General features: G+C 50.9%; 119 protein-coding genes, 6 tRNA genes, 3 rRNA genes and 1 riboswitch (1 of these 129 cut by a window edge). Of the genes, 65 read left to right on the forward strand and 63 right to left on the reverse strand.

Annotated elements, in window-relative coordinates:
• Positions 1-29 precede the first annotated feature (29 nt).
• The gene (locus SIB41_RS07640; protein ID WP_413357976.1) at positions 30-1,253 is read right to left on the reverse strand and encodes a tyrosine-type recombinase/integrase; all 1,224 of its coding nucleotides are present in this window, start codon (positions 1,251-1,253) and stop codon (positions 30-32) included.
• Between the two features lie 34 nt (positions 1,254-1,287).
• On the opposite strand from SIB41_RS07640, the gene SIB41_RS07645 reads away from it, so the two are divergent.
• Both SIB41_RS07645 and SIB41_RS07650 read left to right on the forward strand, forming a co-directional pair.
• On the forward strand, positions 1,288-2,490 hold the full coding sequence (locus tag SIB41_RS07645) for an aminotransferase class V-fold PLP-dependent enzyme (protein WP_413357978.1): 1,203 nt from the start codon (positions 1,288-1,290) through the stop codon (positions 2,488-2,490).
• A gap of 279 nt (positions 2,491-2,769) precedes the next feature.
• Positions 2,770-2,928, forward strand: a riboswitch (cobalamin riboswitch).
• Between the two features lie 47 nt (positions 2,929-2,975).
• Positions 2,976-3,596, forward strand: a complete 621-nt coding sequence (locus tag SIB41_RS07650) for a HupE/UreJ family protein (protein ID WP_413357980.1) — start codon at positions 2,976-2,978, stop codon at positions 3,594-3,596.
• Between the two features lie 217 nt (positions 3,597-3,813).
• Here SIB41_RS07650 and SIB41_RS07655 read toward each other — a convergent pair whose 3' ends face one another.
• From SIB41_RS07655 to yidD, 3 genes are read right to left on the reverse strand one after another with little or no spacing between them, the layout of a single operon-like run.
• Entirely contained in the window at positions 3,814-5,337 is a 1,524-nt protein-coding gene (locus SIB41_RS07655) for a UDP-N-acetylmuramoyl-L-alanyl-D-glutamate--2,6-diaminopimelate ligase (protein ID WP_413361469.1), read from the reverse strand.
• Positions 5,338-5,365: 28 nt separating this feature from the next.
• Positions 5,366-5,677: a glutaredoxin family protein gene (locus tag SIB41_RS07660; protein ID WP_413357982.1), complete on the reverse strand. Its 312-nt coding sequence runs from the start codon at positions 5,675-5,677 to the stop codon at positions 5,366-5,368.
• Positions 5,677-5,943 carry a membrane protein insertion efficiency factor YidD gene (gene yidD, locus SIB41_RS07665; RefSeq protein ID WP_063419664.1) on the reverse strand — a complete coding sequence of 89 codons (267 nt, stop codon included), beginning with the start codon at positions 5,941-5,943 and terminating at the stop codon, positions 5,677-5,679. The genes SIB41_RS07660 and yidD overlap by 1 nt, the downstream gene beginning before the upstream one ends.
• Before the next feature lie 79 nt (positions 5,944-6,022).
• Between yidD and rpsD the strand changes: the two genes are divergently transcribed.
• The 4 genes from rpsD to SIB41_RS07685 all read left to right on the forward strand — a co-directional run bounded on the left by rpsD (position 6,023) and on the right by SIB41_RS07685 (position 8,431).
• Positions 6,023-6,631 (forward strand): 30S ribosomal protein S4, encoded by a 609-nt coding sequence (gene rpsD / locus SIB41_RS07670; RefSeq protein ID WP_011129606.1) that lies wholly within the window; start codon positions 6,023-6,025, stop codon positions 6,629-6,631.
• An 894-nt stretch (positions 6,632-7,525) separates the two neighbouring features.
• The gene (locus tag SIB41_RS07675; protein ID WP_413357984.1) at positions 7,526-7,702 is read left to right on the forward strand and encodes a CCRG-2 family RiPP; all 177 of its coding nucleotides are present in this window, start codon (positions 7,526-7,528) and stop codon (positions 7,700-7,702) included.
• Positions 7,703-7,803: 101 nt separating this feature from the next.
• Entirely contained in the window at positions 7,804-8,070 is a 267-nt protein-coding gene (locus tag SIB41_RS07680) for a bacteriocin (protein WP_413357986.1), read from the forward strand.
• A 106-nt stretch (positions 8,071-8,176) separates the two neighbouring features.
• Positions 8,177-8,431: a bacteriocin gene (locus SIB41_RS07685; protein ID WP_413357988.1), complete on the forward strand. Its 255-nt coding sequence runs from the start codon at positions 8,177-8,179 to the stop codon at positions 8,429-8,431.
• Here SIB41_RS07685 and SIB41_RS07690 read toward each other — a convergent pair whose 3' ends face one another.
• From SIB41_RS07690 to SIB41_RS07725, 8 genes are all read right to left on the reverse strand, one after another.
• Positions 8,432-8,734 carry a hypothetical protein gene (locus tag SIB41_RS07690; RefSeq protein WP_413357990.1) on the reverse strand — a complete coding sequence of 101 codons (303 nt, stop codon included), beginning with the start codon at positions 8,732-8,734 and terminating at the stop codon, positions 8,432-8,434.
• 846 nt (positions 8,735-9,580) lie between these two features.
• Positions 9,581-10,108 carry a hypothetical protein gene (locus SIB41_RS07695; RefSeq protein ID WP_413357992.1) on the reverse strand — a complete coding sequence of 176 codons (528 nt, stop codon included), beginning with the start codon at positions 10,106-10,108 and terminating at the stop codon, positions 9,581-9,583.
• Entirely contained in the window at positions 10,105-10,422 is a 318-nt protein-coding gene (locus SIB41_RS07700) for a hypothetical protein (protein WP_413357993.1), read from the reverse strand. The genes SIB41_RS07695 and SIB41_RS07700 overlap by 4 nt, the downstream gene beginning before the upstream one ends.
• 248 nt (positions 10,423-10,670) lie before the next feature.
• A complete protein-coding gene (locus tag SIB41_RS07705; RefSeq protein ID WP_413357995.1) occupies positions 10,671-11,051 on the reverse strand; it encodes a hypothetical protein in 381 nt (126 codons plus the stop codon).
• Positions 11,052-11,937: 886 nt separating this feature from the next.
• Positions 11,938-12,141, reverse strand: a complete 204-nt coding sequence (locus SIB41_RS07710; RefSeq protein WP_413357997.1) for a hypothetical protein — start codon at positions 12,139-12,141, stop codon at positions 11,938-11,940.
• 411 nt (positions 12,142-12,552) lie between these two features.
• Complete coding sequence (locus SIB41_RS07715; RefSeq protein WP_413357999.1) at positions 12,553-13,545, reverse strand: carbamoyl-phosphate synthase; 993 nt, start codon at positions 13,543-13,545, stop codon at positions 12,553-12,555.
• A gap of 191 nt (positions 13,546-13,736) precedes the next feature.
• Positions 13,737-14,465 carry a hypothetical protein gene (locus SIB41_RS07720; protein WP_413358001.1) on the reverse strand — a complete coding sequence of 243 codons (729 nt, stop codon included), beginning with the start codon at positions 14,463-14,465 and terminating at the stop codon, positions 13,737-13,739.
• 204 nt (positions 14,466-14,669) lie between these two features.
• Positions 14,670-16,202, reverse strand: coding sequence for a tyrosine-type recombinase/integrase (locus SIB41_RS07725; RefSeq protein WP_413358003.1), 1,533 nt, complete (start codon positions 16,200-16,202; stop codon positions 14,670-14,672).
• A 225-nt stretch (positions 16,203-16,427) separates the two neighbouring features.
• Between SIB41_RS07725 and SIB41_RS07730 the strand changes: the two genes are divergently transcribed.
• From SIB41_RS07730 to cysK, 3 genes are all read left to right on the forward strand, one after another.
• Complete coding sequence (locus SIB41_RS07730) at positions 16,428-17,597, forward strand: trans-sulfuration enzyme family protein (RefSeq protein WP_413358005.1); 1,170 nt, start codon at positions 16,428-16,430, stop codon at positions 17,595-17,597.
• Positions 17,594-19,063 (forward strand): PLP-dependent transferase, encoded by a 1,470-nt coding sequence (locus tag SIB41_RS07735; RefSeq protein WP_413358007.1) that lies wholly within the window; start codon positions 17,594-17,596, stop codon positions 19,061-19,063. Before SIB41_RS07730 ends, SIB41_RS07735 begins: the two co-directional genes overlap by 4 nt.
• Positions 19,064-19,159: 96 nt before the next feature.
• The gene (cysK, locus tag SIB41_RS07740) at positions 19,160-20,146 is read left to right on the forward strand and encodes a cysteine synthase A (RefSeq protein ID WP_011129603.1); all 987 of its coding nucleotides are present in this window, start codon (positions 19,160-19,162) and stop codon (positions 20,144-20,146) included.
• Between the two features lie 22 nt (positions 20,147-20,168).
• Here cysK and queA read toward each other — a convergent pair whose 3' ends face one another.
• Both queA and SIB41_RS07750 read right to left on the reverse strand, forming a co-directional pair.
• Entirely contained in the window at positions 20,169-21,284 is a 1,116-nt protein-coding gene (queA, locus tag SIB41_RS07745; RefSeq protein WP_413358009.1) for a tRNA preQ1(34) S-adenosylmethionine ribosyltransferase-isomerase QueA, read from the reverse strand.
• Positions 21,285-22,389: 1,105 nt separating this feature from the next.
• Complete coding sequence (locus SIB41_RS07750; protein ID WP_413358011.1) at positions 22,390-23,709, reverse strand: dihydrolipoamide acetyltransferase family protein; 1,320 nt, start codon at positions 23,707-23,709, stop codon at positions 22,390-22,392.
• 217 nt (positions 23,710-23,926) lie between these two features.
• Between SIB41_RS07750 and SIB41_RS07755 the strand changes: the two genes are divergently transcribed.
• Together SIB41_RS07755 and SIB41_RS07760 are read left to right on the forward strand one after the other, a co-directional pair.
• Positions 23,927-24,286, forward strand: coding sequence for a hypothetical protein (locus SIB41_RS07755; RefSeq protein WP_413358013.1), 360 nt, complete (start codon positions 23,927-23,929; stop codon positions 24,284-24,286).
• Positions 24,287-24,819: 533 nt separating this feature from the next.
• Positions 24,820-26,061 (forward strand): hypothetical protein, encoded by a 1,242-nt coding sequence (locus SIB41_RS07760; RefSeq protein ID WP_413358015.1) that lies wholly within the window; start codon positions 24,820-24,822, stop codon positions 26,059-26,061.
• Positions 26,062-26,074: 13 nt separating this feature from the next.
• Here SIB41_RS07760 and SIB41_RS07765 read toward each other — a convergent pair whose 3' ends face one another.
• A complete protein-coding gene (locus tag SIB41_RS07765) occupies positions 26,075-27,322 on the reverse strand; it encodes an ABC transporter substrate-binding protein (protein ID WP_413358017.1) in 1,248 nt (415 codons plus the stop codon).
• 225 nt (positions 27,323-27,547) lie between these two features.
• Between SIB41_RS07765 and SIB41_RS07770 the strand changes: the two genes are divergently transcribed.
• Entirely contained in the window at positions 27,548-27,847 is a 300-nt protein-coding gene (locus SIB41_RS07770) for a hypothetical protein (RefSeq protein WP_413358019.1), read from the forward strand.
• Between the two features lie 34 nt (positions 27,848-27,881).
• Here the strand turns inward: SIB41_RS07770 and SIB41_RS07775 are convergent, their stop codons facing one another.
• The 4 genes from SIB41_RS07775 to lipB form a co-directional block, all read right to left on the reverse strand.
• On the reverse strand, positions 27,882-28,700 hold the full coding sequence (locus tag SIB41_RS07775) for an ion transporter (RefSeq protein WP_413358021.1): 819 nt from the start codon (positions 28,698-28,700) through the stop codon (positions 27,882-27,884).
• Between the two features lie 521 nt (positions 28,701-29,221).
• Positions 29,222-29,665 carry a YlqD family protein gene (locus SIB41_RS07780; RefSeq protein WP_063403467.1) on the reverse strand — a complete coding sequence of 148 codons (444 nt, stop codon included), beginning with the start codon at positions 29,663-29,665 and terminating at the stop codon, positions 29,222-29,224.
• A gap of 69 nt (positions 29,666-29,734) precedes the next feature.
• Complete coding sequence (locus SIB41_RS07785; RefSeq protein ID WP_413358023.1) at positions 29,735-31,729, reverse strand: AMP-binding protein; 1,995 nt, start codon at positions 31,727-31,729, stop codon at positions 29,735-29,737.
• Between the two features lie 26 nt (positions 31,730-31,755).
• Positions 31,756-32,487 carry a lipoyl(octanoyl) transferase LipB gene (lipB, locus tag SIB41_RS07790; protein ID WP_413361471.1) on the reverse strand — a complete coding sequence of 244 codons (732 nt, stop codon included), beginning with the start codon at positions 32,485-32,487 and terminating at the stop codon, positions 31,756-31,758.
• 12 nt (positions 32,488-32,499) lie between these two features.
• Here lipB and hpf point away from each other — a divergent pair, with 12 nt between their 5' ends.
• Genes hpf through SIB41_RS07815 form a run of 5 tightly spaced genes read left to right on the forward strand, consistent with a single transcriptional unit; the run spans position 32,500 to position 37,200 of the window.
• The gene (gene hpf / locus SIB41_RS07795) at positions 32,500-33,087 is read left to right on the forward strand and encodes a ribosome hibernation-promoting factor, HPF/YfiA family (protein ID WP_011826750.1); all 588 of its coding nucleotides are present in this window, start codon (positions 32,500-32,502) and stop codon (positions 33,085-33,087) included.
• A 15-nt stretch (positions 33,088-33,102) separates the two neighbouring features.
• Complete coding sequence (gene deoC, locus SIB41_RS07800; protein ID WP_413358025.1) at positions 33,103-33,786, forward strand: deoxyribose-phosphate aldolase; 684 nt, start codon at positions 33,103-33,105, stop codon at positions 33,784-33,786.
• Positions 33,783-34,586 carry a DNA repair protein RecO gene (gene recO / locus SIB41_RS07805; protein WP_413358027.1) on the forward strand — a complete coding sequence of 268 codons (804 nt, stop codon included), beginning with the start codon at positions 33,783-33,785 and terminating at the stop codon, positions 34,584-34,586. The genes deoC and recO overlap by 4 nt, the downstream gene beginning before the upstream one ends.
• Positions 34,573-35,988 carry an MFS transporter gene (locus SIB41_RS07810; RefSeq protein ID WP_413358029.1) on the forward strand — a complete coding sequence of 472 codons (1,416 nt, stop codon included), beginning with the start codon at positions 34,573-34,575 and terminating at the stop codon, positions 35,986-35,988. Before recO ends, SIB41_RS07810 begins: the two co-directional genes overlap by 14 nt.
• A gap of 30 nt (positions 35,989-36,018) precedes the next feature.
• Entirely contained in the window at positions 36,019-37,200 is a 1,182-nt protein-coding gene (locus SIB41_RS07815; protein WP_413358031.1) for a glycosyltransferase family 4 protein, read from the forward strand.
• Position 37,201: 1 nt separating this feature from the next.
• Here the strand turns inward: SIB41_RS07815 and proC are convergent, their stop codons facing one another.
• From proC to SIB41_RS07855, 8 genes are all read right to left on the reverse strand, one after another.
• The gene (gene proC, locus SIB41_RS07820) at positions 37,202-38,026 is read right to left on the reverse strand and encodes a pyrroline-5-carboxylate reductase (RefSeq protein ID WP_413358033.1); all 825 of its coding nucleotides are present in this window, start codon (positions 38,024-38,026) and stop codon (positions 37,202-37,204) included.
• 7 nt (positions 38,027-38,033) lie between these two features.
• Positions 38,034-38,618 (reverse strand): cell division protein SepF, encoded by a 585-nt coding sequence (locus SIB41_RS07825; protein ID WP_413358035.1) that lies wholly within the window; start codon positions 38,616-38,618, stop codon positions 38,034-38,036.
• 127 nt (positions 38,619-38,745) lie between these two features.
• On the reverse strand, positions 38,746-39,423 hold the full coding sequence (locus SIB41_RS07830; RefSeq protein ID WP_413358037.1) for a YggS family pyridoxal phosphate-dependent enzyme: 678 nt from the start codon (positions 39,421-39,423) through the stop codon (positions 38,746-38,748).
• Between the two features lie 7 nt (positions 39,424-39,430).
• Positions 39,431-39,697, reverse strand: coding sequence for a PipX family protein (locus SIB41_RS07835; RefSeq protein ID WP_063419711.1), 267 nt, complete (start codon positions 39,695-39,697; stop codon positions 39,431-39,433).
• Between the two features lie 17 nt (positions 39,698-39,714).
• Entirely contained in the window at positions 39,715-40,629 is a 915-nt protein-coding gene (locus SIB41_RS07840) for an energy-coupling factor transporter transmembrane component T family protein (protein ID WP_413358039.1), read from the reverse strand.
• A 3-nt stretch (positions 40,630-40,632) separates the two neighbouring features.
• The gene (gene der / locus SIB41_RS07845; protein WP_063419712.1) at positions 40,633-42,000 is read right to left on the reverse strand and encodes a ribosome biogenesis GTPase Der; all 1,368 of its coding nucleotides are present in this window, start codon (positions 41,998-42,000) and stop codon (positions 40,633-40,635) included.
• An 80-nt stretch (positions 42,001-42,080) separates the two neighbouring features.
• Positions 42,081-42,572 (reverse strand): DUF1823 family protein, encoded by a 492-nt coding sequence (locus SIB41_RS07850; protein ID WP_413358041.1) that lies wholly within the window; start codon positions 42,570-42,572, stop codon positions 42,081-42,083.
• A gap of 74 nt (positions 42,573-42,646) precedes the next feature.
• Positions 42,647-42,823 carry a hypothetical protein gene (locus SIB41_RS07855; protein WP_413358043.1) on the reverse strand — a complete coding sequence of 59 codons (177 nt, stop codon included), beginning with the start codon at positions 42,821-42,823 and terminating at the stop codon, positions 42,647-42,649.
• Between the two features lie 396 nt (positions 42,824-43,219).
• Here SIB41_RS07855 and SIB41_RS07860 point away from each other — a divergent pair, with 396 nt between their 5' ends.
• Positions 43,220-43,450, forward strand: coding sequence for a Nif11-like leader peptide family natural product precursor (locus SIB41_RS07860; protein ID WP_413358045.1), 231 nt, complete (start codon positions 43,220-43,222; stop codon positions 43,448-43,450).
• A gap of 297 nt (positions 43,451-43,747) precedes the next feature.
• On the opposite strand, the gene SIB41_RS07865 is transcribed toward SIB41_RS07860, so the two are convergent.
• Entirely contained in the window at positions 43,748-44,152 is a 405-nt protein-coding gene (locus SIB41_RS07865; RefSeq protein ID WP_413358047.1) for a DUF1824 family protein, read from the reverse strand.
• A 302-nt stretch (positions 44,153-44,454) separates the two neighbouring features.
• Between SIB41_RS07865 and dusB the strand changes: the two genes are divergently transcribed.
• A complete protein-coding gene (gene dusB / locus SIB41_RS07870) occupies positions 44,455-45,465 on the forward strand; it encodes a tRNA dihydrouridine synthase DusB (RefSeq protein ID WP_413358049.1) in 1,011 nt (336 codons plus the stop codon).
• A gap of 120 nt (positions 45,466-45,585) precedes the next feature.
• Here the strand turns inward: dusB and SIB41_RS07875 are convergent, their stop codons facing one another.
• Both SIB41_RS07875 and cobI read right to left on the reverse strand, forming a co-directional pair.
• Positions 45,586-46,236 (reverse strand): DUF4079 domain-containing protein, encoded by a 651-nt coding sequence (locus tag SIB41_RS07875; protein WP_413358051.1) that lies wholly within the window; start codon positions 46,234-46,236, stop codon positions 45,586-45,588.
• The gene (gene cobI, locus SIB41_RS07880) at positions 46,236-47,000 is read right to left on the reverse strand and encodes a precorrin-2 C(20)-methyltransferase (protein WP_413358053.1); all 765 of its coding nucleotides are present in this window, start codon (positions 46,998-47,000) and stop codon (positions 46,236-46,238) included. The genes SIB41_RS07875 and cobI overlap by 1 nt, the downstream gene beginning before the upstream one ends.
• 62 nt (positions 47,001-47,062) lie before the next feature.
• Between cobI and SIB41_RS07885 the strand changes: the two genes are divergently transcribed.
• Positions 47,063-47,620 (forward strand): 1,2-dihydroxy-3-keto-5-methylthiopentene dioxygenase, encoded by a 558-nt coding sequence (locus SIB41_RS07885; RefSeq protein WP_413358055.1) that lies wholly within the window; start codon positions 47,063-47,065, stop codon positions 47,618-47,620.
• Between the two features lie 14 nt (positions 47,621-47,634).
• Here the strand turns inward: SIB41_RS07885 and SIB41_RS07890 are convergent, their stop codons facing one another.
• Together SIB41_RS07890 and aroQ are read right to left on the reverse strand one after the other, a co-directional pair.
• A complete protein-coding gene (locus SIB41_RS07890) occupies positions 47,635-48,249 on the reverse strand; it encodes a tRNA-(ms[2]io[6]A)-hydroxylase (protein WP_063399728.1) in 615 nt (204 codons plus the stop codon).
• On the reverse strand, positions 48,246-48,695 hold the full coding sequence (gene aroQ / locus SIB41_RS07895) for a type II 3-dehydroquinate dehydratase (protein WP_413358057.1): 450 nt from the start codon (positions 48,693-48,695) through the stop codon (positions 48,246-48,248). Before aroQ ends, SIB41_RS07890 begins: the two co-directional genes overlap by 4 nt.
• Before the next feature lie 24 nt (positions 48,696-48,719).
• Here aroQ and SIB41_RS07900 point away from each other — a divergent pair, with 24 nt between their 5' ends.
• From SIB41_RS07900 to SIB41_RS07910, 3 genes are all read left to right on the forward strand, one after another.
• Entirely contained in the window at positions 48,720-48,842 is a 123-nt protein-coding gene (locus tag SIB41_RS07900; protein ID WP_255327626.1) for a hypothetical protein, read from the forward strand.
• Positions 48,805-48,886 (forward strand) — tRNA-Tyr (locus SIB41_RS07905). Before SIB41_RS07900 ends, SIB41_RS07905 begins: the two co-directional genes overlap by 38 nt.
• Before the next feature lie 10 nt (positions 48,887-48,896).
• Positions 48,897-48,968, forward strand: a tRNA-Thr gene (locus tag SIB41_RS07910).
• Positions 48,969-49,135: 167 nt separating this feature from the next.
• Here the strand turns inward: SIB41_RS07910 and SIB41_RS07915 are convergent.
• The 4 genes from SIB41_RS07915 to SIB41_RS07930 all read right to left on the reverse strand — a co-directional run bounded on the left by SIB41_RS07915 (position 49,136) and on the right by SIB41_RS07930 (position 50,736).
• The gene (locus SIB41_RS07915) at positions 49,136-49,405 is read right to left on the reverse strand and encodes a DUF1651 domain-containing protein (RefSeq protein WP_011129573.1); all 270 of its coding nucleotides are present in this window, start codon (positions 49,403-49,405) and stop codon (positions 49,136-49,138) included.
• 48 nt (positions 49,406-49,453) lie between these two features.
• Entirely contained in the window at positions 49,454-49,633 is a 180-nt protein-coding gene (locus SIB41_RS07920; protein ID WP_041374894.1) for a hypothetical protein, read from the reverse strand.
• Positions 49,634-49,916: 283 nt separating this feature from the next.
• Positions 49,917-50,144: a hypothetical protein gene (locus SIB41_RS07925; RefSeq protein WP_413358059.1), complete on the reverse strand. Its 228-nt coding sequence runs from the start codon at positions 50,142-50,144 to the stop codon at positions 49,917-49,919.
• Positions 50,145-50,586: 442 nt separating this feature from the next.
• A complete protein-coding gene (locus SIB41_RS07930; protein WP_413358061.1) occupies positions 50,587-50,736 on the reverse strand; it encodes a hypothetical protein in 150 nt (49 codons plus the stop codon).
• Positions 50,737-51,132: 396 nt separating this feature from the next.
• Between SIB41_RS07930 and SIB41_RS07935 the strand changes: the two genes are divergently transcribed.
• Positions 51,133-52,527 (forward strand): alanine/glycine:cation symporter family protein, encoded by a 1,395-nt coding sequence (locus SIB41_RS07935; protein ID WP_413358063.1) that lies wholly within the window; start codon positions 51,133-51,135, stop codon positions 52,525-52,527.
• Positions 52,528-52,545: 18 nt separating this feature from the next.
• Here the strand turns inward: SIB41_RS07935 and SIB41_RS07940 are convergent, their stop codons facing one another.
• A complete protein-coding gene (locus SIB41_RS07940; protein WP_413358065.1) occupies positions 52,546-53,997 on the reverse strand; it encodes a glycoside hydrolase family 13 protein in 1,452 nt (483 codons plus the stop codon).
• A gap of 40 nt (positions 53,998-54,037) precedes the next feature.
• On the opposite strand from SIB41_RS07940, the gene SIB41_RS07945 reads away from it, so the two are divergent.
• The 3 genes from SIB41_RS07945 (at position 54,038) to SIB41_RS07955 (ending at position 57,129) form a co-directional block, all read left to right on the forward strand.
• Positions 54,038-54,178: a hypothetical protein gene (locus SIB41_RS07945; protein ID WP_413358067.1), complete on the forward strand. Its 141-nt coding sequence runs from the start codon at positions 54,038-54,040 to the stop codon at positions 54,176-54,178.
• A gap of 25 nt (positions 54,179-54,203) precedes the next feature.
• Positions 54,204-55,583, forward strand: a complete 1,380-nt coding sequence (locus tag SIB41_RS07950) for an aldehyde dehydrogenase family protein (protein ID WP_413358069.1) — start codon at positions 54,204-54,206, stop codon at positions 55,581-55,583.
• Between the two features lie 100 nt (positions 55,584-55,683).
• Complete coding sequence (locus SIB41_RS07955) at positions 55,684-57,129, forward strand: LysM peptidoglycan-binding domain-containing protein (protein ID WP_413358071.1); 1,446 nt, start codon at positions 55,684-55,686, stop codon at positions 57,127-57,129.
• Positions 57,130-57,147: 18 nt separating this feature from the next.
• Here SIB41_RS07955 and SIB41_RS07960 read toward each other — a convergent pair whose 3' ends face one another.
• Both SIB41_RS07960 and SIB41_RS07965 read right to left on the reverse strand, forming a co-directional pair.
• Positions 57,148-58,641: a RecQ family ATP-dependent DNA helicase gene (locus SIB41_RS07960; RefSeq protein WP_413358073.1), complete on the reverse strand. Its 1,494-nt coding sequence runs from the start codon at positions 58,639-58,641 to the stop codon at positions 57,148-57,150.
• A 62-nt stretch (positions 58,642-58,703) separates the two neighbouring features.
• On the reverse strand, positions 58,704-59,744 hold the full coding sequence (locus SIB41_RS07965) for a hypothetical protein (protein WP_063403532.1): 1,041 nt from the start codon (positions 59,742-59,744) through the stop codon (positions 58,704-58,706).
• 130 nt (positions 59,745-59,874) lie between these two features.
• Here SIB41_RS07965 and SIB41_RS07970 point away from each other — a divergent pair, with 130 nt between their 5' ends.
• The 4 genes from SIB41_RS07970 to mtnC are packed head-to-tail and all read left to right on the forward strand — an operon-like array spanning position 59,875 to position 62,332.
• The gene (locus SIB41_RS07970; RefSeq protein ID WP_063399026.1) at positions 59,875-60,081 is read left to right on the forward strand and encodes a photosystem I reaction center subunit IV; all 207 of its coding nucleotides are present in this window, start codon (positions 59,875-59,877) and stop codon (positions 60,079-60,081) included.
• Between the two features lie 5 nt (positions 60,082-60,086).
• Complete coding sequence (locus tag SIB41_RS07975) at positions 60,087-60,962, forward strand: DNA-formamidopyrimidine glycosylase (protein WP_413358075.1); 876 nt, start codon at positions 60,087-60,089, stop codon at positions 60,960-60,962.
• A 12-nt stretch (positions 60,963-60,974) separates the two neighbouring features.
• Positions 60,975-61,598: a methylthioribulose 1-phosphate dehydratase gene (mtnB, locus tag SIB41_RS07980; protein ID WP_413358077.1), complete on the forward strand. Its 624-nt coding sequence runs from the start codon at positions 60,975-60,977 to the stop codon at positions 61,596-61,598.
• A gap of 11 nt (positions 61,599-61,609) precedes the next feature.
• Entirely contained in the window at positions 61,610-62,332 is a 723-nt protein-coding gene (mtnC, locus tag SIB41_RS07985; RefSeq protein ID WP_413358079.1) for an acireductone synthase, read from the forward strand.
• Positions 62,333-62,439: 107 nt separating this feature from the next.
• On the opposite strand, the gene rrf is transcribed toward mtnC, so the two are convergent.
• The 5 genes from rrf to SIB41_RS08010 all read right to left on the reverse strand — a co-directional run bounded on the left by rrf (position 62,440) and on the right by SIB41_RS08010 (position 67,856).
• Positions 62,440-62,556, reverse strand: a 5S ribosomal RNA gene (gene rrf, locus SIB41_RS07990).
• Between the two features lie 107 nt (positions 62,557-62,663).
• Positions 62,664-65,540: ribosomal RNA gene (locus SIB41_RS07995) — 23S ribosomal RNA — on the reverse strand.
• A 491-nt stretch (positions 65,541-66,031) separates the two neighbouring features.
• Positions 66,032-66,104, reverse strand: a tRNA-Ala gene (locus SIB41_RS08000).
• A 9-nt stretch (positions 66,105-66,113) separates the two neighbouring features.
• Positions 66,114-66,187 (reverse strand) — tRNA-Ile (locus SIB41_RS08005).
• A 184-nt stretch (positions 66,188-66,371) separates the two neighbouring features.
• A 16S ribosomal RNA gene (locus SIB41_RS08010) occupies positions 66,372-67,856 on the reverse strand.
• The 16S, 23S and 5S rRNA genes sit together here with 2 tRNA genes alongside, the layout of an rRNA operon.
• A 693-nt stretch (positions 67,857-68,549) precedes the next feature.
• Between SIB41_RS08010 and SIB41_RS08015 the strand changes: the two genes are divergently transcribed.
• The gene (locus SIB41_RS08015; RefSeq protein ID WP_063407112.1) at positions 68,550-70,037 is read left to right on the forward strand and encodes a glycoside hydrolase 100 family protein; all 1,488 of its coding nucleotides are present in this window, start codon (positions 68,550-68,552) and stop codon (positions 70,035-70,037) included.
• A 40-nt stretch (positions 70,038-70,077) separates the two neighbouring features.
• Here SIB41_RS08015 and petD read toward each other — a convergent pair whose 3' ends face one another.
• Both petD and petB read right to left on the reverse strand, forming a co-directional pair.
• On the reverse strand, positions 70,078-70,560 hold the full coding sequence (gene petD, locus SIB41_RS08020) for a cytochrome b6-f complex subunit IV (protein WP_011131015.1): 483 nt from the start codon (positions 70,558-70,560) through the stop codon (positions 70,078-70,080).
• A 90-nt stretch (positions 70,561-70,650) separates the two neighbouring features.
• Complete coding sequence (gene petB / locus SIB41_RS08025) at positions 70,651-71,307, reverse strand: cytochrome b6 (RefSeq protein ID WP_011131016.1); 657 nt, start codon at positions 71,305-71,307, stop codon at positions 70,651-70,653.
• A 59-nt stretch (positions 71,308-71,366) separates the two neighbouring features.
• Here petB and ctpZ point away from each other — a divergent pair, with 59 nt between their 5' ends.
• From ctpZ to SIB41_RS08060, 7 genes are all read left to right on the forward strand, one after another.
• Positions 71,367-72,707, forward strand: coding sequence for a carboxyl-terminal processing protease CtpZ (ctpZ, locus tag SIB41_RS08030; protein ID WP_413358081.1), 1,341 nt, complete (start codon positions 71,367-71,369; stop codon positions 72,705-72,707).
• Entirely contained in the window at positions 72,704-73,945 is a 1,242-nt protein-coding gene (locus tag SIB41_RS08035) for an HD domain-containing protein (RefSeq protein ID WP_413358083.1), read from the forward strand. The genes ctpZ and SIB41_RS08035 overlap by 4 nt, the downstream gene beginning before the upstream one ends.
• A gap of 35 nt (positions 73,946-73,980) precedes the next feature.
• On the forward strand, positions 73,981-74,658 hold the full coding sequence (gene minC / locus SIB41_RS08040) for a septum site-determining protein MinC (RefSeq protein WP_413358085.1): 678 nt from the start codon (positions 73,981-73,983) through the stop codon (positions 74,656-74,658).
• Between the two features lie 153 nt (positions 74,659-74,811).
• Positions 74,812-75,627 carry a septum site-determining protein MinD gene (minD, locus tag SIB41_RS08045; RefSeq protein ID WP_011131020.1) on the forward strand — a complete coding sequence of 272 codons (816 nt, stop codon included), beginning with the start codon at positions 74,812-74,814 and terminating at the stop codon, positions 75,625-75,627.
• Between the two features lie 4 nt (positions 75,628-75,631).
• On the forward strand, positions 75,632-76,009 hold the full coding sequence (minE, locus tag SIB41_RS08050) for a cell division topological specificity factor MinE (protein ID WP_413358087.1): 378 nt from the start codon (positions 75,632-75,634) through the stop codon (positions 76,007-76,009).
• A 76-nt stretch (positions 76,010-76,085) separates the two neighbouring features.
• Positions 76,086-76,340, forward strand: coding sequence for a response regulator transcription factor (locus SIB41_RS08055; protein WP_413358089.1), 255 nt, complete (start codon positions 76,086-76,088; stop codon positions 76,338-76,340).
• A tRNA-Thr gene (locus SIB41_RS08060) sits at positions 76,331-76,402 on the forward strand. Before SIB41_RS08055 ends, SIB41_RS08060 begins: the two co-directional genes overlap by 10 nt.
• Positions 76,403-76,526: 124 nt before the next feature.
• Here the strand turns inward: SIB41_RS08060 and SIB41_RS08065 are convergent.
• Positions 76,527-76,700, reverse strand: coding sequence for a hypothetical protein (locus tag SIB41_RS08065; RefSeq protein WP_011131023.1), 174 nt, complete (start codon positions 76,698-76,700; stop codon positions 76,527-76,529).
• A 481-nt stretch (positions 76,701-77,181) separates the two neighbouring features.
• On the opposite strand from SIB41_RS08065, the gene SIB41_RS08070 reads away from it, so the two are divergent.
• Positions 77,182-77,478, forward strand: a complete 297-nt coding sequence (locus SIB41_RS08070) for a hypothetical protein (RefSeq protein ID WP_063405254.1) — start codon at positions 77,182-77,184, stop codon at positions 77,476-77,478.
• A 2,046-nt stretch (positions 77,479-79,524) separates the two neighbouring features.
• Here the strand turns inward: SIB41_RS08070 and SIB41_RS08075 are convergent.
• From SIB41_RS08075 to SIB41_RS08090, 4 genes are all read right to left on the reverse strand, one after another.
• On the reverse strand, positions 79,525-80,115 hold the full coding sequence (locus SIB41_RS08075; protein ID WP_413358092.1) for an L-threonylcarbamoyladenylate synthase: 591 nt from the start codon (positions 80,113-80,115) through the stop codon (positions 79,525-79,527).
• The gene (gene prmC / locus SIB41_RS08080) at positions 80,087-81,007 is read right to left on the reverse strand and encodes a peptide chain release factor N(5)-glutamine methyltransferase (RefSeq protein WP_413358094.1); all 921 of its coding nucleotides are present in this window, start codon (positions 81,005-81,007) and stop codon (positions 80,087-80,089) included. The genes SIB41_RS08075 and prmC overlap by 29 nt, the downstream gene beginning before the upstream one ends.
• 9 nt (positions 81,008-81,016) lie before the next feature.
• The gene (locus SIB41_RS08085) at positions 81,017-82,075 is read right to left on the reverse strand and encodes a DNA-processing protein DprA (RefSeq protein WP_413358096.1); all 1,059 of its coding nucleotides are present in this window, start codon (positions 82,073-82,075) and stop codon (positions 81,017-81,019) included.
• A gap of 90 nt (positions 82,076-82,165) precedes the next feature.
• Positions 82,166-82,621, reverse strand: a complete 456-nt coding sequence (locus SIB41_RS08090; RefSeq protein ID WP_011131029.1) for an acyl-CoA thioesterase — start codon at positions 82,619-82,621, stop codon at positions 82,166-82,168.
• Between the two features lie 301 nt (positions 82,622-82,922).
• On the opposite strand from SIB41_RS08090, the gene SIB41_RS08095 reads away from it, so the two are divergent.
• Positions 82,923-83,060 carry a hypothetical protein gene (locus SIB41_RS08095; RefSeq protein ID WP_413358098.1) on the forward strand — a complete coding sequence of 46 codons (138 nt, stop codon included), beginning with the start codon at positions 82,923-82,925 and terminating at the stop codon, positions 83,058-83,060.
• An 86-nt stretch (positions 83,061-83,146) separates the two neighbouring features.
• On the opposite strand, the gene psbM is transcribed toward SIB41_RS08095, so the two are convergent.
• Together psbM and SIB41_RS08105 are read right to left on the reverse strand one after the other, a co-directional pair.
• Complete coding sequence (psbM, locus tag SIB41_RS08100; protein WP_011131030.1) at positions 83,147-83,251, reverse strand: photosystem II reaction center protein PsbM; 105 nt, start codon at positions 83,249-83,251, stop codon at positions 83,147-83,149.
• A 155-nt stretch (positions 83,252-83,406) separates the two neighbouring features.
• A complete protein-coding gene (locus tag SIB41_RS08105) occupies positions 83,407-83,769 on the reverse strand; it encodes a 2Fe-2S iron-sulfur cluster-binding protein (protein ID WP_041384630.1) in 363 nt (120 codons plus the stop codon).
• Positions 83,770-84,020: 251 nt separating this feature from the next.
• Here SIB41_RS08105 and psbB point away from each other — a divergent pair, with 251 nt between their 5' ends.
• The 9 genes from psbB (at position 84,021) to SIB41_RS08150 (ending at position 92,202) form a co-directional block, all read left to right on the forward strand.
• Positions 84,021-85,553, forward strand: a complete 1,533-nt coding sequence (gene psbB, locus SIB41_RS08110) for a photosystem II chlorophyll-binding protein CP47 (protein ID WP_063400749.1) — start codon at positions 84,021-84,023, stop codon at positions 85,551-85,553.
• Between the two features lie 51 nt (positions 85,554-85,604).
• Positions 85,605-85,712: a photosystem II reaction center protein T gene (locus SIB41_RS08115; protein ID WP_011131033.1), complete on the forward strand. Its 108-nt coding sequence runs from the start codon at positions 85,605-85,607 to the stop codon at positions 85,710-85,712.
• Positions 85,713-85,924: 212 nt separating this feature from the next.
• Entirely contained in the window at positions 85,925-86,401 is a 477-nt protein-coding gene (gene nrdR / locus SIB41_RS08120) for a transcriptional regulator NrdR (RefSeq protein WP_413358101.1), read from the forward strand.
• 101 nt (positions 86,402-86,502) lie between these two features.
• Positions 86,503-87,606, forward strand: a complete 1,104-nt coding sequence (locus SIB41_RS08125; RefSeq protein ID WP_063405239.1) for a 30S ribosomal protein S1 — start codon at positions 86,503-86,505, stop codon at positions 87,604-87,606.
• A 16-nt stretch (positions 87,607-87,622) separates the two neighbouring features.
• On the forward strand, positions 87,623-88,399 hold the full coding sequence (locus SIB41_RS08130) for an HAD family hydrolase (protein WP_413358103.1): 777 nt from the start codon (positions 87,623-87,625) through the stop codon (positions 88,397-88,399).
• Between the two features lie 43 nt (positions 88,400-88,442).
• Positions 88,443-89,702: a methionine adenosyltransferase gene (gene metK / locus SIB41_RS08135; protein ID WP_413358105.1), complete on the forward strand. Its 1,260-nt coding sequence runs from the start codon at positions 88,443-88,445 to the stop codon at positions 89,700-89,702.
• A 7-nt stretch (positions 89,703-89,709) separates the two neighbouring features.
• Positions 89,710-90,993, forward strand: a complete 1,284-nt coding sequence (locus tag SIB41_RS08140) for an FGGY-family carbohydrate kinase (protein ID WP_413358107.1) — start codon at positions 89,710-89,712, stop codon at positions 90,991-90,993.
• Between the two features lie 189 nt (positions 90,994-91,182).
• Positions 91,183-91,458, forward strand: coding sequence for a DUF2470 domain-containing protein (locus SIB41_RS08145; protein WP_063405231.1), 276 nt, complete (start codon positions 91,183-91,185; stop codon positions 91,456-91,458).
• An 81-nt stretch (positions 91,459-91,539) separates the two neighbouring features.
• On the forward strand, positions 91,540-92,202 hold the full coding sequence (locus SIB41_RS08150; RefSeq protein ID WP_413358109.1) for a ComF family protein: 663 nt from the start codon (positions 91,540-91,542) through the stop codon (positions 92,200-92,202).
• Between the two features lie 134 nt (positions 92,203-92,336).
• Here SIB41_RS08150 and SIB41_RS08155 read toward each other — a convergent pair whose 3' ends face one another.
• Positions 92,337-92,531, reverse strand: coding sequence for a hypothetical protein (locus tag SIB41_RS08155; protein WP_413358111.1), 195 nt, complete (start codon positions 92,529-92,531; stop codon positions 92,337-92,339).
• A 368-nt stretch (positions 92,532-92,899) separates the two neighbouring features.
• Between SIB41_RS08155 and SIB41_RS08160 the strand changes: the two genes are divergently transcribed.
• Both SIB41_RS08160 and SIB41_RS08165 read left to right on the forward strand, forming a co-directional pair.
• Positions 92,900-92,972: transfer RNA gene (locus SIB41_RS08160), tRNA-Phe, on the forward strand.
• A gap of 10 nt (positions 92,973-92,982) precedes the next feature.
• The gene (locus SIB41_RS08165; RefSeq protein ID WP_011131041.1) at positions 92,983-93,237 is read left to right on the forward strand and encodes a hypothetical protein; all 255 of its coding nucleotides are present in this window, start codon (positions 92,983-92,985) and stop codon (positions 93,235-93,237) included.
• An 8-nt stretch (positions 93,238-93,245) separates the two neighbouring features.
• Here the strand turns inward: SIB41_RS08165 and SIB41_RS08170 are convergent, their stop codons facing one another.
• Positions 93,246-93,716 carry a hypothetical protein gene (locus tag SIB41_RS08170; protein WP_413358113.1) on the reverse strand — a complete coding sequence of 157 codons (471 nt, stop codon included), beginning with the start codon at positions 93,714-93,716 and terminating at the stop codon, positions 93,246-93,248.
• 528 nt (positions 93,717-94,244) lie between these two features.
• On the opposite strand from SIB41_RS08170, the gene SIB41_RS08175 reads away from it, so the two are divergent.
• Genes SIB41_RS08175 through SIB41_RS08185 form a run of 3 tightly spaced genes read left to right on the forward strand, consistent with a single transcriptional unit; the run spans position 94,245 to position 95,588 of the window.
• A complete protein-coding gene (locus tag SIB41_RS08175) occupies positions 94,245-94,433 on the forward strand; it encodes a hypothetical protein (protein WP_413358115.1) in 189 nt (62 codons plus the stop codon).
• Positions 94,423-94,956 carry a phycobiliprotein lyase gene (locus SIB41_RS08180; protein WP_413358117.1) on the forward strand — a complete coding sequence of 178 codons (534 nt, stop codon included), beginning with the start codon at positions 94,423-94,425 and terminating at the stop codon, positions 94,954-94,956. The genes SIB41_RS08175 and SIB41_RS08180 overlap by 11 nt, the downstream gene beginning before the upstream one ends.
• Before the next feature lie 17 nt (positions 94,957-94,973).
• Positions 94,974-95,588, forward strand: coding sequence for a chromophore lyase CpcT/CpeT (locus SIB41_RS08185; protein WP_413358119.1), 615 nt, complete (start codon positions 94,974-94,976; stop codon positions 95,586-95,588).
• A 320-nt stretch (positions 95,589-95,908) separates the two neighbouring features.
• Here the strand turns inward: SIB41_RS08185 and SIB41_RS08190 are convergent, their stop codons facing one another.
• Positions 95,909-97,258, reverse strand: coding sequence for a HEAT repeat domain-containing protein (locus SIB41_RS08190; RefSeq protein WP_413358121.1), 1,350 nt, complete (start codon positions 97,256-97,258; stop codon positions 95,909-95,911).
• A gap of 1,781 nt (positions 97,259-99,039) precedes the next feature.
• On the opposite strand from SIB41_RS08190, the gene SIB41_RS08195 reads away from it, so the two are divergent.
• Positions 99,040-99,960, forward strand: a complete 921-nt coding sequence (locus SIB41_RS08195) for a HEAT repeat domain-containing protein (protein ID WP_413358123.1) — start codon at positions 99,040-99,042, stop codon at positions 99,958-99,960.
• A 3-nt stretch (positions 99,961-99,963) separates the two neighbouring features.
• Here the strand turns inward: SIB41_RS08195 and SIB41_RS08200 are convergent, their stop codons facing one another.
• The 3 genes from SIB41_RS08200 to SIB41_RS08210 all read right to left on the reverse strand — a co-directional run bounded on the left by SIB41_RS08200 (position 99,964) and on the right by SIB41_RS08210 (position 101,838).
• Positions 99,964-100,476, reverse strand: a complete 513-nt coding sequence (locus SIB41_RS08200) for a HEAT repeat domain-containing protein (RefSeq protein ID WP_413358125.1) — start codon at positions 100,474-100,476, stop codon at positions 99,964-99,966.
• Between the two features lie 292 nt (positions 100,477-100,768).
• On the reverse strand, positions 100,769-101,236 hold the full coding sequence (locus SIB41_RS08205; RefSeq protein WP_011131049.1) for a bleomycin hydrolase: 468 nt from the start codon (positions 101,234-101,236) through the stop codon (positions 100,769-100,771).
• Positions 101,237-101,292: 56 nt separating this feature from the next.
• The gene (locus SIB41_RS08210) at positions 101,293-101,838 is read right to left on the reverse strand and encodes a bleomycin hydrolase (protein WP_011826841.1); all 546 of its coding nucleotides are present in this window, start codon (positions 101,836-101,838) and stop codon (positions 101,293-101,295) included.
• Positions 101,839-102,317: 479 nt separating this feature from the next.
• On the opposite strand from SIB41_RS08210, the gene SIB41_RS08215 reads away from it, so the two are divergent.
• Positions 102,318-102,524: a hypothetical protein gene (locus tag SIB41_RS08215; RefSeq protein WP_041384640.1), complete on the forward strand. Its 207-nt coding sequence runs from the start codon at positions 102,318-102,320 to the stop codon at positions 102,522-102,524.
• 112 nt (positions 102,525-102,636) lie between these two features.
• The gene (locus SIB41_RS08220; protein ID WP_413358127.1) at positions 102,637-103,356 is read left to right on the forward strand and encodes a heme oxygenase (biliverdin-producing); all 720 of its coding nucleotides are present in this window, start codon (positions 102,637-102,639) and stop codon (positions 103,354-103,356) included.
• On the opposite strand, the gene SIB41_RS08225 is transcribed toward SIB41_RS08220, so the two are convergent.
• Positions 103,353-103,487 (reverse strand): hypothetical protein, encoded by a 135-nt coding sequence (locus tag SIB41_RS08225; RefSeq protein ID WP_413358129.1) that lies wholly within the window; start codon positions 103,485-103,487, stop codon positions 103,353-103,355. The two genes, SIB41_RS08220 and SIB41_RS08225, sit on opposite strands and share 4 nt — an antisense overlap.
• A 97-nt stretch (positions 103,488-103,584) precedes the next feature.
• Between SIB41_RS08225 and SIB41_RS08230 the strand changes: the two genes are divergently transcribed.
• The 3 genes from SIB41_RS08230 to SIB41_RS08240 all read left to right on the forward strand — a co-directional run bounded on the left by SIB41_RS08230 (position 103,585) and on the right by SIB41_RS08240 (position 105,785).
• Entirely contained in the window at positions 103,585-104,334 is a 750-nt protein-coding gene (locus SIB41_RS08230) for a 15,16-dihydrobiliverdin:ferredoxin oxidoreductase (RefSeq protein ID WP_413358131.1), read from the forward strand.
• Positions 104,331-105,104 (forward strand): phycoerythrobilin:ferredoxin oxidoreductase, encoded by a 774-nt coding sequence (locus SIB41_RS08235; RefSeq protein WP_413358133.1) that lies wholly within the window; start codon positions 104,331-104,333, stop codon positions 105,102-105,104. Before SIB41_RS08230 ends, SIB41_RS08235 begins: the two co-directional genes overlap by 4 nt.
• 201 nt (positions 105,105-105,305) lie before the next feature.
• Positions 105,306-105,785 (forward strand): low molecular weight protein-tyrosine-phosphatase, encoded by a 480-nt coding sequence (locus tag SIB41_RS08240; protein WP_413358135.1) that lies wholly within the window; start codon positions 105,306-105,308, stop codon positions 105,783-105,785.
• On the opposite strand, the gene SIB41_RS08245 is transcribed toward SIB41_RS08240, so the two are convergent.
• Positions 105,769-107,319, reverse strand: a complete 1,551-nt coding sequence (locus SIB41_RS08245) for a bifunctional pantoate--beta-alanine ligase/(d)CMP kinase (RefSeq protein ID WP_413361473.1) — start codon at positions 107,317-107,319, stop codon at positions 105,769-105,771. The two genes, SIB41_RS08240 and SIB41_RS08245, sit on opposite strands and share 17 nt — an antisense overlap.
• Entirely contained in the window at positions 107,316-107,915 is a 600-nt protein-coding gene (locus SIB41_RS08250; protein WP_413358137.1) for a septal ring lytic transglycosylase RlpA family protein, read from the reverse strand. The genes SIB41_RS08245 and SIB41_RS08250 overlap by 4 nt, the downstream gene beginning before the upstream one ends.
• A gap of 317 nt (positions 107,916-108,232) precedes the next feature.
• Between SIB41_RS08250 and purM the strand changes: the two genes are divergently transcribed.
• The 4 genes from purM (at position 108,233) to SIB41_RS08270 (ending at position 110,938) form a co-directional block, all read left to right on the forward strand.
• Positions 108,233-109,270, forward strand: coding sequence for a phosphoribosylformylglycinamidine cyclo-ligase (purM, locus tag SIB41_RS08255; protein WP_413358139.1), 1,038 nt, complete (start codon positions 108,233-108,235; stop codon positions 109,268-109,270).
• 170 nt (positions 109,271-109,440) lie between these two features.
• Positions 109,441-110,079 (forward strand): histidine phosphotransferase, encoded by a 639-nt coding sequence (locus SIB41_RS08260; RefSeq protein ID WP_413358141.1) that lies wholly within the window; start codon positions 109,441-109,443, stop codon positions 110,077-110,079.
• A gap of 144 nt (positions 110,080-110,223) precedes the next feature.
• Complete coding sequence (locus SIB41_RS08265) at positions 110,224-110,439, forward strand: hypothetical protein (protein ID WP_413361561.1); 216 nt, start codon at positions 110,224-110,226, stop codon at positions 110,437-110,439.
• Between the two features lie 4 nt (positions 110,440-110,443).
• Positions 110,444-110,938 (forward strand): hypothetical protein, encoded by a 495-nt coding sequence (locus tag SIB41_RS08270; protein ID WP_413358143.1) that lies wholly within the window; start codon positions 110,444-110,446, stop codon positions 110,936-110,938.
• Positions 110,939-111,368: 430 nt separating this feature from the next.
• Here SIB41_RS08270 and SIB41_RS08275 read toward each other — a convergent pair whose 3' ends face one another.
• Positions 111,369-111,764, reverse strand: the 3' portion of a protein-coding gene (locus tag SIB41_RS08275) for a tetratricopeptide repeat protein (protein WP_413358145.1). 222 nt of this gene lie beyond the right edge of the window; only the last 396 of its 618 coding nucleotides appear in the window; its start codon lies off the right edge, out of view; its stop codon occupies positions 111,369-111,371.

Below are 111,764 nucleotides of genomic sequence, written 5' to 3' on the forward strand. Positions count from 1 at the left end.
AATATTTTTAGTAAATCGACTATCTCTTTTCAAGACAACGAATTGACTGCCTCAACAACCTTTTTCCATACTGAGCCTCCATACATTTGTGTCGTAGATCGAGGGCTATGGCCTAGAAGCAAACCTATGACCTTTTCTGAATAGTCCAGCTCAACGAGCTGGGCAGTTACTCGATCTCTAAAATCCTTGGGTGATAGACCTGTTATTTGCTTGCATGGCTTTGAAAGATTATGCCCCCAACGAATTTCATTTGTTTTGCGATCAATCGTTTTTAGACTTGGCCATATCAGACCAGTAATTCTACGCAGTTCCTGCATTAATTCATAGATCTGTGGATGCAAAGGGATTTGACGTTGTGAATAATGGGTCTTTAAACTTCTCTCATCAGACCAAGTAACATTGAAGCGATCATCATTGATATCTTCTCCTTTTAAACCACATACTTCAGAAAGACGGCAACCACTGTAATAAAGGATTTGAAAGATCGGGAGATATTGACTGTTGCTTTGATCCCACTCATTAATGGGCCGACAAATAAACGAGCCTTTCTTTTGCAACTGCCTAGCAACCTCTCCAGGAGTCAATCGCACTGAAGCTGGCAAACCCTTAAAAATATGCGCTACACCTCGCGCTTCACTCAAGCTGGTCCATAGGCCTGAGAGATAAGCCAGCTGCACTTTTACAGTGTTCTTACTTAATCCCCTACCTAACAACTTTTGCTTGTAGGCCTCAGCCATTTCGCGCGTACACGAAAGAGGGCTCGCTACTTGGCAAAAACTCATGAACGCTTCTAGAGCCTTGACCCACTGCACGTAGGTTCTTGAGGCAGGTTCTTTTTGTTGACGTCGTAACTCAAGCAAATCTTCTGGCATCAACAAGCTTTCAGACTTTTCGATGCCTTGGAGCAGATCAAAACCTCTTTTGGCCTGTTCACTACTTAAGAGGCCTTGAACTCTCAACATCTCAAGGCCGACTGCCATATCACCCTTCTCAGCCTGAGGAGTCAGCCCAGGCAGAGCCTCTAACAGCTCATCAGTAGTCAAGGCAGCTTGCCCCCGTGCCTCCGCAATCAGCGCATCAGTTCTCTGCAAGAAAGCCTTCTGGCGGGCTCTTGCCTCATGCAGAGTCTTCCCACCTGGCTCTTTAAACACTGCTTTGCCAATCACGCTCCTCAAATCCATAGGAACTGCCCGTTGCAGCACGTAGCTTTGACGAGCCTTAGTGATGTAGTTCGGGACCTTTCTGAACGGCACCTATACCAACAGCTATACCAACGCTATTCTAGTGATGCTTAGAGATCTCTGCCCAGCACTAGCTAACAAGACCTACTTCAACTACGGCGGCCAAGGACCACTGCCAACGCCATCACTAGAAGCAATCACCTGCAGCTGGAAACGTATTCAGGAACTAGGGCCGTTTACCAACAGCGTGTGGCCCTATGTGGCCAAAGAAATCCAGGCCACTCGTTCACACTTAGCAAAGCTCTGCGGCGTTACCCCCCATCGCATCGCCCTCACTGAAAATGTCACCAGTGGCTGTGTCTTACCTCTCTGGGGCCTGCCTTTCTCAGAAGGCGATCGCTTGCTCATTAGCGACTGTGAACATCCAGGAGTTGTTGCTGCATGCATCGAACTTGCCCGCCGACAACACCTGGAAATAGACACGCTGCCTGTAAAAAACTTGCGTCATGGTGCTAACGATCAAGCAACTAGTGACAGCCTTGTGCTGGAAAGACTTGAGCAACACCTCAAACCAAGCACAAGGCTGGTGGTGCTCTCCCACCTGCTTTGGAATACAGGCCAATTGATGCCGATCTCGGCTGTTTCAACAGCCCTCAGCCATCATCCACAACAGCCTTTCTTGCTCGTGGATGCCGCCCAAAGCTTCGCCCAAGTTCCGGTACAGGAAGCCGCTGCTGCTTCAGACATCTATGCCTTTACGGGGCACAAATGGGCCTGCGGGCCGGAAGGGCTTGGTGGAGTCGCCCTCTCAGAACGGGTGCTCGCCGAAGCGAATCCCACCCTGATTGGCTGGCGCAGCTTGCAGAACGAAGGCCATCTTCAAAACAACCTGGACGAACTCTTCCATCACGACAGTCGACGCTTTGAGGTAGCAACCTCCTGCGTGCCGCTGATGGCAGGCCTGCGCTGTTCGTTGGAGCTGCTCGAAACCGCAGACTCGCAGCAAGAACGACTGAGCCAGATTCGCCAAGGCAGCCAACAACTATGGAATCAACTACAACAGCTCACAGGCGTTGAAACTCTGCTCAAGAGTGCCCCAGCCGCTGGTCTTGTCAGCTTTGAGTTACCCCAAGGCCCCCCAGCTCCTGATGTGGTTCAACAATTAGGAAACGATCAGCTCTGGATTCGGCATCTCGAAGATCCAATCTGCCTACGTGCCTGCGTGCACATCACCACTGAAGAGCAAGAACTCAACAAACTTACAACCGCACTCAAGCAGCTAGCTAGCAAAGGAGAGCCAAGCAATTAACCGTTAGCTGCGTTATGTTCTTTGCCAAAAGCAGATCAATAATCGATCTCAAAAGTTCAATTATCGACGACAAAATAAGCCTATGAATCAGAAGCAAAGTTAAATCCAGCCTCTAAGAGCATGCCTGATGTGCATCAAATCATAAAGCCATTAATTAAATATATTTAAAAGGAAGAACAGCCGATACTTAGACAAGAGAGGTGGATTTATTCAGCACTTAATTAGCACTTACCCAAGCCGTTAAAGCACTACATCGGCAATGATCTCACAAAATTGCTATAGTTGATTCTTCAAGTCGGTTTCAGCAGGGATCAGCTGCTGAAGGAAACGGGGAAAGTTCGGTGAGAGTCCGGCGCTGTCCCGCAGCTGTAAAGCGCAACCACCCTTCTTAGGGCACTTGCGCGAGTCAGAACACCCGCCGAATTTCCATCGACGAGGATCGAATCATTCCTACCAAGCTTGTCCATCGGCGCCCTTCCACACTATTGAGCAGCTACAGCTGGCTCATTGCAGCCATCCTCTCCACTCCAGCATTACTAGCGATGCTGGTGAGACCAGCTTTCGCCCATCACCCCTTCGCAATGCCAGAAGCGGGAAATCTCAATGCCCTGCAGGGTTTAATCAGTGGGGTTGGCCATCCACTACTGGGGCCAGACCACCTCTTGTTTCTGTTGGCGATTGGCTTCGTGGGCTTGAACAGACCACGCCAATGGCTGGCACCATTACTAGCAGCTGGTCTTCTCGGTAGTGCGATCTCCCTACTCACCCCCCTCCCAGAAACTCTCTCTGTTTATGCAGAAGCACTTGTCTCACTGAGCCTTCTCGTAGCTGGCCTTGTGGCTTTAGGCAAAGCATCTCCCTTGCTTTTGGTCCCTTTAATTTCCCTACATGGATATCTATTAGGCGGGGCAATCATAGGAGCCGAACCAACTCCACTAACAGCTTATTTCCTAGGATTGTTCATTAGTCAGGGAAGTATTCTTTTACTTGTTACAACATATTCAAAGCGTCTTCTTGATAGCATCGGCAATGGCGGGCAACGCATTGCCGCAGGGATTTGGATCGGCATTGGAGCCGCTTTTAGCTGGTCGCTATTAATTCCTTAAAAGACAAGCTACTTGTAAATTAAGTCTTCTATTTTAAACAAAGAAAACAGTTGTCCATTTGATGCGAAATATAAAACTTCAGCCAACGATCACCAGACCCTTTAAGAGCCACAACAAGATCAACAACGTCAAGGCCTTATTTTTTTCTTAGTGTGAACTCTTTGTAAACACTAAGAACAAAGCCTAATCAAAGACCCTCTGTTCGATAGAGGGTGCATCAACTTTGCAGTCGCAATCTGAGCGCCCGTTCAGATTCCTCGCGATCATCAAAATGCACCTTGCTGGTTCCGAGGATCTGATAATCCTCATGGCCCTTGCCTGCCACCAACACCACATCACCAGGAGCTGCCTCGGCAATCGCAAGCGCAATCGCCACCGCCCGGTCAACCTCCACAGTTAAGGCTGTGCCTTGAGGGATTCCAGCCACCACATCAACCAGTATTTGCTGGGGATCTTCTGTGCGGGGATTGTCTGAGGTCACCACCACGCGATCGGCCAACCGCGCTGCAATCGCAGCCATCTGAGAACGCTTGCCACGGTCTCTGTCTCCTCCACAACCAAACACGCAACACAAGTTTTTACTGGTGAACGGCCTGGAAGCCGTCAAGGCATTCTCCAGACCATCAGGGGTGTGGGCGTAATCCACCAACACAGTGGGCACTTGACTGGCATCAGCTGCATGGATCAACACGCGCTCCATCCGCCCAGGTACGCCGCGGAAGTCTGCGATCGCTTTCAACAACAACTCCAAAGGCAAGCCCTGTTGCAACAAGACCCCAACCGCCTGAAGCAAGTTCATCAAGTTGAAGCGACCCAGTAATGGAGAGTCAAACCAGCCCTCACCACAAGGGCTGATCAGGCGACCTTGAACCCCAGCGGAGCTCATCGTCAGCTCCGTCATTGTCAGTTCAGCGTCAGCTCGCTGCAAAACACCCTTGGCAAGAGAACTGCGCCAACAGGTATCGCCGAGACGCTGAGCCAATCTTGCGCCCCAGGGGCCATCAATATTCACCACCGCCTTGGCTGATCCAGATTCCAGCAAAGGTGGTGCAAACAGCTGCGCCTTGGCCTCGAAGTAAGCCTCCATCGAAGAGTGATAGTCAAGATGATCTTGAGTGAGGTTGGTAAACACGGCACCAGCAAAACGACATCCCGCCACCCGTTGCTGTTCAAGGGCATGAGAGCTCACCTCCATCGCTCCCAACTCAGCACCGGCCTCAACCGCTTGCGCTAACTGAGCCTGAAGGCGATCAGCAAAGGCCGTGGTATGCGTTGCGGGAACGCTGTAGTTAGGCCAGCGATTCACGAGGGTGCCAAACAAGGCAGTTGATCTGCCCACAGCCACACTGAGATGTTCAATCAGATGGGTGGTGGTGGTTTTGCCATTCGTCCCCGTTACCCCGATCAGAGCAAATCTCGAGGAGGGCTGCTGCCAAAAGGCCGCTGCCAGCTGTCCAACCCATGCTGCAACCGGCTCCGGTACCACCACTACCGCATCTGTAGGCCCAGGCGGCTGCAAGGCTGCTGCTGCCGGACCAATCACCGCCGCCTCTGCACCAGCGGCCAAAGCCTGACGCCAAAAGCTGCCGCCATCAACCTGTTCACCAGGTAAGCCAAGGAATAAACAGCCTCGCGTAACCGAACGGGAATCACAGCTAACCATTGCCAGACAGGGATTCGCCAATCCCTCCGGCACAGGGAGTCCTACAGCCCGCAACAATGAATGGAGCATCTGGGTCATTCCAGGCCCGCCCATGAATGGAGCCGTTCTAGTCCGATCCAAGCGCCTTGGTGCAGGCCTGTTGCAACCAGCTGAACAGTCCTTCCCCCCCAAGCCGCGGCGACACCCGCGGCAGCTCTAGCGAAAACTGTTGCTCCAGTTCAACCAACACCAAAACAGGAACCTGCAAGTCGTAACGGTCGCGGATACTGGCGGGTGTCGCACCATCATCGATATTGATCACACACAGCGTTAAAGGTGGCTGGAGTTGATCCAAAGCCAGCTCACGCAGGCGTTGTTCAAGCCCCTCACAGAGACAACAACCATTGCGGCTGTAAAGCAACAACCTCAAGGCCTGCATTAATCAGGCACCGGGTCGCAACCACAGGGGGTAAAAGGATGGCAACGAGACAGGCGCCGCAGGGTGAGCCAACCACCTCGCCATGGTCCATGACGCTGGATCGCTTCAAGCCCGTAAGCACTGCAACTTGGGATGAAGCGGCAATGGGGCCCAAGTAAAGGGGAAAGCCAGGTTCGATACAAGCCAATCAAGGCAAGCAGAACTGAACCAATGGCTCGATTGAGCAGTGCAAAGATGCCGCCGGATAGAGTATTGGATTCGCGCATAGCGAGCCGAAGGCTGGGCCTTGAGGTCCAGCATGACGTATCAGGAGCGCGAATTATTCTATCCAACCTGCCTTAACTCATGTCTCGATACCGCGGCCCTCGACTGAGGATCACGCGGCGCTTGGGAGATCTACCAGGTCTCACCCGGAAGGCCGCTAAGCGGTCCCATCCCCCCGGTCAGCACGGCCAAGCCCGTCGCAAGCGCTCCGAATACGCAATCCGCCTCGAAGAAAAACAGAAGCTCCGCTTCAACTACGGGATTTCCGAACGGCAGCTTGTGCGCTACGTGAAGAAAGCCCGTGCCCAAGATGGCTCTACAGGAACCAACCTGCTCAAGCTGTTGGAGAACAGACTCGATAACGTCTGCTTCCGCCTCGGTTTTGGGCCCACAGTTCCAGGTGCTCGTCAACTGGTGAACCATGGCCATGTGACCGTGAACGGCCGTGTTCTCGACATTGCTAGCTACCAATGCAAAGCCGGTGATGTGGTTGCCATTAGAGAGCGCAAAGGCAGCAAAAAGCTGGCCGAAGCGAACCTAGAGTTCCCCGGATTGGCAAATGTGCCGCCACATATCGAGCTCGATAAAGCAAAAATGAGCGCCAAGATCATTAGCAAGTGCGAACGCGAATGGGTCGCACTTGAGATCAACGAACTGCTGGTGGTGGAGTACTACTCCAGAAAGGTTTAGATTTCCTTCAAACCTTTTCCACTGGAAGGGTTCTCTCTTTTGAGAATCACATTGTAGTTATATTGTATAGGCCCTGGAATCTGAGTAGAAGTACCCATTCCTCGGTCTTTACAAAACTACCAATACAGATCACGATTCACGCACAACCTGCTCTCAATAGCGCTATTTACTGAGAATCTCGCTGGTTAATTGGTGATTTACTACTGTATGTAGTATTTTTTACCAGTTATACCAGCATTTTCAATGGGATTATTGTATAGAAGTAAAGAATTTATTGTATAAAGATGATTAGAGTTCTGTTTTCCACAGTATATAAAACTTCTGAAGGGGGCTATGGGGCAATGAGGTCCTTCTACATACGTTATATCCCTTCAGACAATTGTGTCAGAAAAGTTCGGCTCGATCTGGAATTATTTTTTTCTAGAAATTCCTTCAAGAACCGCTATAGTATCTAGACATACATACACCTATTGAAAACACCTAGTATCCTCATACTTCTCACATTCCTTGTATCACTGCCTTCAATCGCTGAAGAGTTAGAACAAAATAAACCAAAGAAGCAACCAGAACTAACACCAGTTATACGGGCTATGTTCTCAAGTCCAAGGAATAGGGATGTAAGAGTGCACGATGCAGCACCATGCCGCGGGTTTATTAAGTGCGGTAAGTACCAAGATGGCACGATCAGCCCAATTAAGTTTCCAGGTGAAGATTAGATTGTATAGTCTACTTTAGTTGATTTGAAGCTTCTTCAAATATTCCAGTTCTAGAAATTCCTCTCAGGACCTGTGACCAAGATCACAACTAACAATGATTCGGATCAATGACGTATAAGAGGAATTGGTAGATGATGTGTTCATCAGAGAGATAGATCTCTCACAACCATTCAAACCAATGACTAACAACGAACTTACGATTGAAGAGCTACAGGGAATTGCAGGTGGGTTTGATCCTGGAGATTGTGTGAGCACTCTAACTAGTCAAGTAGGATCACGTTTCGGGATGACGAGAAGGGATTGGGAGATAAGTTCGACTTTGATTGATGGTGGTGAAGGACACGACCTTCAGTGACTACATTGATGAAAAGGTGAACTCAAGCTGGTTCATCTACTATTACATTCATAGCAATTCCTCTGAGGTTAGCTATACTTAGCGAAGAGTATTTACACCTAATGACTGACCCTAAAGAAAACGAAGAACTCAATGAGGAACTGTCAACTGACGAGTTGAAGAGTGTTAGCGGTGGGGTTGTCATTCGTGATAACGACAGGATGTTGAAAGGGAATAGAACTTCAATTACTTGGAGAGAAGACGGGGCAAACAGGTTGTCAAATGGTATTGATGCTAAAGGATCTGGTTCAGGAATGACAGTCCAAGATTGGAATAGAGCTAATAAGTCTAGCGGGTTTCTGATCGTTGATGAGATTGAAGAGAGCTAATAAGAGTAGTATAGTAGGTGGAACTATGTGCAGCTGACTAGAAATAAAAAATACGCTAGCCAATCCTCACGTTATTTAACCAATCCAACATCTCAAAAACAAACAAATGACTGAACCCAACAACACAAGCGAAGAAATCAACGAGGAACTCTCAACTGACGAGTTAAAGAATGTTAGTGGTGGGATTGTCATTCGTGGTAACGACACAATGTTGAGAGGAAATGGTCCAAGTAAGTGGGGGGAAATCTGTGACGTTGGAGCTTCTCTGAGAAACCCACAAGGTTCTGGTTCAGGAATGACAAAAGCTGATTTTGAAAGAGCTAATAAGACAGGTGTTGGTGGTGAATACTACAATGAGTAGCTAGCCAATCCTCACGTTATTTAACCAATCTAACATTTCCTCCTTTTGTTTTTTGAGTTCTGCTGGTGATGTCTTACCAGGTTTAGATGGATTAGCTTTTGTATATGGAGCCTCAAGACGGTTGGCTCCTTTATTATGTGTTTGCTTTACTGGCTGTTTAGGGATCTGTTTGATTGGTTTGTTAATGGTAAGTGGTTGTTGCGCTTGCAATTCCTTTTGTTGTAGCTGTTCTATTTCAGGGATTAGCAGTTGCTGGACTTTGAGTTGCCTTCCCTTACTTGAAATTAATTGGTTACGTGCCATTGGTAAATATATTATGGGTAATGAGCCGAAGATAAATTGCACATCGAAAGTAGATCAGTCCACCCTTCTGAAGTACTTGTATCTATACAGGCTCTATTAAGCTAAATAAACTATGTATGTAGCTTAAGGTTGTGTTAATGAATTAAAGTCTTTATATGTCACTAGGCGAGGCAAGTGAAAGAAAGGACTAAAAACCCTATGTAGTTAAGTCTTAAATCAAAGACGTCACCAAGGCATACAGCAAACAAATCAGGAACCCTAAAACCTGGAAAGAAAGCAGAGTTAGATACTTTAATCTAAGACTTAACTTTAATTTCAACAGTAGCATGACTGTTAGCACAGTTATTTTATGGAAGATAACTAAACTTACGCACTAATGATTGCTCATTAGCTATGTCATTTCGTTTAAAGTCCAACTTGACTTTGTTTATTCCTGTATGGGGAAGTGGTCATTCTTTCCCCTGTATACATCGGTGGTTGACCTTTCCCCTGTATACGTGCGTTACCGGTCTATTCTCCTGTATACATGACTGATCTGTCTTTCCCCTGTATAGGTGCGTTACCGCAATTCTTCCCTGTATAGGTGTGTCATGTAACTACCCTGTATACATCAGTCATTGGGTTTCGCTGTATAGGTGTGTCATTGGTTCTCCTGTATATGTAAGTCATCGTTTCTTCCGGTATACGTCAGTTAACAAACTTCCCCTGTATATGTCAGGGGTTGAACAGTCCATTCTAGAAGCCTCTCAGACGACTAAAAGGAGCCTCTTGGTGGTTTGCCTCATGAGCAATGGTTAAGGCCCCTTCCAGGCGATTTTGGAGGGCTCTGGTGAGCAATTAGAGTTCCTATTTAGTAGTCTTTTCCTTCCAATCTGTTATTGAAGGGTTATCGTAAGGGTTAAGTCCCTTGTCTCTACCGTGTGTTTCTTGTGGACCTTGGCTTGCTGGTAAGCGGTAATTTGGAATAGGCCTTGAGTCTTGTTTTTTCCAGCGTGAAAATGCTGTCATAAAATCACCTTGGGCCTCTAAATTCGCAAATATGAAAAGTGCTGTTTTCTCAGCGCCTTTTTCACCTTGATATGTGATGTAATTATAGTATTCATTTGAATTCCAAGCGGGATTATTCTCCTGATCAAAGTGATAGCTTATGAATTGTGACCTGTGGATTCCACCTTGACCCTCAACCCACATTGATGATCCTTGAAATCTTATGCGGCACTCGTTCTTAATTTTACGACACCATGCATCATGATAACTTTTTGGACTTTCGTTAAATAGACCAATAGGGAAGTCTGCATCTCCAAAGTCTGCTCTTGCTTGAGATCCAGAGAACAAAAATAGCGTAACTACTAATAGTCTAATCAGGTTTCTCATTTAACTCCCTCTACACACCAGAAGAATGTCTTAATCATTTTAGTATTCTTTCCTATCATCATTGCACCTTGCTCAGTACACTGATCAATAGAGCTTACAGGTATTGAGACAGAAGATCCATCTAAACCCATACCAGCTCCACGTAGGAATGTAACTACAAGATATACAACCGGGGTGGCATCTGCTTTTTTATGTTGAGTTTCAACAGTTGCCTCGAAGCTATGATTTTCAACAACTTGCGATTCAGCAATGACTGGCTGATTGACGATTAATGGACTCAGCAATAGGCCAATGGCCTTTAACTTGATATTCATTGACCAAATCATTAGGCAATTAAACTATACTTCTATCCTTGATATTTAGCAAATAACTTAATCTTTATGCATCCTCTAATTACGTAGCTTATTGATAGCTGATCTATGAGATTCTAGTTCAAATTCTTTTTGACGTTTAATCACAATCTAGTTTAGCGTACTTAGCTCACACCAACAAATGCTGATCGAGCAAATGCAGAAGGAGGATTCGATCCTCAGCATCACGCTATGACATCTGCTTATAATAGTTAGAAATTATCTAGCTTAAGCTGTTTATATGCAAGTGCACAAGTTAAAATAATAATATTGTACATATGCACAGCCATATTTTTATAGTTAATGACATCAACCAAAGCATCCATCTTTTCAGTAAATAGATGTTCTCTGTCTTTATCGTTCAGATCACAAATCCCAGATATATTATCCTTAGAGCTTGTGACCTCACAGTCTAATTCCATAAGAATTCTACCAACAAAAGCTATTGATCTACCTATCTCCCAACTATCCATCTTTAAGTCGTATTTATTAGCTAGACCCTTAGCATTTTTCCTGAGTTGCTTGGGAGTTATCTTCCACGCTTGTTCTCCAATTTCAATCTGATTGTTCAATTCCAATACTATTTCTGACATGATAATTCTTTAGGTGGATAAGTTGAATTAGATAGGCTTGATAATGTTATTTTGGATGAGCATGCTTCTAATGAAGCCACTGTTATCCATACCGACTTCTTGAGCGGCTTTCTTGAGGTTGACAACATCTTCAGTTGTTGCTCTAAACGTGATTGTTCGATCCATCTTAGAGTTTCTTGTTATTTTTCTAGGCATTTGATTCAGCTCGTTTTAATTCCGAGTCAATTTGAACACGGAGTGTATATAGGTCATTAATAGTCAGATCTGCTACGTGAAGCATCTCTGAAGGTGCTTCTCCTGTGAGGATATCTCCATGCAGAATCAAGAGTCTATTATCACAGCATTGGCATTTCTCTAGGCTTGATACAGGAATAGTAGATTGCATTTGAATTTAATAGTAAGTGAATATTGATCAGTGATGTGCTCGGGTTTATTGACGGTCTGATTTCGTCAGTTAATTATCAGTACAATTTATTCTGTACTAATAATGTTCTACAAGAATAGTGCTAGATACAGCTAGTTATTCTGTAGCAAGTTCTTTGTAGTATATAGTTGAGCTGGAGAAACTGTTGTAGTATCCCTAATGCAAGCAGCTTCTCCCACCAACAGAACTACTATAGCACAGACAAGCCGTTTTGTCAAGGGGTAATCACTAATTGGAAGCTATCAATTTTATTAGACAGTCTTTCTAATTAGAAATCACTACAATTCGAAAACACTCAAATAGTGAATGCAGGCATAACGACCAGCTGAGCATTGGCAACGGCATCCTGCCGCTTCATCCTCTATCTATATGGCCAGCGGAAGCTGAGACAGGGCTGAGAATCTGGGATCTCCGCATGAAAAAGAGGCAGTCGGTAGACCACCTCATGATTCTCAACCTGATTCAACCTGTTATTGCTCCAATAAGTAGTGCAGTAATAAGACCTCCAAATATTCCTGCTGGTAGTAACTCCTCTCGTGCTTGCTTGAGCTGATTTTGGGAAGCTTTGTAGGCATCGAAGATCTCGGTCTTAAGGTGTTGCTTGGTGATGACGGTATCATTTTGATCAAGGTCTGCAAAAAGAGACGTGACATTTGGTAGGTTCATCGTAGGTAGTTGGTGTATCAACGTCCCGATTCAGCATGAGACAGCGTGATAGATGAATGAATGATTCATATCGATAGGTATTTTCACACTCATCAAGTATTACTTTGTCGCTTGCTGCAGCTAGGCATGTTCCTTTACTCAGTTGGTACAGCTCTGTTCGAGCTGGATCGTGTGGCAAATTCTGAGTCCCAATCCGTCGGGACCACCGCACTATAGCAGAGAAAAGAGCAGATTTAATCAGTTACCAGGTATCGATGGTTGCATCAAGCCAATAGTGAGGTGGTTAAAGAAATAAAAAGCCCCTGCAATTGCAGAGGCTTTTGGCGGGTATACTCCATCACGATTCTAGTCACGTGGCTTAACCCCTGGGGATCACAACTCAGATTGGGGATCCGGTGGGATCCGTGCAAACTACCAGTTGGACGGGTTGTACTCACACATACCCTCACAGCAATCACCACCACACCAGCAATCGCAATCGTGCACCCTCACATCTCGATTGGCTGGTGTTGTAGATAACGCTTGAATTGCAGGCATCACTGCTGGTTCACTCTTGCTTGGTGCTCCATAGCCATTGCTTCCAAAGCGATATTTAATGTCTGCTGTAAAGCGTGTATCAAAGGCTTCGTCGTAGGAGAGATTGGCTCCAAGAGTTAAACCATTGCTGATGTTGTAAGCCAGTCTTCCTTTAACACCAGAACCATCAGCATCACCGAGATCACCTTGTTGGTAGTAATAACCACAAGAGGCATTGAGATCTGGTGTGATGCTGTAGCCAACATCTAAGCCAAAGGTATCTAAAGCACCACCTTGGTAATGGCTGTTCAGCTTGTGTTCCACATCACCAATAGGAACGAGTGCATAGGCATTGAAGTCCCAGCTATCAGAGACTGCTTCTAACCCTGCAGCAACTTGAGAGAAGAAGACATCACGCTTGTCTGTGACATTGACGCTGGTATCAGCATCACCGGTATTCATTGGCCGGCTGTCATAGCCAGCATTGATGCCATACATCCAGCTGCGATCACCATTGAGCCAGCGATAGCCAAGCCTGGTTGATGTGCTGATCGTGGTACCAGCGACATCGGTATTAACAATGCTGCTTTCACCCTCACGATCAGCGAAGTTGGCATTGGCTAAGGCATCGATAAACCAAACGCTGTTCTCACCAACGGCAATCGGTAGGAACGCTCCAATACCGGCTTGATTGGGTGTACCTGCTCCTTGCAGTGCACCTTGGAATCCCCAGTTGAACTGCACAGCGTCTTTGAGGTTGATCTCCATCACCCCCAGATCTGCGGCACTGCCATTCTCTTGAGCAGCGACTGGCTGAATGGGAGAGCTTGCTAATGCAAGAGCAGCAGCACCAGCAAGCGATAGAGGAAGACGAAAGGAACGCTGCATTGGAGTCGAGTGAGAGCTGGGGAGTTTATATATAAAATTAATATTAGCCTGAATTTCAAGAAAGCAATGAATTGCACTTTATTTCTTCATCTTGCAAGTTGAGTGAATCCTTAAATAGTATTAAGTTGCTTAGATGCTAATATTACTCAATAACAATCCACATTTGGAAATATTTTGACGATTTGCATTCTCTATACAGACTCTCTAGCTTTAGCCAGTTCCTCCTCAAGCGCTTCAGCCTTGGCCTTCCACGTCGCCTTCACTTTGGCAAGTTCGCCTTGAAGCTCTGCATTTGAGTTTTCGAGCCTAGAGATTTTCGACATTGAACTATTTAATTTAGTCTCTAGTCCTTCAACAATTCCTTGATAATGCTTGACTGCCTCCTCTTTAGTGGCGTCTTCACTCAGTGTTTTGATGGCCTTCTTTGATTCCTTAAGAGCTTTCTTCGGCCTTGACTCCCTAAGTATCTTTTTGACTTCTGCTTCGCTGATACCCGCTCCTTCCACTTCAACTATCTTTTGAGTTAGCTTCTGCTGTATGCCTTTGTCATTTACACGGGCAATTGTGCCAAGCGTTCTAGCGGAAATATTAGTCAAGAACCTGTCAGGCACTTGATGTTCTGAGAGCCACTTGTTCGCTGCGACCAGGTCTTGGGCAACACTCTTGGAGAAGTGCAGGTCTCCAGAGTCAAGCAGGGCCGTCCAGTTGCCTTTGCTTTTAGCGTTGACCTGGATATCGCACAGGACTTGAGCGCATGCCCTTACTGAGTTCCCAGCAGTATCCCAAGCTTCATTTGCAATGACGACTCTTGCCTTTAGCAGGCCCCGCTCGTCCTGGCTTAAGCCCTTGACAGCATTTTCGTTGAGCACCACTCCGGATACATCAACGTCGCTTAGCCTTTGAATAGCGGAGGTGGTCAACTGGCTCGTCCGTATCTATTGAAAAGGATACCTTCTTGTTGCGAGCCCGCAAGAACTAATACACTTGAACCAGCGCCACTCTTGTTGCGTGAGTGTGCCTACTTGCTTGGATGCCTGTCGTAATTAAGCAGTGACTTTAATGTTTGTATTTCCTTCAATCGGTATATAAGAATAGCTCTGTCACCTTTGACAATGCTTTTACATTTACTGTTCTTCAGCAGTAACTGTTTGGCCTCTGTTAGTGGTACTTCTATTTTTGCTTGAAGATCGTTGATATGAATTTGAATCATCCTTGCTCCAATTGCTTTGCGTGTGTTTAGTTATTCCTTGTTCTATATCATCTTCAATGTAACTGCCAGTATCTGTTTTCCTTCTACCTTGAACCCCATATTGAAAGTCTGTTACCTGCTTAGCTTTCGAACCCATATCAAGTTTGGCATAATACCTTTCACAAACGGATACTGTGTGACCGGCTAACTTTGCAGTAGTGTAAATATCTTTACCCTGTAGTATCAAATTGCAGATGTAAGTACTTCTGAGGCTATAGATTGTATAAGGACGATCACTGAAAACATAAGGCTTTAATTTACCCTTCAGAATTTCCATCAATTTATACCAGTATCTATTGTAATTATTATAGCTAAATTGTTTCATACCATTACCTGGATTACCGAAGATTAAAGTCTCATCTGTGATTTCAATTCCAGGATAATGTTTATCAATATGCTTTTTTTGTTCTTTTCTCCATTGAGTTAGCTGACTATCAACACCATTAGTCGGGACAGTCCGTTGCTTACCTGTTTTCGTATTCTTAATATAAATAACAGCCACCCATTTATCCTTCATCACTTGATCAGTTTTAGACCATCTACCAACATTCTCACGTTTCACATCACACCATCTTAATTGATTTAATTCTCTATTAGGCCTTAATCCACTGTTTTTAGCAATCAAACACCATCTATAAAACATCTTACTGAAATAATCAGTTCGAATGTTAGATTTACTGTTATCTTTTAGTACCTTTAGCCCATTCAATATGCTATTCCAGTTCTCATTTTCAATTAAGGGAGGATTGGCGTCAAGTTCTGATTCATTTATTTTTATTAATGGTGTTATTGATTTCAAATCGACTCCACTAGCAATCAAGTTATTACGATCACAGTAATTTACAATGAAGTCCTTAATATGTATCAACTCTAATCTTCTAGTAGACTTTGCAGCATCTCTCCAAAATGGATAATCATTAAATGTATTGTTATCTATCTGTATTGTTTTTGTTATCTTAATCGAATCAAGGTATGGTATCAGTTGATTACGGAGTATTAAACGTTTATCGTTATAGGTCTTTTCAACTATAAGTCCTGAATCAACCTTCTTGCGAATCCTACTCAGATAATCATCTACGCAATTACTAATCTCACGAGATTTCTGACGTTGTTTCTTTATATAGTTGTTCAATTTACTTATATCACTTTCATTATCCCTATCTTTAGTATTCTTTATGAATGATACTCCAGCTTCAATTGCTTTAATTTCTTCCCTAAGTTCTGTATAAGCATCTATGAAGTTTTCAACTGCTGATTCAATTGTATTTGCATTCTTGATTAATTTATATCTATAAGTATTCGTCCCTTTTACCATTTCACGGTAGTAAAACTTTTCAGTATCGGTAATGTATGAGAACACCACACCTTTCCCGCCTAATACCTTTTCTTTTACGTGAATCCTCGGCAAATCATCCTTCTGTGACTTGAAACAGTATAGACGATTATTGTATAGAAATTGTGGATTATTTAGTTACAAGATGTAAATCCCTTACCATTGCTCTATACTCAAGGAAAGTCCATACTACTCCAGAAAGGTTTGAAACAACATCAGCCAAGCGTTCTTCAACAGGCCCCTGCTTTGCAGGGGCTTTTTGTTGCTGTTGCCTACCCTGCTCAAAGCCCTCTCTAGATCGTGGCCCCAGCTCAAAGCGATCAACAGCAGGTTGCAGGGATCAGCACCCGCGCCATCCACCACGGCGAAAGCTTTGCAGCAGAGACCGGTGCCGTGATGCCACCGATCTTTACCAGTTCAACCTTTGCCCACGGCAATCCTAAGGGCTTCGACTACACCCGTTCAGGCAATCCCAATTTCCGCATCCTCGAATCAGTGTTGGCAGCCGTGGAAAGCTGTCAATTCGCCACTGTCTTCTCTTCAGGGGTAAGCGCCATCACAGCTATCGCCTCCACACTGCAAGCCGGAGATCTGGTGCTCTTTGAGGAGAATCTTTACGGCTGCACCGTGCGCTTATTCGAGCAGGTTTTTAGTCGTTTTGGTGTACAAACAGCCTGGCTGGATTTCACCAATCCATCAGCTCTTGATGCCATTGCAGTTCAAAAACCCACAATGATCTGGCTGGAGAGTCCAACCAATCCCCTGCTCAAAGTGATCGATCTGGCGGCCGTCTGTGATGCCGCTGCAGCAGAAAAAATCCCAGTTGTCGTCGACAACACGTTTGCCACAGCCCTACTGCAACAACCACTGCAGCTAGGCGCCACCCTCTCACTCACCAGCACCACCAAATACATCAACGGCCATTCCGATGCCCTTGGAGGTGTGGTCTGCAGCGACGACCCGCAATGGCAGCAAAAGATGGTGTTCGCACAAAAGGCCTTGGGATTACAACCCTCCCCATTTGACGCCTGGTTGATTACTCGCGGCATCAAAACCTTGCCACTCAGGCTGGAACGCCAAATCACTAATGCTGCCGCCATCGCTGATCAACTGGCCAGCCATCCACGCATGCACTGGGTGCGCTATCCATTCCGTTCAGACCATCCCCAGCAGGCTGTAGCCCGCAAGCAGATGAGTGGTGGTGGTGCCATTGTCACGGCCAGTCTCAACGCTGACCAAAGCCAGACTTACGCCTTCTGCAAGAGCCTGCGCTATTTCACGATGGCCGAAAGCCTGGGCGGTGTTGAAAGCCTCGTTTGTCATCCCGCCACCATGACCCATGCCTCAGTCGATCCAGAAGTCAAGCGAAAACTTGGCATCGATGATGGTCTGGTGCGCTTCTCCGTGGGCTGCGAAGACCTCGCTGATCTCAGCACAGATTTAGATCAAGCCCTCAAACAGCTGCAGTGAGCCCACGCGACCTACTGCAGGATCCCTGCTGGCACGCTGATGACCTCGGCAAAGCTCTACCAGATAGTCCCCATGCTGTTTCGGTAGCCCTACCCCGCTGGCAAGACGTGGTCGCCTATGAGGAGAAAGACCCTGCTTGTCTCAAGGCCCTGCAGGCCATCTACCCCCGTTTCGGCTTCCATCCACTGGTAGCAGAGATCGCCCAAAAAGCACGGGAAGAGCATGGCTGTGCAGATGGCAGTGCCTGGCCCTATCCCACTGCGGCAGCCGCTGAGCGAGCCAAGTTTCATTGCCAGCGCAGTGAGCCAATGGCAAAAACAACCATCAAAACCGTACTGGGCCTGCCATGTTTGCTCACCGACGCAAAAGGCTGCAGCGCTGCAAAGGCCTTCTGGCAACACAGCGGCCTTGGTGCATCCTCACGTCAGGCTGCTAGCGCACTTGGGCACGAACCATTCCCCTCACTGCAAGCCAGCGCGGACGCCCAGACGTTGCTAAGACGACGACTCGCAGAGATCTATGGCTGCGAGCCAGAGCTGGTGCAGCTGCATCCCTCAGGGATGGCTGCTCTCACCAAAGCCCTGCAAGCGATCACAGCGTTACGCCCCGGCAAACCTTGCTTGCAGCTTGGCTTCCCCTATGTGGATGTGCTCAAGCTGCCTGAGGTGGTGTTTGAAGGTTGCGACCTTCTACTGACAACAGATCTGAACCGATTGGCCCTGGAGTTCGATCGCAGACAACCAGCCGCTGTGATCGTTGAGCTACCCAGCAACCCCATGCTGCAGTGTGTCGACCTGCCAGCGGTAGCCCGCCTAGCACAGGCTCGTGGTATCCCCGTGATCGCTGATGACACCATCGGCTCACCGCTCAATCTTGATGCCCTGCCCCATGCAGACCTGGTGTTTAGCTCCCTAACCAAAAGCTTCGCCGGCCGTGGTGACATCCTGGCGGGTTCTCTCGTTGTAAGCCCCAACTCCCGCTGGCGAGAGGAGCTGTCCAGAGAGTTCTCGACTGCCCTTGCTCCCCTCGGGGATGCTGATGCCATCGCCTTAGAAGAGGCCAGCCGAGATGTGGCCCAGCGGCTGCCGCAGCTCAACAACGCCTGCCAAGCCTTGGCAAGCAAACTGGCAAACCATCCTGCCGTTACTCGCGTCCACCATCCAGGCCAATGCGCCAACTTCCAAGCCCTGATGCGAACTGGCGCCGGCCACGGTTGCCTGCTCTCTTTTGAGCTATCGGGGGGGGTAGCGCAAGCCAAGCGGGTGTATGACGCCCTGCAGGTTTGCAAAGGTCCAAGCCTCGGCACAAGCTTCACGCTGGTGTGCCCCTATGTACTGCTCGCCCATTACAACGAACTGAGCTGGGCAGAATCCTGTGGAGTGCCAAGCCATCTGCTGCGTGTATCCGTAGGGCTTGAAGATCCCGATACCCTTTGGCAACGCTTTGAGATGGCGTTGAAGGCCTAACCGTAAGCAACCCATCACATGGTCGTCACAACAGATCATCGTCCTCACCAATCAAGCCAAATTCCAGCTAATGATGTGGTCGATTCATATGCAAGCATGTCCCGCATTTACGAAGACAACAGCCAGGCAATCGGCAACACTCCACTGGTCAAACTGCACGCCGTCAGCAAAAACGCCAAGGCAACTGTTCTCGCAAAGATTGAAGGCCGCAATCCCGCCTACAGCGTGAAATGCCGCATTGGCGCCAACATGATCTGGGATGCCGAAAAGCGCGGTTTACTGAGCAAAGAGCGCACGATCATTGAGCCCACCTCTGGTAACACCGGCATAGCTCTGGCCTACACAGCAGCAGCCCGCGGCTACAAACTGATCCTCACCATGCCCGAATCAATGTCGCTAGAACGGCGGCGGGTGATGGCAGTGCTTGGTGCAGAACTCATCCTCACAGAAGCCGCCAAGGGAATGCCAGGCGCCATTGCCAAGGCAAAAGAGATCGCCGAAAGCGACCCCCAGAAATACTTCATGCCCGGTCAGTTTGAGAATCCGGCCAATCCCGACATCCACAGCAAAACAACCGGTCCAGAAATCTGGAACGACTGTGATGGCGCCATTGATGTGCTCGTGTCTGGCGTAGGCACCGGCGGCACGATCACAGGTGTCTCCCGTTACATCAAGCAGGAGAAAGGTAAAGCCATCATTTCTGTAGCCGTCGAACCAACCCATAGCCCGGTCATCAGCCAAACCCTCAACGGGGAAGAGGTCAAACCTGGTCCTCACAAAATCCAGGGCATTGGAGCCGGCTTCATTCCCAAAAACCTCGATCTTTCTTTAGTGGATCGTGTTGAGCAGGTCAGCAATGATGAATCCATCGCCATGGCCCTGCGCTTGGCAAATGAAGAAGGTCTACTGGTGGGCATCTCCAGTGGTGCGGCAGTTGCAGCGGCTATTCGCCTGGCAGAACAACCCGAATTTGCGGGCAAAACCATCGTGGTAGTGCTGCCAGACATGGCCGAGCGTTATCTCTCTTCAGTGATGTTTGAGAGTGTGCCCACAGGCATCATTCAGGCCCCTGTAGCTGCCTAAATCGCCTCCAGCTAGAAACTGATCAACAGGGGCGGGCCGCTGGCAACACCGCCTCTGGATCAATCCACATCGCATCGCCATAAGAGAAAAAACGATATTGGTGCTCAATGGCCTCGGCATAGAGCGCCAGCAGCCGTTCACGACCAACCATGGCACTCACCAACAGCAATAGAGAGCTTTTGGGCAAATGGAAGTTGGTGAGCAGTCCATCCACCACGGCAAAGCGGTAACCCGGCTGAATCACCAAATCCACAGGTCCACAAAACGACTGCAGGAATCCGCCACCTGCCAAAGCAGCACCTTCAAGGGCCCTGACACTGGTGGTTCCCACAGCAATCACCCGGCCTGCTCGTGCTCGACAAGCCATCACCGCCTCAACAACTTCGTCGCGCACCTCCACCCACTCGCTGTGAAGCTGCAAATGCCTCAGATCCTCAGTTTCAACAGGTCGAAAGGTGCCTAAGCCCACATGCAAGGTGACACTGGTCAGCATCACTCCCCGCTGCTTGAGAGCCTCCAATAACTCATCACTGAGATGAAGCCCCGCCGTTGGCGCCGCAACAGCACCGGGGCGAGATGCATAACGGGTCTGATAACGCTCGCTATCACTTGGATCATGACGTTGGATATAAGGCGGCAATGGCACTTCGCCGTAGCGCTCAAGCAGCAACTCAAGCTGCTCGGCATTGGCGTAATGGCTCGGGAACTGCACAACCCGTCCGCCACTAGCGCTGTCTTTGCTAATCACCTGCAAAGCAATGGGCTCCTCTCCTAGAGCCTCGAGCCAAAGCTGATCACCTGGGCGCAAACGTTTAGCAGGCCGGCCCAAACACAGCCAGCGACCCTCACCACGCGGCTCAAGCACCAACAACTCAGCCAATCCACCACCTGATCGCCGCACCCGCAGCCGAGCCTTAAGAACGCGAGTGTCATTGATGACAAGCAGATCACCAGCGCGCAATTCCTCCTGCCAATCCCAAACCTCGGCATGTCGAGCGATAGGAGGCTTCATCCCCAATGGCTGCACAATCAAAAGCCGCGCCGAATGTCTTGGCTCCACCGGCAGCTGAGCTATGCGCTCAGGATCAAGCGGATAGTCATAAGAACTGAGCAGAGAATCTCTTGGGTCTAGAACCATTCTTGAAGTCTTGCTTTATGAGTAGTGACGTTCAAAAAACCGTTCAGAAAGTTCTGGGTTCACAAACCACCAATTTTTTGGTCCGCTGGTCATTCATATCCATTTTAATGCTCGAACAGGGAAGAGCATCCACCAGAGCAGAGCGTCAGATCAGCAGCCCTTGCACAAAGGGTGAGAGCAAACCAAAGCAAATCTCCTGGTAATCAGCATAGGTTTTCTATCTTCTCTGCTGAGGGCGTTCAGCATCATCCTCATCGCGCATTGCTGCACCATGCACTTGATGCTATTCAGCTTAAAATAAATAGGGCGAAAACTATTGATTTACAGTTCAAAAATTTCTCTTGCAAAAATCATGCAAAAGCCTGCCTCTGCTGGGATTAAGTAAAAACTTGTGCGATCCAAGACGCAATTGATGCATGCATTTAATTGTTTGCATAGGATTACCTCTCAATGTCAATTCAAAATCATGATATTGACAAAATTGATCTTTACCTATGGCCCTGAGAAGAAAGCACATCATGCCATTACTTACATCAGATCCCTTGCAGAAATAAACCATCATGCTGAGCATTGCAAACTCGATCCTTTCGCATCTGTGCTCATTGCTCAAGAGTATACAATTGTCAGTAGCAATACAAGGTCAAAAGATTTGTCTATGCATGGGCATTGAAAGGATCAATTGCATCGCCTAACCAGCTTAACCTCCCAATCTAGTATGTTTCAATAGCACACGATTAAAATTACTAGAAAAGCGAATCTCTTTACTGCTTATTTTCTTTTCCTAATCACTATATTCTTCCCTCTATCAATTAAATCACAACCAAGCAAAGGTATCACTAATGACCATGATTATTACTCTCCATGGAGCCCTGGGGACGCTGGGGTTTATGTGAATAAAGATGGCTATGTCTTTGATACCTGCATGTCAAGATTTCCCGAAGATTGTGAAAAGGAACCCTACATAAATCTTGGCAAGTGGCAACGGATAAGTGATGAAGTCATGCAAACACAAAAGGGAACTTATTTCTGCAGAAACGAATCTCTTAAGAGAGGCACATCTATTAGCGAGCGGCAAAAGATTGTCAAACCTGGATCTGAATCCTGTTTAAAGCGCCAAACTCTCTACCCGCGTCTGAATCAGCTCTGCCAGATCCTTGAGGAAGGCTGCCCCATCGGCGCCATAAATCACGCGATGGTCGGCAGTGAGGTTCACCTGCATCTGGCGCTTGACCGCAATCGAGCCATCCTTTCCTGCCACCACAGAAGGCCGCGATGCAGCTACCGCCAAAATTGCGCCAGTGCCAGGGGGCAAGATTGCATCAAAGCGATCCACGCCAAACATACCCAGATTGGAGAGTGTGAAAGTACCAGTGCTGTATTCCTCGGGTTGCAGCTGCTTGCTGCGTGAACGCTTCACAAGATCGGCCCACTGCCGCGACATCTCATAAAGATCAGTGCGATCAGCATTCTGCAAAACCGGTGTAATCAGACCGCCATCGTCCATCGCCACTGCAATAGCAACATTCACCTGCTCTGGATACACCATGCCAGCGGTGCTGTAGGCAGCATTCACCTGGGGATGACGCACAAGCGTCAAGGCCACGGCTTTGGCCAGAAGGGCTGTCATCGTGACGCCCTTAGGCTTCACCTGCTTGTAAAAAGCATCCAACTGATCAGTCGTGATCGTGTAGCCAACCCTGAAGCAGGGGAAGGCCAAACTGGCCTCCATATTTCGGTTGACCGCTTGTTGGAGGTTGTTGAAGGCTGCAGTTTCTCCCGGGGCCCCAAAGCTCTGACCTGCAGGAGATGACACTGCATGAGCAACGCCTGCAGAAGTTGCATGCGTCGTTGCGAAAGAAGCGTTTCCTTCAGCAACCTGAGGCACACTGATCGGCTGACCTGCAGCCAGCTGCACGTCTTCAGCCTGGATACGGCCATGGGGTCCGCTACCCCTCAACTTGGCCAGATCAACACCCATCTGCTCAGCAAGTTTTTTAGCCCGCGGTGAAGCAACGATGCGTTTGTCAGTGTCTACTGCTTGGCTGGCAACAGGCGGCGGAGCAGCAACAGGGGGACTCTCCACGACGGGCGCTGGAGTAGATGCTGGGGCAGGGTCATCGACAACTTTTGCAGCAGTCTTGAGAGGGGCAGAATCAGACGCTGGCGCAGCAGGGGCATTGGCCTGAACAGCCGCGATTTCGGCCTCACTTTCAACGATCAAACCAATCGTTTCGCCCACTGGAGCCGAACGACCAGCAGGCATCAAGACCGCGGCCAAGTAGCCATCTTGAAATGACTCAACATCCATATCCGCTTTATCTGACTCCACCACAAGCACCGACTCACCACGCCCAACCTTGTCGCCAGGTTGCTTAAGCCACTCAACGATCTTGCCCTCCGTCATCGTTGAGCTCAGAGCAGGCATGAAAATGTCGTGAGTTGCGATAGTCCTGTCCTCGACTTGAATTTTGAGGGGTGCTCAAACCTCGTTGCAACGTTCCTAAGGCAAATATCAGGAGTTGGCTGAAGTTGATCAATCAAAATTTTAAAGCGAAGGCCCCCTCGCGGCAGCCTCGCCTATACAAAAGAGTCGCTATGTATAGGCAAGGCTGTTAAATTTGCCCATACACAGTCAGTCGATCGTGAGAGCAGGGCAATTCTCGGCAAACTTTCATCCTGATTTGCTGGATGCATTCAGATCACGCTGTAAGCAGAAGGGTGAAAAATACACAAAGGTCCTGGAACAATTGGCAACGTTATATCTGCAATCAGAGGGATCGATCCTTTTCAATCATGCTGCCTTAGAGCCTGAAGCCAAAAGTCATGGCCCAACTGAAAGCATCAAGGCGCAAAACCCTCTGCTTGAACTAGAGAAAAAAATCAAGAAACTGGAAGAGCAGGGCGAGAAAACTGATTACGCTATCGGCGATGCATTCGACAGAATAATGGATTGCGAACGAGTATTAGGGATAGGCAAATACTCAAAAGCCATGCAAGTATGAACACATCATTCTCAAAAAGCTGATTGATTCAGAAAGGCTGAAGCGATTTCTAGCATTATATTAATGCTTAAGCGTCAACACTGGGGCTCGAGATATTTATTGGTCAAATGAATAATCCAAAAGCCAATCAAATAGATGCCAGACAAACAAAATGCCATAGCTGAACATTTCAATCAAAGTCGCATGAGTGTGATGAAGTAAGCGAAGAGAATTATGCTCCCAAATCGAAGGGTGATGTAATGCATCAGCTGCCTACTGGAGACAGCCAACAATCAGCATCTCAAGCCAATCGCGCAAGAGTCTATGCAATCAGATTTACAATTAGTGGCCATATGAAAGCTGTGACAAATCTACCTTTTAATGCTACTAGCTATATTTTTAAAAGCTCTAGAACCTGTTTTTGTAGCTAGATTAGGCACTAGAATAAGTCGTTAATGCACAGCATGATAGAAATGCTAGAGTGTAACGGCGAGGATCGTAAGAGTCTAGCTTACTAAGCTCAAAAACAATTGGTCATTCTTGCCAAAGCTTAAATGCTGATAAGACTGATTCGCCACTTAACCAGAAGACACCCCTGGGCACTTAGCTTATGGGAGAACAAATATAGCTGGAACTCAGTTCTCATCTCAGGCTTTCTCATTGCCGTAATATTAGTCACTTTATTTTTAAATTCAGAAGAACAAGCCGTATCCACTCGTGAGGTACTCAGGCTAACAAGTTCTCCACATATCGTTAACTTATCCAAGCCATCCTTAAATCGTGGCAAACCTCTTAGTGGTTTAGAAGTGATTAATGACGCTGAATTACTGGCCAAAACCAAATATCAAATCAACGCAGGGGTATACGTAGTTAATAATTATGATATCGATTTAACAACTCCAGGCTTCTCAAGCAAAGGCTATATCTTTATGAATTGGAATAAGGCGTTGCAACAGTATTTAGAGTCGGAGGACATGTCAATCTTAAATATAATCAAATTCAAAAATGATATCAATCCAGAGATTACTGATATCGCCCCCAAAGGAGATGCAGCTCCAACAAGACTTGAAGATGGAAACTACAGCCAAACTTTTGCTTACACAGGAGAATTCTATATCGATAACTTTAATATTTCTCGCTACCCTTTCGACGCCCTAAGCTTGCCAATAGTACTTGAGACTGATGACCCAGACGGAAGACTTACCTATGATAGCTTACGCATAATCCCTGACATAAGAGACAGTGGAATCGGAGGATATTCGAGTTTAATAGGCTGGCATTTAGATGGATGGTCAATTGGAGAATATCGTCATCATTTAGCTACGAGCTTCGGAAGTAACAACAAAAGTAGCGCGGAATATAGCCAATTAATTTTTGATGTTACCTATGGGAAGTCACCCTGGTCATCCTTCTGGAAATTAATACAGCCATTGCTAGTTGTTATGGCATCAATTATTTTAATTACTCGTGTCAAATCAGAATACAACCTGGAAATCCCCCTAGCCGTTCTACTAACTCTTGTTTTTATGCAGGAAGGTTATCGTTCTGGACTACCTGAACTTCCTTATTTAACTTACCTAGATCAGATCTTTGTACTTTGCTATATCGCTTCACTTCTTAGCTTTGCACTTGTTCTATATACCCAAGATTGCAGAGTTAGGATGAAGGAATCAAACCAGGAGACTAGGCTAAGGATTGCAAAAAAGCTCACATTACTAGAAAAAAGCTGGCCTCCTGTCTCTCTATTAGTATTATTATTATCCATGGCGATTTGTTGGATTGCCATCACTACCTAAATCTAGCTGTGGATCATGGTTGCCATGGATCGGTGCCAAGAAATACCAAGTCTACTTCTACACCCCCAGAAATAAGACCATCATTTTGATCCAGCAATGCATCTCTCAGACTTGATCGATTGATAACAGGCGAAGCTTTTCGTAAGGCTGATACAAGCTTCCTCGCGATCAGATAGCCTTCCAAGCTCACAAAATCAAATTCAGCATCTGAATCAACCTGTCGTAGATCATGTTGATAGTCTCGCACTATGGGATTGCGAAGGTCCCATGGGAAAGGAACGACTTGTGTAACGCCTATCCCAAATGAAGTATGACGGGGCAACTCTTTGATTAGTGACTTAGTACCTGTGAATGAAATCGTCATAACTTGGGGGTAGCTACCTTGTGAATTAAGATTCTGAATAAGACTGGCGACTGTCTGGTAAGTTGAAATCGCAATAAGAGCATCGGGCTTACGAGCTTTAATTTCTTTTGCTGCATTACCCGTGTCTCTTGAATTTCTTACTAGAGGAACACTTATCACTGGCGATAGCTGATGAGTATCAGCCAATTCCTCTAAAAGACTATTTAATACATCTTTTCCATAAGAATCATTTTGATATCCTATTGCGATGCGAACAAATCCATCATTAACCAAATAATCAACAATCCTTTTCGCTTCATCCGCATAACTAGCGCGATGATGAATTGTGTAGGCATTATTTTCTCCACGCAATACACTTGCTCCAGTGAATGGTGAGATAATATCAATTCTGGCAGCCTTAGCTAGTGGGAGTGAAGCTTTTGTCGTTGGTGTGCCGATATAACCAAATAATCCAAGAAGTTGCGAGTAACCAACAAATTGACTGGTATTATTATAAGCATTTTCTGGTTCATAGCCATCGTCTAATCTCCATATCATGATCGGTCGACCATCTATACCACCTTGATCATTGACCTTTTTAAGATAAAGGTCAATGCCTTTGATAAAATTCCTACCCAGCTCACGTGCAGGGCCACTAAGAACAAGTGATTGGGCAAAGATCAAAGGTGGGGGATCCATTCTAAGCAACTTATGGATATTGCTATTTGAGACTTCTCCGTTTAAGAGGCTATCTATCTCTGATACACGGTCTTCTTTTAATTGATATTTTCTAGACAATCTCCAGCTGCGGCCTTCTTCGAGATTATTTGTTCTATTCATCACCCACGGAGCTGAAACAACTACGCAGCATAAAAATAGCAAGTAAAGAATAGTCGCCTTCCGATTTTTCAGGAGCATCAGTTTCCTGGCAAGACCAAGCCTACTCAATATAAGCTCTCCTATTTAAGAAAAGAGGCTTGATTAAGACAAGCAAAAAAGAACCTCTAAAGCCAATACTTAAGCGATAGTAATCTTCCCTAAAAGGAAGCTTGGAATTTGATCATAAAGTACATTTAAAATACAGACGTTCAAAAAAGACCCCTATCATGCATCTGCTGATCCCGAAGAGTACAAAATGCTTCATTGCGCAAACCAAATCACATAGCCGCATCGCAAATATGCCTGTTATTAGCTGTAGAGTTACAAACCTTCCCGAACTTGTTTATTTTCAACTTTGAAGACAAGTATCTCTTTTATGAATCTCCTTTTATCACCATCATAGTTGTTCGCTCAGCAATGGAATTAGTGGGCTCTATATCCCCTAGAAAGAATAATCAAGCTATCAATCTTTATAAGCCAAAACAAGCTTATTTTCACAATAAATCCAATAATATCGCGAGCATTAAGCAAAGAGATAAGGAATTAAAAGCTAGCAATGATTGAGTCATACGCAAGTAATTTGTGCACATTCTTAGAATCATTGAGCTGCGGAATCAACTAGATTCTCTTGTTGAACTATCTTCTCATTCTCAATTCTCTTCTTCCTGAATGATTCGCTAAAACCAGCAGCAAGAATTCCTACTGGTATCGCGATGACACCGATACCCATCAATGCTGTTGCAGACGCAATCACCTTGCCAAGCCCAGTCACAGGGATGGCATCTCCATAACCAACTGTTGTCACTGTCATTATCGCCCACCAGATGCATCGAGGTATTGATCCAAATAATTCAGGCTGTAACTTTGACTCAGTCAGATACATAAAGGTGCTACTTAATAGCACCAACATGAGGGTATAGGTTGCTGATATCTGCAGTTCTTGAGTCTTTGATTTGATTGCCTGATTAAAATAATATAGACCTTCTTTAAACCTCCTAGACCTACCTATCTTGCCAATTCTTACAAGTCGAAAGACTCTTAAGGTATAGAGCTCTGGACTGATTATCCCTAGGAAAGTAGGCAATATAGCGATCACATCAATCATTGCCAATGGCGACAACACATAATTAATAATTCCCCTCATTCCTTTCCCATACCTGCCATCTAGAGGCGAAACCCATAGCCTAATGCAATATTCAATACAGAATAGAATTGCAATTATCCAGTCTAATCGGATCAAATGGTCTCCATACTTTGCCTGAATAGCCTCCTCAGTAGCAATAATGGAAAAGAAGATTGATATTATAATTGCAGCAGCTATAATTCTATTAAAGGCAGACGTCCTTTGCTTAGGGCCAGTATCGACAACCTGCTTGTAAAGCATCTGGCGTATCCTTCTCATGGCATCAACAATCAATTGCTAGTTGCTAACAATAAACCACTCATGCATACATTGAGAACCTAGCCAAGCTGCCGAGCTTGTAAACCACATTGGCTAAGCATTAGCATGTTCTCCAGATCTCTGCCTGAGAGTCCTCAGTATTTCCTGCAACATACTTGCACTGTATCCGGACGCTAAATGATATGAAATATGTAGCCAGCAAGGAGTCAAGTTTAACGTATTTATCAAAAACCACTTAGAAAAACAACATCCATCCATCGTAAGATGTGCCCGAAGGTATCAATAATTTTATCAGACTTTTAATCCTTGGATCAATATATTGCCGATGCGCATAAGTAATCAAGAAAGGAACGCCTCTAAATTGAGAGGCAATTACTTGAAGTAGCTCTTAGGCATTAAATCATCAGAATTCAGACAAGACGTATCTAAAAAAATCCAATCCAAAGACCTATGGCCTAAGGAAAAGGGGGCTTGCGTTAACTCCAAAGTTTGTATCTAACATTATTTTCAACACTTAAGCCCAGTTTCAAAGGAGGTCAGGCCCCCTCTATCTCCTCCACAACACCGTCGCGTACAACCACAGACACCTGCATCTTCTTCACCAGGTTGTCACCCACGCTCAGGTCACAAAAACTTTCAATCTGACCCTGCTCAACAATCTGCTCCATCTCTAGTTCGCGCACCTGCGCCTGCTGCTGAAGCAGGTTGCGCTTCTGTTCCTCCAACTCACTGCGCTTGCCAGCAACCTGTTGCTGCACCTGGGCCACCTGCTCCTGCACGCGTGGGTCGAGGGGATTAGCACTCTGGCGACGCACCTCATCAACCACCTGCTGACCTTCCTGCTCCAACTGGGCCAACTGCTGATCGGTGGTGGCAATGGCGTTGCTGAGCTCACGCTCAGCCTCCTCCTTCCAATTTGGTGTAACTACCGCGCGAACAGTAATCGAGCGCTTAATCGAAAGGGTCGTGCCTTCGGACATGAAAGTGATGAGTAAGGGCTAAGGGTCTCAGCCTGTGACCATGAGGTCAACTGCCAGCTGAAAACGCAATCAACAGCGACCATAAAGGGCGGCAATCAATGCCCCATCTCGGAGCGTGATCCGATCGCGCCGCTGCTTGAGAGTCTGAGTCAGCAAACCGTTCTCGATCGTGAACGCCTCCACCAGAGCAACACCCGCCAAGCGTTCATCTGCCCGAGAGCCTGAGCGCTGAGCCAGCAATCGATTGAGTTCGCCGCGCAGCAAGCGTCGCAACGCCTCATCCCCAGGAGATCCACTCAGGCCAGTCTGCATCGACAATCCCTGATCCTCTGCCCAAGCCAGCATTTCCTCCTCCCTAGGCACCACCAGTGCAGCAAGCTGCCGCTCGTCCTGGCCCACAAGCATCACCTGTTCCAACAGTGGACTCGCAACCAATGCCGCCTCCAACGGACCAGGCTCGATGTTCTCGCCACTACTGAGCACGATCGTGTCTTTAGCGCGACCAGTCAGCACCAAGGAGCCATCGGGCAGCAACATTCCCAAATCACCGGTATCAAACCAACCCTGCCCATCAAGCACCTTGGCTGTGGCCTCTGGTTTCCTCAAGTAACCCGCCATCACTTGAGGCCCCCGCACCAACACACGGCCACGTTGACGGAACATCAAGTCCACGCCGCTTTCAGGGTCCACGATCCGAAACTCAGTATCAGGAAGAGGCGGTCCTGAACTGCCACGAATATTGCGCCAAGGCCTTCGGCAACTGACGACTGGGCTTGTCTCAGTGAGGCCGTAGCCCACCAGCAGCTCCAGCCCAACCGCCTCAAAGAAGGCATCCACATGGGGTGCAATCGCTCCACCACCATTAATCGGAAAACGTAGCCGCCCACCACAGAGCTGATTCAACACCTTGGGCCAGAGCAGAGCACCCGCCAGACCATGCAAAGGCCAGCGCAGCGTTGCCTCCAACAAAGCCAGCGTCCGGGTGGTCAAAGGCAGCGGCTCCAGCAGCAGATTTCGAGACCTTCGCCAAGCCTTTCGTTGCGAGCCACTGTTGGAAAGGGCCATCCGCAGCAAGCGTTGCCGTCCTGTTGGCATACCCTTAACCGCTTCATCAAAGCCCGCCTGAATCGCCTCCCAAAGCCGCGGCACCGTCGCCATCACGATTGGTCTGACCCGCGGCAGATCCCGCTTCAATTGCTTGATCGTGGTGTAGCTCTGGGTACATGCACACGAAAAGAAGTAATACTCCGCGCTGCGTTCGTAGGCATGCCAAATCGGCAGCACACTCAACACCGGCGCACCCGGAGAGGGGAAAGCGACACAAGCCAAGCACCTCATCTGATGGAGGAGGTTGGCGTGGCTAAGGGGCACACCCTTTGGCTGCCCTGTTGTTCCAGAGGTGTAGAGAATCGTGGCCGTCACAGTTGCCGCTGAGCCGGAATCGCGATCCTTCAAGGGATCTGGTGCAGGCTGACCCGCTCCTGCAGCAAGCAGTTCCTGCCACCCCATCACGCCATCAGCGGGCTCACCTTCAAGCTGTAAAACCAAGCGCAAAGGCCTGCGCTGCTCATCGGTAAGGGCAAGCTTGTGCCACAACTCGGCGTTCTGTACCACCAAGGCAGCAGCGCTTGAATCCGCGAGGATGTAGCGCAGCTCTTCCAATGGAGCAGTCGCTCCTCGCACTGCATTAGCAGCACCAGTGCGCATCAAACCTTGATCCGCAATCAACCAACGGGGGCTGTTTTCAGCAAAAAACGCCACCACATCTCCAGCGCCGATGCCGAGATGGCTGAACGCAGCAGCAGCCAAAGCGATCTGCTCAGCAAGCTCTCCATAGCGAAAGCGTTCAGGATGAGTCGCATGAGGAGCATCAACCGCCAGGATTTGGCCATGCTTCTGCGCCAACCAAAGCCAGATCTGATCAACGCGGCCCATCTGGGAGACATGACCCTGATGCGCTAATCCATCTTCTTCATGTCGCGAAGGGCGCCAAACCGCCTTGGCTAGAGAACCCTCATGGTTGTCGTCTTTCAACCTGCTACCTGCTGCTACCTCATCTGACATCTTCAATGCAAACAGGGCTAAGAGCGCTAAGCATCGGACGCAAATGCCCCTGGCTTGGCCAGAGGCTCTGGGATCTGCCAACCCAAACCGAAACGGTCACTCAGGCTCTGACGCATCAGAGGCTGCACCTCCGCCACGGTGAGTCCAGGGATCCATTGATTCAGCCGACCCACCTGGTGACCCACCAGGCCGCAGGGGACAACGGCGGAGAAGCTCTCAAGATCACAATCCACGTTGAGAGCCAAACCATGTTGAGTAATCCAGCGACGACACCCCACGCCAATCGCAGCCACCTTGCGACCTTCCAGCCATAGCCCGGTGAGTCCGTGCAAGCGCTCACCTGCTAATCCCAAAACAGCCAAAACATCAATCAATACCTGCTCAAGCTGACGCAGATACCAATGCAGATCGGTTTGATAGCGCCGAAGATCCAACACGGGATAGACCACCAACTGCCCAGGCAAATGGTGGGTCACCTCACCACCTCGATCAATGCGATGCAACGCAGCAGGTGGATTGTTGGCATCAAACAGCAGATTGGCCTCGCTTGCACCGCGACCGAGGGTGTAACAAGCCTGATGCTGCAACAGCCAAACTGCCTGCGGAGCAAGGGGTTTGGCAAACAACTGTTGCTGCCACTGCTGTTGCCAAAGCCAAGCCATCTCGAAGGGCACTGGCTCACTGCACTCAAACAGAAAAGTCGATCGGGATTGTGCCGATGTAGAGGTAGTACCTAACTTGCCGATATCAATCGGCACCGGAGGGATGCCATGAAGCTGCTGATCCATGGTCGCAATCTTGAACTAACGCCTGCCCTACGCGAATACACGCAATCAAAACTGGAGCGGGCGATTCAACATTTTGAAGACATGGTTAAGGAAGCTGATGTGCACCTTTCAGTCGCCCGAAACCCGAGCGTGCCTCAACAGACTGCCGAGGTCACCGTTTTTGCTAACGGCACGGTGATCCGCGCTCAAGAACGCAGTGAAAACCTTTACGCCAGCATTGATCTGGTAGCCAGCAAGCTCTGCCGTCAACTACGCCGCTACAAGGAACGCCACAGCGATCACCACCACAGCCCCGGGCATCGAGCCTCGTCAACGCCAACCACCGAAGCGGTGATCGATGAAGCCCCGATCGATGGTTCACTACTCGATGGCAAGGAGGCCCACCTCCCTAGCCCAGGCGTTAGGCGCAAATACTTCGCCATGCCGCCAATGAGCGTCGAACAAGCCCGGCATCAACTAGACCTGATCGACCATGACTTCTACCTGTTCCGCGAACAAGAAAGTGGCCAATTGCAGGTGATCTACCGACGTAACCATGGCGGCTACGGGGTTATACAGGCTCGAGATTAAGCATGAGCGATCTTGATGCCTGGACCCTCTCAGCAACGTGAATTACCGGATCTAGCACCACTGATCAATCAGGCACTGCTCGATCCCCACCTTGATCAAGAGGTCCTGCAGCAGAGCTGTGATGCAGCACGTCACTTCGGCTTTGCAGGTGTATGCACCAACCTCAATCGCCTGCAGGCGGCGCGCGAACGACTTGGTCCTCCAGGTCCAACGCGGCTGATTGCCGTGATCGCTTTTCCCTTCGGCGCCATACCAAGCACCCTCAAACAAGCCGAAGCGGAATGGGCCGCCGAGCATGGAGCTGAAGAGCTCGATGTGGTTCCAGACTTCTGGGCCCTCAGCCAAGGCCGAGCAGAACTCTTTGCCGAAGAACTCGCCGAGATCTGTGCACTAGGGCTGCCTGTCCACGTCATCCTCAACATGGCCCTCCTGCCGGCGGATCGCCTGAGCTTGGCCGTCGACGCCGCCATCGATGCTGACGTCAGCGGGCTGCAGAGTGGGAATGGTTTCGGCCCAGCAGTAACGGCAGCTGATATTCGTCTGCTGGCAAACCTGGCTCGTGGTCGTTGCGGAATCAAAGCTGCCGGGGGGTTACACACTCTCGATCAAGCCCTCGACATGGTGGAAGCAGGCGCAACCCGTCTTGGCACCAGCCAAGGCCCAGCCCTCATGCAGGCACTACGCCGTGGCCAAACGTGAGTGGAGAACGACGCCTCAACGGCCTCTCTTTGAAGGTGGGACCTCTCGGGGAACATGATCGACTTCTCACTCTGCTCAGCGATCAAGAAGGAGTGACCCGTCTGGCCGTACCTGGGGCGCGACGACCACGCAGCAGCCTTGCAGCAGCAGTGCCACTCAGCTTGCTGGAGCTGCAAGTCGCAGGACGCCGAGGCCTAGCAAGGGTGCGGCAACTCAAGGTATTGCGCAGCTTTAACAGTGTGGGGAAGCAGCTAGAGACACTGGCTGCTGCCCAGGCCCTTGCAGAACTCAGCCTGATGTTGGTGGCAGGCAACGATCCTCTACCTGGCCTGCTCAACACACTGCTGATGCATCTCGAACGACTCGAGGCCCTCAGCCAAGCCCAGCCAGCGCAGCCAAACACAACCCTGGCCTGCAGCGTGCAAGCGTGCGTGCATTTGCTTGCTCTAGGCGGCTATGGCCTGCCAGTACAGGAATGCTGTCGCAACGGCACAGCGCTGGAGCCACCCCTGGGCCAATGGGAATGGCGCTGCAGTTTGATGCCAGAAGAGGGTTTTGCAATCGGCGCCCTACCCGGCGCAGCACTGCAACTGAATCCCTCAGAGCTAGCCCTATTGCAGCGGCTGCTTCGCCCTGCCCTGCCCATGCGACGCGATGGCGGGTTAATGGGTCCGCCAGAGGTGTGGCTGCGGTTGCTCGCGGTAGTGGAATGCTGGATCCGCACCCATCTGCAACATCACATGCGAGCTCTAGGGATGTTGCGCGAGGCCATCATCAGCTCAGGCGATGGGCGATCATAACCGCGGCACCACAAGCATCTTGAGCGGTCCAACTCTAAACAGCCCCGAACCGACCCTCCCAACCGGCTCGAATCCAGAAGGACGCCGCGGATTGGCAGCGGTGATCAAGCTGGATGGCTTTCGCCGGCTGTGGATCGGTCAGATCTTCTCCCAACTGGCCGACAAGTTCTACATCGTTTTGATGGTGTACCTGATTGCCCAGTACTGGGTGAGCAGTACCCCGCAAAGCAATGAGGCGCTTGCAGAGGTGGCGGCGGCGATCCGGATGGATTTCGAAACCCGCGCCCAAAAGATCACCCTGCTTGCCACAGGCATTTATGTAGCCAACACCATTCCAGCAATGTTGCTGGGAACCGTGGCGGGTGTCTGGGCTGATCGCTGGCCGAAACGTCGCGTGATGGTGGCCTCCAACGCACTGCGTGCTCTGCTGGTGGTCTTGGCCCCAGCTTGTCTCTTGCCAGGTCCCCATTGGATGGGTCTCAGCTGGGGGTACTGGGCACTGCTGGTGATGACCTTGCTGGAGTCAGTTCTCACCCAATTCTTCGCGCCAGCCGAGCAAGCAACCATCCCTCAACTGGTGCCAAAGGAACATCTCCTGGCTGCCAATTCCCTGTATCAAGCAACCAGCATGGGCGCCACGATTGTGGGCTTTGCCCTTGGTGATCCAATCCTGCGTCTACTCAAACAAGCCTTCCTCTCCCTAGGACTCAATGGAGGGGAATTCCTGCTCCTACCGTTCTGCTACGGCATGGCAGCGATCAGCCTCAGCACGATCCAGATGCAGGAGCAGCCCCGCGACAGCTCTAGAGAAAGTGTCTGGAAGGAAATCGGCGATGGTCTGCAGGTGCTTCGTCAACAGGCTGCTGTGCGAGGGGCCATGCTCCACCTTGTTGTGATCTATAGCCTGCTAGCCGCCATGTACGTGCTGGCGATCACCTTGGCAGGTTCGATCAAAGGTTTGGGGCCAACTGGTTTCGGCATGATCTTGGCGATGAGTGGAATTGGAATGGCCCTGGGGGCTGTGGTGATGGCCCAAACCGGCCACCGCTTCAACCGCCGCAACTTGTGCGCAACCGGCCTGGGCACAATCGCCTGCACCCTGGTGCTGCTGGGGGGAGTGCTTGGTTCTCTGGGACCAACTCTTTTGCTATGCGGCTTGCTGGGCGTGGGAGCAGCCCTTGTAGCGATTCCAGCCCAGACCACCATTCAAGAAGACACGCCAGAAGCACAGCGCGGCAAGGTGTTTGGTCTACAAAACAACCTCATCAACATCACCCTGAGTCTGCCTCTTGTGCTGGCTGGCGCTCTGGTCAGCAGCTATGGGCTCGTGCCAGTGCTGTGGTTGCTTGCTGCACTTGCCCTAGTAGCAGCTTTATTAGAGCGCCCTTGGCAGCGCTGCTAGCTTTCACATTCGGCAGGAGGATTGCAGCAGGTGGCTCACATTGCCTGGCTAGGCAAAAAAACACCGTTCTGCGGCAACGTCACCTACGGTCTCAACACGACTGAGGCCCTCAGACAACGCGGCCATCAGACCAGTTTTATTCACTTCGACAATCCAGGCGGCCTTAGCAACGGCGAGAGCGCACTGTTGGCCAATGACCCAGAAGTAAGCCTGCCATACCTGGTGAAATCGCAGGTTTACACCATTCCCTTCCCAGGAGCGCAGCGAGAACTCAGGGAATCATTAGAAAGGCTGCAACCCGATCTCGTTCACGCCAGCCTCACCCTTTCCCCCCTCGACTTCCGGCTGCCAGAACTCTGCGAGCAAATCGGTGTGCCATTGGTGGCAACCTTCCACCCACCATTTGATAGCGGCATGCGCCACCTCACGGCTGGCACACAACAGCTCACGTATCAGCTCTACGCCCCTGCCCTGGCTCGCTATGACAAGGTGATCGTCTTCTCCGAGCTGCAAGCTGAGGTTCTTACCAAACTTGGAGTACAGGAACAACGACTCGCCGTGATCCCCAATGGCGTCGATCCTGAATGTTGGGCACCAACAAGTCCCCAATGCAGCAACCCAATGCAGCAAGAGGTGCTTGGACGTGTGGGAAATGAACGAATTTTCCTCTACATGGGACGCATCGCAGCAGAAAAAAATGTGGAGGCACTGCTGCGCGCTTGGCGGCTGGTAGAGACCAAGGGCTGCCGACTGGTCATCGTTGGCGATGGCCCTCTGCGTTCGACCCTGCAAAACAACTCAACCCCAACGAAAGAAAACGACGTGCTCTGGTGGGGCTATGAGTCAGATCTCAATACCAAGGTGGCCCTACTGCAATGCGCTGAAGTCTTCCTCCTACCAAGCCTGGTCGAAGGTCTGTCTCTGGCACTGCTAGAGGCCATGGCAACAGGTACAGCCTGCGTGGCCACTGACGCCGGGGCTGATGGGGAAGTGTTGGATGGCGGTGCGGGCATCGTCTTAAGCACACAGGGTGTCACCAGCCAATTACGCACCCTGCTGCCGGTGCTCCGCGATCAGCCCGTACTCACAGCCGAACTGGGTCGCCGCGCCCGTATGCGCGTGCTGGAGCGATACACCATCACCCGCAACATCGATGACCTGGAAACGCTCTACCGCGGCTTATTAGGGGCGACAAAGATGGCGGCGGCCTAACTCAAGCCAGTTCACGGCTACGTTGAGCAGCTGCAACAACCGCCTCAATCAAAGCAGAACGAACCCCGGCCCGCTCAAGCTTGCGCAGTGCGGCAATCGTGGTGCCACCCGGAGAGGTCACCATGTCCTTAAGCTCCGCAGGATGCAGTTTCTGCTGCTTAAGCAAGGCTGCTGTGCCAGCAAGGGTGCGATGGGCAAGATGATGGGCCAAGGACCTCGGCAGGCCTGCCGCTACCGCACCATCAGCCATCGCCTCAACCACCAGTGCCACATAGGCAGGGCCGGATGACGTCAACGCCAAAAAAGCATCCAACTGCGACTCCGGCAATTCCAGCACCTCGCTCACCGGCAAAAACAATCGCTCAACAGCTAGGCGTTGCTCTGGCGTGACTCCCTCTCCCCAAGACAATCCAGTGAGCCCAGCGCCTACCAAGGCAGGGGTATTTGGAACGGCACGCACACAGGCATGAGCGGGGAAAGCCTGCTGCAAACGAGCCAAGCTCACGCCAGCAAGCACAGAAATCAACAGCTGCGGCCTATCTGCAGTTTGCTTAAGACGAGCTGCTGAAGCCACTATCTGATCAAGCTGCTGCGGTTTCACCGCTAGTAATTGAATGGGCGCCATCCATGCCTCTGCCGCAGTGGGATCATCTGCAGCTTTCAAACGCAGACCGATTGGCAGCTGATCTGCGAGACGTTCAACACTTGCGCCACTGCCCACAACCGCAACAAGCTGCTGCGGAGCAAGCTCTCCCTGCTTCAACAGAGGCAAAACAAGAGCCTGAGCCATTCGACCCAGGCCGATTACCCCCAAAGAGCAGGGCATGGAGTGATTAGAGGCCACCAGCGCTGCTGACCTCCCAGGCCGGAACAGGCGCCACACCAGTTTGTTGAGACGATGACCGTACTGAATCGTGCTCCTGGCTCACCATCGATGGTGCAGAAGCCTCGTCATAACTGGTATTGGAAACCGTGACACAACTAGGAGCAAAGAGAAAAATGCTCTCTCCTACCCGCTCTTGGTGACCATCAATGGCAAAGGTGCCACCAGCAACAAAATCCACCGCACGCTGCGCCTGATCAGGTTCCATCATCGTGAGATTGAGGATCACAGTCTTGCGTTCTCGCAGGGCCTGAATGGCACGAGGCATTTCATCAAAACTCCTTGGTTCCATCAGGTTCACCTCAGCAGAAGTCGAACCAACCCCTGGCATACCAATCACATTGGAACCGGAGAAACCCCCGCCGAGATCAAAAGGGCTGGAGTCTGATGGCGTCGCCAAAGCACCGCCACTGGCATGATCACTTCTGTGATCAGCATCCATATGGTCATCGGTGTCGTAATCGAGGTCGTCGTAATCGCTGTCGAGATAGTCATCACCAGCGACGACAGCACGAAGACGGGAAATAAGCGACACCGGTGGGATCCTCTCGCGATGATGTGAACGTAAATCGGCTTAAAACCGACTGAAGGCAAGTTCCCCTTAGAGGAAGACTGCTTAACCTGATACCTAAATAGCGCTCTAAGCAGGCCGGGGCAAGGGTTTAGACAGCATTAATGTCATCTACGGAAGAAGACTTAGCCATTGAACGCGCGCCAAAGAGAATTGACCCCAGCCGTAACCAGGTAGCCCCTGCATGCATAGCTTCAAGCCAATCACCGCTCATTCCCATCGAGCAATCAGGCAAACCAAGCTGATCTGCAAGTTCACGGCACTGCCGAAAAAGCTCCTGGCGTTGCTCGAGTGAAAGCTCTATAGGAGCCATTGTCATCAGACCAATCAACTGCAAATGAGACAACTGGATCAGATCGGGCCAGGCCTGCTTGAGCTGCTCTTGAGAAAAACCACCCTTAGAGGGATCATTCCGAAATTTGACCTGCAACATCACCTGCGGGCAGCACTGCTCTTCAGCAGCAATTCTTGAAATGCGTTCTGCCAAAGCCAGAGAATCCACGGAATGGATCACGGCAAAGGATCTCACTACTCCCCGCACCTTGTTCGCCTGTAGACGTCCAATGAAATGCCAACGCAGACCTTTGAGATCAGCCAAGGCCTCCAACTTGGGCAAAGCCTCCTGCAAGCGACTCTCTCCAAAATCCTGCTGACCAAGCTCGGCAAGTTGACGGATCAAGGTTGCGGAATGCCCCTTACTCACAGCCAAAAGATGAACTCCATCAGCAAGCCGATCAACCAGATCGTGCCAACGAGCAGACAACGTCACATCAACCTCAGATAAAGGTCTGAGCAAACAACTGCTGCCAACTCTCGAACTCAGGGGAGCGATCACGCCGACAATGGGTCAGATGAAGTTCGGCGTAATGGCGCGCGTCTTGATAGGGAATCACCTCAAACTGCGCCCCTCGAGGTTGCAAGGTGACGAGAAAAAACATCCTCTGGGCATAGAGCGTGGCGTAAACGTCTCGACCATCGCCGGCAGGGGCCACGAGATAGAGCATTCCGAACGTGGGGTGATTGAGATAGCGCTCGGCGCTCACCTGCAACAGTTCATCATCTACAAAGCACCGTACTTCCCACGCAAGCCAAGCACAAATAGCAGCAACATTGCCGAAGCGATGTTGAGCCAAAGGGACGCTCCAGTCAATAACACCTGAGGGCGGAACTGATCGGGCGGCAACCAAAGACCTCCACGAGCAAGCAAAGCTTCTGCTCCTTGCTCAGCTCGCAAGAGAATGTTGGCTAAGAGGCGTTCTCCCACTGAGAGAATCAAAGCAAAGGAGGCCTTGAAACCCAACTGCCGCAAGTTCACGGCTCGGCTAGCGAGAGACCGTAAGAGGTTCTGCAACTCCTCTTGCACCAGGGGTAGAAAGCGCAAGGCAAGCAATAACTGAAAGCTAAGCCGATCGACAGGTACACCAATCAAGGCCAGCGGTGCCAGGCACCAGCTCAGAGCCCAAACCAAATCTTCCGGCTGGGTGGTGAGCAACATCAAGTTGACGCTATGCACCACAGTGAAGATGAGAGTGGAGGTGTTTAATCCCAACTCAGCAGAACGATGACTAACCACAAAGGGCCCCAATGCCAAAGGACCAAGGCGCAGGGGACCAAGCCGCAGCAACTCCCAAGACAGACTGGTCACACTCGCCCCCGGCAGTTCCTGCGGCGATCGCACAGCAAGGGTGGCTGCGTTTTCCCCCGTCGGCAACATCATGGCGAACAAGCCCACAAGAGCGCCCAGAAACAGCAACAGCAGCAACGATCGCCACCAGATCCGCACCGGCAGACCACTGGCCAAGGTGATCAAGAGAAGCGCAACAACCAAACCAATACGCCACAACGAGCCAGCCAGTACTGGAGTGAGCAGGAACATCAACACCCAGGCCAGCTTCAAACGGGGATCGAGACGACGCAACCAACCGGAGTTGCCAGCCACGTACTGCCCGATCGGAAGCTGACGCAACCAGTCCATGACCTATCCCAAACGGTTCTGCTGACGAGCCAGCTCGCGTTCGGCAGCCCGTTGCTGTTTCCCGCGCCAAAACAGCTTCAAGGGAGTGCCATCAAAACCAAGCCCTTCTCGTAACTGCCGTTCCACATAGCGGCGGTACGTATCGCCAAACAACTTCGGGTCATTGACAAACAACGTGAAACTAGGCGGCCTGCTCGCCACTTGAGTGCCGTAATAAAGGCGTCCCTGGCGACCCCCACGGGACGTGGGTGGACTACGCCAACTCAAGGCTTCCTTCAACACCTCATTCACCACCGAGGTGCTCACCCGACGACGGTGCTGCTCAACTGCCAAGGCGGCCAAAGCAAAGATACTTTCCACCCGCTGCCCAGTGAGTGCAGAAGTGAACAACATCGTGGCCCAATCGAGAAAGTAAAGCTTGGCGCGCAGCTCTTTTTCAACCATCGGCATGGTGTGACTATCTTTCTCAACCGCATCCCATTTGTTCACCACCAGCACGCATGCGCGGCCATCATCTTCAATCCTGCCGGCCAAGCGCTGATCCTGCTCTGTGACCCCATCAAGGGCATCAATCACCAACACACACACATCGCTGCGTTCAATCGCCTTAAAACTCCGATTGATGCCAAAAAACTCAGGGCCGTAATTCACACTGCGCCGACGGCGTATGCCAGCTGTATCGATCAGTCTCCAATGATGGCCTTCACGTTCAAGACGTGTATCGATGGTGTCGCGGGTGGTGCCACGAATCGGGCTAACAATCGCGCGTGGCTCACCACAAATGGCATTGAGCAGGCTTGATTTACCCACATTGGGCCTGCCAATGATGGCCATCTGAATCGGTTCATCCTCTTCTGCCTCCTCATGCTTTGGCGGCAGAAGAGAGAGCACACGATCGAGCAGATCACCTGTGCCAGCACCATGGATTGCAGAAATCGGGAAAGGCTCTCCCAGGCCAAGACGCCAAAACTCGGCCGCCATCGCCAAACCCTGGTCTGGCGATTCGCACTTATTTACTGCCACCAGCGTGGGGCATGGTTGCGTGCGTAACCATTCAGCGATCGACTCATCTGCAGCCGTAACACCCTGCTGACCATCAACAATCACCAGTGCTACAGAGGCTTCCGCCAGAGCCAAGTTGGCCTGTTCGCGAATCTCAGGCAAAAACTCACTGTCGTCATCAAAAACCAAGCCACCGGTGTCGACCACCTTGAACTCACGATCCCCCCAAAAACCATCCTGATAGGTGCGATCGCGGGTGACGCCAGGCTTGTCATCAACAATCGCCTCGCGACTGCGACAAAGTCGATTCACCAGCGTGGACTTGCCGACGTTGGGGCGACCGATGATGGCGACAATCGGACGCGCCACTTGGCTGAATCCTTGCAATCATTCTCGACCCTACAGAGGCATCAAACCGAGACGGGGTGATGCAGCTCTGCAATCAGGGTTCACTCAACAATCGGATCGCCAGGATGCCCTTTAACGGGGTCAAGGGGAGGGTCAAGACGTTGCGGCAAGGGGGCTTCGGCGGGAAGAGCGTCTCCCCGTTGCGCCAACCAGGCCAGCAACCAATTAACAGCCGTCGCACGACGGGTGCGACGAGGGTAGAGCTCATCAATGCGATAGCCAGCGAAATCAAGCTGCTGCTTTAAAAGCTGTTTGTGTTCTTTTGCGATCGAGCGGGTGAGCTGTACAGCTGCCGGCCGCTGCGCAATCACAGGCGGGGCAGTGGGGAAGGCATCACGCCAGGGCTGCGGCGTTTGGGGCCCGGCAGACCAAGCAGACGTTGAATCAGCGCCGGGTTGATAGCCAAGCCGCTCCCAGATCAATTCGGAAACAAACCGATCGCTCAGACGATCTTCGAGAATCTGGATTAATAGAGCCCTGCTAAGAGGCCAAGTCAGAGACGGATACTGCAAAGGAATTTCAGAGCAATTCAAGACCTAAATAAGAAGCAAAGCCAATTTCACCGCTCACAATGATTGTATGTGGAACCAGACCAAGGTTTCTTCAATCAGATGTAGTCAATCACATCATCAGCGAGAAACTCACCCTTATCCACATCCAGCAAGGTGTTGTGAATGCCATCTGCTGTGAGCAATAGATCATCACCAACTTGCGTCAAGGAAAGCTCAACTCCATCGGCTACACAGATGCGATCGTATTCAGCGATTGAAAAGGCGATGATCACATCATCGCCTTTTCAACATCAAAACCAAACAGCCAAGATCCTTATTGCCTCAAATCAAAGCTAGAGATGCTTGCTAAGGAGTGCGCTGGCGTATCTTAAACAGGATGAAACCGCCATAAAGCAACATCAAGGTTGCCATCCCACCAACAACAAGCAGGGTAGAAGCGCTCAGAGAATCAAGCATAAATTTTATTTTAGGTTGACTGTCAAGAGTAATCGAGATTGAGAGGCAAGCCATGGGCAAAATCGGGAAGAGCTAGGCAAGCAATAAGAACTCATTAACCCAATCAATCGCTCGCCACAGTCAACATCAGCAAAGCCAAATACTCCACGATTGGCACTTGATCAATTTAAATTCGTCGATACGATGATGCAGCTTAACTACCTACAGACGGCATGTCTGAAGCACATCTCAAGGCATTCATGACCATGCTGCGTGCGTGCCCATCTTTAGAGCAGAAGCTAAAAGCCGAAGGAACGGATGTATTGATGCTTGCCAAAGCTGCTGGTTATACGGTCACGATGGAAGATTTAGAAAAAGGCATCTTTGAATACTCAGGCACAGAGCTTTCACATGATGAGCGTGGATATTTCAGCAGTGGCTATAGAAAAGAAATCAACGGATGAATACCAAATCAATTTTTAGCAGCAACAAAGAGAAAAGGGCAGTAATCACAAATACATAGTTCAGGAACGAGTTTGATTGATTTTAAAGAAGATAAAAGCAATTAACAAGACAAAGCCCAGCAGCGTACCCGCCAATAGATAGTAAAAATACGAAACGGGCACATCGAAGAGAATGGGAAGAGGCATTACAAAAAATGTTTAGACAAATTATAATGGCTAATTCCTCTAATTTGCTAATCGTGCATCCCTTCTGTTGATCATGAAACCGAATGAATTTAATTCAATCTCAGAACAAGTTCAATCCTTAATTCTAAAAAAGTCTAATGGGAAAGGGCCTAGGGTGTCTGCTTCTTTTTCTTCATTATCATGTTGGCAACTGAGCAAGACACCTTCACCTAAGCCATGCTCGATGCGTACATGGATATCACCGGTCTTTTGATTCGCCTTAAGAAAGACAGGCCCTTCGCCAGCAGGCTTATCAACGACATTCATGGCAGACCAATTAAAACGAGATTCCATCTCTCGTAAAACAAAAATTGCCAAGCTAGAGGAAGGGGCCATGATTCCCACTGTGAACCAATCAGCGTCGCCCATAGAGGCACAAAGCTGATCAAGCAAATGCTTCGATTGTGTCGCATCAAGATCAGGAGCCGAACGGAGACCATCGAGATCCTTTAATGACTTAATCACCAGCTCAGACATGTCACAAAGGCTACATATTCTTGTAATCATTATAGCATAGATATGCCATCAAGGATGTGGAGACATGATGGTCTTTGACAAGCAAAAATGACTTTCCAGAAAGCCAAAGTTATACTTGCAATCCAATTTTTGTCCCACGATAACAAGCGAAAGCTTCTCCAACCGACTCATTCTCACACCTCATTTAGCCCACCATCAATGATACGAAAACCAAAAATTCTTATTTTTAGAGAACGCTCCCTTGAATGAAGAGAGGCCATTCTCTCTAGGATATTGATCCGATCACTCTGATCATCAACATTGTGCCTGAACTCAGCCTGCCCGGCAGGGGAACAACAAGGGCACTGCGCTGCAGAGTACTGCAATCGCCCCTTGCAGGCGTGAGTGATCAGATCTTCCGAAGCCTGGTTCGGCGCTGGGCGCCAGATGCATTGTTATTCACGGAAATGGTCAATGCCACCAGCCTGGAGCTGGGCCACGGCCAACAGAAAATCGACGAACTCGCCAATGAAGCCGGGCCCATCGGCGTGCAATTGTTCGATCACAGCCCAGAAGCAATGGCCGATGCTGCACAACGAGCAGAGGCTGCTGGTGCCTTCCTGATCGACATCAACATGGGCTGTCCTGTGCGCAAGATTGCACGCAAGGGCGGTGGCTCTGGTCTGATCCGTGACCCACAACTGGCGGCAAAAATCGTGAGCACTGTTGCTGCAGCGGTCAAAATCCCAGTCACCGTGAAGACAAGGCTGGGCTGGTGTGGCAGCGATGCAAAACCAATTGAATGGTGCCAATCACTCGAGCAGGCCGGCGCCCAGATGTTGACATTGCATGCTCGAACTCGAGAGCAAGGCTTCAAAGGCTCAGCTGATTGGCACGCCATCGCTGCCGTCAAAAGCGCACTGCAAATCCCCGTGATTGCCAATGGCGATGTCAAGAGCGACATAGATGCCAAGCGCTGCCTAGCGATCACTGGAGCCGATGGCGTGATGGTGGGCAGAGGCTCGCTGGGAGCGCCATGGCTTGTGGGCCAAATCGATGCAGCACTATCCGGCCTACCAGTGCCTGCAACGCCTGGAGCGGCAGAGCGACTCACCATTGCTCGTGAACAACTTGAAGCGCTGGTTCAAGCAAAGGGGGAACATGGCCTCTTAATTGCCCGTAAACACATGGGATGGACTTGTAGCGGCTTCCCCGGCGCATCAAAACTGCGCCATGCCCTGATGCGTGCACCAACGCCAACGGATGCCATATCACTGTTAGAGCAAGCCAGCGCAGAACTCATAACGGCATGGCCAGAAGCGACCAACGCCTAATCCAGCCTCAAGTTGCGATCAAGCCGCTACCAAGCCACATCCAATCACCCAGCCAATATCACTAATCAATCGCCGTCATCAACTCAACGGCTCATCATCCAGTTGCGATCAATGGCCTGCTCAAGCTGCTAAGAGATTACGTGTGCCTGTAATCGCCTGAACTGCAAGCAATACAGCAACCAACACGTTGGCGTAAACATGCAGTCGTCGCATCGAGAGATGACGAGCAATCTCAGGTTTGGCTGCCACCGAGGCAATTAACAACCCGCTCAGTAACACACCGCTCCAGTAGTGGGAGCGCCAAAAGTCTGCATCGAAAGGGTTGTCTGTGAGGCGATTGATCTCCGGTTGTGCTCCCAGCAGCAGCAATGCCAACCAGCAAGCGAGGCCCAACAGCGCACGCGCAGCAGGGCGCCTCACCTTGAGGAGACGGAGGTAGATCACCACAGTGCCCAACTCTGCAAAGGCCAAGGCCACGAGTCGACCAACGCCAGCCAAGCCCCCAGGAGCCGCCTCGAACCAAGCGGCCAAATAGCTATGAAAAAAGGCGATTAACACTGCCACCAACACACCTCCGGCAACCCAGCGGCCATGCTCGGCATGTTCAACAGGTACCGAGGCAGGCAGCGGATTGATCTGCAAGCGCCGCTCGCGAGCCAAAGTGCCAAGCCGAATCGTGGCACCCACCACGGGATAGACAAACAAAATGATCAGCACGGGGTGCAACAAGCCAAACCACTGCATGGCGGTTAAAGAGAGAGCACTCGACATCAGGGCATCACCTCCGGCCAGCCTTGGCGCACCAACAACAACGAAAAATAGGGCTTAGCTGTTGCGGGCACCTCGCTGGCCTGCAACACCTGCTGATCGGGCCAGCCCAAATGCTGGGCAAAGAGTGCTGATTGCAATAAATTCCGCTCTTCGAGCATGGGCCTCACCCAGGCCCAGCGGTGCGCCAACTTGAGCAACGCCAGAACACGCCCAGAACCAGCCGCATCCTCTAGTAGAACCTCGAGCTCGCTGGATTGATCGGGGGTCGGCAACAGCAAAAGTTGTTCCTGCTGCATCGCCAAGGGCCAGTTACCTGCAGCAGCGGCGGCGGCAACGGCCGTGACTCCTGGGATCAGCCGAACCTGGCAATCAGGATGATGCTTCTTGAGAGCCAGCAAGATGTAAGAGCTTGTGGCAAACAGAGACACATCACCCTGACAAAGCACCACCACTCGCTCTCCTGCAGCAACGGCAGTTGCCAGTTGATCACTAGCCTCTCGCCAAGCCTGCTGGCGCGGTTCAGCGGCAGCCACCATCGGAAAAAGCAATGGCAGTTGGCGTTGCTCAGCACGAATCCATCGCGAGGCAATGCTCGCCGCCATCCCTTTGCTCCCTTGCCGTGCCACGGGATAGGCCACAACAGTGGCCGCTTCAATCGCCTCAATGGCAGCCAGGGTCAACAGGGCAGGATCACCAGGGCCCACCCCGACCAAGGTGAGAGCTGTAGTTGAAACAGCAGGGCTCGACAAAGCCGAACGAAACATTCAGCCGTCGTTCTAAGACGCCACGATCAAGATGGCTGCAAAGACCCCTTCAACCTCTGGGAATGAGTCGCCTCAGCATCCACCCCGAAGGCAGCACCAACGCCACAAGCCCGGCGGAACCCTTATTGGAGAGCGATGATCCTGCAGTGATCAAAGTCGAGCTGGCCAAACGGGGCATTGAATTCCAGCGTTGGCCAGCCAAAGTCAAGCTCGATCAGAACTCAAGCGAATCCGACATCCTTGCGGCCTACGCCGCCGAGATCGCCCGAGTGCAGGCTGATGGCCGTTACCCCACGGTGGATGCAATCCGAATCACGCCAGACCACCCCGATCGTGAAGCGCTGCGCCAAAAATTCTTAGCCGAACACACCCATGCCGAAGACGAAGTTCGCTTCTTTGTAGAAGGGTGTGGCTTGTTCTGCTTACACATCGGCGCGGAAGTGCTGCAAGTGCTCTGCGAACAAAACGACTGCATCAACGTGCCTGCCGGAACTCGCCATTGGTTCGATATGGGCAGCAAGCCACAGTTTTGTGCTGTGCGCTTCTTCGATAACCCAGAAGGCTGGATTGCAAACTTCACAGGGGATGCGATCGCCGAGAGATTCGCCAAGCTGCCATGAGGCTGAAGTTGGCTTCAGCTATGCATGCGTGGCTGAGGATGCAAATTAGCGAGGATCCCTGCCTCCACCTCTGCCAACTCCTGCAAACGAGCAATGATCAGCTCACGCTGAAAACGCTGCTCACAGAGCCTCCAATAGAGGCCAAAATGACGCGCCTCACTCGCCAGCAGATCTGCATAGAGCTGACGCAACTCCAGATCAGCTAGGTGGGTGGCAAGCAACGACATGCGTTCATGGCTACGGGCTTCGATCAGCCCTGCCACCAGAAAACTATCGAGCATGCGCTGCGGTTCATCCCTACGGATCTGTTTGGCCAACACTGCGCCATAAGGGGGTGCAGCCAGAGGCTCCAGATACCGCCCTCTGGCCTTCAGCAACGTGAGCACACGCTCAAAATGCTCCAGCTCCTCTCTTGCCAAGGGGCTGAGAACTTCTGCGAGCCCAGGCTCACACAAGTAGCGAAACATCAATTGCACGACGGCACCGGCCGCCTTGCGCTCGCAATGAGCGTGATCAATCAGCAGCTCGAGCGGATGAGCAATCGCCTGCTCCAACCAAGCATCACTGGTGGGAGCCGCCAGCCATTTGATCGTGGCGTTTGACGTCTTAGCAGCAGCAAGAGCACTCATAGAACCTGCTGCGGCTGACGCAAATGAGCCAGCAGCCCTTCCAAAGCAAGGCGATAGCTCAATGCACCAAAACCGCTCACCACACCCACAGCGCGATCTGCAAGATAGGAATGATGCCGGAAGCCCTCACGGGCATGGGTATTGCTGAGATGCAACTCCACGTATGGAATCGCTGCTCCGAGCAGAGCATCCCGCAACGCAATCGAGGTATGGGTATAGGCCCCCGCATTGATCAGGATTCCTTGCACCTGGCCGATGGCTTGATGGATGCGATCCACCAAAGCACCTTCAAAATTGCTCTGGAAACACTCAAGCTGAACCGCTTCTGCCTCCGCCTGAGCGAGCAGGTCTGCCTCAATCGCTTTCAACGTCATGACTCCATAAAAACCAGGCTCTCGTTGACCGAGAAGGTTGAGATTGGGGCCGTTGAGCAGCAGCAGTCGCATGGCCCTGAAGCATGAAGGGGGTGAATGGATCGTATCGATCCCCACAAGACCTTCCCAGACATTCAGCCACAAAGGTGCGATCTGCTGGTAATGTCTGCAGGTGTGGTTCGGGTCGGTGCCCGAGTGGTTAATGGGGGCGGACTGTAAATCCGCTGGCTCTGCCTACGTTGGTTCAAATCCAACCCGGCCCACCTTCCACATGCCCTTGTAGCTCAGTGGTAGAGCACTCCCTTGGTAAGGGAGAGGTCCCGGGTTCAAATCCCGGCGAGGGCATTGAACCCGGGACCTACGAAAATCCAAGGGCCGTCAAGAGGCCTAAAAGACTCTTTTGTTATGCCGATGAGGCGATTGAGATAAATCAAACCCATCTCCTGTTGTCAAGATCTTTCAAGCAGTTAGCAGGTTTTTAGGTCGAGGTGTTCTGGTTTGTTGTTGGTGTGTCAAGGGTCTAAGCCAAGCCCCCATTGCGGCTCAACACGGTGCCATCCATCTGCCCTCAGCTTGTTCCAGATTTCAACGGCATCACGCTTCGGCAAGTGCCTCCTGCTTTTGAGCAAAGCAGGAGAGCCGTCAGGCATTGCTCGCCCTTTATCCATAAACACAAACAGATCGCTGCTCCAAGACTTTTGATCGCGATGAAAGCGAAGGGACCAGTGCTTGTTGGGATCAATCAACCAACCTTCTGGCTCACATGCTGAACTGCCACCCATAACGCCCCTCAGTAGTAAATATGTATTACTGCAGGGACAGGGAGTGCGTCAAGCCCTCTTCGCCAACTCCTTGTAAGCCCAATAGCCACCGGCGGCAATAATCGCCAAAGGCACAAGGGCTCTAAGAACCGAGAGAGCAACAAAGAGAAGCAGAGAGAACGCACCGAATTTCTTGACGATTGTCTTTGTTTCGTCGCTCATCGCATCCCAACGCTCGATCAAAGACATGGTTGCTGGACTGCATGCTGATCTGCTTTCTACCCAATACCTCTTGCGATGCAACCTCAAGGGCAGCAATCAACAGGCGAGCCCAGTCTTGCTAGTTCGCTCAAAAGGCTCTTGATACTCAGCCAAGTCAAGTAAAAGCACTGTCTGGTTCACCCCAATGACATCCCAAAAGCCTTGGGCTATGGCTAGGGAAAGCCACTAGATCTCTTCTTGCACAAATGGGATACGGGCACGATGGAGACCCGTTGTGGCTCAGGGGGCCTTTCCACAGGCCCCCGCAAAATCAAGTTGGCTGCACTTGATAAACCTTTGAGCGGCCATTGCACTTCCTCACGCCCCAGGAAATAGGAGCCTTCGACTTCGTGATTTCTTGTTCAACACAGATGTTTTGATTATTTGCCCAGTGAGCGACAGGAGCCAAACTCAACGCAATAAAAGCAAGAGACAAAGCAGCTATTAACAGAGCAGCTGCCGTAACAACAGGAAGCACAACGCTTTTCAGTGTCTCCATTTCATTGGCCCGGGGAAGTCAATGCCAGCTTACGAAAGCTAGGAGGCCTTTTTAAGGCGCTGCCAACCCTATAGAACGCGATCAATATGTAAGCATTTTTTTTCATTTTTTCATTGTTCCATTGCTCAAACTCGTCTGAGCGGACGGTCATAGAAGAAGCAAACAAGACGAGAGGAGCCCCCGATCACAACAGCTACCAGAGGACGCACCTAGCGAAGCCTTAACTGACTTTCAAGAGCAAAGTTGGCGAAAGATGTCACATCTGCCAAACATTGAATCCATCAGCTACAAGCAACATTTCATGCGCAGCCATGACGCATTCACGTCTCTAGCGATCAGACCATTCTCGATCTCCGTCTCCTCTATAAACCTCGACATTCATTTAGATATCACAACCAAGCAAGTAGGCATTGATCATTTCTTTGAAAATTCAATCACACCACTACGCCGATCTAGAAAGACTTGAAGTAGCAACAACGTCTACTGCAATGCCACTAGACAGTCCTGTAACGACAACAACACCTTCAGCAGCAGCGTCTATCGCAGCAACCTCTACAGAGTTAAGCCTTGCTGGCTCCAGCCCTGCTGACAAGTCGCTCTTTTGAAAATAACTCTGCTGCAAGAAGTCTTGAGCAAGATTCAGACAGCAGCGACAGTTATGACTCCATTACCGGCACAAGCTCCTTCGACATCGCCGCAACCGATAGCGGGAACAGTGTGTATCAACCGTCAAACACTGCTCTGTCCTTCAATAGGCATGAGAAAGGATGTAAGTCGATCTTAAAGCTGAAGCGACAAACAGAAAGAACCTGGGATGGACCACAACTAAATACTGTGCTCACCACCACCCTCCAAAGCAAGACTAAAAGGACCAACCTTTAAACAAACAACGCTTTCTACTGCTGATGTAACAACCTCAAAGGCAGCCTGATACGAACATTGCCGTCAGCAGGAGCATCTGACAACATCTTTGAACGCCTTTGCAAAAATGGATGTGTTGCCAGCGTCGATCTTGACGAATTTATCCTTACAACTCGGACAGTTCCCAAGCGGACTGGAAGACGCCGTCGAGGCCATCAATAATCCGATCAACGGCTTTGCCTGGGGTTGGCCCACAGTCATCCTGATTGCAGGCACCGGCATCTTGCTGATGGTTGGGCTGGGCTTTATGCCCTTACTGCGCATCCCCTATGGCGTGCGCATGCTGCTTCTCAATCCAACCTCCTCTAGCGAGGGAGAAATCAGTCCATTCCAGGCACTGATGACCTCGATGGCGGCCACGATCGGCACGGGCAACATCGCCGGTGTCGCTGTTGCGATCGCCATGGGCGGCCCTGGGGCGGTGTTCTGGATGTGGCTAATTGCCATTTTTGGTATTGCCACCAAGTACGCCGAAGCCTTACTTGCAGTTCACTTCCGCGAAGTGGACCCCCTCGGCAATCATGTCGGTGGTCCGATGTACTACATCCGCAATGGCCTAGGTCCAAACTGGGCCTGGCTGGGCGGATTCTTTGCCCTGTTTGGAATGCTGGCGGGCTTTGGCATTGGCAATGGCGTGCAATCGTTTGAGGTCTCCAGTGCCTTAGCCACGATCGGCATCCCTCGGCTTTTAACGGGTGTCGTGCTTGGAGTGCTTGTCTTTGGAGTCATCATTGGCGGCATCAAACGCATCGCCCAGGCTGCATCCGCCATCGTTCCTTTGATGTCGTTGTTTTATGTGATTGCTTGCCTGGTCATCATTCTCAGCAACATCAGCGAAGTGCCAGAAGCGTTCTCAACGATCTTCTCCAATGCCTTCACAGGCGAAGCCGCTGCCAGCGGCACGTTGACCCAAGTGATCCTGATGGGCTTCAAGCGCGGCATCTTCTCCAATGAAGCTGGTCTTGGTAGTGCGCCTATCGCTCACGCTGCCGCCAACACCAATGACCCCGTCCGTCAGGGCACTATCGCCATGCTTGGAACCTTCATCGATACTTTGGTCATCTGCACAATGACGGCTCTGGTGATCATCACCACCGGCGCCTATCAGAGTGGTGAGTCAGGCTCTGATCTATCAATCGCTGCCTTCAACAGTGGCCTTGCAGGCTCAGGTTGGGTCGTGACAGCTGGCCTCGTGGTGTTTGCCCTAACAACAGTCCTTGGCTGGGGCTTTTACAGCGAACGCTGCACTGAATATCTCTTTGGGGTGCAAGCCATTCTTCCCTTCCGCCTGGTGTGGGTCGCTGTGGTTGTCATTGGTGCTGTTGCAGGCAATCGCGGCGTGGTGTGGGACGTAGCTGACACACTTAATGGTCTGATGGCGATTCCTAACTTGATCGCACTGGTGCTGCTCTCAGGCACTGTCTTCCGCCTCTCCAAAAACTACCAATTTGAAGAGGGCTAAACGTAGAGGTGATCTTGATCAGTGAAACAACACTGCTGATTGAGGGCCTAATCCCCGGCCATTGCATTCCAATGCTCCTTCCAGCCAAAGTGGGTCTGTCGATGAGCCTTTCATCCGCAACCATGACCTGCGACTGCGATTGACCCACACCTGAATCGGCGTCTCCTTTTGCGTTGAGCCTGGCTCGGGCTGCATCAGCCAAGCATGAAGTGCATCAGCTCCAATCGGTTGCCATTGCAAACCGCCATCACTCAACGCTGGGCAACGTTGGCGCAGATCACTCAACGACTGAATGAAATCGCGCAGGTCTGCAGGCCAAGGCGTATGCCACGGGAACCCTTCTCGGCAAGCTGGTTCAGGGCCACCCTGCAAACCCGCCTCTGTGCCGTAGTAGATGCAAGGCGCCCCTGGTTGCAAAAACAGCAACAGCAAGGCCAACTTCAACGCCGCAAGATCCCCCTGAAGTGTGTGCAAAGCTCTAGGCACATCGTGACTATCAAGCAAGTTCAACTGGCTGCGGTTCACCTCAGGTCGATACCAACCCAGCGTTGTTGCCAATAGCTCAACAAAAGCCTCCCCACTCAGAGGGTCAAGGGGATAGGCAGGATTGCGATACCGACGGCGTAATCGCTTACCAGCAACCCAGCAAAGGCTGCTCCAACCCATCCGATAATTCATCACCCCATCAAAGTGCTGCCCCTGTAGCCACGGTCTCGCATCACCCCAGATCTCAGCCAAGATCCAAGCGTCTGGATTCACTGCCTTAACCATGTGCCGAAACTCCAGCCAAAACTCAGCAGGCACCTCATCAGCAACGTCAAGTCGCCAACCATCGATTCCCTGCTCGAGCCAATAGCGGGCTACGGCAATCAAATACTCACGCACAGGGGCATGGGCATGATTGAACTTTGGCAAGGCTGGATCGTTCCACCAGCAGCTGTAACCACAATCCTGCCCACGCCGTGGATAGGGATGAAGCGGCCATTGCCGCACCTCAAACCAATCGCGATAGGGCGAAGCCTCACCATTTTCCAAAAGATGATGAAAAGCCCAGAACCCGCGACCACAGTGATTAAACACGCCATCCAAAATGATGCGCATCCCGCGGCGATGCACCGCCTCAATCAAAGCCTCTAGCGCTGCATTGCCACCGAGAAGCGGATCCACCTGCAAGTAGTCATAAGCGTGATAGCGATGATTAGCGGCAGAGCTAAAGACGGGTGTCAAGTAAAGGCAGCTGATGCCAAGCGCCTGGAGATGATCAAGAGCCTCGATCACCCCGTAGAGATCTCCCCCCTGAAAACCCTGCTCAGAAGGGTCACTGCCCCAGCAGCGCAAAGCCAAATGCTGATGAGCTAAGACACGGCCACTACAACGAAAACGATCAGGGAAGATCTGATACACCACCGCCTGGGCGACCCAGCGGGGAGTGTTGGTCAGCCCATCGATCTGCTGCATGCCCCATTGCATACCAAGATTCCACCGCTAGCACTTGAACAAGAGAACAGCCATGGATGATCAGCTCCTAAGCCTGGCTCTCGCTCAGGGCACCAGTAGCTCCAGGGCCGCCGTCTTCAAACCCGCAGGTCAACTGATCGCCAACGCTTGTGCCCATCCGCCAACAGCGCCGGCACCACTGCTAGACACCTAGACACGAGTAACAATGGTGTCAGACCTTGCTTCCTGAGAACTTTCTGCTGAGTGAACTGCGCAAGCCAGTCATTTCGGGCCTCACAAGACCAGAAGCCTGGCGCAGAAAGCAACTCAAGCAAATTGAGGTCCTCATCGAAAAGCACCAAGACGAGGTGCTTGATGCCCTGGCAACGGATCTAGGCAAACCACCAACCGAGGCATTGTTTGAGCTGATCGCTCTGCGTGGGGAGCTCAAACTGGCTCAACGGCAGCTCAGCCGCTGGATGCAACCCAGGCACGTACAAGTGCCTTTAGCCCATCAGCCAGGTCAAGCCGAGGTAATCCTCGACCCCCTGGGTTGTGTTCTGATCATCGGCCCCTGGAATTACCCCTTCTCTCTAACCCTCCAACCACTGATTAGTGCTCTGGCAGCAGGCAATACAGCAGTGCTCAAACCTTCCGAGCATGCCCCTGCCACCTCTCGACTGATCGCCCATGTGATCCCTCAACATTTCTCCAGCGAGGTCGTACAGGTGATCGAAGGGGATGGGGCCATTGCAGCGGCACTGATCAAGCAACCCTTTGATCACATCTTCTTTACCGGCAGCGGCGCCATCGGCCAGAAGGTCATGGCTGCTGCCGCCGAACATCTCACTCCAGTGACCCTGGAGCTAGGAGGGAAAAGCCCAGCCATCGTGATTGATGGCGCCGATCTCTCGGTCACGGCTAGGCGATTGGTATGGGGGAAGGGTCTCAATGCTGGTCAAACCTGCATCGCCCCTGACCATCTACTTATCCAAGAACAACTCAAACAGCCTCTATTGCAGGCGATGAAAGGAGCCATTACTGAGCTCTATGGAGGCGATCCGCTGCGATCACCCCACCTCGCCAAGATCATCAACGATCGTCATTTCCAGCGACTACAACAGTTGCTTGATCAAGCAAAGCAGCGCGGCAAGGTGCTCTCAGGCGGACAAATTGACCCCGATCAAAGACGCATCGCTCCCACTCTGATTGACGTAGACAAGCGCGACGATCCGCTGATGGAGGAAGAGCTCTTCGGCCCACTGCTGCCTGTCATCAGCGTGCAAAGCCTTCATGAGGCTCTCGCTGAGGTCCGACAACAACCAAAGCCCCTGGCCCTCTATCTCTTTGGCGGAACACATGCCGACCAACAACAGCTCCTCAACACAACCAGTTCAGGCGGAGTGTGTTTCAACGATGTGGTGATGCATGTAGGCATTCCTGAGCTGCCCTTTGGTGGAGTCGGGGCCAGTGGCATGGGGCGTTATCACGGCCTGGCTGGTTTCGAAACCTTTTCCCATCAAAAGTCTGTCTTACGTCGCCCCTTCTGGCTAGATCTCAAATTGCGCTACCCCCCCTACAAGGCCAATCTGGCGTTGCTCAAAAAGGTGCTGGGATAATCAAGCCGCTTTTTGCAAGGGCATCATTTCGGGATGCTTGAAAAGGGCTAGCGTATCTGTGGAAGCAGCTTATCTTTCACCAAACTGTAGAGAGAGATTGATGCGCCGGATCATTGTTAGCGCTCTAGCCCTGACAACACTTCTACCGCTGCCATCCTGGGGTGCCAGCGTCACAGTGAGACCCGGTGACACCCTTTCGGAAATCGCAGCGCGATATCAGGTATCCCTTCGGGCCTTGATGCGGCTGAACGGCCTAGCCAATGCAGACAACCTCTTCATCGGCCAGACCCTCAAACTGCCAGGTAGCTCATCAGGCACAGTCACGACTGGAGCAAGCCGTCACACGGTACGAAGTGGCGAGACCCTCAGCACCATTGCTGTTCGCTACCGAGTGCGCCAGCAGGATCTCATCACCCTCAATGGTCTGAGCAATGCCGACAATTTATATATCGGCCAAACGTTGAAATTACCGGGAGGTGCTTCCGGGGCAATCAGAGCTGGCGCCAGTCGTCACAAGGTTCGCAGTGGCGAAACCCTCAGCATCATTGCTGCTCGCTACCGAGTTCGCCAACAGGATCTCGTCGCCCTCAATGGCCTTGCCAATGCCGATACCTTATTCATCGGCCAGACCCTCAAACTGCCAGGCAGCTCATCAGGCACAGTCAGAGCTAGCGCCACTCGTCACACAGTACGCAGTGGCGAAACCCTCAGCACCATTGCGGCCCGCTACCGAGTTCGCCAACAGGATCTCGTCGCCCTCAATGGCCTTGCAAATGCCAACCATGTCGAACGTGGCCAAACCCTGAAACTGCCCCAAGGGGCTGTTGTTCTCAAACCCAAAGCAGCAGCAAAGCCCAAACCTGTAGCCATTCAGGCAAATCCAAATGCCACCTCCCATACCGTGGCTCGAGGGCAAACATTGAACCAAATCGCTGGGGCTTATCAAATCCCTGTAGCAACCCTGATCAAGATCAATGGCATCAACAACCCCAACAAGTTATTAGTCGGCAGCAAACTGTCTCTACGGGTCAAACCATCAACAACAACCCAGCCAAAATCCACCACGACAGTTGCCATCAAACCGACTGCAAAAACCACTGTTAAACCAACCGTTAAATCCACCACCAAGCCTGCTGCAAAACCGCAACCCAAGCCCAAGTCCACCACGACAGTTGCCATCAAACCGACTGCAAAAACCACCGTTAAACCAACTGTTAAACCAACCGTTAAATCCACCACCAAGCCTGCTGCAAAACCACAACCCAAGCCCAAGTCCACCACGACAGTTGCTGCCAAGCCTTCGCAAACGCAATGGCGCACTTACGGTTCACTTCAAGTGGACTGGGCCAATTGGAAGTTCATGGGAGGAAGCTACGTGGCCCCAACCCTCAACAAAGATGGCAAAGCCCTTTATCTGGCTGTGAACTGCCCAGCGCGCAAGATCAATACCACCGGCACGAATGGATCTTGGAAAACTTGGGGCGCTCCACAGCAGCGCTTTGAGCATGATCTCGTCAAGGATCTCTGCAAAGCCAAAGGCGGCTAAATGCATCGAGGGCTGCACTCAGGCCGCATAGTGCAGCGGCCAGGGTTGGCGTAAAAAGCGCCGACCGCTCTCACGTAAATAGAGCCGCTGGACACCATCATTGCTCTCCGTAATCAGCTCTTCCTGCACCAACCTGCGAGCCAACCAACCCCAACGCTCTTGCTTGCGGCCTGTAGTGGAGGAAAGGCTTTCACTGAGACTGCGAAGATTCATGCCCTTGCGATCTTCGAGCACCTCAAGCACAGCAAAGGCTTGCTCAGACCAATCACGGCGGCGGGCAGTCTGCTGACAGCGATCGCAGCGACCACAAGGCGGCACCAATTCACCAACGGCAAGCAAAAGCCCTTGTTCCAGGCAAAACTCCCCTTCTGCTACCGCCTCGATACGCCGCAACTGTTGCTGCGCCAGCTCCAACCGCATCTGAATCTCCTGCGTAGCGTTCTCATCAGCACAACGGCGAGCGGAAGCATGCATCGCCCAACCAAGGCTGGTGCGATCACCAGGAGAAAACAACACCAAGCAATCGGCCGGCAGTCCATCACGCCCGGCCCGGCCAGACTCCTGCAAATAGCCCTCCGGCGTTGCAGGCAGATTCAAATGCAGAACCAATCCCACATCGCTGCGATCTACACCCATACCAAAGGCCACCGTGGCCACCAGCACAGGCTTCTCTTGATCTAGGAAATCAGCCAGCGCCTGCTGGCGCACCTCCGGGGCAAGCCCGGCGTGATAAGCAGTAGCCGCAACATCCTCAGCCTGCAACCGCTCTGCCCATTGCTCCACAGAGCGACGCGTTCTGGCATAGATCAGCGTGGCACCGCGTGATCCTTTCAAAGCCGCAAGCACATCAGGCAAGGGATCTCTCGATCGCCTGCGCATGGCGTAGTGGAGATTATTGCGCCGGGCCGAGCAAACCTGCACCTGCGGCCGGCGAAGAGCCAAGAGGCGGATGATGTCGGCACGCACCCTTGGAGCCGCAGTAGCACTGAGAGCAACCACAGGCACACCTGGGCAGAGGCGGCGCACCTGCCCCAGGCGGCGGTAATCAGGCCGGAAATCATGGCCCCAAGCACTGATGCAATGGGCCTCATCAACAGCTAGTGCCACCAACTTTCCCTGCGCAGCTGTGTCCTCGATCAATTGCCGCGTGGCCTCACCTTGCAAGCGCTCGGGAGCCAGATAAAGCAAACGCAAGCGCTCATCTCGCAGGCGAACCAGTGCATCGCGACGGCGCTCCGGATCCAGGCCAGCATGCAAACAAGCGGCGGCAATCCCCCGCCGTTGCAGCTGCATGACCTGATCCTCCATCAAAGCCACCAAGGGAGAGATCACCACCACCAGACCATCACGCAACAGCGCTGGCAGCTGATAACAAAGCGATTTACCACCACCGGTGGGAAGCACCGCCAGAACATCCTGACCCGCAAGAATCGCTTCCACCACAGGACGTTGACCAGGCCTGAAACCATCCCAGCCATAGTGATGGTGCAGGGCCTCGATCAGTGGATCCACTTCACACCACCAATAGCGCCCTCAAGATAACGAGCGCCAAGCCTGATGGCACGATCTCGAACTCAAGACAGCGGCGGCGGCTCGAGCTGGTCAGGAGCCTCCTCCACCAGCTGCAAGCGAACCCGTTTCCCTCCCGCCAACTCCCCAAGCGACACCCTCAAGGTTGCCCCGCTAAGGCTCTGCAAAGCACCCAAAACATCACGGAGATAAGGGGTACTGCTGCCACTTTCCACCCAAAGGCGTTCCTGCAAGCCACCCAATCGTCTCCAGGCCGTATGCAGCTTCAGAACGGAGGCTTCTAAAGACTGAGCCTGAGAGACAGCATCAGCCAGCAAACCCAAAGCATCGAGACGCTGAGCCTCATGCATGGCCTTCTCCAGGTTGAGTTCACCTTGCTGGAAAGCCCTCACCGCCTCGCTGGCCTCTGTGGTCTTACTGATCCAACGTGCTGTGCTGGTGACATCCTTAATGCAATCCAGTTCTGGCTCCTCCCGCAAAGCTCGCCTGAGATCTTCCTGCTGAAGCTCCGGCAGTTTTGCCAGCTCCCTTACCAGAGGAGCCACAACCTTGGGAGGCAAAAGATTCTCCTGCGTGCGCTGGCGGATCTCCTCCGGCAACAGGGGGCTTGTGGCAGACGTGAACTCATCTGTCAATCGGCGAACCTGCTTGCGAGTGATCTCTTGACCTTCATTGGCTGCCTCGGAAATCATCATCTGCACTTCTGGAACAGCCTGCGTCGTTTCCATGAAGGCCCTTTTAGAGAATTGATTCACGCTGCTCTCCTCCAGCATTCCTTCTGCCAGCAAGTTCTCAGCCGAATCAGCCAGCTGAATCAGGGCATAAGCACGGGTCTTACTGATCTCCCGTTCACGCAACCACTGCAAAAAACCAGCACCACGCCCCTCACCACCCCGCTTCTCACGATCCCGCACTGCCCTAAGGATTCGCCCCCGCCAAATCTCAGTTTGCAAATCAAAGCGATCGCACAAAGCCCAGGCTTGCTCGAGTCGAGCAAGAAACTCCATGGTGCTGATGTCGTCCTGCTCCGGATCGGGCAGATCCAACTCAATAGCAGGAGGATCAAGAGCAACGGACGAACTCACCAAAACACACCTGGCTTAAGGCTGGATGCTGCCATGGCCTATACCCCAAGGGGCGACATTCTGTGACGCATGGGTCAACTCACACACTCACGGCGATAGTCTTATGTGTGAATTCAATACCTGCGCAGCGATGGCGATCTCAAAAGGCGACAAAGTTCGCATCAGGCGCCAAGAGAGTTACTGGCACAATGAAGTGGGCACAGTGGCCTCTGTCGACACCACCGGCAAATATGGGGTACTGGTTCGCTTCGAGAAAACAAACTACTTCGGCATGCAAGGTACCGATAACGGCAACCTCACCAACAGCTTTGCTGAATCAGAGCTCGATCGCGCCTAAGGCGCTTGCCGGAATTACCTGAAGTTGAGACGGTCCGCCGCGGATTGGCAGACCGTCTTGTTGATTTTCAGATCTGCCAGGTTGAGGTTTGCCGAGAACGAGCCATAGCAAGCCCTGGCGGTTCTGCCCTATTTATCAAGATGCTCTGCGGCATGCACGTGGGCTCATGGTTAAGACGCGGCAAGTACTTAATGGCGTCTTTACATCATGATGTTGCCCAGCCATCAGCTGATTCAGAACCAGATCCTGATGGTGGATGGTGGGGCGTTCACCTGCGCATGACAGGGCAATTTCAATGGCATGAGGCCATCAGTTCACCCTGCCCGCATACACGCGTACGCATCTGGAACAAAAAAGATGAGGAACTGCGCTTCGTTGACACCCGCAGCTTCGGACAAATGTGGTGGGTTCCACCTGGCAACGCCCCGGAAACAATCATCACAGGGCTGCAAAAACTTGGGCCAGAGCCATTCAGCAGCGCCTTCAATTCCTCATACCTAAGCAAACGCTTGAAGGGTTCGAAACGACCAATCAAGTCAGCACTTTTGGATCAATCCATCGTGGCAGGGGCAGGAAACATCTATACCGATGAAAGCCTTTTTGCCGCCAGAATCCGTCCCCACACTCCAGCAGGTCAATTAAAAAAGGTCGAACTCGAACGCTTATGCGCCTGCCTCACGGAGGTCCTCAGAGTGAGCATCGGTGCTGGAGGAACAACCTTCAGCGACTTCAGAGATCTTGAAGGCATTAACGGCAACTACGGTGGTCAAGCCTGGGTGTATCGCAGAGGAGGCCAAGCCTGCCGGATATGCAGCACGCCCATCCGCCGTGAAAGCCTCTGCGGTCGTGGCACCCACTGGTGCCCCAATTGCCAAAGATGAATCCCGGCAAAAATGTTCGATTCACAGCAACAGCGGCAAGCTCTAAGCGACACCATTCGCGATCTCCATCAACGTGGTTGGTGTGATGGAACTGGCGGTAATTTCAGCCTTGTTCTACAAAAAACGCCATTGAGATTATTGATGGCACCTAGCGGCATTGAGAAAAGAAATATCGAGGCAGACGAACTCATTGAAGTCGACAGCTCGGGTAACCTAATTCAAGGGGAAGGTAGAGCTAGTGCTGAAACAGATATGCATTTAAAAATCATCGAGCAGACCAACGCCAAGGCCGTACTGCACACACACTCGATTACAGCAACATGGCTATCCAACCACTATAAAAATACGGGGAAACTAACAATTGAAGGCTGGGAAATGCTGAAAGGGCTGCAAGGGATTAATAGCCATTCCACATTAATCACTCTGCCAATCCTATTGAACAACCAAAACCTAGCCAAATTAAGCCAAGCAGCAGGCGAATTAGTCCATGATGCACCCTATGGAATACTGGTCGCAGGGCACGGTTTATACGCTTGGGGGGAGAGCCTCAACGAAGCAAGGCGTCATGTAGAGATCTTGGAGTTCCTACTAGAGCTCTGCTGGCGTGAACAACTTATAGCCAGCCAAAAATCGTGATCACTCACATCTTGCTTGATATTGAAGGCACCACATGCCCTACAAGTTTTGTTAGCGATACCCTCTTTCCTTACGCCGATAGCCATCTAGAAGGATTCCTAAATGAAAATAGAGGAAACAATGAGATTCAATCTCTTATAGATGAAGCTTGGCATGAATGGAAAGCTGATCATGATCCGAGCAGCAAAGATCTCCTAAGCAAAGCATTTAGGGAGAACAGCCGCGAAATCGAGAACATCTGCGGCTACCTTCAATATCTAATAACAATTGATCGCAAGTCTAGTGCTTTAAAAGATCTGCAAGGCAGAATCTGGCGAGAGGGTTATGAGAAAGGTGACATCTCCTCTTCACTCTACCCAGAAACGATCGAGGTACTAAGCAAACTAAAACAACAAGGTTATATCCTTGCAGTATATTCATCAGGCAGCATATCAGCTCAAAAGCTCCTCTACAGACACACGACTAATGGAGATCAAACAGCGCTCTTTAGCCACTGGTTTGATACTCGTACTGGCAACAAGAAAGAAAGCAAAAGCTATAGCGATATCTCCACAGCTATGAACATTCCCGTAGAAAAGGTGATGTTTATTAGTGATAGCTGCGCAGAATGTAATGCCGCAAAAAAAACAGGCATGAGTGTTTTATTCAGTCTTAGGGAAGGCAATCCAGAACAAGACCCACGTGATCACAAAGCAATCAAAGAGCTCTGGAGTCTATTTGATTATCTTCTTTAAAAATCACACTGACTTAGCCATCAAAAAAGCCACCCCTGCGGGTGGCTTTTTCTTGGTAAATCAACAACTCTTTCTCGAGATTGATGATCTACATGCGGAAATGTTTTACCTGGCATTGAGCTATTTTCTCAGAGGGCTACCCCCAAAATATCGTCGCCGCTGATGCGTTTCACAACCGAGTTCGAGATGGATCGGAGTGGTTCCACATCGCCATGAACACCAGGATAAAATCATTCCCAAGGAGTGAACCTTGAGAACTGCATAGGTCATCATCCTTGCGAATGATGCTCTGAATTGAATAAAACTTGTTTCTCGGGCAAGAACCAAATGGATGGTCAAGCCCTCGGTCTATTAGTACTCCTCCGCTGCATCCATTACTGGACTTCCACGTAGAGCCTATCAACGGGTGTTCTTCCCGTGACCTTACTGGCTTATGCCATGGGAACACTCATCTTGAGGTGGGCTTCCCACTTAGATGCTTTCAGCGGTTATCCACTCCGCACATGGCTACCCAGCGTTTACCGTTGGCACGATAACTGGTACACCAGAGGTGCGTTCCTCCCGGTCCTCTCGTACTAGGGAGAAATCCTCTCAATGTTCCTGCGCGTACACCGGATATGGACCGAACTGTCTCACGACGTTCTGAACCCAGCTCGCGTACCGCTTTAATGGGCGAACAGCCCAACCCTTGGGACCGACTTCAGCCCCAGGTTGCGATGAGCCGACATCGAGGTGCCAAACCTCCCCGTCGATGTGAACTCTTGGGGGAGATCAGCCTGTTATCCCTAGAGTAACTTTTATCCGTTGAGCGACGGCCCTTCCACTCAGAACCGTCGGATCACTAAGGCCGACTTTCGTCCCTGTTCGACTTGTAGGTCTCACAGTCAAGCTCCCTTCTGCCTTTGCACTCGTCGACTGATTTCCAACCAGCCTGAGGGAACCTTTGCGCGCCTCCGTTACCTTTTAGGAGGCGACCGCCCCAGTCAAACTGCCCACCTGATACTGTCCGCTCCCCGGATAACGGGTGAACGTTAGAACCCTAGCTCTGAAAGAGTGGTATCTCACCATTGACTCAGTAGCACCCACGAGCACTACTTCAACGTCTCCCACCTATCCTGCGCATTCAGAGCCCGGGCACAATACCAAGCTACAGTAAAGCTTCATAGGGTCTTTCTGTCCGGGTGTACGTAGTCCGCATCTTCACAGACAATTCTATTTCGCCGAGCCTCTCTCCGAGACAGCGCCCAGATCGTTACGCCTTTCGTGCGGGTCGGAACTTACCCGACAAGGAATTTCGCTACCTTAGGACCGTTATAGTTACGGCCGCCGTTCACCGGGGCTTCAGTCGCCAGCTTCGCTTACGCTGACCGGCTTCCTTAACCTTCCGGCACTGGGCAGGCGTCAGCCCCCATACATCGTCTTGCGACTTAGCGGAGACCTGTGTTTTTGGTAAACAGTCGCCTGGGCCTCTTCACTGCGACCAGCTCTCGCTGGCACCCCTTCTCCCGAAGTTACGGGGCCATTTTGCCGAGTTCCTTAGAGAGAGTTATCTCGCGCCCCTCGGTATTCTCTACCACCCTACCTGTGTCGGTTTCGGGTACTGGCAGTTATGCCTTAACGGGTATAGGGCTTTTCTTGGAAGCATGACATCACCAACTTCGCTGCCGTAGCAGCTCGTATTCACGCCTTAGCTCAGAACGTTTTCGCCGCTCCTCAACGCCTCGAACGCTTAAACCAGTAACCAACATCTGGCTTGGCTAGCCTTCTCCGTCCCCCTTCCCAAAACATAACCGGTACAGGAATGTTGACCTGTTATCCATCGACTACGCCTTTCGGCCTCGCCTTAGGTCCAGACTAACCCTCCGCGGACGAGCCTGCCGGAGGAACCCTTAGGGTTTCGGGGCATGGGATTCTCACCCATGTTTTCGCTACTCAAGCCGACATTCTCACTTCTATGCAGTCCACGCCCGCTTACGCTAACGCTTCGCCCCACATAGAACGCTCCCCTACCATTTAACAAGTTAAATCCGCAGCTTCGGTACAACACTTAGCCCCGTTCATTTTCGGCGCAGGATCGCTCGACCAGTGAGCTATTACGCACTCCTTTGAGGATGGCTGCTTCTAGGCAAACCTCCTGGTTGTCTGGGCAATCCCACCTCCTTTATCACTTAGTGTTGATTTGGGGACCTTAGCTGGCGGTCTGGGCTGTTTCCCTTTCGACCATGGAGCTTATCCCCCACAGTCTGACTGCCTAGTTACACACAGGGTATTCAGAGTTCATCTCGATTAGGTACCGCTCTCGCAGCCCGCACCGAAATGGTGGCTTTACCCCCCTGCTGGAGCACTAGACGCTACGCCTCAACGTATTTCGGGGAGAACCAGCTAGCTCCGGGTTCGATTGGCATTTCACCCCTAACCACAGCTCATCCGCTGATTTTTCAACATCAGTCGGTTCGGACCTCCACTTGGTATCACCCAAGCTTCATCCTGGCCATGGTTAGATCACCCGGGTTCGGGTCTATAAACACTGACGATCGCCCTATTCAGACTCGCTTTCGCTATGGCTCCACCATTTCCGGTTTAACCTGCCAGTGCCTATAAGTCGCCGGCTCATTCTTCAACAGGCACACGGTCACCCGATTTAGTCGGGCTCCCATTGCTTGTAGGCTCATGGTTTCATGTTCTATTTCACTCCCCTCCCGGGGTTCTTTTCACCTTTCCCTCGCGGTACTGTTGCGCTATCGGTCACACAGTAGTACTTAGCCTTACGAGGTGGTCCTCGCGGATTCACACGGAATTTCACGTGCTCCGTGCTACTCGGGATACAGCTAGTTCAGTTCAGTTTTCGGTTACGGGACTTTCACCCTCTGTGGTGTGCCATTCAAACACTTCTCCTAACATCCCTGATACACATTGCTGTCCCACAACCCCGATGGTCGAAACCATCGGTTTAGGCTCTTCCCCGTTCGCTCGCCGCTACTTAGGGAGTCGTTTTTACTTTCCTTTCCTCCAGCTACTAAGATGTTTCAGTTCGCTGGGTTGGCTCGCACCAGCCTATGGATTCAGCTGGCCGTACTAGGGGTTGCCCCATTCGGAAATTCCCGGATCAAAGCGTGTGTCCAGCTCCCCGAGACTTATCGCAGGTAACTACGTCCTTCATCGCCTCTGTGTGCCAAGGTATCCACCATGAGCCCTTTGTAGCTTGACCAATTAATCTCTATAACGCTTCACGTAGTTGAATACGTATTCTTAGCAATTCACCTGGCTTCAATCTCAAACTTCTCCAGTTAAACTGAATTATTTGTCATTGAAGATGGTTTGAATCACCAATCAAACTCTCGATGCCTCGATGACATCGAAAGAACGCTATAGAGTCTCGGCTCTTGACTCAAGAATCAAACATCATTCTCGTTAATCAACCTCAGCTCTCTACTGACGCAGATTGCATTAGCTGATTCCCAAGAATCATGCATCCATGAGATGCTTTATTCTTTCCAGACTTACCTATGCAGTTGTCAAGGTTCTGCTGAACATCTCTGCAATTCTTGCGAATTACAGTGAGCCCAGCGTCCTATCAACCTAACCTCAATTGATTGAGACCTGGAATGATAAGAAGCTAGGGTCTGCCAGCAAACTTAAATTCTAAATCACATCACACAACGATTCTCACCATTGGCTCGTTGTCAGAAGATTCGTCAGTGGAGGTTAGCGGACTCGAACCGCTGACATCCTGCTTGCAAAGCAGGCGCTCTACCAACTGAGCTAAACCCCCAACACCGAATGGGCCATCCTGGACTTGAACCAGGGACCTCACCCTTATCAGGGGTGCGCTCTAACCACCTGAGCTAATGGCCCAGGAGTAACCCTTGCGGGGTGTGACCTAGACAAGTTTAGGAACTAAAATCAATCATCAATCTCCAAGCTGATTACTCAGCTTTTCTTTGATTCTCAACTTGAGGTACCGATCGACCTAAGGTGACAGGATTTCGGCCTAAGAATTAAAATACTCAGACATCAAAATCATTGTTTTGTCTCCCTGTTAGGAGGTGATCCATCCGCACCTTCCGGTACGGATACCTTGTTACGACTTCACCCCAGTCATCAGCCCCACCTTCGGCGTCCTCCTCCACAAGGGTTGGAGTAACGACTTCGGGCGTGGCCAACTTCCATGGTGTGACGGGCGGTGTGTACAAGGCCCGGGAACGTATTCACCGCAGTATGCTGACCTGCGATTACTAGCGATTCCTTCTTCACGTAGGCGAGTTGCAGCCTACGATCTGAACTGAGCCACGGTTTATGGGATTTGCTTGTCCTCGCGAACTTGCTGCCCTTTGTCCGTAGCATTGTAGTACGTGTGTAGCCCAGGATGTAAGGGGCATGATGACTTGACGTCATCCACACCTTCCTCCGGTTTATCACCGGCGGTCTCTCTAGAGTGCCCAACTGAATGCTGGCAACTAAAAACGTGGGTTGCGCTCGTTGCGGGACTTAACCCAACATCTCACGACACGAGCTGACGACAGCCATGCACCACCTGTCACTGCGTTCCCAAAGGCACTCTCTCGTTTCCAAGAGATTCGCAGGATGTCAAACCCTGGTAAGGTTCTTCGCGTTGCATCGAATTAAACCACATACTCCACCGCTTGTGCGGGCCCCCGTCAATTCCTTTGAGTTTCACACTTGCGTGCGTACTCCCCAGGCGGAACACTTAACGCGTTGGCTACGACACCGAGGGGGTCGATTCCCCCGACACCTAGTGTTCATCGTTTACGGCCAGGACTACAGGGGTATCTAATCCCTTTCGCTCCCCTGGCTTTCGTCCATGAGCGTCAGTTATGGCCCAGCAGAGCGCCTTCGCCACTGGTGTTCTTCCCGATATCTACGCATTTCACCGCTACACCGGGAATTCCCTCTGCCCCTACCACACTCAAGCCAATCAGTTTCCACTGCCTTGATGGAGTTAAGCTCCACGCTTTAACAGCAGACTTGAAAAGCCGCCTGCGGACGCTTTACGCCCAATAATTCCGGATAACGCTTGCCACTCCCGTATTACCGCGGCTGCTGGCACGGAATTAGCCGTGGCTTATTCCTCAAGTACCGTCAGATCTTCTTCCTTGAGAAAAGAGGTTTACAGCCCAGAGGCCTTCATCCCTCACGCGGCGTTGCTCCGTCAGGCTTGCGCCCATTGCGGAAAATTCCCCACTGCTGCCTCCCGTAGGAGTCTGGGCCGTGTCTCAGTCCCAGTGTGGCTGATCATCCTCTCAGACCAGCTACTGATCGATGCCTTGGTGAGCCATTACCTCACCAACTAGCTAATCAGACGCGGGCTCATCCTCAGGCGAAATTCATTTCACCTCTCGGCATATGGGGTATTAGCGGCCGTTTCCAACCGTTATCCCCCTCCTGAGGGCAGATTCCCACGCGTTACTCACCCGTCCGCCACTAACCCGAAGGTTCGTTCGACTTGCATGTGTTAAGCACGCCGCCAGCGTTCATCCTGAGCCAGGATCAAACTCTCCGTAGTAGATCAAACCCTCTCGCAATCAACCCTTACAGGCTCATCACTCAGTCTGATTTGCTTCACCCACTCATTCGCACTGGCGTACGACAAGCAGTTGTTGCCCCCTTCCTCTGACAGAAGGATTACAAGAGTGCACTTCAGAATCTCTTCCTTCTGTGACTTTCCAGGATCTCAGATCCGGTCGTTGCTTTCACCTGTCACACCTTTGACATCAATCCTCGCCCGTGAAAGCAAAAATTGATGCTGTAACAGGTTTCTGCAACTAATTTCTTTTGACGGGACCTCACACTCTCGTCGCATATCTGCTCAAACCCTTTGATCAGCTTTTGATCGCTGCTCATCGGGCCTAAACGCGACAAAAGCGTCAGTTCCTAAACTCTTAAGTTGTCCAGGTTCTGCTCCTCCACTCCCTTGTAAGGAGTGTCAGGCGCTGCGATCTTGCGATCGCCTCTAAAACCTACAACACCAGCGGATCGCTCCTCTGCTCTTGTAAGCGCCCACTGACGCCTCAAGCTTTCGCTATCAGCACCACGTGGGTTGCGCTACAGGGCTCAGCCCTTCGCGCAGTCCAAAAACATAGCCCATTTCATACCCCTCTCGCAATCTCTTCTCAATCGCTCTCATCTCCATAGTTGCTTCCACTGTTGGTCAAGGCTGCCATCACTAGCGTTTGGCAAATGCATTGCATATCAGTCCATGGCCGGACGCTTAAACCAGCAAAACCAGAGGGTTCGTCCCAACTCCAATGAAGACCAGGTCGTGGAGCAGGTCAAGGAGCATTTCGAACGCACGCTGATCGAAGTCGGCGGCACTGTGGCCGGCAGCGTGGCGGCTCTTGAGCATCAGCCCCATAACAAAGCTCTCAATTACGGCGAGGTCTTCCTGCGCGACAACGTGCCCGTGATGATCTACCTGCTCACCCAAAAACGTTACAAGGAGGTGAAGCAATTTCTCAGCGTTTGCCTAGATCTGCAAAGCACCACCTATCAGACACGCGGGGTGTTCCCCACCAGCTTCGTTGAGGAACAAGGCGAACTGATTGCTGACTATGGCCAGCGCTCAATCGGCAGGATCACCTCTGTGGACGCAAGCCTTTGGTGGCCCATTTTGTGCTGGCTTTATGTCAAGCGAAGCGGTGACAAAAACTTCGGCACCAACCAAAAGGTCCAACGAGGGGTGCAGCTGATGCTCGATCTCGTGCTGCATCCCACCTTCGAGGGCACTCCAGTTCTATTTGTGCAGGATTGCTCATTCATGATTGACCGCCCCATGGATGTTTGGGGGGCACCACTTGAAGTGGAAGTCCTGCTCTATGCATGCCTGCGCAGCTGCATCGAGCTGATGGAACTGAGTCGCAAAACTCATGTCAGTCGGCTTCTCGACCAACGGCTCTTACTGACCCGCCAATGGGTGCATGATCTACGTCAATTTCTGCTCAAGCACTACTGGGTCACCAGCAAGACCATGCAGGTGCTGCGGAGAAGACCCACAGAGCAATACGGCGACAACCAGCACCAAAACGAGTTCAACGTGCAGCCACAGGTCGTTCCCGACTGGCTTCAAGACTGGCTTGAAAACCGGGGTGGCTATCTCATCGGCAACATCCGCACTGGACGACCTGACTTTCGTTTTTACAGTCTCGGAAACTCCCTAGCCTGCCTGTTTGGGCTGCTCACCGCCCCGCAACAGCGCGCTCTGTTCCGACTGGTGCTTCACAACCGACAGCATCTGATGGCTCAGATGCCAATGCGCATCTGCCATCCGCCCATGGAAGGGGCGGAATGGCAGAACAAGACAGGTTCAGACCCGAAAAACTGGCCATGGAGCTATCACAACGGCGGACACTGGCCCAGCCTGCTCTGGTTCTTCGGAGCCTCAATCTTGTTACATGAACGGCGTCATCCTGAGGCCGACGTGCTGCTGATGGGTGAAATGCGAGCCCTGCTGGAGGAGTGCTACTGGAGCCAATTAAACCAACTGCCGCGTCAAAAATGGGCCGAATACTTTGATGGACCAACAGGCACCTGGGTAGGACAGCAGTCAAGGACCTACCAGACCTGGACCATGGTGGGATTTCTACTTCTTCACCACCTTCTACGCGTCTGCCCCGACGACGTGTTGTGGTTGGATCTCGATGAACTGCTGCCAACTCATGAAGTGAAAGCAACAAAAAACCCGGCATGAAGCCGGGTTGATGCGAGCAAATCTTGACTTTTAAAACTTTTCAGAACAAACCCAGAGTTAGCGACTTGTCGATGGGGAGACAAGCACCGATACCGAGATAAATCGTAATCACAGTTCCGAATAGAAAGAAGGCCATCGCAATTGGCCTGCGGAATGGATTCTGATACTTATTAACGCTTTCGATGAAGGGAATCAACATCAACCCGAGAGGAACAAGGGTTTGCAAAGCAATGCCAAGCAGCTTATTCGGAACAACCCGAAGAATCTGAAACACCGGATAGAGATACCACTCAGGAAGAATCTCTAGAGGCGTTGCAAAGGGATCTGCTTTATCACCCAACATAGCGGGATCAAGAACAGCAAGACCAACAAGGCAAGCAAACGTGCCCAGAATCACGACTGGGAAGATGTAAAGGAGATCATTCGGCCAAGCAGGCTCCCCGTAGTAGTTGTGCCCCATGCCCTTGGCCAGTTTCGCCCTCAATTTTGGATCAGAGAAATCGGGCTTCTTAAGAATGTGCATGGGATTTTGGCCGAATAGTTAGCGAATGAAGTAGGTGATGAACTGAGATATAAAAACGTGAAGTGGGATTTGAATCTGAATGATTGACGCTTACAACGGACCTGAAATGCCCTGCTTCCTGATCATCAGGAAATGCATGAGCATGAACACTGCAAGTAGCCAGGGCAGCACAAAGGTGTGAAGGCTATAAAAACGAGTCAGGGTTGACTGCCCGACGCTCTCGCCACCGCGAAGCAATTCGACCATAAAGTCTCCAACCACGGGAATAGCAGCAGGAACGCCTGAAACGATCTTCACAGCCCAGTACCCGACTTGATCCCATGGGAGGGAATAACCGGTGACACCGAAAGAAACGGTGATCACAGCCATCACAACACCGGTAACCCAGGTGAGCTCTCGCGGACGCTTAAAGCCGCCAGTGAGGTAGACGCGAAAGACGTGCAAGATGAGCATCAACACCATCATCGAGGCGCTCCAGCGATGCACAGAACGAATCAACCAGCCGAAACTGACATCTGACATCAGATAGCTCACAGAGCTATAGGCCTCAGTCACAGTGGGCTTGTAGTAAAAGGTCATCGCGAAACCTGTCGCGAACTGAACCAGGAAGCACACCAGCGTGATTCCGCCTAAGCAGTAGAAAATATTGACGTGCGGAGGCACGTACTTGGAGCTGACATCGTCAGCTATGGCCTGAATCTCAAGACGTTCCTGAAACCAGTCGTAGACAGGTGAGGAGTTCGTCATGCAAATGAGGGTCCGGATTGCGAGAGTCTACTTAACGTCCTGCATGGACAGCACCCGGCATGAAGCCAATGTTGCCGACTACTAACTCCCGATCACATCCGCTGCGGCGCCTATGGCTTGCGTGGCTGAGCCTGGGTCTTGGCGTGCTGCTGATGGCGGCTCCAGCCATGGCATTGAATGATGCCCAACAACTGGTCGTTGAAAGCTGGCGGCTCGTCAACCAGGGATATCTAGACCCAGCCAAGTTCGATGAGGTGCACTGGCGAAGGCTAAGAGAGCAGGCATTAGAGAAAACAATCAACCGTAGTGACGAGGCCTATGAGGCCATCGAAGCGATGCTGCTTCCACTTGAAGATCCCTACACAAGACTATTGAGACCAGACGACTACACCGCCATAAAAGCCGCCAATTTGGGCAGCGAGATCAACGGCGTTGGCCTACAGCTGGGGGCCCGCGCTGAAGATGGCCAGGTCGTGGTTATCGCTCCGCTTGAAGGGTCCCCCGCGGCCGATGCAGGCGTCACAAGCGGCACGGCCTTACTCAGCGTGGATGGCCAGTCTCCACAATCCCTTGGCCTCGAAGCCACAGCTGCAAGGCTGCGGGGAGAAGTGGGCTCACAAGTTGTCGTAAAGCTGCAACCCCCAAATGGATCTAGCGAAGAACTCACCCTCGAGCGACGCAGTGTGGATCTCAGGCCAGTACGGACCCGCCGACTGAGGAGTGCTAAACACACCCTGGGCTACCTACGCATCACCCAGTTCAGCGAAGGAGTGCCCGAACAGGTCAAAGAAGCACTTGAGGAACTGTCAGAAAAAGAGATTGAAGGCCTAGTTCTAGATCTGCGCAATAACTCCGGTGGGTTAGTGAGCTCTGGACTAGCAGTAGCGGATGCCTTCCTGAGTGGCTCCCCAATCGTGGAGACACGCAACCGAGAGCGCATTAACGAAGCAATCCCTTCTGCAATTGAAACCCTTTATGACGGTCCGATGGTGACACTGGTCAACGGAGGGACTGCCAGCGCGAGCGAAATTCTGGCTGGTGCCCTGCAAGACAACAGCCGCTCACAGCTGCTTGGTAGCCGCACGTTTGGCAAGGGTCTGATCCAAACACTCACCAACCTGAGCGACGGCAGTGGCCTGGCCGTGACGGTAGCCGGATACATGACTCCAAGCGGCCGAGACATTCAAAACCAGGGCATCGAGCCGGATCGGACTCTGGATCCTCCTGAACCCCTCAATCCTGGCGGGGAAGAAGACCGTTGGTTGCATGATGCTGAACTCTGGATGGAGGCCCAACTCGACCGCGATCACGATGCCCAGTTAGAGACCACAGAAGATCTTCAGCTCGATAGTGCTGAAGATGTTGAATTCAAAACTCAGCAGAATCGTGATGATCCATGAGTCTGCGCACGTATCACGACCCTCTCCATCACGGCATCACCCTCAATGCCAGCGATGCAGCAGAGGCCATGGTGATGCAGTTAATCGATGCGGCGCCATTCCAGCGGCTGCGCCGCATCCGTCAGCTTGGGCCAGCCTTCCTCACCTTTCATGGAGCTGAGTCCAGTCGCTTCACCCATTCCCTTGGTGTGTTCCATCTCGCACGCCTTGCTCTGGAAAGGTTGCTGCAGTTCGACTCAGGCCTAGAGGAACATCGCGGACTGCTCTATGGAGCGGCCCTACTGCATGACCTCGGCCATGCCCCCCTAAGCCATACCGGAGAGGAAATATTTGGTCTGGACCATGAGACCTGGTCGGCGCGTTTAGTCAGAGAACATCCCGCCGTGCGTGCGCCCCTTGAGGCCTACGCCCCGGGCACTGCAGATGGAGTAGCCAATCTTCTTGAACGGGGCAGTTCACCCCACAGCGTGATCAAGGCTCTGGTTAGTAGCCAACTGGACTGCGACCGACTCGACTATCTCTTGCGAGACAGCTACAGCACAGGAACCCATTACGGCCAGCTCGACCTCGAGCGAATCCTCTCCGCCCTCACCCTGGCGCCTGATGGAGCCATGGCCATTCATCCAAAAGGTCTCATGGCAGTTGAGCACTACCTGGTCGTACGCAACCTGATGTACCGCAGTGTCTACAACCACCGTCTCAATGTTGTTTGCAACTGGCTGCTTGAGCAGGTGGTGCGCACCGCTCGCCAATTCGGAGCTGCTCATGTTTGGGCCGACAAGATCATGGCCACCTGGCTCTGGAGCCTCAATCAACTCGACCTCGACACATTCCTGGCCAATGATGACCTGCGCACCGGCTATCACCTCCTCCGTTGGCAAGACGAGGGACCTGCACCTCTAGCCGAACTCTGCAAACGCTTCCTCAATCGCCACCTCCTGAAAGCCCTTGCAGTACAACATCTAAGCCATAGCAACCAGCTAGAGGTCCTCACTTTGGCTCGGCAACTAGCTGAACGCCAAGGCTTCGATCCAGCGCTCTGCTGTGGATTACGCCATCAGCAACAGCGCGGGTATCACCCCTACAAAGGAGGGCTACGTCTTTGGGATGGAAGGCAATTGCGAGCTCTCGAGCAAGCCTCTCCCCTGGTCGCCAGCTTGATTACCCCAGCCGACTCTTCATGGTTGATTTATCCCCGAGAGATTCATGGGGAGCTTCAAGCTGCGCTGGCAACTTAGACGAACTGGCCTAGCGTCCTCATCTGAAAAGGGTCTTGGAGATCGAGGTGGGCGAGCCTGAGGCACAACGACTCACACTCCCCTGGTGCCGAGAAGCACATTGGCGAGAAACATTGCCGGCCATGCTCAATGAACTTGATCCTGGGCCCACCGAACTCGATTGCCGCGACTGGCAACTGGGTTGCCGGGACCTGCATCAGCTGAGGGAGCTGCTGAACAAAGAAGGAGTGACGCTGACCAGAATTCACGCCAACTTGCGAGAAACCCTTGTCAGCGCTGCTGCTCTGGGTTATCCAACGCATATGGCCTCTCCACAGGGAAACAGCTCCAAAACACGCTCTGGCGATACACAACCCAAGCCCAAGACGCCCCAAAAACTGCTCTTCCACCAAGGCACTCTGCGATCAGGCGACCATCTGAGCGCAGAAGGAGACGTGCTGCTACTAGGGGATGTCAACCCCGGCGCACGCATATCAGCTGGAGGCGACGTGATGGTTTGGGGGCGACTCCGCGGCATTGCTCACGCAGGACAGGACGGCGACACCAAAGCAAAAATTGTGGCCCTACAACTCAGACCACTTCAGCTGCGTATTGCCGATGCAGTTGCTCGAGGCCCTGAAGATCAACCCCAACCTGGCTTAGCAGAAGAGGCCCGACTTGAAGCAGGCACAATCATGATCGAACCTGCTAGGGCTAACAGATTCAACGGTTAATTCTTCAGCCTCAAAAGGCAAACACATTTCACGATTAAGCCTCCGGCTCATGCCCCGCTGAACAAAGCCCATTTGTTCCATTGCAAACCTTGGACCATTTCTGTTGGGCCTATTGCCTACGCCACTTAAGCTGACCGCACTTTTCAATGGCCCGTGGCGCCAACGACACGCACCATTCTGATCTGCTCCGGAAAAGGAGGTGTCGGCAAAACCACCCTCACCGCCAACCTGGGTATCGCTCTTGCCAAGCTTGGAGTTCAAACCGTTGTGTTGGATGCCGATTTCGGCTTGCGCAACCTCGATCTACTACTGGGCCTGGAGAACCGAATCGTCTACACCGCCCAGGAAGTGCTCTCAGAGAACTGCAGGCTTGATCAGGCCCTGGTGAAACACAAGCAGGAGCCAAACCTCTCCCTTCTGCCCGCCGGGAACCCCCGCATGCTCGAGTGGCTCAAACCTGAGGACATGCAACGCATTGCCGCGATGCTGGCCAAGCAATTCGACTATGTATTGATTGATTGCCCCGCGGGGATCGAAGACGGCTTCAAAAATGCCGTTGCTGCCGCCAAGGAAGCAATCGTGATCACAACACCTGAGGTTTCGGCAGTGCGCGATGCCGACCGTGTCATCGGCTTACTGAACACCCATGGCGTAAGCCCTGTTCAGCTGGTGCTCAACAGGGTGCGTCCAAAGATGATGGCCAATCAAGAGATGCTGGCCGCAGACGATGTGACCGACATCCTGGCGCTGCCCTTGCTTGGTTTAGTTCTAGAGGACGAACAGGTGATTGTGAGCACCAACCGCGGAGAGCCGCTCACCCTCAGTGCCAACAACTCTCCAGCCTCTCGTGCCTACTCCAACATTGCGCGTCGCCTTCAAGGGGAAGATGTTCCTCTGATCGATCCGGCAAAGGAAGGACTGGGACTACGCGAAAAGGTGTGGCGCTTGATGCAAACCAAGATCTTTTGAAGTAATGGCAACCACTCTGCGAGACATTCTTGACAAATTGCTGGGCCGCCAACCAGCCAGTGCCAAAACGGCAAGGGAGCGCCTTCAGCTTGTGCTTGCACATGACCGCAGCGATCTAAGCCCTGAACTGCTCGATCAAATGCGGCGCGAAATCTTTGAGGTCGTTGCCAAGTACGTGGAGATTGACCTTGAGGAAGGCGAAGTAAGCCTTGAAACCGAAGATCGCATGACGGCCTTAGTGGCTAACTTGCCGATCAAACGTTCCCAAGCCAAGGCTGTCAGTAGCCAAGAGAAGGCTGTCAGTAGCCAAGAGAATGGTGCCAGCAGCCAAGAGGCTGTCAGCAGCCAAGAATCCGTGTCAACTCCTGGAGCAATGGAATAGGGCGGAGAAGAGGGGGAATCCTGAAAGAAATTGCTTTGCTGCTATGCAGCCACAAAATCAATCAAACTCTTTTCCATTGCCTCAATCAGCTGGATCGCAACGACTAAGCCCAGCGGAGCAATCCGTGGTGACTTTGTTGTTTGAGGGTCTCAGTAACAAAGCCATCGCACACAGACTGATCCTTAGTCCACGAACCGTGGAAAGTCACATCAGCCATGCCCTCGCCAAAACCGGCTGTCAAAGCCGACTCGAACTCACCTTGTGGCTGATTGCCAACTGTCAGCCAGAAGCAGCCACCTCCGTCGTTACACTTCCAGGATTGCCGGCTTAGCTCAGTGGTAGAGCAGCGCTTTTGTAAAGCGAAGGCCATCGGTTCAAATCCGTTAGCCGGCATTTCAGAAAGATGAATGTCAACCAACAGCCAAGCTGCCAAACAAGAAGATCAAGGGAGCACAAGAGCCCTTCCTTTTGGACACACGTGTCGAACGTCCTGTCTTACAAGAACACTTCAAACCTCTCAACCATCAGCCTGATCCTTCACCTTCCCTGCGAGCAACCAAGCTCCAAGCAACAACAGCACCCAACCCAGACCCCGTAATTCAAAAATCGGTGTAGTAATCACAGTCACCTGCTCTAACAGCCAATGAAAGCTGGCCTGAAGAAGCAATACCAAGCCGATCAGCCAGAGCATGTGAAGGAAGACAATTTAGGCATCAAAGCCACTTTCACGTAACTGACAACATTGTGAAGAGTTGATGGTGACCATCTTTAAACAACTGTCTAATTTCTAGACGCCGCGATCAAAGGATCTGAAGCTTACAAAGAGGTTCTAACCCTAAGCTCAAAAAAATGCCACCAACCAAACAGAACCATCGACAACACTGAACACGGGGGCAACGACCAAGACAGTCGCAAGGAAACCTTGATCAGAGAATCAGATCCAATGGCAAAATATGAAAGCAAACAAAATACAAAATAGCCGCTCAAAAATCTCCAAGGACAATAAAGCTCCACTACTAATAGAGATTTCTCAATCCCATTTGATGAGAGGAAGGTGCATCAAAAGTGGGAAGCAAACACAACAAAAGGTAATGAAGGATTGATGGTACCAATCGTATTTAGGCCCAATAGGGAAGGTCTTGCTAGGATCCTGCAAAATAAGAGCCAAGGCAATGAGGTTTATAGAATTCCTGGACCAGCGCTTCTGCAATTCACAGGAGATTAGAGAGATTAACCATCGAGGCATATCTGCAGGATTTGACGGCTTCAGAGAAGTGTGGGAACTCGATTATCTTTACGAGCATTTTGAAGCCGATATCCATGAGATCATAGAGGAGACAGGATATTTAGACTCTGACTTGAAAGACGAATTTGACAACGAAGAGACACTTAGGATGAAACTCGTATGGTTTGCAGTTAGCACATATTGCCTAAGCAGAACTGATGCACTTATCGAGGCAAAAGATTAAGGTGTTTAGCAATGAACCACTAAAGCAAGGTTGACAGCGAATCAATCACTTAGTCTAAGGGGCATGAGATCTCAATAACAAGTACAGAAACAACAGCCAGTCAGATTAATGAATGTTATTTCCATGAAATTATTGCCCCACTAGGCTGACTAATAAGATGGTCAAAACAAACAAATGACCAATGGGATGGCGTGGGGCAATTCTTAGAGGCAGACTAGTTGCATCTTAAGCGATTAAGAGTTTCTCGGAAGAGGGCAGCCAAGAGAAGGCCTTGTGTCATATTTCAAATGTTTCAATGGACCATTTTCAAATACATAAAACAAGAAAGCTCCAATATATTCCCGTCCAGAATATGGAGCCCTGCCATGCCTAAGCGAGGGCCCATGGTAAATAACTAGATCTCCTATTTCTAGGAATACGGATTCAATCTTATCGCTTTTATAAAAGTCAAGAGACCATTCAGAGTCTTTTGACAAGCAGCATGAAACACCTATTTCAGAGCTAGGCTTCAAATCAAAGTGAGGGGGGAGAGCATGCTAACGACCATAAATTCGACCAAAGAAATAAGCAGGAAGCAATCTATCCTTGAAATTTTTCTGAATTAAAGGTTGCAAGCATAACAGTAACGAATCAAGAAAAAGAGGCGAGTATTTAGAAAATAATTCAAAGTCATCAGCAGGCTTGCCGTAAAAGCCTGAACCACAGTCAATTGACATTAAAATTCTGAGTCGAAGTGATAAAAACTCACACAGCTCATTAAAGATTACCTTTCTAAGTATGGTGGTTTTACCAGACATTAATTCAAGAAAAGCAATATAACTATAATAGCCGAGAATCGGAAGAAAGAGTTATTGAAATACTTGTCAATGCAAAGCGATGATGGAGTGGTTGATAATGCGGCAAGAAAAATAAACTCTGTAATTTATTACCAAGCATGACTTTGCATTGTCTACAATGAAATTGCTAGAAGGCAATCATGAAAGCGAGTCATTAAGACTACGAACAGGGTATATCACAGGAACAAAATCACGCTTAGGTATCAATGCTGCCAAGGTTAAATGAAGACGATCTAGTTTTAGACAAGAAAGCATTTGGACTTGACATCAAACACGAAGTAGTAAAGTTTTTAGCTGATCAGGAGATTCCTCAACAGGGAAATTTCTCTTGAAAACAGCTGCAAGCAAGATTTTCTGTAGTTTTTCTAAACTTTGGCCTTTGCAAAAAAATAACGGCTGGCACCAAAATTCAAATGGTCACTATCTGTTTGATCGAAACAATGCAAGTGCTGGGGAAGAGTGACAATATTGATCAAATCACCATCATCAATCTTCCTATTAGCAGTTCATAAGTCTCACAAAAGAGCAAATGCAACTATCCCCAGACAAATCAATCGGCAACTGTCACCTCTTGCTGCAGCGCCTAGGCCACATAGCATGACTTGCAGACGCAACGCAAATTCAACAGGGCTATTTTTTGCCAACCCATTCGCCCATCTAATACACAGCAATTCGCCTAATACTCAAACAAAATATCAAAACGCCCCAAAAGCGCATCTATTGTTAAGGTCTTGGCACTTCGGCTCTGGTATTTCTATCTTTAAAAAGCACATCAAGGTGTTGGGTGAAGCTCACAAAACTCTCTCAATCAGAGTTCGATAGAGGCTGTGAGCTCAACAATGTCTTAAAAGAGTGCTGGAAAGCTTTTTACAGCCTGACAGCTCAAATGAATAATGTAGAGACAGATAGCACAAAATATCTTCAACTCGATAGGCTTCGCCAGACTTGTGAAAAAAACATCGACGAATTCAAGCAGGAGCTAGATGAACTCAACTGGCTGATACGAATAGGGATTCGTGACTAGGCCGCAGAGCAGCAAAAGCTTTACCACCAATCAACAACAGCTCTTCTCTTTACAAGCAACAACCTCAACAAATCACCGCGTTGGAGACGAGTTTCAGAGATCACTCAAGTGGTCTCTGAAATGCACCTCTTAACAAGTTCGGTTCGACCATTTGAATCGTCAGGCTCTCTTGATCAGGCGATTCATTCAAAGCTCAAGCACCACTGCACCACGTCGTAACTCATGCCAACGCCCGGCCCCTTGCCAAGCCACCACCGTGCTGGCCAAACCAGAAGGCGTCGGCCATGGCAATGGCCCCAACAATGGCAATCCTGGGAAACAAGTATGAGCAGCATCTGCCGAGAAAGTGGGTGCAGATCCAGACAAATTCGCGCTCGTGGTAGCTAGTGGCCCGCTCTGCTTCAGCAAGGTCCTCAGCATTCCACAATCCGGTACTCGCAACCCAAGCGTGAAAGCTCCAGGGTTAAGAGCCTCAACAAGCACACCCGAAGCCGGTACAACCAAGGTGAGGGCCCCTGGCCAATAGCGCCTGGCCATCGACCAGGCATCCTCCAAAGCAAGCGGCAAAACATGCGCAAGTAACTCTTCAGGAGTAGCTCCCATCAGGATCAGAGGTTTGTCGGCCGACCTCTGCTTGATGGTCCACAACTGTGCAGCGTGAACAGGAGCGGCCGCCAAAGCTGGCAAGGTGTCTGTGGGCAACAATGCCGCTGAACCAGCATGCAATCTGGATGCCAAGGCACTGGCGTCAAGAACAGCCGAGGGCAGAACTGCCATGGTTCAAAGAGTCTTGATAATCAGGATGCCGAGCAATGGCAAAGCGCCTTACCCCCAGTAAATCTGACTTGTAGTCCACATTCTCCAAACCCTGCTGACGCATCAAAGCCAGCACGGCATCGCTCTGGTCATGGTGGTGTTCCAAGAACAGCCAACCACCAGGCTCTAAGGCCTGCATGGCACCAGCAATGATTTGACGAGTGGCCACCAACCCATCGGCTCCCCCGTATAGAGCCAAATGCGGCTCATGATCACGGACCACGGGTTCAAGTTGAGCCATTACAACTTCTGGGATGTAGGGAGGATTGACCAGTACCAAGCTGAACTCTCCCCACCAAGGCCGCAAAGGCTCCCACCAACTGCCCTGATGCAGCTGCCATAAGGCATGGGGCGCAAGCCTTTGCAAGTTCCGTTTCGCCAAAGCCAAGGCCTCGATGCTGCAATCCACTGCATGTCCACGCCAAACAGGGAGAGCGCGAGCCAACGCCACAGCTAGTGCTCCTGACCCTGTCCCCAAATCGGCCCAGCGACCAAAAGGTTTCCGAACCAATGCTTGCAAAGCAAAATCCACCAACAGCTCCGTCTCTTGTCGGGGAATCAATGCCACCGCACTGACCTCCAGCTCAAAATCCCTCCAATGGCAGTAACCGATCAAATGCTGAAGAGGAATGTGATGATCAAGATGTTGCTTCCAGATCATTGCGAGCTGATCAAGAGATCGCTCAAGCAGCACTGAACGGCGTGGGTCGAGATAAAGCTGCTGAAGATCGCTCCAGCGCAAACCTCCACCCAAATCAAGCAACCAGTCAAAATCAACAGCACGGCCTCCTTCAGCCAACTGCAAACGACGCCAGGCCAATAGCTCTGCTGCGGAAATCTCCAGCAATGCCATCGAAACAGGCTAGGCCAAACGCCAATACAACCCAGGCTCTGCCACCAAAACCCCCTGAAGCTCCAACTGAAGCAATTGTTCTGTCAATCGCGCCGAAGACAGATTCAGACAGGTCATCAAATCCTCCAGGGACGCCCCATCGCCAATGGCCTTTAACAGTGCTGTATTGCCATGCTGGCCGGCTGGTGCGCTAGGGCGAGAACCAGACAAATGAACAGCAACCGAAGGAGAATGAACCGCCAGCGGACCAGCACCAAGTTGTTTTACAAGAGCTTCAGGGCTTAGCAAAGGGGAAGCCTGATCCAACAACAAAGCATTGCTACCGAGAGCCGACCATCGCCTTGCATCTCCGGGCACGACCAACAGCTGACATTGCTGCTCTATTGCCCGCCGCGCTGTAATCAAGGCTCCACTTCTCTCGGGGCACTCGACGACGACCACAGCCTTTGCCAAGGCCACCAATAGGCGATTACGGGCAGCAAAACAACCGCGCTTGACCAAAGTCTCCCGGGGCTGCTCTGTGACTAGCAGCCCTTGAGCCGCTACCAGAGCTTGAAGGCCCTCATTCTGCCGGGGATAGACCTTATGCAACGGTGTGCCCAGCACGCCCACAGGCGCACCACCGCCTTCCAAACAGCCGCGATGGGCAGCCGCATCAATCCCTTCTGCAAGGCCACTAATCACAGGCCAACCCGCTAGTGCCAAAGCACGACCCAATGCTTCCGCCACACGCAAACCATGGTTCGAAGGCCGTCGTGTGCCAACAATTGCGACCGCCCTACGGGCCCCAAGGCATCCCAAAAGCTCCTGCCAGCCCTGCCAAAAAAGGGCCAAAGGAGGGCGCTTCAAGGCACGAAACCCTTCCGGCCAAAGCACATCCACAGGCAACAAGACATCCTCCGGCACGTCGACACTTGGGCAAGTTCCCCACTTGCTGCGGTGGAGGCTCAAGTCTTTGAACACGGCTGTCGGCCAGGAGAGCACCTTGCGCAACCTTTCCTCAGGCCAAGTCCATAGCTCAGCCAGACTGACCTCGTGAGCCTGGCCTAGCGCCTCGAGGTCCCCCATTCGAGCAGCTCCAATCCCTGGACAGCGGCTCCAAAGCCACCACCAATGCCGAGATTCCACCAGCGAAATAGTACGTATGAACTAATTATCTTACAGGCGAGGTTCGGCCCCCTGCTGTAGTTGCCGCAAAGCACTCGCAAGAGGCTCTGGGGGTTGACGTAGCACCCGCCGCCTCGAGCCCATGACATTGAGCAGCACAAGATCCACCTGAGCATCAGCGACCCGATCCCCTGCCTCCGATGCAAAAACTGTGAACCAGGGCCATCGCACCCCATCGCAGGGCAGAGACCAACTCTCCAGCTCTACCAGCTCACCATGGCGAAGCGCACGACGATAGTGAATCTCAAGACGCACCACAGGCATCTCCAATCCGGCTGCGGAGATGCGCGCATAGGGCAAACCTACCTGCGCCAAAGCCTCCACTCGAGCCTCCTCCAGCCATGCCACATAGGCCCCATGCCACATCACCCCAGCGTGATCTGTGTGCTGCGGTAACACCCGCCTACGCAGCTTCCAAGGCTGAGTCTTCTCACTCTTCATCAGCATGCTGAACTCCTAACTCACTCGCCATAGGCTGCTGCAAAGCCTGGTAAAGCTTGCAAAAGAACCTACTGACCAAGAACTAGCTGGAAGCAATGCTGAAAATGCTCTACCCGAACTGACCTTCCCAAGTTCAAAACAGCTGATAACTGTCGGCTAAGTCTGGATTCCTGAAAGCTGTCCAGCTAGATCGTGAACCCCACCAAAAGAGTTGTAACCCCTTCCCCGCCGAGACATTGGCAAGTTAATGAGAATCAGCCCCAACGCATTGGGTACACCCATCAAGCAAGGATGAATCAAAGCGAGGGTGGCCAAGATGGCGGTTGAAGAGAACGCAGATCTAGTTTCAATTGCTTGGGAGAGTCGCCAACAAGAACTGATCAAGGGCCTTTGGGACCTCGACACGCTGGTTGGGAGTTCCGGTGAGCAACTTCACCTGAGTTGATGAAACCGCTTTAGTCCTGACTGACCAGGACCAAGAACGCAGTTGAGACTGGCAAGCGGATGGCCTTCAAACCAGCAAGAAGTTGATCAGCTTTTGTTGCTGTTGGTCTGGATGTAAAGACCAATCAGAAACAACATCGGAACCGCTACGAACAGAAGGGTGGCTAGGAAGCCGAAGTTGTTTACAGGCATGGCCGCAGAGGATTACTCCGGGAAAGTATCACCCGCAAGCTACCCAAACTGCAATCTGCTCAAGCCTCGTCACCGGGCGTAGCAGCCCACGCCCTTTCAAAACCAGCTGAGATCACACCATCAAACCCCTCTGATTCGAGGGGTTTGATGGCCTATTAAGACAGCTTTTGCGCACGCGCCGCCTCAAGACGACTCTTGGCATTAAGCAGGGCTTCCTGTGGTCGAGTCACGACGATCACTGACGACATAACAATGGTCTGACAAGCAAGGCGCCAATTCTCAGGGCGGCGCTTGAGCTTGATTTCCTCAACCTCAGTTCGTGGTGAAAGCGCACCAACTTTGCTTTCCCCCTCAATTCCAACAAAACAAGTAATGCACTGACCACAACCTCCACAGTTCCCCAACTTTCCTTTCAGCCCATAGAGCTCCATCCCCTCGCGCAAGGCAACCTCCCTGAGATTTTCGCCTTGCTTGCACTCAACATCTTTGCCTTCCCGGACAAAGCGAATGATGGGCATGGATCTGGAACGCAAAAGACAAACCATTTTGTCTCAAGCGCGGCATTGCAGTTTGTAACCAAGCCTGAATATCAGCAAAACCTCAGCCTGAGGAAATCGATAGCCCTCCAAACACACTCTTTTAAGAGCTATTCATGTATCACTGCACGTTGCAGCTAGCGACAACCTTCTCCACACTTAATGGTGAACGTCTTACGATCTGCGGGTCTGGCTGCATTAGCAGCTTCGTTTCGTTCCCCCGAACCTGACCCATGGGATTGCCCTGGTATCGGGTGCACACGGTCGTCATCAACGACCCCGGCCGACTTCTGGCCGTGCACCTCATGCACACAGCCCTGTTAGCCGGCTGGGCCGGCTCCATGGCCCTCTACGAATTAGCCATCTTCGATCCTTCGGATCCCGTCCTCAACCCCATGTGGCGGCAAGGCATGTATGTCATGCCGTTCATGACCCGCTGCGGAATTACTGGCAGCTGGGGGGGCTGGAGCATCACCGGTGAAACCGGTGTTGATCCAGGCCTCTGGAGCTTCGAAGGTGTTGCTGCCGCTCACATCATCTTCAGTGGCCTGTTAATGCTGGCCGCAATCTGGCACTGGACCTACTGGGATCTTGATCTTTGGCTAGATCCACGTACTCAAGAACCTGCTTTAGACCTTCCAAAAATCTTCGGCATCCACCTGACACTTGCAGGTGCCGTTTGCTTCGGCTTTGGAGCCTTCCATCTATCTGGACTTTATGGTCCTGGGATGTGGGTCTCTGATTCCTATGGACTAACAGGTCATATGGAGAATGTCGCGCCCGAATGGGGTGCTGCAGGATTCAACCCCTTCAGCCCAGGCGGCATTGTGGCGAACCACATTGCTGCAGGAATCTTTGGATTCCTTGGTGGCCATTTCCAAATGCTCAACCGCCCACCTGAAAGGCTTTACAAAGCCCTTCGCATGGGCAATATCGAAACAGTCTTAGCCAGTGGTTGTGCTGCTGTTTGTGCAATTGCTTTCATCGTTTCAGGAACGATGTGGTACGGATCTGCAGCCACACCTGTTGAACTGTTTGGACCTACCCGTTATCAGTGGGACCAAAATTTCTACAGAACTGAAATCAACCGTCGTGTCCAGTCAGCCATGGATGAAGGCGCTACTCAAGAGGCGGCATATGCCGCTATCCCTGAGAAGCTTGCCTTCTACGACTACGTAGGTAACAGCCCTGCAAAGGGTGGTCTATTTAGGGTTGGTGCCATGGTGAATGGCGACGGTCTTGCTACTGGCTGGCTCGGCCACATCACCTTCAAAGACAAGGCAGGCAATGATCTGCAGGTCCGTCGCATCCCTAATTTCTTCGAGAACTTCCCTGTGTTACTTGAAGATCAGAATGGCGTCGTGCGTGCTGACATCCCCTTCCGCCGTGCTGAAGCAAAGAATTCCTTTGAGCAGCAAGGCGTAACGGCAACCATCTATGGCGGTTCCATGGATGGGAAAACCTTCACTGATACCGCTGATGTGAAGCGTCTGGCTCGCAAGGCTCAGCTTGGTGAAGCCTTTACTTTCGACCGCGAGACCTATGCTTCGGATGGTGTTTTCCGAAGCTCACCTCGAGGCTGGTTCACCTTTGCTCACGTCAACTTTGCGCTCTTGTTCCTATTCGGCCACTGGTGGCATGCAGCTAGGACCTTGTACCGCGATGTGTTTGCCGGTATCGATCCTGACCTTGGCGACCAAGTTGAATTCGGTGTTTTCCAAAAGTTGGGCGACGCTTCTACTCGTCGCGTTCCAGGGCAAACTTAAGCCTTCCACAGGAACTACACCTTCAGCTGATCGACCTTACGGAGACTCTCAATGGATGCTTTTGCTTACACCCTCTTAATGACCCTGGTGGTTGCCACTCTGTTCTTCGCGGTTGCATTCCGTGATCCGCCGAAAATCGGCAAAGACAGTGGCAAATAAAACGCCAATCTCTTCAAAGCCCCGCTTCCGCGGGGCTTTTTTTTGTCTTTAAGCACTTCTTCCTCCAATCTCGTTGATCCAAATAATCATGCAGTCTCATTGTCTCGCAAAGGATTTACAGCACTAAAGCCTGAGAATGCAGTTCAACAGGTCCTTCTCAAGGCTCGAATTACTGTCTAGACTTAGTTCACTAAGTTTGGAGTCTTACGGGCATGCAATGCCCCTCCTGCCAAAACACTGATAGTCGGGTACTTGAATCCCGCGCTGCTGATGCCGGGCGAAGTGTAAGAAGGCGCCGTGAATGCTTACATTGCGACTTTCGCTTCACGACCTACGAACGCGTCGAAACTGTTCCAATCACAGTTTTGAAGCGTAATGGCAATAGGGAGATTTTCAATCGCAGTAAAATCCTTAATGGCCTTACGCTGGCCTGTCAAAAAACCGGTCTCGAGCAAGACAGACTTGAGTCAATGGTGAACGAGCTTGAACTGCAACTTCAGCAAAGAAGTGGGCGTGAAGTGAATAGTGCTGAAATCGGCGAAATGGTTTTGGACCAACTATCGCAAATGAGCGAGGTCGCTTACGTACGCTTTGCGTCGGTATATCGTGATTTCCGTGGAGTTAATGATTTCGTAGCAGCACTTGAAGGCATTCATGCCAACAAGGAACAGCTCGCAGCCGTTCGCTGAGAATAAGGAGTCAATCTGTAGAGTGATCAATTAATTCCGAAAGGTCGGCGGGCCACTCGGATTTCCTTGCGCACTGCCATAGGGCAGACCGCCATCCAACAATGTCTGCGACTCCTACTGAACAAGTTCAGGACTCTGCTGCTGATAGCACTAGCAGCGAGCAGGTAATCAATACCACTTCTGAAACAGCCGAAGCTGCCAAGCAAGCCTTGGTTGAAGAAGACCTGAGCATTCCAGAGGATGTCCCAACAGCCGATGACCCGAGCAGCCGAGCAGCCAAAAACGACCTGAGTGGAGCTGGATTCACCCTCGATGAATTTGCATCACTACTGAGCAAGTACGACTACAACTTCAAGCCAGGTGACATTGTCAACGGCACGGTATTTGCCCTTGAATCAAAGGGCGCAATGATCGACATCGGGGCCAAGACCGCAGCCTTCATGCCCCTTCAGGAAGTGTCGATCAATCGGGTCGAAGGACTCAGCGACGTCTTACTTCCTGGAGAGATCCGCGAGTTCTTCATCATGAGTGAGGAGAACGAAGACGGACAACTCTCCCTTTCAATCCGCCGCATCGAATACCAACGTGCATGGGAACGGGTAAGACAGCTCCAAAAGGAAGATGCCACCATCTACTCCGAAGTCTTTGCGACCAATCGCGGGGGTGCCCTGGTCAGGGTGGAAGGCCTGAGAGGGTTCATCCCCGGATCACACATCAGCACCCGCAAGCCAAAGGAAGAGCTTGTCGCGGACTTCCTACCTTTGAAATTCCTCGAAGTCGACGAAGAACGCAATCGCTTGGTACTGAGCCATCGCCGTGCTCTGGTTGAAAGGAAGATGAATCGCCTCGAGGTTGGCGAAGTCGTCATCGGCGCCGTTCGCGGCATCAAGCCCTACGGAGCCTTCATCGACATCGGTGGCGTGAGTGGCCTACTTCACATCTCCGAAATTAGTCACGAGCATATCGAGACCCCCCACTCGGTTCTTAACGTGAATGATCAGATGAAGGTCATGATCATCGATCTCGATGCGGAGAGAGGTCGAATTTCACTATCTACCAAGGCCCTTGAGCCCGAACCCGGAGACATGCTTACCGATCCACAAAAGGTTTTTGACAAAGCTGAAGAGATGGCCGCCCGCTACAAGCAAATGCTGCTCGAGCAGGCCGAGGAAGGCGAAGATCCAGAAGTTGTCCCCCTCGACTAATCCTGATAGCTAGCCCATGCCTCAACTATTGCTGAGGGGGACGCCCATCGGCAAGATCCAAGGGGTGCTGTTCGACAAGGATGGCACCCTTTGCCATAGCGAACCCCATCTGCTCACTCTGGCAAAGGGAAGAATCGCACAAGCCATTCGTCGGTTTCACGGAGGGAATGCCAGCAAAAGTGTGGTTTGCAAAATTGAGGAGCTTCTCTCTGCTGCCTATGGCCTCAACGCTGAAGGACTCGATCCAGGCGGAACCATCGCCGTAGCGTCAAGGCATCACAACTTAATCTCCACAGCAACGGTGTTCTGTCTGCTCGGAGAAGGCTGGCCACAGGCTCTTGCTCTGGCCAATGAAGTGTTCGCAGCTGTGGATGCTCTTGAGAATGAAGTGCCCTGCCTAGTAACAACAAGGAGTCTGCTACCAGGTGCCCTTACGGTCTTGCAAGCGCTGCGACAACAAGGGGTGATCTGCGCCGTGATTAGCAATGACAGCGCCTCAGGGATTGAGACCTTCCTGAACCAAAACAATCTTCATGACACGGTGACCGAGCTCTGGAGCGCTGAGCATCGACCAGCTAAGCCCAATCCAAATGCCGTCAAAAGACTCTGCCAGTTAATGGGATTAGCCCCCGCCCAGTGCGCCTTGATTGGTGATGCCGATTCCGATTTACAGATGGCTCGACAGGCTGGTATAGGTCTCAGCCTTGGTTACATGGCCGGCTGGAATCAACCACCAAAACTGACGAACTACCACCACCTTATCCACCACTGGAATGATCTAGCCGTCAAGTAGCCGTCAAGGCAGACCCTAAAATTACGCATAACTTCAGTTCTCCATGAGCCGTTACGTCTTCACCTCTGAGTCCGTCACAGAAGGGCATCCCGACAAGATCTGTGATCAAGTAAGTGATGCCGTTCTAGACGCCCTACTCGCTCAAGACCCCAGCAGCCGAGTTGCCTGTGAAACAGTTGTCAATACAGGGCTCTGCCTCATTACAGGCGAAGTGACCTCAAACGCCCAGGTTGATTTCATCCATCTTGTTAGGAACGTAATCCGCGAGATTGGCTATAGCGGTGCTCGTGCAGGTGGGTTTGATGCCACGAGTTGCGCCGTGCTCGTTGCCCTGGATCAACAATCACCAGACATCGCCCAAGGGGTTAATGAAGCCGATGACCATTCAGGTGACCCTCTTGACAAGGTGGGAGCCGGAGACCAAGGGATCATGTTTGGCTACGCCTGCGACGAGACCCCTGAGCTGATGCCCTTACCCATCAGCCTCGCCCATCGCCTTGCCCGTCAACTCGCTGCAGTCCGTCATGACGGGTCTCTGAGCTACTTGCTACCTGATGGGAAGACCCAAGTCAGTGTGGTCTACGAAAACGACCGTCCTGTCGCGATCGACACAATTTTGATCTCCACTCAACACACCTCGGAGGTAGAGGGCCTCTCGGATGAGAATGGAATCCGTGAGCGGATCACTCAAGACCTCTGGACCCATGTCGTAGAACCAGCGACTGCTGACCTCCCCCTCAAACCCAATCGTGAGGTGACCCGCTTTTTAGTCAATCCAACCGGTAAGTTTGTGGTAGGAGGCCCCCAGGGGGATGCTGGCCTTACTGGCCGAAAGATCATCGTAGATACCTACGGCGGCTATGCCCGCCATGGTGGTGGAGCCTTTTCCGGCAAAGACCCAACCAAAGTGGACCGCTCTGCCGCCTACGCCGCAAGATTTGTGGCCAAGTGTCTTGTAGCAGCAGGCCTCGCTCAACGTGCAGAGGTGCAACTGAGCTATGCCATTGGCGTGGCTAAACCCGTCTCGATCCTAGTGGAATCTTTTGGCACCGGAAAAGTGACGAATGACGAACTCACAGCCTTGGTGCAAGACCATTTTGACCTGCGACCTGGTGCCATCATTGAACAATTCAAGCTACGACAGCTGCCTCAACAACGCGGAGGACGGTTCTACCAAGACACTGCTGCCTATGGCCACTTCGGCCGCCCTGATCTAAAGCTTCCCTGGGAAGACGTTACGGACAAGGCCTCCACTCTGCTTCAAGCAGAGGCCCAACAACAAAAACAGGGAAGCAGCCTCTAGAAACCCCATGCCTAACGCGTCCCTGGCGCTCGGCATCGACCTTGGCACCAGCGGCGTACGGCTTGCCGTGCTCAACGAGCAGGGCAAGCTGATCCACACAAGCAAAGCGGACTATCCAAAAGGGGTTGAGAGTCCTGAAGACTGGAAAACCTGCTGCACAGAGCTGATTCGTGCTTTACCTAGCAGCCTGCGACAAAACCTGGGTGCAGTCGCTATCGATGGCACATCAGGAACACTGCTGGCCTGCGACCGCTCTGGCAAACCACTCGACACAGCCCTGCCATATCACCTGAGCTGCCCGGAACAAAGGCCAACACTCATCTCCCTTGTATCCCATGAAGAACCAGCCGCAAGTGTGAGCAGCAGCCTGGCAAGAGCTCTACGACTCATCAGCACACATGGCCCCTCTGTTCTGCTTCGCCATCAAGCGGACTGGATCAGCGGCTGGTTGCTAGACAATTGGGGCTGGGGAGAAGAAGGCAACAACCTGCGCTTGGGCTGGAATTTGATTAATCAGGCCTGGCCTACCAGCTTTGCCGAGACAGCCTGGCGGTCAGCACTTCCTGAGATCGTAAGCAGCGGCAAAGTTCTGGGTACGGTGGCACCTGAGCAGTCCCAAAGCCTTGGCCTACCGAAACAACTCCTCGTAGTAGCAGGGACCACCGACGCCAATGCTGCTGTTTTAACTGCCAATGCAGGTCCCGACGACGGCATTACCGTGCTGGGCAGCACTCTTGTGCTTAAACGTTTTACGGAAGGTCCAATCCGTGGTGCTGGCATCACCAACCATCGCGTTGGCGGACGATGGCTCTGCGGCGGAGCCTCCAATGCCGGGGGCAGCGTCCTTCGACAACTGTTCAGTGATACTCAGCTCAAAGAGTTAAGCCGCCAGATCAATCCAGAGTTGAACAGTGGTCTAATGCTGCGCCCTCTTCCCGGCCCCGGCGAACGCTTCCCAATTGACGACCCCACACTCGAACCACAGCTAACTCCACGACCTGTGAGCGATTCCCTCTACCTCCATGGCCTGCTCGAAGGCCTCGCACACATCGAATTGCAAGGCTGGCAACGTCTCAAAGAACTTGGCGCACCCCCTCCCAAGCAAGTGATCAGCCTGGGAGGGGGTGCCCGCAATCCCCAATGGCGTCGATTAAGAGAACGGATCCTTGGCATACCCGTCAAGACTTGCACCAACCCACCAGCTACCGGAGTCGCCCGTCTGGCCTTGCAAGCGATCTCTCCTCAACACAACTTGGTTAGTACCAAGCAAGAAGCTGATCACCAGCTCTGAATGGTGCTAATCAAATGGCATAACCACATTTTGACTGGACTGGTTGTCATGAAGATAAGTTCAATGAGCTTCAATGTGATCGAACTAGAGAGACTTCCTTCTTGATCAGCGCTTTGACTAACTACTAGTAGGAAGAGCTCACTTCAGGCTCTCCAATCTCTAGTCTCAAAATTCCCAACATCACTGCTGATGAGTTCCGATCCCCTCACCCCTGATGTCAGTGCACGCATCTGTCGCCACATGAATGGCGACCATGCCGAAGCTGTTATGAATTATGCGCGTTACTACGGAGGAATTAAAGACCCACAAACAGCCAAGATGATTTTAATTACCTCAGAAAAGATGGAACTTGAAGTGGATGGGGATGCCTTAGAGATCAAGTTCGACCACACTCTCACCGATAGTGAAGATGCCCATCACACTCTGGTGGCCATGCTGAAAGCCATGCCGAAATCATCTGGCTGATATTGCCTCATAAGGGAACCCTGCCAAAAGAACGAGGGGAATCCTTGCTTCAGAAGCTGAACTGCATTGCTTTCATCCCTGATGCGAGCAGGTCATGCCCTGCTCATGCAACCCCAGTGCCCCATCTGCCGGGCAGCGATTACCTCAGATGCCGAGTGTTCCAAGCCTTGCCTGAACTGTTGCATGAAACTCGATCTACCAGCCGATGGCTTAAGAGGCTTCAGTCCCCTGAACTGGCGGGCGCTGGGTTGGTACGAAGGTCATCTCCGCCGGCTGTTGTTGAATCTGCGTCGCAATCGGAAGCTCTCAGCGATCCACGCCTTAGCAAAACTGCTGACCCCGCTCGTCCCCATCAACGCTGTGCTGGTCCCGATTCCGAGCGAGAAAAGCCTAAGCCGAGCAAATCCTGTACCCCAACTTCTGGCCAGTGGCTTATGCCGTCCCTGCCATGGCCTCTTACGCCGCCGCCATGCAACCGTGGGACAACACCATCTCGACAGACTGCTACGCCAGCGAAATCAAATTCATTCATTCGAAGCGGTGCCAGGCCTTAGCAACAACGCAACTGACTGGTCCTTTAATCGGGTTTGGATTGTTGATGACATCCTCACCACTGGTGCCACAGCTCTGGCAGCCAGAAATTGCTTGCAGAATCTTGGCATTACTGTAGGTGGTGCGATCTGCCTGGCAAAAACCCCAAAACAAAAGAGCAAATACAACCCCAAAACCATTCGCAATGGGTGAGTCTGGCCAACAGGGCGACTGCCAGTCCAGAGGCAATGTTTAGCTTTAGCCGAAAAGATGCATGGTCAAGAATTAGGCCACGAGTCAAAAGAGCGAACGCCGTCATAGATACCAACAGGGCATGGCCTTTACCTTCAATTAAAAAGCGCATAGGGCAGGGAATGGCAGAAAGCCAACAGAGCGACAAGATCAACTGCTCGAAAACGACACCGAGCCACACCGGCAGCCTGAGTAAGCATGAGAATTCCTCTAGCCAGATGGGCCAACCAGGAGGAAACACGCAGGCTGATAGAGCTTTGTCCAACAGACTGCCCCCAGCCCCCGAGCATCAAGTCATAGAAGGGAGGGTGTGAGTCGGTTTTCTGCTAATCGAAGATGGAAAGAACTGCGAGCTAAAACGCCTGAATCACAGTGCGCAGCTCATCACCGCAAAGACTAGAGCGATCGATCAGGCAGAAGGCTTTGATGGCAAAAAACAAGCTCACCATCAAAGCAGGAACGACAACGCCACTGCTGATCTACTGATGAGCTTTGGACTGCCCCCTGAAGCATCATGATCATCGCCGCCAAGACGCGATTGGGTTTGCGCCACAGCAAGGTTGCTGACCCAGCGGCCTAAGGCAATGATTTCATCACCACCCTGGCAAGGCTTTGCCTCACGCAGTGATTTAAGATTCCGAGATCGCGAAGGCGACTAGCCGGGATAGCTCAGTTGGTAGAGCAGGCGACTGAAAATCGCCGTGTCCCCAGTTCAAATCTGGGTCCTGGCATCAATTTAAGATGCCCATTGCCGTGTCTTTCTCTCCGTCCAACGAAAAGAGCGACCGCCTGTTCAATAATGCAGACAATTTTGCGATGATATTTGATGAGGCCTGGAAGAACTATCAGTCTAAAAAAGAGGGAAATAAGCTTAGTCAGGAGACTAAACTAAATCTAGTCCTAGACACGATCAAAGACCACCCATTCCTATTGGGATCTCCATCCATTGCCAAAGAAGTGGCTCAATTTCGCATCCGACTTCTTGATCTGATCTAAAAAATAGATCAGGCTAAAAGCAGATTTGTTTGCGCATCCTCCACGCATTGAGTATCGCCAACATCATCGTCAGAAGCCCCATCTCCATCCTCAAGACACTGATCAACATTCCCCTCTGCCTGGAAATTTTCTGTCTTCAAATTAAAGGTTTGGTCTGATTCACTATTCTCAGGCTTAACCTCTTGAAGGGTCTGCCCTTCTGATGAAATAGCGTAAGCGAGGTTGAACGAGGTACATCGGTCTGGGTCAACGTCTAAAAGCCCCTGAAGGTGCCTCACGCTCTCCTCACTATCAACAAGGAGCTTCTTAGTGGCTTCATGGCAGTCATCATCTTTCAAACATTGACTACTCTCAAGTGTCGCGACCCTTTCTTCAAGCTGAATCAGCCTCAAAATTAAGGCCTCACTCAACTGACTAAAACCATGCAGTTGCTTACTAAGCAACTTTTCGAAAGAGGCCTTATTTTCACTGACCGTCATCAGTTATTTCCCCCCAGAAAGAATCTTGCCGATGGTATCGGTGCCACGCTGCCTGTCCATCTCAGAAGCTTCAACGAGTCAAAGTTGGTTTCATCACTCTTCTCCAATTTCTACTGCGAGACCAAGACAAGCTTGAGCAGATGAAGCAAGAAGCGATTGACTGGTGGCGTAATTTTCCAGAGATTAGATAGAGCTTGTTTTAGTTAGGGCAATCGCCTGGGTCAATGGCCGGGCAGAGAAAGCGAGCAAGACGGTCCGCAGGTATTTATACCTAAGCGACTCCTGATTGTTCTTCTTCTCTCGCCTGCTAGCGACTGACAAGGATGAATCTATAGGTTGATGACCTTATTTCCAAGCCAAAAAAAATCATGAAGCCATGCAAACTGAAAACAATTAAAGATTTTGGCTTCCAGCTCACAGGAAGACACCTCTTGCTTGTTTATCATGGCCAAAGGGAGGTGATTTCCCTGCAAACCATTGAGCTGTCAACAGGGCGACAAACTGAACTTCCCATCACCGACTTTCCCCATGCCTCTGTTTCGCCCCCCTTCAAGTGAACAACCGGGTGATCAATCTGCCCTAACCCCCTCAGGGAAAGAAATTCCCATGGCAATGTCGATGATGGTTGACTCCATGGTACGCATGATTCAAAAAGCCAGTGGCAATCAGCCAAGTGGTCAAAAAGAAGACTCAAACGAATCTCTTGATGAACATTGAGCAGTTCGTTGCTCAATGTGAAGGTACATGGCGGTCAATGCGAAGTAGCCATTCACTAGCCTTCCAACAATTTGAGGAAGTACTAAGCGAGATTCGCATCCAAAAGGTCAATAGCGAAGATCCGGAAGTTATCCAACTCGTCAAGTCCACGACAAGTCACAACAGCATGCCCGTATCGCCGTTCAAAATGGAATGGCAAGCTGAAAGTGACTGGGAGCCAAATGTAAAATCAGAGGTCACATCGGGCTCATGCCTTTTAATACCTATCCCAAAAACCCATGAGAAAGGGGTGATCTTAAGAAGTAGGGGCTATGCAGAAGCTGAAAAAGCTGTCTCAAATTATGAATTCCTATCAGACGGGACTTTCCTGCTGACAACCAAATATGGTCAATCTATTGCTGAGGAGAGAATCTGGTTTGTTTCCAAACACATTCGGTGCCGATCATCAGTTCTACGAACATCAGAAGGCTCAGGCGTCCTGCAAACATCTTTTGCCTCGGAAGTACGCAGGCTAAAAAACTAAAGGATCAACAAAAAAAGATGCGTCAGAGTTCATTACTACGTTTCGCCAAAACATTAGCTGCTCACTACAGCAACAAGGAGCAAGCTCAGAAAGATCCAATCCACTTTGCCAGAATCAATATCTACTTTAGGCCACTATTATGGGATGTATTTAAAGGGCCTGGATATTATTCAGAGCAAAGTTACGACTATGATCCATGGCGTCCTTATCGTCAAGGCGTGCATAAATTACTAGCAAACAAAGAAGCATTCATATTGGAGAATTATAGTTTGCAAGAGCCTAAGCGCTTGGCAGGCGCAGGTTTTTACCCTGACCTTCTCAATCACCTATGCGCTGATACGCTCCTTCCGCGACGGGGCTGCTCTATGCACTTCAAGGAAGTAAAACCAAACCAATATCAAGGACAAGTTGAACCTGGTAACAACTGCCTAGTTCCTCGCAACAACACCATGACTTATCTGGTCAGCGAGGTGGAGTTTGATGAAAAAATTTGGATTAGTCGAGATCGCGGATTTGACCCAAAAACACATGAACAGCTCTGGGGCTCAAAGCACGGTCCACTTCACTTCCAACGTATTGTCAATCTAGGCGATCATCTTAACGAAAGCTGGTTGCGCTCGGCCTCACACTGAATTAACACATCAAAGAAACTATTGATGTGTCGCAAGAATGAAATAACAAGAGGGAGAAATCCCATGACAGTTTAATACATCTATTAACTGTCCCATGAACTCACATCCTGCTTTCCAGGGCCACTAAGCCATTGCCATTTTTACCTTGCAAAAGCAAGGCCCTCTCGAACACTTCGAGATAAAAGCATGAAGGAATTAATAGGCTTAATATCTTGATAGTTGACCAGCAATATAATAATAAATAAAGCACTAAATCTATAATCAATACTGCTATCCAAGATTCACGAGCAAGGGGAATCCGCGAACAAAGAAGAATGCCCTTAACTTAGAGGAGGAGAACCCCCGATACGATTCATCCCAAGACTGTTAACCTTAGCTCGAACAAAGCGATGTGGGTCCTCCTTACTTCTAACCACATTTTCTACCAATGTGCCCCATTCTTCTACATGAAGCAAAGGCTCAATAGCCAATAATGCTGAATATCGACAGGCCCAGTAAGGAGACTTCTCTGGGTTGAGCCATTGAGACAAATAGGAGCAACCAATCTCGGGGCTATATTGCATCAGCGTAAGGATGGAAGCTGGCTTGAATTTAATAAAATCAGGCCAACGTCGATCAAGTGCAGAGAAGCAGAAATCCTGAATTTTCTGTTGTGCTGTTTCCGGCCAATCGGTCATACATCTAAAAAGAAGCATAAAGAAATAGAGCGCACCATAATCCTTCTTTGCTCGTTCCCAGCATTTCAATAACAAAGGCCAAAGCTCTGTTGGATTGCGACTACGCAAGGTCTGAACAGCAAGATAACAGCGACTGAAATCAGTCCCGAATAGTTCCTCAATCAGGAAGGCATCTTTAGGGGATTCATCATAATGATGCACGAGATCAAGATCATCTGGGTCATCAAGCATCAGCCCATCCAAAATAACCAGCAAATCAAGGCCATTCTTCTTTACAAACTCTTCAGGCCAAAGAGCATTCAAGGCCCGCATGCGAAAGGTCGGAGATACAGGTGCCCTTAAAGTAGCCTTAAGTAAATCAAATTCACCTGCATCGATAACATCCTGAATGGCAAGATGTCGATCCATCTGAACAGGAAGGGCCAGATGCAACTCCAGCTCCATCAGTCGATCTTTTTTGCCGCAAAGCCTAAACACTGCAGCAAGAGCAGCACCACGAACACCAGGCGTGGCATCATCCTGCAAAGACTCAATTCTTGATGCCGCTGAAACCACCCCAAGACAAGCCAGGCTCTGAATCAACACGCGCCGATGCTGCTTGGGATCATCTAGCAAAGACAGCATGACTTGATGTAGATCAGGGTCCTGACAATCCAACTCTTGAAGGGCCCAAGCAGAAATCTCAACCAAATTTGGATCAGTGCTTGTAAGGCAGCGACCAATGGCAGGAATTGCAGCGGTACAACGAAGACGAGCCAAGCCCTCAACGGCCTTTTTACGGGCAATCACAACAGGCAATTCAGAGGACTCTGACTCAACCAGGCGCAACAAGGCCTCTTCTGTCAAGGGTCCAGGGAATTTGCTTAGGTGAAAGGCTGCCTTGTAGTAATCACTGGCCAACTCCAACTTATTGATAGGCGTACAAAGAATCTTGAGTGCCTCTTCCTGGCTGAGAGATGGAAGATGATCGAATGGGCTCTTCAGCTCTTTCACTAGATCAGAATATGAACGAGGAGCAAGGCAGAAAGGTTAACCAAGTCATTACTCTGGAACACTACATTCCTATCTGAGTCATCTTTTAAGAAATATTAGGCAATCGTGAACTCTACTGTTTTGCGAAAGGTACTGATCTCACGTTAGAGGCATGCCTACTGGAAGAAGCTGGAATAGAAAAGTATGGCTACTAACTGATCATGAATTTGAGATTCAATAGAGGCAGCATTCACTGAAATATCTAATCACTAAATTGATCCTTGTCATCTTGCCAAGACCCTCAAAAACCTCTCAATCAATCATTCTCTCCCATAGCAAATAGCCTCAGTGTTGACTACGGAATGACTCTTTATGACTGAGGGGAATCGAAATGTCTGCCCCAATTCAACATAGAAAACACTAGCCAGATTTCAGCAGCCAAAATGTGATACATGCTTCGAGCAAAGATGCATTCATTAAAGAGGTGAAAAAATCATAATACAATGCATAGGTGAATTCATGAGTTGATATTACCAGCTGTTCAGGGACAGGAGCTTCTGTTTCCAATAGAACGATAGCTTCAATAATGATTGACTGATTCAGCCAGACAAGTTTACTTCTATCTCTTGCAACTAATGCAGCAAATTAGAAAATAACAAAGAATGGCCAGGACTCCACTAATAGCCCCTAAAAGAAGCATCAGCTAAAGAGCAAAAGATTAGGCTCAAAGCCATAGCCGCATGAAATCTATGTGCCAACTTAAGCCGCAAAGTATCATGACTCATCCATTGCTTTTCGGCAAAGAAATCTACCATCATTAACTTAATGAGACTGCCGCGCTATTGCCCGCCCAATTGAGCTCACTTATGAACAGTTCACGTCGCTCAACCTCAACGAAAGAAGCTATTTCTACTTCCATACTGCAATCTGTAGCTTTTGATTCATCCACATGAGTCATATTGATCAACAATAAAACATGTTTTGAGATAGAAAAGCTGTGGGAATAAGCAAAGGATTCCATTCTATGGAAATAGAGCGCAGGGCTAAAACTCTTAGTACATTGACTGACATACAATCTGGGAAGGAGTCGAGACTTGCGCAAGCATTGGTAATAGCCTTAAAAACAAGGCCAACTTTCAACCACCCAACAAGGGGGCTGGAGTACCTCAAGAATCAATTTTGATTCTAAAAAATCAAGCTTCACTGAACAGCTTATCGTCGCTTTACTGAACACTATTATATCGACAAGTCAATCATCCCAAAAGGGGGAACTCTAATGGCTTCAGATCAATGAAATTAAAAAACCTTTTAGCTTCTATCACCATCCTGAAGCTGTTCTAGCTAATGGTAATTATCAAGCTGTTGGAGTCTACAATCTCAGGTATGCACAAACTTAACTGCTTATCAAGCAAAGCAAACACAATCGCAGGATCCTTTCAAGGTCCAATAACTATCGCAATAACTCTGACCATCCCTTAAACAAATTTATAACAGCTAACCTTCCAAAGGCAATCAGGATGGCAAAGGGTTTAACTAACTTCAAGGCTAAAAAACGCAGCAAAACCTTCGGTCAGGATCCTTACTAGTGAAATTCCAAAAGAATGAAGGCACAATTTCTAATTACAGCCAAAATCCTGCGCAATTCACAAATAGCATCATGGTCTCATTGTTATCCCCTTAGCCTTCTATCAGGCAGGCTTGCATAAGGGCCTTAACCGTTAAAACAGTGGATCCGTTGATCTCTCGACTCTAGTCATTACCTTGCTCACATCGATAATGCATGCATTCTCAAGTCGACAACATTGACACAGGACCACCCCTTCAGCATCAACACTGACGAGTCGTTGCTGAATGAAGACGAAGCCGCTGAACTGGCCGATGAATTAAAGGCCATGCTCAGACGTGGAGACACGCCGAAAGCCGATGCAGAGCAAATTCAGCGCATGGTGTCTGGTCTTGGCGATCATCGAGGATTGCTTCGACGTACCTTTGCAGAAAGTCTCGGCGTCGTAGGCAAGGCCGCGGTGCCAGCACTTTGTGTGGCCCTACACAAGCATTCCAGTGCCACGGTGAGGCGCGCCGCCGCAAAGACCCTCAAACTGGTGGGCGATCCAAGCACCTTGCCAAATCTCCTCGAAGCCCTTCTCAACGATCCAGACCCTGTCGTTCAGGGATCAGCGGCAGGAGCTATGGCGATTTTTGGTGCCGATGCAGTAGAGCTCCTGCTAGAGGTCCTCATCAATCCCAACAGCACAGCAATGCAATGTGGATTCGCTAGCTGGGGGCTGGCCTTTGTGGGAGCTCAAGCACCTGATGCTCTTCGCAATGCAGCCCAATCCGACCATGCAGAAATTAGAGCGGCAGCCATCGCCGGCCTGGGAGAGCAAATACAAGCCTTGGGTGATACAGATGCTCGAGAGCTTCTCCTAGAAGCTTTAGTTGACCCTGCCAGCGATGTGCGTGCTGAAGCAACCATATTGCTTGGCAAGCTACACGAACCATCCTGGGCACAGCCAATGTTATTGGCCAGGCTCGATGATTTACACCCTCAAGTCCGAAAGAATGCAGCCTTATCTCTAATGAAACTGAATGCAACGGAAACACTCAATGAACTGCTTGCAAGAAAGTCTGCAGAACAAGATGAAAGCGTCAATAGGGTTTTGCAGCTCGCAATTGATCAGCTTTCGCACGAAGATCTAAAGAAACATAATGATGAAAGCTAGTCATTATTGAGTACTGGGCTTGCCTGCATTACGTTGCTCCAATGTATTGAGAGCATCAATCACGCTCCCTCCCAACAAATCATCAATTAAATCATCCGCCTGAAGCTCTTTCAAGCAAGCTTCAGCTGCAGGATCATCAACTTCCCCAAGAGCAGTTACTGCAATAGCCGCCAGCAAGATATTCTTACTTTTGCAACTCTGTAGCAGAAGCGGAAGCCCCTGCTTGCCGAGAAGAGATAGAAGCGGAACCACTGTAAGAATCAACTCAGGGATATCATCCTGTAGAGCCAATTCGACAACCTCCATGGCCTCTTTTGGGAAGGCTTCACCAGGGAACTTAGCTGCCACTTGCACAAAAGCCTTGAGACAACTTGTGCGAACTATTCTATTCTCACTGGCATGAAATACCTGCGCCAAAGGGAGCAAGGAGCGTCCACCAAATACACCAAGGGCTTTTACAGATGCTCTTCTAAGTTCAATATCCGTCTGATCCAGATTGGCCAGCAGTCTAGGCATTGACTCCTCAGGCCAGTGGCGAGACATTTTCAAATAAGCTTCTTCTTTGATTTGTGGATTTGGATGAGCAAAGTCATCAAATAAATCCTCAAGATCAGGCTTACAGTTTTCATCCTTGCTCATGTATGTAGGCTTAGCACATCTCAAGTCACTAGCGATAAGAGTAATTCAGAAGAGCTTGGTGGAGATCTTTAAATCAAATAGATTCCCAATGCTATTACAGACAAGGCCAACCAAGCTAAAAAACAAGCTGCGCAGACCTTGAAAGGTAGCCGCCTAAAGGCATTGAGGTTCAGGAGAGAGCATTAATCAGGTAGTTAAGAAGGTCCTTAAACTCGTTGGCAGCTTGCTGATCCATATCACGAGGAACACATACACGCTCACGGATGTAGCTAAAGGCCTCGATGTAGGCAGAAGTAGGGATACCGAGTGTGCGAAACACTTCTCGAACACCGGCAATACCCCACTCATCAAGGGGGCCAGTGCTACCTGCTATCAAGCAATAGTTAATCAGGCGCAAGTAATGGTTGATGTCTCTTGCACACTTGTCCCTAGTTGCAAGGTCATACTTACCATCGCTGTAAACAGCTTTAAGTGCATCAGCAGTCACATTATCTATGCCAGAAGCCAGCTTCTCAGCAGCTTCCATGCGGGCAGCCGCACGATCGAAGGATACCTTGACAGCTTTAAGGTCACTTATATCAGGGAAACGACCTGCTGCATCTGCTGCAGTGATCACTGTTGTGACAGCAGATTTCATCGTGTGATTCCTTTTATGGAAGTGTGATAATTAACTTGAAGAAGATTACGAATGATTCAGCTCAGGGAGCTGATCACACGATCAAAATAGGAAGCAGCTTCTGCAGCAATGCCCTGGCAGTCAGAACCCTTACCAGAGATGCCCTGGAAAGCAGAGGGACCAGAATTTGTATCAGTAATGATAGCGACAGTAGCGGCCTTCATGATCTCAACAGCACGAACTGCGTTCTTAATAGGCACGCCCAGAGCGTCGTAGGTCTCTTTGAGACCATTGAGGCAACGATCATCCAGAACAGATGCATCCCCTGCCAAGAGGGCGTAACTGACATAGCGGAGGATGATCTCTCCATCGCGCAAGCAAGCAGCCATGCGGCGAGTGGGGTAGCAGTTACCGCCAGGCTGGGTCATGCCTGTGTTCTCGCAAACCATGCCGCTCACTGCATCCGCTGCAATACAAGAAATGTGTTGCGCGATTGCATTGGTTGCATCGATTCGAATGTTGGCATCCGCAACGTGCTGACGAAGAGAAGCCAAATCGGCACTGCCGAGGCAAGCCCCTTTGGCATCAGCACCAACTACAGCGCGAGAGAATGCGTCAAGCATTGGCAAGCCGGACAGGACTGGGGGTTAGGGAGCTTCTGAACCATTAAGGGAAGACTCCAAAAGCTAGATGGACATTACCACTTGCAGATAAACCTCTTAATGCGGGTGACGCCTTAAGAAGCCTGCATTAAAGCGGCAAGACCTTTGCGCTAATGGGTTTTGCCCCCCTTGATTGGGCTGAAGACGAACGCAATCGTAAGCCTCTATACCGAAACCCAGCCAATCAGCAAGCAATCACGCAACGGTTCGTCACTGAAGCATCCACGCAACCAAGACACACTGCTTGATCAAACTTTTGGGCTTCGGCACTCCAACAGACTCCAAGCCATCAAGAGTAGAAGCAAGCCATGCAAGGCTTCATTGAGTTGCGTTGATCATTGCTCGAAAGGCTCGATGTTGAACTCCTCTAAAGGGGTTCTCTTGCTTGAAATGATGATTAAATATTCAAGTGTAGGCTTAAAGATGAGTGATTAAAACCAATGCCTGAAGCCACACGAGAAGAGCTACAGGAAACCATTGGGGATCTAAACGCCTATCGCAAGCGATTACGAAATGAAATCATCTCGATTGGGCAAAAGCTCAGGATGCCTCAAAAAAAGATCGACGCCTCATTGGCCGAACATACCGAATTGCAGCGAATCGACTTGATTCTCACTGAGCTCGTCGCACAGCGTGATCAGAATTAATCCAGCCTCATTGCCGTTGCATCCTGTTCAAGTGCGAATCCTTCTTTTAAGGTCTTCCTGAAACTGCCATTTAGCCTCCTAGGGTCAATCAAGACATTCGACTTCAAGCACCTTGGCGGTAGCCCTTGCGAGCCAACTAAGAGAAGGCACCAAGGCCGCCCACACGATGGCCGAGAACACTGGTTTCGTGAGCTGTTTCCTTAAAGGGGTGGTTGATCAGTCCAGTTATCGCATGCTGGTGGCTGATCTCTATTTCGTCTACTCCGCACTGGAAGCAGAAATCGGCAAGCTGCGTGAGCAAAAGCATCCGGTGGTGGCACCTATTGGCTTCCCCGAGCTCAATCGCTGCGAGGCCTTAGAACAAGATTTGATGTTTTATTTCGGCAGCGACTGGCGCAATCTGGCCAAGGCGACGCTGGCGGCTCAGGAGTATGTGGCCCGTATTCATAAGTTGGCGCAGGAGTCGCCTGAGTTACTAGTGGCTCATCACTACACCCGCTATCTCGGGGACCTTTCAGGCGGTCAGATTCTCAAGACCATTGCCCAGAAGGCCATGAAGCTAGGGGGCAATGACGGCGTGCGTTTTTATATCTTTAATGACATTGAAGACACCAAAGCGTTCAAGACTCTATACAGCGCCACCCTTGATAGCCTGCCGATCAATCAGCAGACCGCCGAACGCATGGTCGAGGAGGCAAATATGGCCTTTCACTGCAATATGGCCATGTTCAAGGAGTTGGAAGGCAACCTAGTGGCTGCAATTGGAAAGGTCCTGTTTGGATTCCTCACGAGCCGCCAACGAGGCGGCAGCACTGAGGATGCGGTGGCCTAAGAGGAAAAATCAAGAGGTTGGCGGAGAATTAACACCTTCAACTGTTCAACACTTTCAACCTGGCTGAGGATGAAATGCTTGCGATCACCAGTCCCTATCAGTCCACTCTTGAGATCGAACGATCTGGGCATGTGATTGGCCTATTCATCAAACATGCCATGAAGCATCAAACCACTGATCTTGAGAAAATATTCAACTCAGCCCAAAGAAGTGAGGGATCACATTTAGATGTTTGACCCATTACTTGAGAAACTGCACTCCAGCATCCGAATACAAGGCGGAGAAACTGCAGCAGTTCCTGATGGTCTTAGGGAATGTCGAAACGAGAAAAAAAACAGCTTGATTCGAAGTTGGCTCTGGCAGGTGCCAGGGTTCCGTCGCTGGAGGGTCTCGCGACTCGATGCAGGGGAAAGCCTTCAGGTCCTCAACTCAGTGGCTTATCCGAACTACAACATTGATCAGCCATTGATGGGATTGGACTTGTTGTGGTTTGGGAAGAGACAAAAGCTAGTAGCGATCCTTGACTTCCAACCCCTCATTCAAGATCAGTCCTACTTAGAGCGCCACTTCCAGGGACTCAAAACCCTCCAAAATCGTTTCCCTGAACTGAGTGGAGAGGAGACGATGCGATTGTTCGATCCCAATCAATACTTCTCCCCCTGGTTACTTTTCTGCAGAGGCGGCGCCGAAAAAGCAACCAACTCCTTACCTGAAGCGTTCAACGCTTTCCTGCACTGTTACTGGGAGCTTCACCAACAAAACAACGATAAGGCCTCCCTAATACCGGCGGCCGAAGTCAAACAACTACAGATCGCTTATGACATTTACAGCGCTGAGCGGGATCCCGCCCACGGCTTGTTTACGAGTCATTTCGGCAAGGCATGGTCTGATCGCTTCCTACACGAATTCCTATTTCCTGCCAGCACTAAAGCGGATTCATCTCCGCCGGCAGACGCAGACGATGACCTACCTCGATGAAACCCTTACGCCTAAGCAGCCTTGATCCAGTCAAGATGCCCGAATGGCGATGGGCGCCGTTCCTCAGCCATGCCATCAACGCTTTCATACCACTGAAGCCTGAGCCATACCCAGTAGCTCCAGAGTTCCTGCAAAGAGAAGGGAAAACAGGCTCCAAATCTCAACCCATCAGGGTAACAACATGCACCTGGGCTTGCAGAACCAAAAAGTTCAGACAGGTGCGAGCCGCGTGCGTGGAGGCCGGCCGTTCTGCCTCGGTCTTGAATTTCGTGATAAACCCTTATCACACCTTCGATCTTCCCTTCTTCGGTGCAGACTTAGTAACACTTCCATCTGGGCACCTTTTAGCACTGGACTTACAGCCAGCAATCACAAGTGACGAACGCCATACCAAACAAGTCTGGGAACGACTGATGCCAATCTTTGAACACTGGAGAGTTCACCTCCCTGAGGGAGGGCCGATACCAGAAGAAGCTAAACCTTACTTTTCACCAGGATTTCTCTGGACTCGCCTACCCCTAAGCATTGAAGGGAACCAACTGATCGATGAAGTCATCATGCCAGCATTTAGAGACTACTTAAACCTTTACTTAGATCTTGTCGAAATGGCAGAGGAGGTCTCCCCTCAACGTGCCTTCAAGCTGCTGGAAGGTCAGAAACGATACTTGAGCTACAGAGCGAAAAAGGATCCAGCAAGAGCCATGTTGGCCCGCTTCCATGGTCACCAATGGACCGAGTCTTATATCCATAACGTTCTTTTTGACCTCTAAGAACGCTCTGATCAAGACCATACAAAGTCCCAAATGAACTCATTGAAAAACGAAATTCTTTTGTGCATTGTTGATTTCAACTCAACAAACCTGAGCCAAGGCAAGCCATCAATAGACTTAAAGCCCCTTGCAAATGCAATCAAAGATGCCTCCGTGGTATGCAAAGCGATTCACGCTCAGCCTGCAACGCTTGGAGTCTGAATGAATCATCGGCTGCTGTTCGTTTGCCTCGGCAACATCTGTCGCTCCCCCGCTGCAGAAGGGGTTTTCCTGCATCAACTAAAAAGCCAAGGCATGGAAAAGCACTTCGTGGTGGATTCCGCCGGCACCGGTGGATGGCACGTTGGCAGGCCAGCGGATTCGCGCATGCGTAGTGCTGCCCAGCAGCGAGGGATCCTTCTACCCAGCCGAGCGCGACAGATCACCCTGGAGGATCTACAGACTTTTGATCTAATCCTCACCATGGACGCAGATAATTTGGCGACTGTTCAGAGCATGGCCACTGAAGTCGGCCCTATGGCAACTGCCAGGATCGAGCCCATGCTCAGTTATGCCACCAAAACATCACTTGAAGAGGTGCCAGACCCTTATTACGGAGGAGATGCAGGCTTCGAGAAAGTACTCGATCTGCTTGAAGACGCCTGTGAAGGCCTGCTCATTGAACTCAGCTCCCAGCTGTAGGCCAAACCTCCTCGGGAACCTGCACTCGAAACAGATCGATCAAAGTCTCAATCACCTCCTCAATCGTCATGCCGTCACTGATCAACTCAGTGGCATCTTCAGCTTGGCGTAAAGGAGCAACTTCGCGGGTGCTATCCATTCGATCACGTTCCTCGATTTGTGTTTCCAACTCAGCCAGATCAGGAACCGGGAAACCACGATTGTCCAGGTCCAGAGCGCGACGCCTGGCACGTTCAGCCGGGCTGGCGGTGAGGAACACCTTCAACTCTGCATCTGGGAAAACGGCCGTACCAATATCCCGTCCTTCAGCAACCAAACCGCCTCGTACACCCATCCTCTGTTGCTGAGCCGTCAAAGCCTTACGAACACAGCCGTGAGCAGCAACCACTGAAACCGAGGACGTCACTTCCGGCGATCTGATCGCCTCTGTTACGTCATGACCATTGATCCGAACCGTCTGTGCTCCTGATTGAGATGGCTCAAGCTCAAGCTCAAGATTCTCAAGGATGGTTTTGACTGCTACAGGGTCGTGCGGATCAACATCATGTTGTTGAGTCAACCAAGTGACCGCCCGATACATGGCCCCCGTATCGAGGTAGAGCAGGCCAAGCCGTTCAGCAAAGGCTCTTGTCACGGTGCTTTTACCAGCACCGGCAGGCCCATCTATAGCAACAATTGGCTGACGAGACATCAGAAAAGTGTGATCGATGAGACGAGTCTCCCCGCAACGCACAGCCGCCGCCAGAAGGCAAAGCTTGCGGCCAGCATGCAAAGGCTGCAGGTTAAAGGCATCTACCTTTTCTACATACTCAACCTCCAAGCCAAGTTGCTCCCATGCGCACCGGAGCCCTGCAAGATCAACTGCTCGTCCATCCTGAGACTCCCGAGCAGCTCGAGCAAGTAGCTGAGGCAAGGCCAACGCCTGCTGGCGCTGTTGAGTCATGAGGTAACGATTACGGGAACTACAAGCCAAGCCATCGTCATCGCGCACAGTGGCGACCCCATGCACCCGCACCGGCAAACCCAACTGGGCAACCAAATGGCGCAGGATCACCAATTGCTGCCAATCCTTTTCACCAAGCACAAGCACCTCTGGCCGAACTAGAGCCAAAAGGCGAGCCACCACCGTGACCACACCATCAAAGTGACCAGGCCTACTCGCCCCACACAAATGTGCCTGAAGATGAGAAGGAACCTGAATCCTGAAGTGGGAAGAAGCCCCCCCAGGAAAAACCTGATCAACTGAAGGAGCCCAGAGTGCAGAAGCACCTGATCTTGATGCCAACTCACAATCGGCCTCAAGATCACGAGGATAACTATCGAAATCCTCGGCAGGGCCAAACTGCAAAGGATTCACGAAAACACTCACCAACACAGCGGCTGGTTGAAGCCTGCCAAATCCATGAACTGACTTGATCAGCTGGCCATGACCGCGGTGCAAAGCGCCCATGGTGGGTACGAAATGAACCGAAGACTGCTGATGCTTACGCCATTGATGCAACTCAGCCGTTGAACTGAGAACAGAAAAACTCAGCGCAGCACCTCAAGACGCACTTGGGCAATACCACTCGATATCAAACCAAGCTCGTGGGCAGCACCATGAGCAAGATCGATGACGCGATGAGCGATAAAAGGGCCTCGATCGTTGATTGTCACAACAGCTGAACGATCATTCCAAAGGTTGGTCACCCTTACCTTGGTACCAAACGGCAAGCTGCGATGAGCAGCTGTCATTGTCCCTGGCCTGAAAACTTCACCACTTGCAGTTCGGTTTCCGAAGAAGCCCGGGCCGTACCAGCTTGCTTCACCAGTGCTCACTTGAACAACAGTGGGAGTTGGCTTGACAGGTCGGTTGAGCTTGGCAACTGGAACGATTGGGAACGCTTGTGGTGTCTCAACAACTGAATCAACAGTTAAACCAGTAGCGACATCAGCACTGCCTTGATCTGAGCGGCCTTGATTGGCAGACAAAGGAGTCGCAAGAAGCGAGATTCGTTCAAGCAGGGCTTTCTTTACCTGTTCCCTGGTGACCTTTTTATCGAGGTCAAGATCACGAGCAAAGGCTGGTAACAGTGCAGCACTGCTGGAGCAAACACCAGCAAGAACAAGAAGCGAAACGGAAAATTTCATTACTAGCAGACGACACTTGAATGAGGAGAAAAATCATCCCCAGCAGGAATCCGTCCTTCAACCAACTAAAGTTCCCCAAACCGTACGAATTACATCCTCTCTGTAGAAGAGTTCGAACAGCACCTCCTCGTCAGATTGGTGCAACTTTAAGCAGGTAAACAACAGATCATCACTTGACTTACAAGGGTCAGAGCCATGCCACGCCGATAAGTCGCACTGATGCCGTCCAAAGGCCCCGCTAATGCAAGACAGGACAATCATGACATTGGCTGAATGGAGGGCGGCAGAGGAGGATCTAGAGAGGGCCAGTCGAAACCATGGACTACAAGACCGCGGGCGTTGACGTCCAAGCAGGTAGGGCATTCATCGAGCGGATCAGATCTAGCGTCGAAGCCACCCACCGCCCAGAGGTGATCGGTGGTCTGGGAGGGTTTGGAGGCTTGATACGCCTCCCCGCAGGGCTAAACAAGCCTCTGCTTGTCGCAGGAACTGATGGGGTCGGCACCAAGCTCGAACTAGCTCAGCAACATCAAGCCCACTACGGAGTAGGGCTGGACCTGGTTGGAATGTGTGTCAACGACGTCATCACCAGTGGCGCTGAACCCCTCTTTTTCCTCGACTACATCGCCACCGGAACCCTCAGCCCAGAGGCCATGGCACAAGTTGTGGAGGGAATTGCAGAGGGCTGTCGCCGCAGCGGCTGCGCCCTCCTAGGAGGAGAAACCGCCGAGATGCCTGGGTTTTACGACCCAGGTTGCTACGACCTAGCCGGCTTTTGCGTAGCAGTGGTAGAAGAAGACGAGATGATCGACGGTCGCAAGATCAAGCCTGGAGATCAGATTATCGGTGTGGCAAGCAGTGGCGTTCATAGCAACGGGTTCAGTTTGGTGCGCAAAGTGCTCGCCCTTACTGAAGCCAATAAGAACACTCGCTTCGGATGCGACAACAAACCTCTAATCGAGACCCTGCTAACCCCTACCACCCTTTACGGCCAGCTGGTAAAAAACCTCATAGAAGCAAAAGTTCCACTCCACGGCATGGCACATATCACCGGTGGAGGCCTACCAGAGAATCTTCCCCGATGTTGTCCAAAAGACTTAGTTACCGTCATAGATCCAAGCAGCTGGACCAGACCAGAACTTTTTCAATGGCTCCAAGATGCTGGCCAGATTCCAGAGCATGACCTCTGGCACACATTCAATCTTGGAGTGGGTTTCTGCCTAGTGGTCGCAGAAGAAGCAGTACGTGATGTCCTGCAGGTTTGCAACGAACAAGCTCTTCAAGCTTGGCCTATTGGTCAAGTCGAAACTGCCTCTCCCTCAACCGGGGAGAGATTACGAGGGCTACCCAGCTAAAGCATTGCATCGCAACGGCTCTTGAGTCGCAAGATCTCTCTGACTAATTACATCGGACTTGTACGAGCCTATTCTCGAGCCGATCTTTAGACACGTCCTCAAGTAATATTTACCTATGCAAGCCGAGAGAATATTTCGGCAACAGCGTCGTCAGATCTAACTTAAATCCAATGCCCTTTGATAGCCCCCAGCGCATAACGCGTCGCCGTAGCTCAGCAGGACCTGTGCCTCCAAGACGGCAAATCAATAGTGATTACGACGATCGCAACGCCCCCCACCGTCAAGGTCAGGGTCCGAGGCCAACATTTTTAGCCCTGAGGGACCACGGCAAGGTTTATGTGGCAGACCTCCCCAATCTCTCTGACGGGCAACTGGTACACATCTGCAAAGAAGCTGAGGAAGTTCTTGAAAGCCTGGAGCGTCGCATCAGCGATCTCGAAAGCGAAGCACACAACGGTTTCGGTGATAGCGACACCTTCATCAAGGCATCCACCAAGCGAGATGTGACTCGTCGCTTCATCCGAGCCATCCAAGGTGAGCAAGAACATCGCCTCAGCAATCCAGCCCTACGCAGGGCGGCCGCTGAATCTCTGCCTCGCACGTTCCTCGAGATCTCACGCCACCGCTTGCCTGGAGCAACTTTTGATTCACTGCTTCAAGAAGCTTTGGCAGCCTGCGAACTGAAGGAACTGGACTCCGGCATTGCTACAGAGGCACCCGTCAAGGTTGTCCCCATCCACTCAACTGCAACCACTCTTCCGGTCGTAGTGACACCTGATCCAAATCTTCCCAGCTCAACCAGCGCCTGATAGGGGTTCATTACTCCAAATGGATGGCCTTCCCCTGGCTAAGTACTGACAACCGAGCTAATCGAAAGACTCTAGAAATTGCAACGTCAAGGTTGAGATGCTTGGGCCCACTCCTGTTTCACCAGCGTTCCCATCTGAAGGGGCATGATCACAAAATCGAATCAGATCGCCATCCTCGCGACCATGACGAGAACCGGCAAATCATCCGATCCATTTCACTCCAGAAAACCTCTAAGGGGCAAGGATGCAAAAGCGGTTGACACCCCAGAGGATGGGGATGTCCTTTGCAAGCACTGTCGGCGAACCGCAATCAATGGCATACGTTGTCTAGGAATGTGTGTCGCTGATAGCGACTATTAACTAGATGCGCACTCCGCTTGTTCCCCTCTTGCTGATCAGCCTGTCCATGATTGCTGGAACAAGTTCAATCGCCGATCCACGCCAAGCTATTGGTCGCTTTGAAACGATTGCTAGCAAATGTCAATACAGATTGGGGAGCGGCTCTCTGCAGACTTGCCATGTTGTTCAGATGGATCGCAAGACAGAGACAGTGACCGGGGTACGCTTCATCGGCCGAGGCGTAGTACACGGATCCAGCCGTCATCTCACCTTTGTCGCCAACGCACCGGATCAGACCATCCCATTACGCTGTATATCAGGTAGCTGCACCCTGAACAAGAAAAGATGGACAGCCACGGTGAGCAGCGTGGCAGAAAGAAAGTTTGATGGGCGAGGAATTGCAGAAGGACTGCCTCAAGCCTGGCCGGTAAAGGGTGATTGTGAGCTCTCTTTGACAAAACTCCGCTGCAGGGCACGGGCCATGAGTGGAGAGGTCCTTACCGGAGAAGCCCAACTTTGAGAGACCAGCAAGAGCGGGCAACTTCAAGACGAGGATCCTTATAACTGGCTAGCGAACCTACCTACAAGCTTGTCTATTCTGCGCACCACAAGAAGACCCAGGGCCAAATCCGGCTCGTTGGAGCTTTAGCGAAGGGAAAGATTTGCCCCCTTAACAGTCAGAAAACAGCAATGCTCCTTTCTAAAAAGTAAAGAAAGCGCTTAAGATAGGTCAACAGAACCTCAGTGAGCCGAAGGTCATTAAGCCTCTAAAACGGGTTAATTCAATCTGCACTAATCCTGAATTAACAACTTCATTTTAGAAGAAAGAGTGAGAAAAGAGAATCCATGCAGTTTAGCAAAGCGAAGGCTTGGAGAACTTCAAGATTGATCAGCCAAAAGTGAAGCAACATTACTCCCAAATTGCATGGTGCAGACAGACAGAACACATTCTAGCGGCATGACTCTTTCACCCACTTAGCAGCTATTTCATCGCCTAATGCGGATGCCTCTCTCCAATCAGCACAAGCACCTGTTAGGTTGCCATCATTCTCTTTTGAAATTCCACGATTTAGGTAAGCAACCGCAAGTTTAGAATCAATCTCTAGTGCCTTATTGTAATCAGCAATTGCCGCTCGATTGTCGCCTGATTTCCTATTTGCAACACCGCGATTGTTGTATGCAATAGCATGGTTGGCGTCAATTTCCAGAGCCTTGCTGTAATCATCAATCGCACCTTTATAATCCTCTAATTCATCCTTCGCATTACCACGATTATAATATGCAAGAGCATACTTAGGGTCAATGATTAATGCCTTGCTAAAATCTTCGATTGATCCTTGATAATC

It is taken from the genome of Prochlorococcus sp. MIT 1201 (genome assembly GCF_047303415.1).
GTDB lineage: Bacteria > Cyanobacteriota > Cyanobacteriia > PCC-6307 > Cyanobiaceae > Prochlorococcus > Prochlorococcus marinus_D.

Excerpts from the sequence above, each read along its gene's own strand:
- SIB41_RS07645 (WP_413357978.1), top strand. The coding sequence starts at position 1,288 with ATGCTTAGAGATCTCTGCCCAGCACTAGCTAACAAGACCTACTTCAAC.
- SIB41_RS07655 (WP_413361469.1), bottom strand. The coding sequence starts at position 5,337 with ATGACCCAGATGCTCCATTCATTGTTGCGGGCTGTAGGACTCCCTGTG.
- SIB41_RS07660 (WP_413357982.1), bottom strand. The coding sequence starts at position 5,677 with ATGCAGGCCTTGAGGTTGTTGCTTTACAGCCGCAATGGTTGTTGTCTC.
- yidD (WP_063419664.1), bottom strand. The coding sequence starts at position 5,943 with ATGCGCGAATCCAATACTCTATCCGGCGGCATCTTTGCACTGCTCAAT.
- rpsD (WP_011129606.1), top strand. The coding sequence starts at position 6,023 with ATGTCTCGATACCGCGGCCCTCGACTGAGGATCACGCGGCGCTTGGGA.
- SIB41_RS07675 (WP_413357984.1), top strand. The coding sequence starts at position 7,526 with ATGACTAACAACGAACTTACGATTGAAGAGCTACAGGGAATTGCAGGT.
- SIB41_RS07680 (WP_413357986.1), top strand. The coding sequence starts at position 7,804 with ATGACTGACCCTAAAGAAAACGAAGAACTCAATGAGGAACTGTCAACT.
- SIB41_RS07685 (WP_413357988.1), top strand. The coding sequence starts at position 8,177 with ATGACTGAACCCAACAACACAAGCGAAGAAATCAACGAGGAACTCTCA.
- SIB41_RS07690 (WP_413357990.1), bottom strand. The coding sequence starts at position 8,734 with ATGGCACGTAACCAATTAATTTCAAGTAAGGGAAGGCAACTCAAAGTC.
- SIB41_RS07695 (WP_413357992.1), bottom strand. The coding sequence starts at position 10,108 with ATGAGAAACCTGATTAGACTATTAGTAGTTACGCTATTTTTGTTCTCT.
- SIB41_RS07700 (WP_413357993.1), bottom strand. The coding sequence starts at position 10,422 with ATGAATATCAAGTTAAAGGCCATTGGCCTATTGCTGAGTCCATTAATC.
- SIB41_RS07705 (WP_413357995.1), bottom strand. The coding sequence starts at position 11,051 with ATGTCAGAAATAGTATTGGAATTGAACAATCAGATTGAAATTGGAGAA.
- SIB41_RS07710 (WP_413357997.1), bottom strand. The coding sequence starts at position 12,141 with ATGAACCTACCAAATGTCACGTCTCTTTTTGCAGACCTTGATCAAAAT.
- SIB41_RS07715 (WP_413357999.1), bottom strand. The coding sequence starts at position 13,545 with ATGCAGCGTTCCTTTCGTCTTCCTCTATCGCTTGCTGGTGCTGCTGCT.
- cysK (WP_011129603.1), top strand. The coding sequence starts at position 19,160 with ATGTCCCGCATTTACGAAGACAACAGCCAGGCAATCGGCAACACTCCA.
- queA (WP_413358009.1), bottom strand. The coding sequence starts at position 21,284 with ATGGTTCTAGACCCAAGAGATTCTCTGCTCAGTTCTTATGACTATCCG.
- SIB41_RS07750 (WP_413358011.1), bottom strand. The coding sequence starts at position 23,709 with ATGCCTGCTCTGAGCTCAACGATGACGGAGGGCAAGATCGTTGAGTGG.
- SIB41_RS07760 (WP_413358015.1), top strand. The coding sequence starts at position 24,820 with ATGCTGATAAGACTGATTCGCCACTTAACCAGAAGACACCCCTGGGCA.
- SIB41_RS07765 (WP_413358017.1), bottom strand. The coding sequence starts at position 27,322 with ATGCTCCTGAAAAATCGGAAGGCGACTATTCTTTACTTGCTATTTTTA.
- SIB41_RS07780 (WP_063403467.1), bottom strand. The coding sequence starts at position 29,665 with ATGTCCGAAGGCACGACCCTTTCGATTAAGCGCTCGATTACTGTTCGC.
- SIB41_RS07785 (WP_413358023.1), bottom strand. The coding sequence starts at position 31,729 with ATGTCAGATGAGGTAGCAGCAGGTAGCAGGTTGAAAGACGACAACCAT.
- hpf (WP_011826750.1), top strand. The coding sequence starts at position 32,500 with ATGAAGCTGCTGATCCATGGTCGCAATCTTGAACTAACGCCTGCCCTA.
- deoC (WP_413358025.1), top strand. The coding sequence starts at position 33,103 with ATGCCTGGACCCTCTCAGCAACGTGAATTACCGGATCTAGCACCACTG.
- SIB41_RS07810 (WP_413358029.1), top strand. The coding sequence starts at position 34,573 with ATGGGCGATCATAACCGCGGCACCACAAGCATCTTGAGCGGTCCAACT.
- proC (WP_413358033.1), bottom strand. The coding sequence starts at position 38,026 with ATGCCCTGCTCTTTGGGGGTAATCGGCCTGGGTCGAATGGCTCAGGCT.
- SIB41_RS07840 (WP_413358039.1), bottom strand. The coding sequence starts at position 40,629 with ATGGACTGGTTGCGTCAGCTTCCGATCGGGCAGTACGTGGCTGGCAAC.
- SIB41_RS07860 (WP_413358045.1), top strand. The coding sequence starts at position 43,220 with ATGTCTGAAGCACATCTCAAGGCATTCATGACCATGCTGCGTGCGTGC.
- SIB41_RS07865 (WP_413358047.1), bottom strand. The coding sequence starts at position 44,152 with ATGTCTGAGCTGGTGATTAAGTCATTAAAGGATCTCGATGGTCTCCGT.
- SIB41_RS07875 (WP_413358051.1), bottom strand. The coding sequence starts at position 46,236 with ATGTCGAGTGCTCTCTCTTTAACCGCCATGCAGTGGTTTGGCTTGTTG.
- cobI (WP_413358053.1), bottom strand. The coding sequence starts at position 47,000 with ATGTTTCGTTCGGCTTTGTCGAGCCCTGCTGTTTCAACTACAGCTCTC.
- SIB41_RS07885 (WP_413358055.1), top strand. The coding sequence starts at position 47,063 with ATGAGTCGCCTCAGCATCCACCCCGAAGGCAGCACCAACGCCACAAGC.
- SIB41_RS07890 (WP_063399728.1), bottom strand. The coding sequence starts at position 48,249 with ATGAGTGCTCTTGCTGCTGCTAAGACGTCAAACGCCACGATCAAATGG.
- aroQ (WP_413358057.1), bottom strand. The coding sequence starts at position 48,695 with ATGCGACTGCTGCTGCTCAACGGCCCCAATCTCAACCTTCTCGGTCAA.
- SIB41_RS07900 (WP_255327626.1), top strand. The coding sequence starts at position 48,720 with ATGGATCGTATCGATCCCCACAAGACCTTCCCAGACATTCAGCCACAA.
- SIB41_RS07915 (WP_011129573.1), bottom strand. The coding sequence starts at position 49,405 with ATGGGTGGCAGTTCAGCATGTGAGCCAGAAGGTTGGTTGATTGATCCC.
- SIB41_RS07920 (WP_041374894.1), bottom strand. The coding sequence starts at position 49,633 with ATGTCTTTGATCGAGCGTTGGGATGCGATGAGCGACGAAACAAAGACA.
- SIB41_RS07925 (WP_413358059.1), bottom strand. The coding sequence starts at position 50,144 with ATGGAGACACTGAAAAGCGTTGTGCTTCCTGTTGTTACGGCAGCTGCT.
- SIB41_RS07935 (WP_413358063.1), top strand. The coding sequence starts at position 51,133 with ATGGATGTGTTGCCAGCGTCGATCTTGACGAATTTATCCTTACAACTC.
- SIB41_RS07940 (WP_413358065.1), bottom strand. The coding sequence starts at position 53,997 with ATGCAATGGGGCATGCAGCAGATCGATGGGCTGACCAACACTCCCCGC.
- SIB41_RS07945 (WP_413358067.1), top strand. The coding sequence starts at position 54,038 with ATGGATGATCAGCTCCTAAGCCTGGCTCTCGCTCAGGGCACCAGTAGC.
- SIB41_RS07955 (WP_413358071.1), top strand. The coding sequence starts at position 55,684 with ATGCGCCGGATCATTGTTAGCGCTCTAGCCCTGACAACACTTCTACCG.
- SIB41_RS07970 (WP_063399026.1), top strand. The coding sequence starts at position 59,875 with ATGGCGATCTCAAAAGGCGACAAAGTTCGCATCAGGCGCCAAGAGAGT.
- mtnB (WP_413358077.1), top strand. The coding sequence starts at position 60,975 with ATGTTCGATTCACAGCAACAGCGGCAAGCTCTAAGCGACACCATTCGC.
- SIB41_RS08015 (WP_063407112.1), top strand. The coding sequence starts at position 68,550 with ATGGCCGGACGCTTAAACCAGCAAAACCAGAGGGTTCGTCCCAACTCC.
- petD (WP_011131015.1), bottom strand. The coding sequence starts at position 70,560 with ATGCACATTCTTAAGAAGCCCGATTTCTCTGATCCAAAATTGAGGGCG.
- petB (WP_011131016.1), bottom strand. The coding sequence starts at position 71,307 with ATGACGAACTCCTCACCTGTCTACGACTGGTTTCAGGAACGTCTTGAG.
- ctpZ (WP_413358081.1), top strand. The coding sequence starts at position 71,367 with ATGAAGCCAATGTTGCCGACTACTAACTCCCGATCACATCCGCTGCGG.
- SIB41_RS08035 (WP_413358083.1), top strand. The coding sequence starts at position 72,704 with ATGAGTCTGCGCACGTATCACGACCCTCTCCATCACGGCATCACCCTC.
- minE (WP_413358087.1), top strand. The coding sequence starts at position 75,632 with ATGGCAACCACTCTGCGAGACATTCTTGACAAATTGCTGGGCCGCCAA.
- SIB41_RS08065 (WP_011131023.1), bottom strand. The coding sequence starts at position 76,700 with ATGCTCTGGCTGATCGGCTTGGTATTGCTTCTTCAGGCCAGCTTTCAT.
- SIB41_RS08070 (WP_063405254.1), top strand. The coding sequence starts at position 77,182 with ATGAGGTTTATAGAATTCCTGGACCAGCGCTTCTGCAATTCACAGGAG.
- SIB41_RS08075 (WP_413358092.1), bottom strand. The coding sequence starts at position 80,115 with ATGGCAGTTCTGCCCTCGGCTGTTCTTGACGCCAGTGCCTTGGCATCC.
- prmC (WP_413358094.1), bottom strand. The coding sequence starts at position 81,007 with ATGGCATTGCTGGAGATTTCCGCAGCAGAGCTATTGGCCTGGCGTCGT.
- SIB41_RS08085 (WP_413358096.1), bottom strand. The coding sequence starts at position 82,075 with ATGGGGGACCTCGAGGCGCTAGGCCAGGCTCACGAGGTCAGTCTGGCT.
- SIB41_RS08090 (WP_011131029.1), bottom strand. The coding sequence starts at position 82,621 with ATGCTGATGAAGAGTGAGAAGACTCAGCCTTGGAAGCTGCGTAGGCGG.
- psbM (WP_011131030.1), bottom strand. The coding sequence starts at position 83,251 with ATGCCTGTAAACAACTTCGGCTTCCTAGCCACCCTTCTGTTCGTAGCG.
- SIB41_RS08105 (WP_041384630.1), bottom strand. The coding sequence starts at position 83,769 with ATGCCCATCATTCGCTTTGTCCGGGAAGGCAAAGATGTTGAGTGCAAG.
- psbB (WP_063400749.1), top strand. The coding sequence starts at position 84,021 with ATGGGATTGCCCTGGTATCGGGTGCACACGGTCGTCATCAACGACCCC.
- SIB41_RS08115 (WP_011131033.1), top strand. The coding sequence starts at position 85,605 with ATGGATGCTTTTGCTTACACCCTCTTAATGACCCTGGTGGTTGCCACT.
- nrdR (WP_413358101.1), top strand. The coding sequence starts at position 85,925 with ATGCAATGCCCCTCCTGCCAAAACACTGATAGTCGGGTACTTGAATCC.
- SIB41_RS08125 (WP_063405239.1), top strand. The coding sequence starts at position 86,503 with ATGTCTGCGACTCCTACTGAACAAGTTCAGGACTCTGCTGCTGATAGC.
- SIB41_RS08130 (WP_413358103.1), top strand. The coding sequence starts at position 87,623 with ATGCCTCAACTATTGCTGAGGGGGACGCCCATCGGCAAGATCCAAGGG.
- metK (WP_413358105.1), top strand. The coding sequence starts at position 88,443 with ATGAGCCGTTACGTCTTCACCTCTGAGTCCGTCACAGAAGGGCATCCC.
- SIB41_RS08140 (WP_413358107.1), top strand. The coding sequence starts at position 89,710 with ATGCCTAACGCGTCCCTGGCGCTCGGCATCGACCTTGGCACCAGCGGC.
- SIB41_RS08145 (WP_063405231.1), top strand. The coding sequence starts at position 91,183 with ATGAGTTCCGATCCCCTCACCCCTGATGTCAGTGCACGCATCTGTCGC.
- SIB41_RS08150 (WP_413358109.1), top strand. The coding sequence starts at position 91,540 with ATGCGAGCAGGTCATGCCCTGCTCATGCAACCCCAGTGCCCCATCTGC.
- SIB41_RS08155 (WP_413358111.1), bottom strand. The coding sequence starts at position 92,531 with ATGCTCGGGGGCTGGGGGCAGTCTGTTGGACAAAGCTCTATCAGCCTG.
- SIB41_RS08165 (WP_011131041.1), top strand. The coding sequence starts at position 92,983 with ATGCCCATTGCCGTGTCTTTCTCTCCGTCCAACGAAAAGAGCGACCGC.
- SIB41_RS08170 (WP_413358113.1), bottom strand. The coding sequence starts at position 93,716 with ATGACGGTCAGTGAAAATAAGGCCTCTTTCGAAAAGTTGCTTAGTAAG.
- SIB41_RS08175 (WP_413358115.1), top strand. The coding sequence starts at position 94,245 with ATGCCTCTGTTTCGCCCCCCTTCAAGTGAACAACCGGGTGATCAATCT.
- SIB41_RS08180 (WP_413358117.1), top strand. The coding sequence starts at position 94,423 with ATGAACATTGAGCAGTTCGTTGCTCAATGTGAAGGTACATGGCGGTCA.
- SIB41_RS08185 (WP_413358119.1), top strand. The coding sequence starts at position 94,974 with ATGCGTCAGAGTTCATTACTACGTTTCGCCAAAACATTAGCTGCTCAC.
- SIB41_RS08200 (WP_413358125.1), bottom strand. The coding sequence starts at position 100,476 with ATGCCTAGACTGCTGGCCAATCTGGATCAGACGGATATTGAACTTAGA.
- SIB41_RS08205 (WP_011131049.1), bottom strand. The coding sequence starts at position 101,236 with ATGAAATCTGCTGTCACAACAGTGATCACTGCAGCAGATGCAGCAGGT.
- SIB41_RS08210 (WP_011826841.1), bottom strand. The coding sequence starts at position 101,838 with ATGCTTGACGCATTCTCTCGCGCTGTAGTTGGTGCTGATGCCAAAGGG.
- SIB41_RS08215 (WP_041384640.1), top strand. The coding sequence starts at position 102,318 with ATGCCTGAAGCCACACGAGAAGAGCTACAGGAAACCATTGGGGATCTA.
- SIB41_RS08225 (WP_413358129.1), bottom strand. The coding sequence starts at position 103,487 with ATGCCCAGATCGTTCGATCTCAAGAGTGGACTGATAGGGACTGGTGAT.
- SIB41_RS08230 (WP_413358131.1), top strand. The coding sequence starts at position 103,585 with ATGTTTGACCCATTACTTGAGAAACTGCACTCCAGCATCCGAATACAA.
- SIB41_RS08235 (WP_413358133.1), top strand. The coding sequence starts at position 104,331 with ATGAAACCCTTACGCCTAAGCAGCCTTGATCCAGTCAAGATGCCCGAA.
- SIB41_RS08240 (WP_413358135.1), top strand. The coding sequence starts at position 105,306 with ATGAATCATCGGCTGCTGTTCGTTTGCCTCGGCAACATCTGTCGCTCC.
- SIB41_RS08250 (WP_413358137.1), bottom strand. The coding sequence starts at position 107,915 with ATGAAATTTTCCGTTTCGCTTCTTGTTCTTGCTGGTGTTTGCTCCAGC.
- purM (WP_413358139.1), top strand. The coding sequence starts at position 108,233 with ATGGACTACAAGACCGCGGGCGTTGACGTCCAAGCAGGTAGGGCATTC.
- SIB41_RS08260 (WP_413358141.1), top strand. The coding sequence starts at position 109,441 with ATGCCCTTTGATAGCCCCCAGCGCATAACGCGTCGCCGTAGCTCAGCA.
- SIB41_RS08265 (WP_413361561.1), top strand. The coding sequence starts at position 110,224 with ATGATCACAAAATCGAATCAGATCGCCATCCTCGCGACCATGACGAGA.
- SIB41_RS08270 (WP_413358143.1), top strand. The coding sequence starts at position 110,444 with ATGCGCACTCCGCTTGTTCCCCTCTTGCTGATCAGCCTGTCCATGATT.